Raw genomic sequence first — 115,343 nt, 5'->3', positions numbered from 1 at the left:
TTTGTCGCATTGCCGTAAACCCAGGTAAACCGCGGTTTTGCGCTATAAGAAGTTGTCGCTTGGCGGCAAGGCCCAGCCTGGATCTGTCCTTACAATCCCCCCCATCGCTCGCCAGTTTCAGGCAGGCGTTCCTCTTCAGGAGACTCCGATGTCCGTTGAGCAAGCTCCGGTGCAACGCGCCGATTTCGACCAGGTAATGGTGCCTAACTACGCCCCCGCCGGCTTTATTCCGGTACGCGGCGCCGGTTCGCGAGTCTGGGATCAGACCGGTCGGGAGCTGATCGATTTCGCCGGTGGGATTGCCGTGAACGTCTTGGGCCATGCGCACCCGGCGCTGGTCGGCGCCCTGACCGAACAGGCCAATAACCTGTGGCACGTATCCAACGTCTTTACCAACGAGCCGGCCCTGCGCCTGGCCAAGAAACTGGTCGACGCCACCTTTGCCGAGCGCGTGTTCTTCTGCAACTCCGGCGCCGAAGCCAACGAAGCCGCCTTCAAGCTGGCCCGTCGCGTGGCCTTCGACCGTTTCGGCGAAGAGAAGTACGAAATCATCGCGGCGCTCAACAGCTTCCACGGTCGCACGCTGTTCACCGTCAACGTCGGTGGCCAGTCGAAGTACTCCGACGGCTTCGGCCCGAAAATCACCGGCATCACCCATGTGCCGTTTAACGATCTGGCTGCATTGAAAGCGGCGATTTCGGACAAGACCTGTGCGGTGGTCCTGGAGCCGATCCAGGGCGAAGGCGGTGTGCTGCCGGCCGAACTGGCGTACCTGCAGGGCGCCCGCGAGCTGTGCGATGCGCACAACGCGTTGCTGGTGTTCGATGAGGTCCAGACGGGCATGGGGCGTACCGGCGAGCTGTTCGCTTATATGCACTACGGCGTCACTCCGGACATCCTGACCAGCGCCAAGAGCCTGGGCGGTGGTTTCCCGATCGGTGCGATGCTGACGACTGAAGCGCTGGCCAAGCACCTGGTCGTCGGTACCCACGGCACCACCTACGGCGGCAACCCATTGGCGTGCGCCGTCGGCAACGCGGTGTTCGATGTGATCAATGCTGGGCAGGTGCTTGATGGCGTCAAGGCCAAGCACGACCAGTTCAAGACCCGCCTGCTGCAGATCGGCGAGAAGTACGGCCTGTTCAGCGAAGTGCGTGGTCTCGGCCTGCTGCTCGGTTGCGTGCTGGCTGACGCCTGGAAGGGCAAGGCCAAGGACGTGTTCAACGCGGCGGAGAAAGAAGGCCTGATGATTCTCCAGGCCGGCCCGGACGTGGTGCGTTTCGCACCAAGCCTGGTGGTTGAGGACAGCGATATCGAGCAGGGCCTGGACCGCTTCGAGCGCGCCGTAGCGAAGCTCACCCAGGCCTGATTCGGTCGGCGGTGCCACTCGGCGCCGGCCTGTCAGGGCTGGCGTCGAGACCTATTTTCTGTACCGGGTATGCCCGGTATTTTTTTCCCTGTGTCGGCTGATGTGGCCGACCTGCTTGAAAAGGAGTGACACCATGCTGGTGATGCGCCCCGCGCAAATGGCTGATCTGGGCGAGGTACAGCGTCTGGCTGCGGATAGTCCGATTGGTGTCACTTCCTTGCCGGACGATACCGAGCGCCTGCGAGACAAGATCGCAGCGTCGGAAGCTTCGTTCGCGGCCGAAGTCAGCTTCAATGGCGAGGAAAGCTATTTCTTCGTACTCGAGGACAGCACCAGCGGCAAGCTGGTCGGCTGCTCGGCGATTGTGGCGTCGGCCGGTTACTCGGAACCATTCTACAGCTTTCGTAACGAGACCTTTGTGCATGCCTCGCGCGAGCTGAAGATCCACAACAAGATCCATGTCTTGTCGCAGTGTCATGACCTGACCGGCAACAGCCTGCTGACCAGCTTCTACGTGGTCCCGGAGCTGGTCGGGTCGAGCTGGTCCGAGCTCAACTCCCGCGGCCGCCTGCTGTTTGTCGCCAGCCACCCGGAGCGGTTCGCCGACTCGGTGGTGACCGAGATCGTCGGTTACAGCGACGAAAATGGCGATTCGCCATTTTGGGACGCCATCGGCCGCAACTTCTTCGACCTCAACTATGCCGAGGCCGAGCGTCTGTGCGGCCTGAAGAGCCGGACCTTTCTTGCCGAACTGATGCCGCACTACCCGATCTACGTGCCGTTGCTGCCGGACGCCGCGCAGGAAGCCATGGGCCAGGTCCATCCGCGGGCGCAGATCACCTTCGATATCCTGATGCGCGAAGGCTTCGAGACCGATCATTACATCGATATCTTCGATGGCGGGCCGACCCTGCATGCACGGGTTTCGGGCATCCGCTCGATCGCCCAGAGCCGTGTGGTGCCGGTGAAGCTCGGTGAACTGAGCAAAGGTGGACGCCAGTACCTGGTCGCCAACGGGCAGTTGCAGGACTACCGCGCGGTCTTGCTCGAACTGGACTGGGCGCCGGGTAAGCCGGTCACCCTGGATCTTGAAGCCGCCGAGGCCCTGGGCGTCGGCGAGGGTGCCAGCGTCCGCCTGGTGGCGGTTTAACGGCTGGTCCCAGCCTGGAAAGCAGCGAGTTTCGCGTGGTGCCCCGGGGGTGCCCGCTTGAGGAGATAGCATGATCGTTCGTCCCGTACGCAGCAGCGACTTACCCGCGCTGATCGAGCTGGCGCGCAGCACTGGCACCGGCTTGACCACTTTGCCCGCCAACGAAGAACGCCTGACCCACCGGGTGGGCTGGGCGGAGAAGACCTTTCGGGGTGAAGCCGAGCGTGCCGATGCGGACTACCTGTTCGTGCTGGAAGACGACAACGGCCGGGTCGTCGGTATTTCTGCGATTGCCGGAGCCGTGGGCCTGCGTGAGCCTTGGTACAACTTCCGGGTGGGGCTGACGGTCAGCGCTTCCCAGGAACTCAATATCTACCGCGAAATCCCGACGCTGTTCCTGGCCAATGACCTGACCGGCAACTCGGAGCTGTGCTCGCTGTTCCTGCACGCCGATTACCGCAGCGGCCTCAATGGCCGGATGCTGGCCAAGGCGCGGATGCTATTTATCGCCGAGTTCCCGCAGTTGTTCGGCAACAAGATCATCGCCGAGATGCGTGGTATGTCTGATCCTGCGGGCCGTTCGCCGTTCTGGGAAAGCCTGGGGCGGCACTTCTTCAAAATGGAATTCAGCCAGGCCGATTACCTGACCGGTGTCGGCAACAAGGCTTTTATCGCCGAGCTGATGCCCAAGTTTCCGCTCTATACCTGCTTCCTCTCCGAGGACGCGCGCGCCGTGATCGGCAAGGTCCATACCGACACCGAGCCAGCGCTGGCCATGCTCAAGAGCGAAGGTTTCAGCTACCAGGGCTATGTCGATATCTTCGACGCCGGCCCGGCGGTGGAATGCGAGACCAGCAAGATCCGCGCGGTGCGCGACAGCCAGGCGCTGGTGCTGGCCATTGGCACGCCGGGCGATGATGCCACCCCGTTCCTGATCCATAACCGCAAGCGCGAAGACTGCCGGATCACCGCTGCACCGGCGCGTCTGGCGGCCGGTACGCTGGTGGTCGATCCCTTGACCGCCAAGCGTCTACAACTCAATGCCGGGGATCAGGTGCGTGCGGTGCCGTTGTCCGCCCAGCCAGTTGCCCCACGGGAGTCGAATTGATGAGCACGTTGTACATTGCAGGAGCCTGGCAAGACGGTCAGGGCGAAGCCTTTGAATCGCTGAACCCGGTGACCCAGCACGTGCTGTGGTCCGGCAAAGGCGCTACCGCGGCCCAGGTTGACGCTGCCGTGCAGGCAGCGCGCCAGGCCTTTCCCGCCTGGGCCACGCGTTCGCTGGACGAGCGTATTGCTGTGCTCGAAGCCTTTGCCGCGAGCCTGAAACAACATGCCGACGAACTGGCCCGTTGCATCGGCGAGGAAACCGGCAAGCCGTTGTGGGAGTCGGCAACGGAAGTGACCAGCATGGTCAACAAGATCGCCATCTCCGTGCAAAGCTACCGCGAGCGTACCGGCGAGAAGAGCGGCCCGCTGGGTGACGCCACCGCCGTACTGCGGCACAAACCCCACGGCGTGGTCGCGGTATTCGGGCCCTACAATTTTCCGGGGCATCTGCCCAATGGGCATGTCGTCCCGGCGCTGCTGGCCGGTAATGCGGTGCTGTTCAAGCCCAGCGAGCTGACGCCGAAAGTCGCTGAGCTGACAGTCAAGTGCTGGATCGAGGCGGGCTTGCCGGCGGGTGTGCTGAACCTGTTGCAAGGTGCTCGTGAAACCGGGATCGCCCTGGCGGCCCATCCGGGGATCGACGGTCTGTTCTTTACCGGCTCCAGTCGGACCGGCAATTTGTTGCATCAACAGTTCTCCGGGCGTCCGGACAAGATCCTGGCCCTGGAAATGGGAGGCAACAACCCGCTGGTGGTCGATCAGGTCGAGGATCTGGATGCGGCGGTGTACGCCATTATCCAGTCGGCCTTTATCTCGGCCGGCCAGCGTTGCACCTGTGCCCGTCGGCTGCTGGTGCCGCAAGGTGCCTGGGGCGATACGCTGCTGGCCCGCTTGGTGGCGGTCAGCCGCACCCTCGAGGTGGGCGAGTTCGACCGCCAGCCACCACCGTTCATGGGCTCGGTCATCTCCCTGGGCGCCGCCAAGGCCTTGATGGATGCACAGCAGCAACTCCTGGCCAAGGGCGCCGTGGCCCTGCTGGAAATGACCCAGCCGCAGGCCGGTGCTGCGTTGCTGACGCCGGGGATTCTCGATGTCAGTGCCGTGGCCGAACGTCCCGATGAAGAGTTGTTCGGCCCCCTGCTGCAGGTGGTTCGCTACGCGGATTTCGATGCGGCGATTGCCGAGGCCAACGCCACCCAGTATGGGTTGGCCGCTGGCTTGCTGTCGGATTCGGCAGAGCGCTATCAACAGTTCTGGCTGCAAAGCCGGGCCGGGATCGTCAACTGGAACAAACAGCTGACTGGCGCTGCCAGCAGTGCGCCATTTGGTGGGGTCGGGGCGTCGGGTAATCACCGTGCCAGCGCCTATTACGCGGCGGACTACTGCGCGTACCCGGTGGCCTCGCTGGAAAGCCCAAGCCTGACAGTGCCAGCCACGCTGACGCCGGGTGTCAGCCTGGGGTAATTCGGGTAAGGCTCGCGAGCCGGCTCGCTCCTACAAGAGGGGCAGGGTGCCTGTAGGAGCCCGCCGGCTCGCGAATCTCCAGCTTCGTTTAGCTATTGATACCTATAACAACAGATTTTCGTGGAGCCTCGCCGATGAAATCCTATGAAGTCAATTTTGACGGTCTTGTAGGCCCGACCCATAACTACGGCGGTCTGTCCTACGGTAACGTCGCGTCCCAGAGCAACAGCCAGCAGGCGTCCAACCCCAAGGAAGCGGCGCTGCAAGGGCTGGCGAAAATGAAGGCGCTGATGGAGATGGGCTTTGTCCAGGGTGTGCTTGCCCCCCAGGAACGCCCTGATGTTGCCGGTCTGCGCCGCCTCGGTTTTGCCGGCAGCGATGCCCAGGTGATTGCCCAGGCCGCCCGGGACGCCATGCCGTTGCTGGCCGCCAGTTGCTCGGCGTCGAGCATGTGGGTCGCCAATGCCGGTACGGTCAGCCCAAGCGCCGATACTGCCGATGGTCGCGTGCATTTCACCGCCGCCAACCTCAATTGCAAATACCACCGCAGCATCGAGCACCCGACCACCAGCCGCGTACTGGCGGCGATGTTCGCGGATACCCGGCATTTCGCCCATCACGCGGCGCTGCCGGCGGTGGCCCAGTTTGGCGATGAAGGGGCCGCCAACCACACCCGTTTCTGCCGTGACTACGGTGAAGCGGGGGTCGAGTTCTTTGTCTTCGGCCGCAGCGCCTTCGACACGCGCTACCCCGCGCCACAAAAGTACCCGGCCCGCCAGACGCTCGAAGCGTCTCAGGCCGTCGCCCGCTTGCACGGCCTGAGCGCCGATGGCGTGGTCTTTGCCCAGCAGAACCCGGCCGTGATCGACCAGGGCGTGTTTCACAACGATGTGATTGCGGTGGGTAACGGCGAATTGCTGTTCCATCACGAGGACGCCTTCCTCAATACCGAACCCATGCTCGCTGAGTTGCAGGCCAAGCTGGCCAAGCGCGGCGGCAATTTCCAATCGATCTGCGTGCCACGCGCCCAGGTGGCCGTGGAGGACGCCGTGCGTTCCTATCTGTTCAACAGCCAACTGTTGAGCCGTGACGATGGCTCGATGCTGTTGATCGTGCCCGAGGAGTGCCGCAGCAATCCGCGCGTCTGGAGCTATCTGCAGGAGCTGCTGGCTGCGGGCGGCCCGATCCGCGAGGTGAAGGTCTTCGACCTCAAGCAAAGCATGCAGAACGGTGGTGGCCCGGCGTGCCTGCGCTTGCGCGTGGCGCTCAAGGAAACCGAGCTGGCGGCGGTCAATCCGGGCGTGATCATGACGGCACCGCTCTACGCCACGCTGACCCAGTGGGTCGAAAAGCACTACCGCGACAGCCTGAGCGAAACCGACCTGGCCGACCCGCAATTGCTGGTCGAATGCCGGACGGCACTGGATGAATTGACGCAAATCCTTAAACTGGGCGCGGTTTATCCATTCCAGATCGACTGAGCCGCGGCCTCGACCCGAACAGGGCCGAGGCGCAGCTTCAATTCCCAGATGAGAGCATGACTATGAGCGATACCCTGCAACTGATTCTTGAAGACACCGACGGCACTCAACTGGAAACCTCCTGCACGCGCGTTGCCGTTATCTGGCAGGGCAAAGAGCTGTGGATTCAACACGACGGCCGCGGCCAACTGCTGATCGGCGTGGACGTCGAAGAAGGCGATGCCGAGTACGCCAACCTGCTGCTGCGCCCATTGGCGACCAACCTGGTCAGCCTGCAGCTGGAAATGGAGCCGGCCGATGCCGGTGACGATGAGCACGTGCACGGTCCTGACTGCGCCCACGATCACTGATAAAGGAATGCCTCGCCATGCTCGCCCTCGGCAAACTGCTTGAACTGACCCTCGCCGGTCGCGAACCGGCCGAGAAGACTCAACTGACTGTCGAAGGCGTGCGGATGCGCTGGCTGAGCGAGGGCGCGCTGGAAGTACGCCCGCCCGACGCTCGTGATAATGGCCTGGACCTGCTGTTGTCGGCCGGTATCCATGGCAACGAGACAGCTCCCATCGAGCTGCTTGATCGACTTTTGCATGACATTGCCCGCGGTGACTTGAAGCCCCGGGCCCGTATTCTGTTCCTGTTCGGCAATCCCGAGGCCATGCGGCGCGGCGAGCGCTATATCGATCAGGACGTCAATCGGCTGTTCAACGGCCGTCACGAACACAGCAGCGGCAGCGAGGCGTTGCGCGCCTGTGAGCTGGAGCGCCTGGCGGCCACCTTCTTCAGCCTGCCCGAGCGCGAGCGCCTGCACTACGACCTGCACACGGCCATTCGGGGTTCGAAGATCGAGCAGTTTGCGCTCTATCCTTATGCTCCGGGCCGGGCCCATTCGCGTTTGCAATTGGCGCGGCTGCGGGCTGGGGGCATGGAAGCGGTGCTGCTGCAGAACAAACCGTCCATCGTGTTCAGTGCCTACACCTACGACAAACTGGGTGCCGAAGCTTTTACCCTGGAGTTGGGCAAGGCCCGGCCGTTCGGGCAGAACGAAGGCGTCGACGTTTCGCGTCTGGAGCTGCGCCTCAAGCAGATCATCGAGGGCTGTGAGCCCGAGTTGGGCGATAACCCGCTGCACGGCTTGCAGCTGTTTAGCGTGGCGCGGGAAATCATCAAGCACAGCGATGCCTTCCATCTGCACTTGCCGGCAGATATCGAGAACTTCACCGAGTTGCCCAAAGGCTACTTGCTGGCCGAAGACCTGGCGCAGACGCGCTGGGTTGTCGAGGAGGAGGGCGCACGCATCATTTTCCCCAACCCCAAGGTCAAGAATGGTTTGCGCGCAGGGATACTGGTGGTGCCGGACAATGGCGCCGCATTGGTCTGATCGTTAGCCGGTTCGCGCCTACAGCGCTGAGTCATCTGTAGGCGCGAGCCGTTGCAGTGCTTAAACCGCTACTGCCCGTGTTTCGACACGGCGCAGGGCGCGGGTTTTCTGCAGGGTGTCGGCGCAGGTCCGAGCAGCTTCCTGGCCTTTGTGCACGAAGTGGTCGAAGAAGAACTTCTGGTGTTCTTCACCCGCATGGAAATGGTGCGGGGTCAGGACCACGGAGAATACCGGCACTTCGGTTTCCAGCTGGACCTGCATCAGGCCGTTGATGACCGAGGTCGCCACGAAGTCATGGCGATAGATCCCGCCATCGACCACCAGGCCGGCGGCGACGATGCCGCTGTAGCGCCCCGACTTGGCCAGCAGCTTGGCGTGCAGCGGGATTTCAAATGCGCCGCCGACTTCAAAGAAGTCGATATCACTTTCCTGATAGCCCAATGTGGCCATTTCCGATACGAAACCCAGGCGACTCTGATCAACAATATCCTTGTGCCAGCAGGCTTGGATAAAGGCGATGCGCTCGTGATGGTGACCTTTCTTGCTATCGATTGCGGTAGGTTGCATCTGTTCTGACTCCTGTTTGTGTGAAAAACAGGGCGTTATGAATCGAATGGGATTTAAGGGTACGTTCGAGTCGAAACGAGCAGCACTTAACCCGTGCTTGCACGATTCGTCCGAAGACGGCCCTTTGGCGCCAATCCCGTTCTCTCTTCATCCGGACTATGACCGTCGGCCCCGGGATCACACCGGGTCTGCTGACCTTGCTTGATCGAAAACCTGAGTTTGCGACCCTGCAAGCGCTCGCGGGCTATGCGCATTGCGCGCAATTACCGCCGGTGGGGAATTGCACCCCGCCCTGAGAACGTTGCCACCAGCCTTCTGGCGGCGCTGAGTTTGTAACACAAATTTTTCAGGGCGGCGATGGCTGCTTTTGGATAATACCCATCGTTTTTTTGTAGGCCGCTCGCTGGCCGCAATTCCCGCAGTGGGGCTTGATAACGCGTGCCTGTGCCCGCAGTAAGCTTGATTGCACGCAAAGTTCTGCTGTGAAATCGACGTTCGCGTCCCCTAATTGAGGCCTGTTTCATGAGTTTTATCGATCTGCGTAGCGACACGGTGACCCAACCCACCCCGGGAATGCTCAAGGCCATGGCGGCCGCAGAAACGGGGGATGACGTCTATGGCGAAGATCCTACCGTCAACCGCCTCGAAGCCGAATTGGCCGCCCGCCTGGGCTTTGCGCAGGCGCTATTTGTGCCCACCGGGACCATGAGTAACCTGCTGGCGCTGATGGCCCACTGCGAACGTGGCGATGAATACATCGTCGGGCAGCAGGCGCATACCTATAAGTACGAAGGCGGTGGTGCGGCGGTGCTGGGCTCGATCCAGCCCCAGCCCCTGGATGTTCAGGCGGATGGCTCGTTGGACCTGGCCCAGGTGCGCGCAGCGATCAAGCCGGATGACTTCCATTTCGCCCGGACTCGCCTGCTGGCCCTGGAAAACACCATGCAAGGTAAGGTGTTGCCACTGGAGTACCTGGCAGCAGCACGCCGCTTTACCCGTGAACAGGGACTGGCTCTACACCTCGACGGTGCGCGCCTGTACAACGCGGCAGTGGCCCAGGGGGTGGATGCCCGTGAGATTGCCCAGCATTTCGACTCGGTTTCGGTTTGCCTGTCCAAGGGCCTGGGCGCGCCGGTCGGTTCGGTGCTGTGCGCGAGCCCCGAGCTGATCGGCAAGGCACGGCGCCTGCGCAAGATGGTCGGTGGTGGCATGCGCCAGGCCGGTATCCTGGCGGCGGCGGGCTTGTACGCGCTGGACTACCAGGTCGAGCGGCTGGCTGAGGACCATGAGAATGCGCGCGTGCTGGCGTTGCAGTTGGAAGCGCTGGGCTACGAGGTCGAGCCGGTGCAGAGCAATATGGTCTACGTCCAGCTGGGCGAACGGGCCGAGGCCCTCAAGGCCTTTGCCGGCGAGCGCGGCATCAAGCTCAGTGCCGCCGCGCGCCTGCGCCTGGTGACGCATCTGGACATCCGTCGTGAGCAGATCGAGCGGATTGTGGCGGTATTTGCCGAGTTTTCCGGCCAATGAGGCTGCAGGCCGTCCAATTGAGCGTTTCTATCGTATAAACACGCTGTACCCAAGGCGAAGGGCCGATATAATGCGGCCCTTTGCAAGTCGCACCATCATTCAAGAATTTTGCACTTGCCTGGCCGCAGACTCCGTGGAAGAACCTATGAAAAGCGCAGAAATCCGTGAAGCCTTCCTTCGCTTCTTCGAAGAGCAAGGCCACACCCGTGTCGCCTCCAGCTCTTTGATTCCGGGCAATGACCCAACCCTGCTGTTTACCAACGCGGGGATGAACCAGTTCAAGGACTGCTTCCTGGGCCAGGAAAAACGCGCCTACACCCGCGCGACCAGTAGCCAGAAGTGCGTACGTGCCGGTGGCAAGAACAGCGACCTGGAAAACGTCGGCTACACCGCCCGTCACCACACCTTTTTCGAAATGCTGGGTAACTTCAGCTTCGGCGACTACTTCAAGCGCGATGCGATCAACTTCGCCTGGACCTTCCTGACCGGCGTGCTGAAGCTGCCCAAGGAAAAACTCTGGGTCACGGTCTACGCCTCGGATGACGAGGCCTATGACATCTGGACCCAGGACATCGGGGTGCCGGTCGAGCGCATGATCCGCATCGGCGACAACAAGGGCGCGCCCTACGCCTCCGACAACTTCTGGACCATGGGCGATACCGGTCCGTGCGGCCCGTGCACCGAGATTTTCTACGATCACGGTGCTGATATCTGGGGTGGCCCACCGGGCTCGCCGGAAGAAGACGGCGATCGCTACATCGAGATCTGGAACAACGTTTTCATGCAGTTCAACCGCACCGCCGATGGCGTCCTGCACCCACTGCCAGCACCGTCGGTGGACACCGGGATGGGCCTGGAGCGGATCAGTGCGGTCATGCAGCACGTGCATTCCAACTATGAAATCGACCTGTTCAAGAACCTCCTGGTGGCATCGGCCGAGGCCATTGGTTGCAGCAACGACAACCAGTCGTCGCTCAAGGTGGTATCCGACCACATCCGCTCCTGCAGCTTCCTGATCGCCGATGGCGTACTGCCGTCCAATGAAGGCCGCGGCTATGTGCTGCGTCGGATCATTCGGCGTGCCTGCCGTCATGGCAACAAGCTGGGCGCCACGGGCAGCTTCTTCTACAAGATCGTCGCCGCGCTGGTTGCCGAGATGGGCGAAGCCTTCCCCGAGCTCAAGCAGCAGCAAGCCAACATCGAGCGGGTGCTCAAGGCCGAAGAAGAGCAGTTCGCCAAGACCCTGGAACAGGGCCTGAAGATCCTCGAGCAGGATCTGGCCGAGCTCAAAGGTAGCGTGGTCCCGGGCGACGTCGTGTTCAAGCTCTATGACACCTACGGCTTCCCGATGGACCTGACGGCCGATATCGCCCGCGAGCGCGAGCTGACGGTCGACGAAGCCGGCTTTGAGCGCGAAATGGAAGCCCAGCGTGAGCGTGCCCGTTCCGCCAGCTCCTTTGGCCTGGACTACAACACCCTGGTCAAGGTCGACGTGGCCACCGCGTTCACCGGCTACACCGCTACCGACGGTTCGGCCAAGATCGTGGCTCTTTATAAAGATGGCCAGTCGGTCGATGTGTTGAGCGAAGGCGAGGAGGGCGTGGTGGTGCTGAACCAGACGCCGTTCTATGCCGAGTCTGGCGGCCAGGTCGGTGACTGCGGTTACCTGCAGGCCGGTAGCGCGCGCTTTGATGTGCGTGATACCACCAAGACCGGCGGTGCCTTCCTGCACCACGGTGTGCTGGCTTCGGGCAGCCTGACGGTCGGCGCGCCGGTCGAGACCCACGTGGACGCCGATGTGCGCCATGCCACGGCCCTGAATCACTCCGCGACTCACTTGTTGCACGCGGCATTGCGCCAGGTTTTGGGCGAGCATGTGCAGCAGAAGGGCTCGCTGGTCGACAGTCAGCGCCTGCGTTTCGACTTCAGCCACTTTGAAGCGATCAAGCCTGAGCAGATCAAGGCGCTGGAAGAAATCGTCAACGCGCAGATTCGCCAGAACTCTGCGGTAGAAACCGAAGAAACCGATATCGAGACCGCCAAGCGCAAAGGCGCCATGGCGCTGTTCGGCGAGAAGTACGGCGACAACGTGCGCGTCCTGAGCATGGGCGGTGATTTCTCCGTTGAGCTATGTGGCGGTATCCACGCCAACCGTACCGGCGATATCGGCCTGTTGAAAATAATCAGCGAAGGTGGCGTGGCCTCGGGCGTTCGGCGCATCGAAGCCGTGACCGGCGCTGCGGCACTGGCTTACCTGAACGCGGCCGAAGAGCAGCTCAAGGAAGCCGCCAGCCTGGTCAAGGGTAGCCGCGACAACCTGATCGACAAGCTGGCGGCGGTGCTGGAGCGCAACCGTCAGTTGGAAAAACAATTGGAGCAGTTGCAGGCCAAGGCGGCCAGCGCTGCTGGTGACGACCTGTCGGCTTCGGCCCAGGACGTCAAGGGCGTGAAGGTTCTGTCGGCACGCCTCGACGGCCAGGATGGCAAGGCGCTGTTGGCGCTGGTCGATCAATTGAAGAACAAACTCGGCCGCGCAGTGATCCTGCTCGGCAGTGTGCATGAAGACAAGGTCGTTCTCGTCGCAGGCGTGACCAAGGACCTGACCGGCCAACTCAAAGCCGGTGATTTGATGAAGCAAGCCGCTGCGGCAGTGGGCGGCAAGGGCGGCGGACGTCCGGACATGGCGCAGGGCGGCGGCATCGACGCTGCGGCGCTGGACGGTGCGTTGGCTCTTGTCGTGCCATTTGTCGAACAGGGTCTCTGAGGTTCCGCCTGGTGCCTGTGGTCTAGTGACAGGCGCTGGAACCGTGCAGTTTGATTGTTTATTGGGCGCCCTTCACGGGCTGAGGCGGCTTTGAAATGGCTTTGATCGTACAGAAATTTGGAGGCACCTCGGTCGGCACCGTCGAGAGAATCGAGCAGGTGGCCGACAAGGTAAAGAAGTTCCGCGAAGCCGGTAATGACCTGGTGATCGTGCTGTCGGCCATGAGCGGCGAGACCAATCGCCTGATCGACCTGGCCAAGCAGATCAGTGGTGACAGCACGCCGGTTCCGCGTGAACTGGATGTGATTGTCTCCACCGGCGAGCAGGTCACTATTGCCCTGCTGGCAATGGCGCTGATTCAGCGCGGCGTACCGGCAGTTTCGTACACCGGTAACCAGGTGCGGATTTTGACCGACAGCGCGCATAACAAGGCGCGTATTCTGCAGATCGACGATCAGAAGATCCGTGCGGATCTGAAGGCCGGGCGTGTTGTCGTCGTCGCTGGTTTCCAGGGCGTTGATGAGCACGGCAATATCACCACGCTGGGTCGTGGCGGCTCGGACACTACGGGCGTAGCCCTGGCCGCGGCCCTCAAGGCCGATGAGTGCCAGATCTACACCGATGTCGATGGTGTCTACACCACCGATCCGCGTGTCGTTGCCCAGGCCCAGCGATTGGACAAGATCACCTTCGAAGAGATGCTGGAAATGGCCAGCCTCGGTTCCAAGGTGTTGCAGATTCGTGCGGTCGAGTTCGCCGGCAAATACAACGTCCCGCTGCGCGTGTTGCACAGCTTCAAGGAGGGTCCGGGTACCCTCATTACTATTGATGAAGAGGAATCCATGGAACAGCCGATCATTTCCGGCATCGCTTTCAATCGCGATGAAGCCAAGCTGACCATCCGTGGTGTGCCAGACACCCCCGGCGTGGCGTTCAAGATTCTCGGCCCTATCAGTGCCGCGAACATCGAAGTCGATATGATCGTGCAGAACGTTGCGCACGATAACACCACCGACTTCACCTTCACCGTTCACCGCAATGACTACCAAGCCGCCCAGGCTGTTCTGGAAAACACTGCGCGTGAGATCGGTGCCCGGGAAGTGGTAGGTGATACCAATATCGCCAAGGTTTCGATCGTTGGCGTTGGCATGCGCTCCCACGCGGGTGTAGCCAGCCGCATGTTCGAAGCGCTGGCCAAGGAAAGCATCAATATCCAGATGATCTCGACATCGGAAATCAAGGTTTCCGTGGTTATTGAAGAGAAGTACCTGGAGCTGGCCGTGCGCGCCCTGCATACGGCTTTTGAACTGGACGCGCCAGCCCGCCAGGGCGAGTGATGCGTTGACCCAAAGGGCGCGGCTAGTCCGCGCCCTTTGTTTTTTTTTGATAGGTACGAGCATGCGCTGTTCTTTTGCTCGCTCTGGTCAATACTTAGGTGTGTAGGCTTATAGCTATCATTCTTGTAGGTTGAAGCACTTTTTCTTACAGACTGTTGTCCCTGAAATGAATTGCGTGAGGAGAAAGGTATGTTGATTCTGACTCGTCGGTGCGCAGAAAGCCTGATTATTGGTGATGGCGAAATCACCGTGACGGTGCTCGGCGTCAAAGGAAATCAAGTGCGAATCGGCGTCAATGCACCCAAAGAAGTGGCTGTGCACCGTGAGGAAATCTACCTGCGGATCAAGAAAGAGAAGGATGAAGAACCAAGCCATTAATTTTTATTGATTTTTTGCTTTGCAAACGGGGAAAAGGTTGGTTATTATACGCCCCGTGTTGCGGAGAGGTGGCCGAGTGGCCGAAGGCGCTCCCCTGCTAAGGGAGTACACCTCAAAAGGGTGTCGGGGGTTCGAATCCCCCCTTCTCCGCCATTATTCATGTAGTGCGTTGTAATCTGGTTTTTTCTGTAAGTTGTTGAATTTATTAGAAAAAATGATTGACCCAGAGATTTAACGACCTATAATGCGCGGCAACAAATGCACTCGTAGCTCAGCTGGATAGAGTACTCGGCTACGAACCGAGCGGTCACAGGTTCGAATCCTGTCGAGTGCACCATTTAAGAGTTGTTTGCAGTCATGCAAGTAACTTTGCGGTAACCAGCGGTGGTCTGGTCTAACAAACACAAATGCACTCGTAGCTCAGCTGGATAGAGTACTCGGCTACGAACCGAGCGGTCACAGGTTCGAATCCTGTCGAGTGCACCAAACACCAAAAAGCCCGCACTGGTTGCGGGCTTTTTGCTGTCTAGCGTTTTACGCAACCTTGCTCATCGAATATGACTTGCGCGCTGCGACCCTTCTTTTCCTTGTAGGTGTAGCGGGTTAGCGCATTTGTTGTGGTGATCCTGTCGGGCTTGCCCAGTGCGCTTTCGACTTCCTGTCGATTCATCCCGGGGCGAACGGTCTGGCTGATAATCGCTTGGCGCTTTTGCTGGCGGTCAAGCAGATCCCCGCAACCGTCCTCATCCTGTCCTGCTACAACCAGCGGCCTGGTTGCTCTCTGGCTCGTGGGTGGGCGCACTGTGGGTGTGACCGGTACGCTGCCCGGAGGCGGGTTGTAGGCGTTCTGCGAGTATGAGGCGTGATCGTGGGGGCAGCCGAGGGTGGTGAAGGTCAGGTGACCGCTGGCATCTTCACAGCGCTGGATGGTTTTGGCCGGCACTGCCAGCGGCAGGGCAAGGCAGCTCAGTAGCCATAAGCTCAGCAGCCATCGTTTCTTTTTGAACATCGACATGTCCTCCTTGACGGTCTCTGCTAAGACTAGAAGGCGTGCGAGTGCTTAGGCGTGTGTTTTTTTGTCAGGATGAGTCGTCGCAGTTGCAGTCTGCCGAATATCTTCAGGTTTACCTTGCAAGCACTTGTTCTTGCCAAGTTTTTTAGCCTTTCGCACGTTCAGCCGGTGTATCATGCCGCCGTCAGCCCCGCCGGGGCTTATGGAATACCTCCATGGACTTACCCAGTAGTTACTCAGCCTCTCGTTTTGCCAATCATGAATTGACTGATTGATCCTTCCGGCGTGCCCCGCTGCTGGGAGTGGAGTTCGCCTATGACTGAAATCGAAGTAAAAAAACCGCAGGACAGCCTGCAGGACCGCCTGGCTCAAGTTATCGAGCTGCTGCATCGCCAGCGCGTGGTCGAAGACCTGACTCACCGTCAGGAAGGTCACCACCAAGACCGGGTCGAGAACCTGGTCCACCGGCAGAATCTCGTCGAGTTGCAGCGCAAGCTCGATGACCTGCACTCCGCCGACGTTGCCTACATTCTTGAAGCCCTCCCGCTCAACGACCGCCTGACTGTCTGGCAGTTGGTCAAGGCTGAGCGTGACGGCGATATTCTTCTGGAAGTTTCCGATTCCGTCAGGGAAACGCTGATCGCCGACATGGACGATCACGAGCTCCTGGCGGCGGCCAAGGAAATGGACGCGGACGAACTGGCCGACCTGGCGCCGGAACTGCCCCGTGATGTCGTCCATGAGCTGATGGAGACGCTGGACGGTCAGCAGCGTGAGCGTGTTCGCTCCGCGCTGTCCTACGATGAGGAGCAGGTCGGCGCACTGATGGACTTCGAGATGGTGACTATCCGTGAGGATGTCAGTCTCGAAGTGGTGCTGCGTTATCTGCGCCGGCTCAAAGAGTTGCCCGGGCATACCGATAAACTGTTTGTGGTCGACTACGACGGTGTGCTCAAGGGCGTGCTGCCGATCAAGCGTTTGCTGGTCAACGATCCCGACAAGCAGGTCGCCGAGGTCATGGCCAGCGATCCGGTGAGTTTCCACCCGGATGAGGATGCCTACGACGCGGCCCAGGCTTTCGAGCGGTATGACTTGATTTCCGCGCCGGTAGTCGACAAGAACGGCAAGCTGATCGGCCGTTTGACCATTGATGAAATGGTCGATCTGATTCGTGAGGAGAGCGAGACCGAAGTCCTCAACATGGCCGGTCTGCGTGAAGAGGAAGATATTTTTGCCTCGGTCTGGAAGTCCCTGCGCAACCGTTGGGCCTGGCTGGCGGTCAACCTGATCACCGCTTTTCTCGCTTCGCGGGTTATTGGTTTGTTCGAAGGCTCGATCGAGAAGCTGGTGGCGTTGGCGGCATTGATGCCCATCGTAGCCGGGATTGGCGGCAACTCCGGTAACCAGACGATTACCATGATCGTGCGGGCCATGGCGCTGGACCAGGTCAGTACCGGTAATACCTCGCGCCTGATGCGCAAGGAGCTGGCGGTGGCCTTGATCAATGGCCTGTTGTGGGGCGGGGTGATCGGGATCGTGGCTTATCTGTTGTATGACAGCTGGTCGCTGGGCGTCGTGATGACGGCAGCGATGACCCTCAACCTGCTATTGGCTGCGTTGATGGGCGTCTTGATCCCCATGACGCTTGCGCGCCTTGGGCGTGACCCCGCAATGGGGGCAAGCGTGATGATCACGGCCATGACCGACAGCGGAGGGTTCTTTATCTTCCTCGGATTGGCGACAATCTTCTTGCTCTAGACCTCGACGGTGCAGTCCTTTGGATTGCACCGTTTTTGCATTTCCCCCTCTCTCTTTATTTCAGGCAAAAAAAAGCCAGCTAAATGCTGGCTTGAGCTTTCGGGTGGATCAATTATCGTCGGAAGCGTTCTCGACATCGTGAGCAATCAGCGATACGAGCGCGTTTTGCTGGCGATGGGAAAGCTGGCGGAAGCGTTGCAGCAGCTCGCGTTCGTGTAGCGACAGCTCGGGGCTGTCCAGGCGCATGTTCAAGTCTTCACCCAGGGCTCCTTCCTGGATAAGGCTTTGTTCCAAGCGAGCGATGATTTCGGAGTTCATGCTCCGGTGGTGATTGCGAGCGACCTCGGCAATGCGTTCGCGCATTCCATCGGGCAAACGCACGACGAACTTGTCAGCGGTACGGCTGGAATAAATTGCCTGTTTCATTGGGCGCATATAGTTAACCGGTTAGTTCAGGGGAGCGGTTTTCGGGATTGGCCGCAGGATGTCAGATACGACAGCCCTTGATGCCAAATGTTCAACCTGAATTGCTAAGAGGCCCGCACTATGCCTCATATTTGCCAGTTCCTTGGCGTCAATTCTGTGACAAATATTGAACTGAATAAAGGCTTTATGCCAGCACCAATTGTCAGAAATCTGTGTCCATTTGAAAGTTTTTTTCGGTAGCGGCCGTCCTGAGGGCTGTGGGGGCTGCACAAGCCTTCCGGCCTGGCCTAAAGACCCAGGCAGGGTGCGAGATATGGCCTTGTGCTTTCATTAATTAGCATAGTGCCATCAAGCCAATTTACTAGTCGGCAAGACGGGAGGTTAGTGGTTTATGCCGGGCAGACTGATTTATCTGATGGGGCCCTCCGGTTCCGGCAAGGACAGCCTGATCGAAGCGGCGGCCCATGTGCTGCAACGGCTCGGCTGCCTTGTCGCGCAACGTACAATCACTCGCTCGGCGCAAGCGATTGGCGAAGCGGCGGTGGGCGTCTCAGCCAGTGAGTTTCGCACGCTCGAAGCGCAGGGCGCCTTTGCGTTGAGCTGGCATGCCAATGGGCTGGGCTACGGTATCCCCATCCTGATCGACCCGTGGCTGGCGGCGGGGCATCATGTCTTGGTTAACGGCTCCAGAGGGCATCTAAAGCAGGCACTGCAGCGCTATCCGACGCTGATACCGATTCTCCTGACAGTCGAGCACGAGGTCTTGCGCCAGCGCCTGGTGGCGCGTGGACGTGAGACGGTAGAACAGATTGACCAACGCCTCGCGCGCAATCAGCAGTTTGCTGTCGGCTCCGACCTTGATGCCGGTGTAACCTTGTACCGCCTGGATAACTCCACACCATTGAGCGCGACCGTTGCCCGGTTGCAACATCTGCTCGAACAGGCGCTGTCAGTACCGGCGCAGGATCGGGTCGAGCTGGTTGCGTCGGCCGATCAAGTGCGCGACCAGCAAGCTTGAGGTCACTGGCGAAGCCGCTTGGTAAGCGGTCCAGGACCGCTCAGGCCAATAGATAACACCTTAGAAAACCCAGCGGTCGTTGCGTGGTACTGCGGATTGGGATTGCGACCTGTCTTCAACAAAGCCCGGTTGCCCTGAAAAAGGGGCGGTTGTAACCGCCAGGCGCGTAGTGGGCACATGCTGAAGAAGGGAGGTTGTTGCTTGAGCGGTGCCCGCACTCGGTGGCTGCGTATTCATGATCAGCAAGGCGCCGATGGCCAGTGTATTGAGCAGTACCAGGGCAGAAGTCATGGTGATGGTCTCCGCGCTCCCTTTGATAGGGGCTGAATGTTGTCATGCAGATAAAGCAGGGCTTATGCCACTCGGTTTATTTATAAAAATCCTTATAAAACAATTGGTTGTATTTTAGGTCAAACGGGTTTGACGTGCATTCTGCAATGATGGCCCTTGGCTTTATTGCAGAATGCACGATCGGTGCTGCGTCCCGGGCCGGCAGGCATTTTTCATGTATCAAAAAAGGCCGGGCGATGACATGACAAACGCCATGCTGGCCGTTACCATGCACGCCGTCCTCAGCGCCTCGCTGCGCGCAGAATGTCTCAGTAGCTCAATTGGATAGAGCATCCCCCTCCTAAGGGGAAGGTTGCAGGTTCGAACCCCGCCTGGGACACCATATTTTGAAGGGCTGTCAGCTTTATCTTGAGTATCCGAAACGTTCCATGGGGGCAATGCGGGTGCATCTGAGATATTTGGCAGGCTTTTAATTGGCGCGTACGCGCGCACCTGTCGCGTCCTCTCAACGGACTGAGATGTACCAGTGCTAGAATTTTAATAACTGGCTCTCGATCTTTTCCATTCTTTTTGGCCTTCTCGTCGCCCACGTGTCCTACCGTGTGCAAAAGAAGGATGCAGTATCCGCCTCCGTAGAAAGGGAAAAGCACGCTCATTCTGAGCTGCCCAATGTGATTGAGAGCTACTTAATCAATAAGCAGCAGCTTTCAGAAAGCGTGATAGAGAATCCGGGGCGATTCAAGGAAGGCAACATTGATCTTTTGGACACCTAGAGCTCCTTGGTTATGCCAGTGCGGATAAGAATTTAACGCGATTGTGTGCGGTTACATGGTGATTGGGAATTGCCGTCTTGCCTAAAGCATTTATCGTTGAGGCGTGCCCTCGTTGGATCTTGGCCCGCGAGATAGCTGCTTACCGGGCAGCAAGATCATGCCTATACATTTTTTGCGGTCTCGGCATGGATAGTGCTCCTCTCGCATCCTTCACCGTGCCAATGGAAAGCTAGGTTGTACCTAACTCCATACTAAATTTAAGGTTTGTGTCTTCAGGAGGACGACCTGCTTGAGAGATCGATATGGAAAGTGTTGTGGTGCGCGCGACCACAAGCGGACCATGCTGTCGGATTCTGAACCCAAACTCGCAAGACTGGGAGTTAAAGAGTCGCTGCGACTACTCCCCAAACACTGAAAAGGCGTACTTTTGACTAATGCCGATCAGTTAAGCTTTGGTTTCAGGCTATCTGGGACTCCCAGTCACTCTGGTGCGCATAAAAACGCCGTTTTCTCTTCGTGAGTAAGCGGCGTTTTTCATTAATTGACTGGCATTATTCTTTGGACGCCTTTTTTTCATTTCTGATCCGATATCGCTCGCGGCATCTGCCCGACTAACGTGCCATACGTAGGCTTTGCGGGTGCCAAGTCATTACGTCGCAGCCAAAGCCTGTGACAGGCTCGTGTCTCGGCTCAGGTATTAGTGTTCTCATAGATATTCTCGGCGCTGCAAGGTGTGCGACAACCCCCGTGCCTGGATGGATAACCTGCAATACACTTCAAAGATTTTTAAAAGGAAGCTGAAATGTTCTTCCCTGTAATCATGGCTGGCGGTTCCGGCTCCCGTCTCTGGCCGTTGTCGCGCCAACTCAATCCGAAACAGTTTCTACCGTTGGTCGATGACTTTTCCATGCTTCAGGCCGCCATCCAGCGTTTACAGGGGCTTAAGGCGGCGTCACCGCGTTTGATCTGTAACGAGCAGCACCGTTTTCTCGCAGCGGAGCAACTGCGTCTGTTGGGTATGGAGCAGGCCAATATACTGCTTGAGCCCGTGGGCCGTAATACCGCCCCGGCCATTGCCTTGGCTGCTTTGCAGGCTTGTGCAGAAGCAGACGATCCGATTCTGTTGGTGCTGGCGGCCGATCATCTGATTAAGGATGTGCCGGCGTTTCAGGCGAGTATTCAGGCGGCCTTGCCGTTGGCCAAGGCCGGCAAGTTGGTGACCTTCGGTGTCGTGCCGACTCATCCGGAAACTGGTTATGGCTATATCGAGCAAGGCGTCTCAATCGGTGGTGGTGGTTTTGCAGTAAACCGCTTCGTCGAGAAGCCCGACCTGCCTACGGCTCGCGACTATCTTGCCGGCGGCAATTACTTCTGGAACAGCGGGATGTTCATGTTTCGCGCCAGGCGCTACCTGGAGGAGTTGGAGTGTTTTCGCCCCGATATTCTCGCCGCCTGCCGCCAGGCGTTGGCGGGCGGCTCGCAGGACATGTACTTCACTCGCGTTGATCAAGCGGCTTTCGCCGCATGCCCGGAAGACTCCATCGACTATGCGGTGATGGAAAAAACCGCCGATGCGGTGATGGTGGCGCTGGATGCCGGTTGGAGCGATATCGGGTCCTGGTCGGCTTTGTGGGATGTCAGTGAGAAAGATGAGCAGGGCAATGTGTTCAAGGGGGATGTGCTCAATCAGCATTCGCTCAACACCTATGTGCATGCTGATAGCCGCTTGGTGGCGACGGTGGGCGTCAAGGATCTGGTGATCGTCGAAACCAAAGATGCTGTGTTGGTTGCGCACAAGGATCATGTTCAGGATGTGAAGAAAATCGTCGAGCAATTGAAGTGTGACGCGCGTAACGAGCACATCAACCATCGAGAGGTGTACCGCCCGTGGGGCATGTATGACTCCATCGATAATGGCTATCGTTACCAGGTCAAACTCATCACGGTAAAGCCGGGGGCCAAGCTGTCGGTGCAGATGCACCACCACCGCGCCGAGCACTGGATTGTTGTCAGCGGTACCGCGAGGGTGACCAATGGCGAGAAGACTTATCTGGTGACTGAAAACCAATCTACCTACATCCCCATCGGCCAGGTTCATGCTTTGGAAAATCCTGGTGTCATTCCGCTGGAGTTGATCGAAGTACAGTCCGGCTCGTATCTGGGTGAAGACGATATCGTACGTTTTGAGGATAAGTACGGCAGGGCGTGAAGTCAGAGCGCGACTTGGCACAGGCCTAACCCGCTGGGGTGTGCGCCGAGATTTCGGCATGGTCAGTTGCGTCGTATCGATCCAACTGACTGTGTCGCCTGATCTCATGGATAGTAGTGCCGGGATGGCGCCGTAGCGAAACGGCAATAGCCTTTAGGGTGAGCCGCTGAAACTACACACGTGGTGTTGGCGCGCTTGCTTCGTTGGCTTGGTAACACTTTGCATTGCGTGGTAACACCTTGCATTAAGTGCTACAGTTCCACCCCTAATATTTTTCCATCGAAAAAAAGCTTTATTATTCAATAGTATACGTATCTTCGTAGAGTGGTGTGCTCCTGCTGCTGCACAGATTACGCAGGAAAACTGCAAATGCCTGAGCAATGCGCCGCTGTTTTTAGTTGCAGAAGGATGCTGGGCGAATGAAGGTACTTTGTGTTTTTGGCACACGACCAGAAGCCATCAAGATGGCTCCTGTGATCAAGCAGCTTCAGGCGGAAGCCTTGATCGACAGCCGCGTGTGCGTCACGGCCCAGCAACGAGAGATGTTGGACCAAGTGCTGGACGTGTTCGGTATCGTGTCCGACCATGATCTCAATATCATGCGTCCCGGGCAGAGCCTGACCGATATCACCGTGCGGATCATGCAGGGCATTGAGCCGGTGCTCGAAGCCGAGCAGCCGGATCTAATTCTGGTGCATGGTGATACCTCCACTACCTTTGCCGTCAGCCTGGCCGCTTATTACAAGCGCATTCCAGTCGGCCATGTGGAGGCTGGGCTGCGTACCGGGAATATCTATTCGCCGTGGCCTGAAGAAATCAACCGGCGCTTGACTGGCACCATCGCCACCCATCATTTCGCCCCCACCGAGGCCGCGCGCGCCAACCTGCTGCGTGAAGGCATTGCCGATAGCAGCATCTGCGTCACTGGTAATACCGTGGTCGACGCCTTGCTTGATGTGGTGCAGCGCATTGAGGCTGACGATGTCCTGACCAAGCGGCTCGAGGAGCAGTTCAGCTTTATTGACGGCAGTCGCAAACTGATTCTGGTTACCGGCCACCGCCGTGAAAGCTTCGGCCAGGGTTTCGAAAATATCTGCGTGGCGCTGCGCGAACTGGCTGGCCGCGATGATGTGGAAATTGTCTATCCCGTCCATCTCAATCCGAATGTACAAGAGCCGGTTGGCCGGATTCTTGGTGACTGTCCGCGGGCGCATTTGATCGCACCGCTGGACTACCTACCTTTCGTTTATCTGATGAAGCGCTGCCATCTGATTCTCACCGATTCGGGCGGCATCCAAGAGGAAGCGCCCTCGCTGGGCAAGCCGGTTTTGCTGATGCGTGACACCACCGAGCGCCCTGAGGGGCTGCAGGTCGGCGCCGTGCGGCTGGTCGGCACGGACACCGGCAAGATCGTCTCCGAGACCCTGCGCCTACTTGATGGCAAAAACGAATACCAAATCATGGCAAGGGCCGGAAATCCTTATGGGGATGGCCTGGCCGCTAAGCGAATCGTGCAGAGAATACTGGGATGATCCAATACAAGCGTGTGTCGATGATCGGGCTGGGCTATATCGGCTTGCCAACGGCGGCCCTGATTGCCAGTCGTGGCTGTCAGGTTCTGGGCATCGATGTCAATCCTGCTATCGTGGCTACGTTGAATTCGGGCAAGATTCATATCGTCGAGGCAGAGCTCGACGTGCTGCTCTCCGGCGCCGTGGCCTCGGGCCGTTTCCGTGCCTCGCTGCAACCAGAACCCGCTGACGTGTTTATGGTGGCGGTGCCCACGCCGTTCAAAGATGGCCAGCAAGCCGACCTCGGCTATATCGAGGCGGCGGCGAACAGCATCGCCTCTGTCCTGAAGAAGGGTGACCTAGTGATTCTCGAGTCCACCTCACCCGTGGGCACCACAGAGAAGCTCGAACAGTGGCTGCGCGCCGTGCGCCCGGACCTGAGTTTTCCCGGCACTGCCGGTGAAAGTTCGGATATCCGCCTGGCTTACTGCCCCGAGCGTGTCCTGCCGGGTCGGATCATCCACGAACTGGTGAGCAATGACCGCATCATCGGGGGTATGACGCCCAGGTGTGCCGAGGAGGCGGCCACCTTCTACCGATTGTTCGTCGAAGGCCATTGCCGGACCACCAGTGCGCGTACAGCCGAGATGGTCAAGCTGACCGAAAACGCCTTTCGCGACGTCAATATCGCCTTTGCCAACGAGCTGTCGCTGATCTGCGACCGCCAGGGCATCGATGTGTGGGAACTCATCGAGTTGGCCAACTGCCACCCACGGGTGAACATTTTGCAACCCGGCCCTGGCGTGGGCGGGCACTGCATTGCGGTGGATCCCTGGTTTATCGTCGAGCAAACGCCAGACCTGGCGAAGCTGATCCACACAGCCCGGCTGGTCAACGATGGCAAACCGCGTTGGGTGATCGAGCAAGTCAAGGCTGCTGCCAAGGGTCTGAGCAATCCCAAGATCGCGTGCCTGGGGCTGTCCTTCAAGCCGGATATCGATGATCTGCGCGAAAGCCCCGCACTGGAAATTTCCGCGCACCTGGCCCATGAGATAGATGGCCTGATCTACGCCGTCGAGCCCCATGTCGAGTCGTTGCCGCCGGCTTTGAGCAAGTATCGCAACGTTGAGTTTATGCAGGCTGAAGCGGCTATCGCCGATGCCGATATCGTGCTCTTGCTGGTCAATCACAAGGCCTTCCTGACCATTGATCGCGCGTTGCTTGAGGGCAAAGTGGTGATCGATACCCGGGGGGCGTGGCGTTGAAGCAACTGCTGTTAAGGCAGGGTGCTGCACGACTGGAAGAAGTCCCCGCTCCCTTGGTGGGAAGCCGGCATATTCTGGTGCGGGTCGAATTCTCCTGCGTCAGCGTGGGCACGGAGGCCGCCAGCGTGGTTTCGGCCGCAGAGCCGCTGTATAAGCGAGCGTTGAAGCATCCGGAAAAAATCAAACGGGCCTTCGATATGGTCCGCGAGCAAGGGCTGTCGCGCACCGTCGCGCGAATCCGTGGCACGTTGGCTGCTGGGCAGCCTACCGGCTATTCGGCCGCCGGCGTGGTAGTGGAAGTGGGCGAACAAGTCGACGGCTTCAAGGTCGGTGATCGGGTGGCCTGCGCCGGTGCTGGCATTGCCAATCACGCAGAAATCATCAACGTCCCGGTCAACCTGGCCGTGCTGGTGCCCCCGGCGCTGGCAACGCATCAAGCGGCCACCGTGACCCTGGGAGCCATAGCCTTGCAGGGCGTGCGCAGAACGGCGCCGACCCTGGGCGAAATCATAGTGGTGGTCGGCCTGGGCGTGCTCGGGCAATTGGCTGTGCAACTGTTCAAGGCCAATGGTTGCAGGGTTATTGGCGTTGACCCGGACGTGCGTCGTCTGGACATCGCGCGCCAATGTGGCATGGACCTGGGCATCGATCCTACTCAAGACGATCAGGTCGCCCGGATTACTTGGCTGACCGACGGCCTGGGTGCCGATGCAGTAGTGATCACGGCGGCTTCGGCCAGCAGTGAGCTGATAAGCCTAGCCATGCGTGCCTGCCGCAAGAAGGGCCGTGTGGTGCTCGTAGGCGACGTCGGGCTGGATATCAAGCGCGAAGACTTCTATCGCAAGGAACTCGATTTTTTTATCTCCACCTCCTACGGGCCGGGGCGCTACGATCCGGACTACGAAGAGGGTGGTCAGGATTATCCTCTGGCTTACGTGCGCTGGACGGAAAACCGCAATATGGCGGCCTATCTGGAGCTCCTGGCGCAGGGCAAGGTGGACGTGCAGGCGCTGTTGCCCGAGGTGGTCGACCTGGCGGGCGCCGAGGCGCTGTATGTGCGCCTGGCTCAAGGCAATGACCGGCCACTGTTGGCCCTGTTGCGTTACCCGAATGAAGGGCAGCCGGAGCAGACCCACAGCCTGATGCTGCGCGAGCCTGTTAATAAAGACGGTAGAGTGCGGGTCGCGGTGATTGGTGCCGGTGGTTTTGCCCAGGGCGTGCATCTGCCCAATCTGCTCAAGTTACGCGAGCTCTATGAGCTCCGCTGGGTAATCAGCCGCACCGGCAGCAGCGGCAAAGCCGCTGCCACGCAGTTCGGCGCCAGCTTTGCTGGCACCGATTACCGTGAGGCGCTGGCCGACCCGGAAGTGGACCTGGTGTTGATTGCCACACGGCATCACTTGCATGCAGAAATGGTCAAGCAAGCGCTGGAGGCCGGCAAGCATGTGTTGGTTGAAAAGCCCCTGGCCCTGCATGAAGCAGAGCTGGCTGCCGTCGAAGCGTTCTACAGCGCTGCCAGCACTGGGCCCAAGCCGTTGTTGATGACTGGATTCAATCGCCGCTACGCCCCGGGTATCGTTTGCATCAAGGCGCTGCTGCAAGACCGTGCCGCGCCGCTGATGATTTCCTACCGGATGAATGCCGGTTACCTGCCTCCGGACCACTGGGTGCATGGAGTGGAGGGCGGCGGGCGCAATCTTGGCGAGGCCTGCCATATCTACGACCTGTTCGCTTTCCTGACGGACGCCGAGCCCGTGACGGTAGAGGCCACTGCCATTGGCGGCAGCGCTGGCGGAATTCGGCGTAACGAAAATTTTAGCGCGACTATTCGCTACAGCGATGGCTCGGTAGCAACCCTGCTGTATACCTCGCTGGGTTCGCCCAGCCATCCGAAAGAGCGCATGGATATCTACACGGATGGGAAGGTATTGAGCCTGGATGATTATCGGGCGGTTACCGTGGCAGGCGAGAGCGTAAAGCGTTGGGCATCGGCTACGCCGCAAAAAGGCCAGCATGAAGAACTTCTGGCACTGGTGGATGCCATCAACGCCGGGGCGTTGGATGAAAAGAACATTATGAGTCAGTTGGCGACGACGCGGCTGGCTTTGGCGATAGAAAAACAATTGCAGTCCTGACACCGATATCGCAGTTCTGAACATGACGGGCTGGGTATGACCGCCCTGTGTATTGTCAGTATCAGCGAACATTCGATGCAGTTGCTCAAGACGAAGGAAAGTGTTGATGAGGCAAGTTCTGTTAGCCAGTGATCGCGTACGTGTCGCACGGATGCCCGCACCTGGCGTTGAGCCAGGTGCGGTCCTGGTTCATGTGCAGTATTCGATGATCAGTGTGGGCACCGAAGTGGCCGGTCTGCGCCCGACGGCCCCAAGCGAGGCGTCTACCGGCCTGGACCAGGCCCGCGAGATCACCAGCCGTGCTAGCCGTTATCTGGCGAAGGCTATTGCCGATCCCCGCCTGGCAGCCTCACGCCTTAAACGTATCGCCAAAAATCAGATCGCCCGGCTCATCCCCGAACCGCCCAAGGCGCGCCTTCCTGACCAAGAGCTGGGTGCAGTAGCTTGGGAGCGTGATGCGGCCAGCGAGTTCGTTGCCGACAACGGGCGCTTGTTGCTGCTGACCGATGATTCCGACTGGCAGTATCAGGCGCACACGGCCGTGTTCCAGATTCCGCTCGGCTATCAGGTTGCCGTGGAACTGCGCGGCGCCATCGACAGCGGCAAGCTGGCCATCGGCATCCTCGATGAAAACGGTAGCAAGTGGCTTGGCAACCGCACCCTGACGCCGGGCGCGCTGGATGATCGACTGATCTTCGACCCGCAGGGCGAAGCAGCAGCAAAACTGGTGATCTCCAACGCCCAGGGTGGCGTGACCAAGGCCGATTTCGAGCGGCTGCACGTGGTGCTGGTGGCACCTAACCCGGATGGCGATCCGCACAACGAAATGGATGAAACTGGCTGGAACCTTGGTTACTCCGCTGCCGGTGTGGTGGTGGCAGTGGGCGCTGGCGTGCAGGGACTGAAGGTGGGTGATCGTGTGGCCTGTGGTGGCGCCGGGCGTGCCAACCATGCCGACTATGTACTGGTGCCGCGCAACCTAGTGTGCCCAGTTCCGGAAGGCTGCGACATGCGCTGGGCGGCCTCGGCCACTATCGGCACCATCGCCATGCAAGGCGTGCGTCGCGCGCAGCCGGACCTCGGTGAAAAGGTCGCGGTGATCGGCCTGGGCCTGCTCGGCCTGCTGACCGTACAACTGTTGCGTGCGGCCGGTTGCCAGGTGATCGGCTTCGACCTCGATCCCAAGCGCGTAGAGCGTGCCCGTGAATTGGGCATGGAGCATGGCACCTCGAATGCCGCGGAATTTCCCCGTCTGATCCGTGACACCACCGCCGGTCTGGGTTGCGACCGTACCCTGATCACCGCTGCGACCAAGTCCGATGGCGTGATCAACACGGCCATGGAAATCACTCGCCGTCGCGGTGTGGTGGTTATCGTCGGCGACGTCGGCCTGAACGTGCAGCGAGCGCATTTCTACCGCAAGGAAATCGACCTGCTGATGAGCACCTCCTACGGGCCGGGTCGCTACGATGCGAGTTACGAAGAGAAGGGCAACGATTACCCGATCTCCTATGTGCGCTGGACGCTCAACCGCAATATGCAGAGCTACATGGAGCTGATTGCGGCCAAGCGCCTGGATGTGGAGTCGCTGGTCGATATCATCGCCCCGGTAGACGAGGCGCCGGCGTTGTATAAAACCCTGGCCAACAGCCAAGAGCCGCCGATTGGTGTCCTGCTCGATTACACCCGTGCCGATAACGCGGTGGTCGAGCCGGCTGAGGCCGAGCGTATTCAACTGCGCGGTGCGCGCAGCCCGCAGACCGGGAAGATCAACTACCTGCTGGTGGGGGCTGGCGCATATGGCCAGTCGATGCTGGTGCCGATGCTCGACCGCATGGGCAACATCTTCCTGCATGGTGTGGTCAGCCGTGATGCAGTGCGTGGTGGCAACTTTGTGCGCGAGCGTCGCCTGGGTGTATTCGCCTCCAATCTCAACGCCGCGATCGACGATCCCGATGTGCATATGTTGGTGATCGCAACTCGGCATTGCGAGCACGCGGCCCAGGCCATCGCCGGGTTGAACGCCGGCAAACATGTTTTCGTCGAGAAACCGGTGGCGATCACCTGGGATGAGCTCGACGCGCTGACCGAGTGTCACGACGCGCTGGAAAATCCGCCTTTGCTAATGGTCGGTTTCAACCGTCGCTTCTCGCCGGCCATTCAGGCCCTGCGCGAGGTGCTGGCCGGGCGTACTGCGCCGCTGGCGATCAACTACCGTCTTAACGGTGGTTACATTCCACTGGACCACTGGATTCAAACCGAGCAGGGCGGCGGCCGCAATATCGGCGAAGCCTGCCATATGTATGACGTGTTCCGTTGCCTGACGGGCGCTGCTGCCACCTCGGTCAGCGCCACCGGCATCAACCCTGGCGGCCGACCTTACCTGGCCACTGACAACTTCAGCGCTACGGTCGGTTATGCCGACGGCAGTATCGGCAACCTGTTCTATACCGCACTCGGCCCCAAGCAAGGGCTGCCGAAAGAGCGTATCGAGGTGTTCTGCGATGGCGAAGCCTATGTTATCGACGACTTCAAACAACTGATCAAGGCCAGCACCGGTGAAGTGCTGTGGTCTGCCTGCGAGGCGGACAAAGGTCAGGGCACGCAGATGAAACTGCTGGCCGAGGCGCTGGCCAGCGGTGGCCCGGCACCGATTCCCTTCGATGAGATTATCGAAACTACGGCGGTGTCGCTGCGCGTTGAAGAATTACTTACCGGCGTAGCGGCCATTCACGTGGACACCTGACTGGGATGGACGCCAATGAACCTCGCAATAAGTTTGATCTGATCCGCTTGCTCACTGCTTTTGTGGCGAAGTTCTCGCGCCTGTCCGGAGCCGACCTGCGGCGCTGGCGCCCACAGCTGTTGAGTCTTGCCGCGCTGGCTGTCATCAGCATAACGGCGGTTGCGGTATCGCACTCGACGCTGCTCGATACGCGGGGGGCGCTTGGGCTCAAGCAGTTCTTCGGCGAAGACAGTGGCTTACTCGTGCAGCCTTATCAGACCCCAGAGCTGTTAGTGCACCGTGGCAAGCTGCAGATCAGTAGCGATAGCAGCCCGGCGGGACTAGGCCTAGTGGTTGAAGCCAGCCAGGAGGGGCCGCGCAAGCTGGAGGTGGAGGGGCGCCAGATAGGGGCTCAGGTCGTGACCGGGCGGCTGACCATCGACAGTCAGCCGAGTACTTACTTCAGTATGCCTAATGGCCCGTTGTCCATCACGGTGGCGTCGGGCACGCGTGTTGAACTGCTGATCTATGCCGATCTGCCGTACGCCTATCAGATCGACAAAACCACCCTGACGGGCTGCCCGCAGTGCGTTACCGATGCGGAGGCTGCACAACAGTCGAACGGGTTGGCTCTCGCCGAACAGTTCTTCGGCGAGAGCAGCGGCTTGGTGGTGCAGCCTTATCAGAAACCCAGGCTGAAGTTGCACCACGGCACTCTGCAGATTCGCGGTGGCACTCCGCCGGCGGGGCTGGAACTGGTCTTTGAAGCCAGCCCTGAGGGGGTGCGCAAGTTCGAGCTGGTTGGGCGCCAGCTAGGGCCTCAGACCGTGAACGGACGCCTGATTATCGACGGTGGGACGCCTGCTTACTTTCAGATGCCTGACGGCCTGTATTCCCTCAACTTGGCGGCCGGCGCACGGGTTGAACTGCTGATCTATGCCGACCAGCCGTTTGCCTATCAGATCGACAAGGCCAGCCTGACAGGCTGCCCGCAATGCGCCACCGAGGCGCAGATGGTGTCGCGCATCAAACGGGAGATTCCAGCGCTGGAGCTACCGCCAGGCGCGCAGCATTCGACCGAGGGACTGGCTGCTGCCGAGCAGTTGATGCACTGGGTATCGCCCAAGTTGGTGATCGAAAATGGAAAGACGCTGCATGCCAGGATTGGTTCGACGCCGCTCGAACAGATTCTCTCAGAGTCTTTTGAGGGCAAGCAGAACGGGGTTTCCTGCGGGGGCTTCGCGGTGTTTATGGCGCGGTTGCTGAACAGGTTCGGCTATGAAGCCTTCGTCATGGACTTCGGCTCGCAGGACATTCTCACGCACGTCACCACCGTGGTGGCCATTGGTCCGCCCGGAGCCAAACGCTTCTATGTGTTTGACCCTACTTTCAATGCCAGGCTGGTGACGACCCGCGACGGTACGCCGGTCCATCTTGCGCAGGCGCTATCCTTGCCGCCGAAAGAGGTGCGCCTTTATTCCTCCGAGGGGGCAATGCGCGATCTACTGGTCCCGGAAAACCTCTCGGTAGCGGGCGCTGAAAAGGCAGGAGGTCAATGCGAGGTGCTAGCAGGGCGGCAACTGTGTCGTAACGTCGATCAGGTCGGTTTTATGCTCGACCCTTTACGTGGCACGTTTAAACAGCAAGGTATCGGCGAGCCGGATTTCTGGCTGTGGCTGCTCAAGAAGGGTGTGTTCTCGATTACCGGTGCCGAGCCGGCCACGCGCGATGCGTTGGTCAAGGTGCTGACTACAAATGGTATTGCGTTTATGGGGAGTATCTAGTCGTGCGCAATTTGCCAATCCTCCAGTTCCCTCTGCGTGTAGCGCGTGCTCTGCGGCGTCGCGCCGCTGGCATCTGGCACGCTGTGCGCGTGGCCCGTATCGAGCGCGTGGAGCAGTTCGGCTGGAGTGCAGTCGGGGCCAGTGCCTTTACCTCGCAAGGGGAGGGCTTCCATTTGGGCAGCGACGACTCCGACTGGGGCTACCAATTGCGTTCGATGCTGATTGCCGCCAAGCCGAACCAGATGGCGGTACTGTCGATTTCCGGCGAACTGGCCAGCGGCGCCATGGCCGTCGGCTGCCTGAATACCGAAGAGTCCAGCTGGCTGGGCAACTTCCCGCTGCCCAAGGGCCGTTTCACCGAGCGTTTTGTGATTGACCCGGGTACCTCCCAGAGCCTGACCGTGGTGTTCAGCAATGCCCTGGGCGGCCCTTCGTCGCTGGAGGTGAGCGACCTGATCATCGAATGGATGCCGGCCTCCCTGGCGCGCTTGTTGGGCGACTCGGAGTCGTCCATCGTCGCCGAGATCGAGCGGCATATCGCCGAGGCGTCGCCTGTGCCGTTGGCCATCAACGGTGTGCCCAGCGCCGAGAATAAAATCCCCGGCACCGGCGTGTATCTGCGCACCGACTACTGGGTAAAGATCGCAGCAGGCGGCAGCTACGGGCACACCTGCTATGTGGCCCAGGAACTGGCCGAGTGCACCGAAAACCTGGTGTGCTTTATGGCCAACCGTTTTGATTTGCTTGATGTGATGGGCATCGAGCAGGTAATCATGGATTCGCCGTCCTCGACCTGTAACGAGATCGACGTGTTGAAGGCCTCGCGTTTCTACTATAAGTGGTTGCGTGATCGCCTGGCCGAACTGAAGCCCGCTTATATCTACGAGCGCGCCATCCTCGGCAGCTACGTCGGCGCGCAACTGAGCCGCGAGCTGGGGATTCCTTACATTCTCGAGTACAACGGCTCGGAAATCTCCATGAAGCGCAGCTTCGACGAGCGAGGCTACGAGTTGGAAACCGCGTTTGCCCTGGCCGAGCGGGCTGCCTTTGCCCAGGCCACCAGCATCGTGGCAATTTCCGAGGTGATCGAGGATGGCCTGATCCAGCAAGGCATCGCCGCCGAGAAGATCCTGTTCAACCCCAATGGTTGCTCGCCGGAGCACTATGCTCCCCTCGACAGACAGCTCCAGCGCGAGATGCGTGTGGACCTGGGCTGGCAGGCGGACAACTGTGTGGTCGGTTTTATCGGCACCTTTGGTGGCTGGCATGGCATCGATGTGTTGGCCGAAGCGTTGCCATTGCTGTGCGAACGCGACCCCAACCTGCGTTTCCTGCTGATCGGTGACGGCAACTTCCGCCACTTGGTGGATGATGCGGTCAAGCGCCACAACCTGCAGGACCGCGTGCATATGCCGGGTACCGTGGCGCAGACCGAGGCGGCCAGGCTGCTGGCCTGCAGCGATATTCTGATCTCGCCGCACAACCGTCATATGGTCGACAGCAAGTTCTTCGGCTCGCCGACCAAACTGTTCGAATACATGGCGCTTGGCGGTGCCATCGTCGCCAGCCGCCTGGAGCAGATCGGAGAGGTGCTGACGCCGTCGCTCGACACCCGGGAGCTGGTGACCGCCGACGTAGCACAACTCACAGGCCAGCGCGCGGTACTGTGCAAGCCGGGTGACACCGAAGACTTCGTCAATGCGGTGGCGGGTCTGGCCGCTCGCCCGGAACTGTGGGCGGCACTCGGCGCCAATGCGCGCCAGGCGTTACTCGACAACTACACCTGGAAGCAGCACGTGCACAAGATTGTGCACCATGTTGCGCAGCGTTCGACTGCACTGAAGGAGCCATTGTGATCGGTAGAGGAACTCGCTTCGTCCGGCGCAAGCTCGGGCATGCGCTGCGCGCGCTCGTCGCGCCACACCGGGAACGTCTGAAACGCGTATTGCATCGGTTTGAAAGCGTTCAGGAACGTACCTGGGAGTGGGGTCGCTACCTGTTCACCCGGCAACCGGCAGACGGTGAAATGACCGCCATCTTGCGCCGCAATGGCTGGCAGGGCTTCTACGCCTACCTGATCCGCCAGCGTCGCGGTGATTTCGGCCGACGCAACTTTCTGCCCTCCGACCGTGATTCTGTGGTGCAGCAGCTCAAGGCCATACCCGGTGAGGTCGAGCGCATCATTGCCCAGGCCGATCGGCTGGTACGCGGCGAGTTCGACCTGCTCGGCAGCGGCCCGGTGGACATGCGCCGTGGCAAGCGTGGCGCCGGGCACCGTATCGACTGGAACCTCGACCCGATTTCCGGCGAGCGTTACGCCTCGGTATTCAGCCAATGGCGCTGGTCGCCGTTTGTCATGCGCCGTGGCACAGCCGATGTGAAGGGCCCGTGGGAGTTGACCCGCTGCCAGCACTTCCCGACCCTAGGGCAAGCGTACTGGCTGACTGGCGATGAAAAATATGCACGCTGCTATGCGCGCACCATCGCCGACTTTATCGCCCAGACCCGTCCGGGGCTCGGCGTCCATTGGGCATGCCCAATGGACGTGGCGCTGCGTCTGGTCAGTTGGCAAGCTGGCCTGTCCTTTTTCCAAGGCTCGGAAGAGCTGAACCGTGGCTGGTGGCGGCGTTTTCTCAAGAGCCTGGTGCAGCACGGCCGGCATGTCACTGCGAACCTGGAATTCGGCACCCTGGAGGGACGCATCATCGTCTCCAACCATGGCCTGGCCAACCTGTTCGGCCTGTATTGGCTGGCGATGAACTTCCCGGGGCTGGACGCCGGTTGTGTGTGGCGCGGTATTGCCGAAGCCGGGCTGGAGCAGCAAGTGCGCCTACAACTGCTGGATGACGGCGGCGGTTTCGAGTCGAGCGTGCCGTACCACCGCCTGGTCACCGAAATGTTCCTCTCCGCCTATGCCCTGGCGCAGCACCACAAACAACCCTTCTCGGCCGAGTACCGCGAGCGCTTGCTCAAGGCCCTGCATTTTGTCAGTGCCCTGCGCCAGGACAGCGGCCGCCTGCCGCAGATTGGCGATGCCGACAACGGCCGTGCGCATATCTTTTCAGCCTATGACCGCTGGGAAGCCGAGCAAGAACACATGGACCACCTGCTGGCTGCCGGTGCGAGCGTGCTGGGCTGCCAGGTGGCCGAGCAACCGCTGGACACCGCAGGGCAGGCCGAGGGGCTGTTCTGGCGTGATCCGTGGGACCCTGTTCCAACCACTTCGCAACTGCCAGCTACTGCGCCCGTGATGCTCTTTGAACAAACCGGTGTCGCGGTATTGCGCCAGGCCGGCCACTACGTGGCGATGAGCAACTCGGTGTGCGGTACCTTCGGCATCGGCAACCACAAACACAATGACCAACTCGCCATCGAATGGGCCATCGGTAACCAGCCGCTGTTCGTCGATGCGGGCAGTTATACCTACACCCAGGATCCGGACGCGCGGAACTGGTTCCGCTCCACCGCCCACCATAACACCGTACAACTGGCGGGCGAGGAACAGCACGGTATGGACCCCAAGGCGCTGTTCCGCCTGGTCCAGCAAGGCCACCCGGAGTGGGATGTACCGCGCCATGGCCATGGCCACATCGGCATTATCGGCCGTCATTCGTCCTACCAACGCCTGGCCCCTGAGCTGCTGCACGAGCGGCGCCTCTGTCTGGCCGACAACGGTGCGCTGATCGTCGAAGACCGTCTGGGTAATGGCCTAGGCCAATCGTTGCGTTGGCATTTCCTGGTTCATCCCAGTGTGCAAGTAACGGTGGAAGGCAACCGCGCACTGCTGCAATACGCTGGTGGCACTGCCGTGTTTGAAGCACCGGCGGCGCTGCCATGGACCATTGAAGACGCCTGGTACTCCAGCGGTTACGGCGTGCGTGTGCGCACCGTGGCCATCGTCACGCAATCATCTACCGTATCCAGTGCCCTATTCGTCGGTTCCGCGTTGAGCGGCCCTACCTATGTACAGGCTCGCGAAAGTGCCAGCGCGCTATGGAACGCCGAGTCTGAAGGACTTTATGCATGAACATTATTCCTGTCGTCGAAGTCGCTGAAAGCGTCAGCCGCGAAAGCGGGCGCAAGAAGCGCACCGGTTTTATCGAGCCGGATATCGCCTCGGGCGTTACCTGGCAGGCCCTGTGTGCCAAGCCTGGTGAAGCGCAGGGCGAAGGCCACTGGGTGTGCGACGAAGGTCCGCTCAATACTCAACTGCTGTCCTCGACGTTGGTGCTGAACAAGGGCCAGCTCTACACCTTTGAGTTGCAGGTCGAGGTCGATCACGCTGCTCCTCTGGCGCTGGTACTGATCAAGGAAGAGCATAAGGGCAGTGCCGGCAATTCGACGCACTGGCTGCGCGTCAGGGCGATGGAGCAGAGTGGCGCCCAGCGCCTGGGGTTTTCCTGTGCGCCTGACGCCTGCGGTGAATACCGCCTGGCGATGATCAACTACTACGGCACCTACCCGCGTGGCAGCACGTTCAAGCTCGGCGAGCTGGAAATTCTTGCCGCGCCTTATGTGGCCGATGACCGCATTCTTGACGTCGACACCTACCTACCGCACTGGGGCCCGCTCAAGCGCTACATCCATCGGCGCTGCAAAAGCTCGCGGCTGTTCAACGCCTTTGTCGCCGGCATGGAAATGCGCCTGAACCGTGAGGAAAGTCTGAGTCTGCCGATGTACCTGGCGCTGTGCCCGACCGGTCAGTGCAACGCGCTGTGCGAATTCTGCTCGGTGACCATCAAACGCACCGGCATCATCAAGAAACAGTTGCCGTTCGATAAGGTCCAGCGTTTTATCGCCCCGACCCTGAATACCGCCTACATGTATGGTGTGGAAGGCAACGGTGAGCCGACCCTGTACCGTGAATTCAACTCGCTGCTGGTGACCTTGCAGAAGAAAGGCGCCTCGTCGTACCTGATCACCAACGGTGCGTTGATCGAGCCAGAGCAGATTCCCCACCTGCTGAGCCTGCAGTCGATTACCTTCTCGCTTAACGCCGCAACCGGCCCGACGCACCGCGAAGTGATGAAGATCAAGGAGTTCGACCGGGTCACCAATAGCATTCGCGCCATCGTCGACCAACGCGCCTGGAGTGACTTGCCGAGCGTGTTCGTGTCGTTCGTGGTACATGCCACCAACGTGCACGAATTGCAGCAGTTCCTGCAGTTTGCCGAGTACGACCTGCGCGTGAACGTGATCATGATCCGTCCGCTGTCCGAGTTGGGTGCCGACCTCGGCGCCGTAGAAGACCTGCGCGATATCGTGCCGTACGAGTCGCAGGTCAACGATGCGCTGGATGCGGCCCACGAGTATCTGGAAGATGTGCCGCGGCGAGGCATTCCTTACACCATCAACTCGTGCGATATTCGTATCGATCCGGCCACTTTCCGCTCTGTGCGGCCAGACCCGGTGGATCGAGTGATCATGCCGCCCGGTTTTGAAGGACGTCTGCTCGCACCGCGTCGTGATGACTGGCATGCCTCTAGCGCAGCCGTCAGCGTGTCGTGGCACCTCAACCGTGCGCAACTGCATTGCCCGCAGGGCAGCGAAGGCGAGTACACCTGGCGCAGCGCCTCGACGCCGGTAGAACCCGGCAAGCTTCTGGTGTTCAAGGCCAACGTGACGCTGGACGGCGCGCCGTTGCAGCTCTCGGTATTGGCGGAGTCGGGGCAGGTGCTGGCTAGTCGGGTGATCCAGCCAGGCGCTGGCGAACAAGCTGTGGAGTTGGCCTTCGAGACCGCTGAAGAACTTCAGGTTTCCCTGCTCTTCGCAGCGAGCGGCGCCTGTGCCGCCGATATCGACTTCATTCGCGTCATGCGCCCCGGTGCCGGTATTCGCAAAGCGTTCAAACTACCGTTCCCGCGTCGCTGGCAGATCGACAGCCCGGGCGTGCGTGCGGTCTGGGAAGGTCCTGTACTGAATATCGAAGCGGCGCCGAACCTCAAGGGGCGCTACCTGATCAAGTCGTACTCCAATCCATGCGCGCCGGACGACCAGTTGGCATTTGCGGTGAAGGTCGAGGTGCAGAGCGGCACGCTGGTGATCGGTGTACTCAGCGAAGACTTCCAGAAGTGGACGCACCAGTTCAGATTCGGCCCCGGCAGCCATACCCAGGAGTTGCTCATCAACACTGAGCAGAACCACCGCTTGCAGGTGGTGCTGTTTTGCCGTGGTGACGAGGCGCTTAAGGCGAGTATCGACTGGGGCAATGCCCTGGAAGAAGCGCCGGATCGCGAACGTGAAGGTGAGCTGATCGAGTTGGAAGCCTTGGCCGGTGAGGGGCCAGCGGGCGTTACCCCAATCACCGTCACACCGGGCAAGGCCAAGCTGATCAAAGTCAAGCAGGTGCAGGAGAAGAAGGTTCGGTTCTATTGCCAGAAGCCGTGGACCGATGTCAACAACTTCACCGTCGATGGGCGCATGGACGTGTGCTGCATCACCACCGGTCCTAGTCAGGAACATTACGCCCTGGGAAATATCTTCGAGCAAGATTTCCAGTCGATCTGGAACGGCGACAAGATGCGTGAGTTCCGCCGCACGGTGAACTCGGACACGCCATTGCCACCCTGTCAGCGCTGCCCGATGGCTTACGGTTACCAAGGGCCGTTCTTCGATCGGACCCTGGCCGATGCCAGTCTCGCGCATTTCTCCATCATCAACCGCCAGCCAGGCCGTAGCCGCAAGCAGCGTTTTGTTGGCGCAGTAGCGAGCATGGTGAGAAAGCCGCTGGTGGAATTCCTGTTCCGGGGGTTCAAACGATGATTTTGCGCATTGGGCGTTCGGCAGGTCGCGTACTGTCGATGATATGGTCTTATCGCGAAGTGCTGACCGCCGTCACCCGAGTGGAACTGGCCAAGCGTTATTCGGGCTCGGCCTTTGGCAAGGCTTGGCTGTTGATCAACCCCATGTTGCTGCTGAGCATCTACCTGTTCGTGTACCTGGTGGTGTTCAAGGTGCGTTTTCCGGGGTTTAGCGAGTTCGACTACACGCTGTATGTGTTTGCCGGTCTGGTGCCGTACATCGGTATGAGCGAGGCGCTCAACAGCGGGGCGGTGTCGTTGCGCCAGAACATGCACCTCGTCAAGAACGTGATGCTGCCGGTGGACCTTATTCCGGTGCGCACGGTGTTCGTCGCGCTGGCCGGCCAGGTGGTGAGCATTCTGATCGTGGCGTTGCTGGTGCTGGGTGACGACAACATGAACTGGCGCTTCCTGTTGCTGCCGGTTGTCATCGTCTTGCAGGTGCTGTTTCTGCTGGGCTGTGTGTTTGTGCTGTCGGCTGTGGTGGTGGCGCTGCCCGACGTGGCCAATTTCGTTAACCTGAGCTTGTTACTGCTGATGTTTATCTCGCCAATCGGGTTCACCCCGGAGATGGTGCCCGGTGGCTTCCAGGCCATGATTTACCTCAATCCGGTTTACTACATGACCGAAGCTTTTCGTTCGGTGCTGCTGGCCGACCACCCGATCAACCTGGAGGCCCTGGGTTGGTACGCGGTGATCTGCGTAGTCACGTTTGCCCTGGGTAGCGCCTTCTTCAGACGCTTCAAGAACATGTTGGTAGACTATGAGTGATGTAATCATCCACGCCCAAGGCCTGTCCAAGCTGTACAAGCTTTATGCCAAGCCGCACTACCGCTTCCTCGACATGCTGGGCCTGCTGCGTAGCCCCAGCGCCTATCAGGAACACTGGGCGATCCGTGACGTTAACCTGACCATCCGCAAGGGCGAGAAAGTGGCCTTTATCGGTCGCAATGGCGCGGGCAAAAGTACCCTGTTGCGGCTGATCACCGGCGTTACGCAACCCACCGTGGGCGAGTTCCAAGTGAGTCAGGGCGCCCATGCGCTGTTGCAGATTGGCACCGGTTTTCATCCCGACTTCACCGGCCGCGAAAATGCCCTGGCGTACCTTGCGCACCTGGCTGTGACCGGGGAGCGTGCCAAGAGTAAGGTTGATGAGATCATCGCGTTCTCTGAGCTTGAGGAATACATCGATCAGCCGGTGAAAACCTATTCCAGCGGCATGATGGCGCGCCTGATGTTCGCCACCTCCACGGCGATCTCCCCCGAGTTGCTGGTGCTCGACGAGATTCTCGGCGTGGGAGATGCCTACTTTGCCAACAAAAGTTTCGAGCGCATCCGTGAGATGACCGAAGAGAGCGGCACCACCGTGCTGCTGGTTTCCCATGATGTGTATTCGGCTTCCAAACTGTGTAACCGGATGATCTGGATGGATCGTGGCGGCGTGCTGATGGATGGGCGCAGCGACGAGGTGATCCGCGCCTATGAGCACTCGGTGCGCCTGCAAGAAGAAGGGCGCCTGCGCGCCAAGGCCCTGGCCACCAAGCAGGCCGGCCTGTGTGTGTTGGAACTGTCGACCGCCGATCAGGCCCCTCTGCGTGGGCAACTGCTGGTGCGCTCGGTGCGTGTACTGGCCGGTGAGCAGTTACTCAAGGAATATCCAATGCAGGAGGGCGGTACGCTGATCGAGCCGTCGTCCGGTTTTGAGATGATAGCCGGGGGAAGCGGCTTGCGCATTCTGGCCGATGGTGGCGCGGTCAAGCGTTGTCGGTTGGTGCTCGACCTCAGCCAGCAACAGCTGCGCCATGAGGGTGCGCTGCGGGTGGAGCTGGACTATGTCGCCAGCGAAGACAACACACTGCTGTGCGAACTGTGGTTCAAAGAGAAGTGCGAGCTGCGAGCCGAGCTGCCATTGCTTGGTGTCCAACCGTTGAGTGTCGATGAAGGGCAGGACGAGGAAGCACCGGAGGCCTGGGCGCAGGCGTGCAGCGAAATGGAAGCGCCGTCTACCCAGTTGGCGCCACAGTCCGATGTGCATGGCTCCGGCCGTATCTGGCTGGAAGACATCGAGTTGTTTGGCGCTGACGGCGTCGGCCAGTTTGTCTTCGATGCCGGTGAGCCGATCAGCGTGCGTGCGCGCTATCGGATCGTGCCGGGCTCCGGGCAGTTGCCGGTCGAGTTTCTTATCGCCATTCACCGCGACGGGGTGACCGATGTCGCTCGCCTTAGCGCGGGCGCGCTCACCATCGCCGATGGCGAAGGTGAGGTGGGTTTTGATTGCTCGAGTCTGAAGCTGGGGCTGGGGACCTTCACCCTGACGCTCTTCGCGGTGCGTCCCGGCTACTTCGAGCACAACGACGGGCGCTTCTTCTCCGTCAACGATGACGTCTACTACGCCCTGAATCGCAGTATGGAATTCAACGTCATCGGCAATGGCGGCAAGTTCGGCGGTGCCAACACCCTGTTGCCGATGCAGGTGTCGGCGCGCAGTACCTGCACGGAGTCGGCATGATGCTGCTGGCCACTCTTCAGGAGCGCCCGAGCCGGCGCCAGCTCATCAAAAAGGTCAACACATGAAACTGAGTTTCTCCGACGAGTTACAGCGCGACTTCGCCGCTGAATTTGCCATTGCCGACCGCGCCGCGCAGCAGGTGATGGCCCGCATCGACGGTAAGGACTATACGGTGTTGGAAGCCCATTCTCCGGGCCTCAAGGGCTTCAACTGGGCGAACTACATCAACCTCAGTTCGATCCGCATGGTGCGTGCGCTGCGCATGGTGCGCACGCACCTGCCGCCGGGCGCACGGGTGCTGGATTTCGGTGCCTATTTTGGCAACTGCTCGCTGATGCTGGCCCAAGCCGGTTACCAGGTCACGGCGCTGGACTCCTTCGACAGCTACGGTGCCTGCTTCGAAGAAAATCAGCGTTTGCTGCGCGAGCAAGGCGTGCAGGTGCAGAACTTCGCCGACTTCAAACCCGACGGTGGTTACGACGCCGTGGTTCTGATGGGCGTGATCGAGCATGTGCCGCATACCCCGCGCTTGCTGTTACAGGACCTGCATCGCGCGCTGGTTGCCGATGGCCTGCTGGTGCTCGACACGCCGAACCTGGCCTATATCTACAACCGCCAGAAGCTGGCGCGCGGGCAATCGATTCATCCGCCAATTCAAAGCCAGTTCGCCACCGAGTTGCCATTCGAAGGGCACCATCGAGAATATACTGCCGGCGAGATTGAATGGATGTTGAATGCCTCGGACTTCCGCGTGCTGGAGTCCGAGGCATTCAACTACAGCATCTACGGCCTCACAGAATTGATGGGTACCGATCTGGAAAACTACCAGGCCATGCTGGCAGACCCGAGCATGCGTGAGCTGCTGATTTATGCTGCACGCGCCGGTGCCGCCGAAGGAGTGGGTTAATGACTGTCGAGGGCCGGACTTCCTATGCCGATTGACCAGACTGCCGGGGACCTGGCGGGCGATCTTGCCCGCCTGATTGTTGCCCTGACGACACAGCCGAACGATGATGCCAGCGCGCCGCGCATGGCTATTGGCACGCCATTTAGCACCATGAGCCAGTCCGATTGGGGCGAGGCGGTGCAATGCTGGAACCGAGCCGGTCGCCCGCTGATCGAACAGTTGGAGGCGCGCGGCTGTCCGGCCTGTGGGGCTGTGCAGGATCAGCGGCCGATTTTTCAGTCCTACGATGGCTACGGCTATCAAGAATGCGGCCATTGCGGTTGCTGGCATGTGCCGCTGAAGGTTGATGCACATCTGTTCGAGCGTTTTTTTGCGCAATCTCCGCACGCGCTGGAGGTGCTGCAACGCTCGTTTCATAAGCGCTCGTCGGCAGAGAACCAGCAGGCTGACCTGGCCCGTTTCAATGACTACTTCACGCGCCTGAGCGTGCTGTTCGAGCAACGTCAGGGCCTGCGTTATCTGGATATGGGCTGCGGCCTGGGCAACTCGTTGGTCGCGGCCCGTGAGCACGGCTTCGATGGCCTGGGCGTGGAGTCGTCGCGCGAGTGCATCAAGCTCTGCGAAGAAGCCGGGTTGCAGGTGCTGCATGACGAGCAGACCCCGTCGGGACGGTTCGACCTGATCAGCTTCTGGGAATCGTTGGAGCATATGGTCGACCCCGCGCAGATGCTGCACAGTTGCCACCAGTTGCTGGCCGAAAACGGCGTGCTGGCCTTCACCATCCCCAATCTCGATTCACCGCTGCTGCGCGCCCAGCGCGGCGATTGCAGCGTGGTGCACGGCGGCTACGACACGCCGGGGCATATCAACCTGTTTGGCCCCGCTCAGGTGCGCCACTTGCTGGCGCGCTGCGGGTTCGAACTACTGCATATGGATGGCCAATACGGCATGAGCCTGCCGGAGCTGGTCGCCTATATGCTCGGCCGCCATCGCGGTGCCGCTGACCTGCTGGAAGGGCGTAGCCAGACGCAGGAACTGCCGGCCACTGCGCGTACCTTGCTGAATGCGATTGGCCCAGCCATTTCGTTGCTCGAGCGTTTTTCGCTGACCGCGCCGATTCTGTTTGTCGTGGCGTGTCGGCAGGAAGATGCCGCTGCCTTGACCGAGCACAAACGCGCCCTGGACCAACAGCGCCGCGTTGAAATGCTGGCGCAGGCCGAACCCATGGCCCATGCCGGTGCGCTCGCCCAGGAAAGCGAGCTAAGCCAACACGTGCAGCAGTTGCAGCAAGAGGCCCGCTGCGCCGCCGAGGCGCTGAGCCGGGAAGTCCTCGAGGCCCAGCAACACCGGGCGCAGACCGCCCAGGTGCAGCAGGAATTGCAGGACGAACTGCTGAACAGAAACGAGCAGTTGACCCGTATGGCCGAGGTTATCGCTCAGGAAACCGCCCATGCCACTGAGCGTGAGCGCGAACTGGGCGAGCTGCGTCTGGCCCTGGCGCACGCGGAACAGGAAGTCAGTCAGCGCAATGCCGCGCTCAGCGAATGCGCGCAACAGGCCCAGCAACTTCAGCAGCAGTTGGTGGCGGCGAACGATGACCAGACCCGGTTGCGGGCGCAACTGCAAGAGGCGGCCGACGCACACGCCACGCTGCAGGTGCAACTGCAGAAATCGGCCGACGAGCACGTCAGGTTGCACATGCAATCGCAGGACACAGCCAACAAGCACGCCAACCTGACGGCCCGGGTGCAACAGTTCAAGCACAGCCGGCGTTACCGGCTGACAGGTCTGCTGGCCAAGCTTTTGCGTCGCGAGCACGACCCCCTCAACAACAACGATCACTGAGAACAGTCGAATGTGTGGAATTACGGGCGCCTTCAATCCGCAGGCAAGGGTTTGCGATGACCAGACGTTGATCAACATGCGTGACCGCATGTTGCATCGTGGTCCGGATGGCGCAGGGATCTGGCGGGAACGGCAGGAGCGTTGCGTACTGGGGCATCGCCGGCTGTCCATCATCGACTTGTCCACCGCGGCCACCCAGCCGATGGCCAACGAAGATGCCACGGTGGTGCTGAGTTTCAACGGCGAGATCTACAATCATGTTCAGTTGCGTCGCGAGATTCACGCGATTCGACCGTTCAACTGGCGCACCGACCATTCCGACACCGAGGTGCTGCTGCGTGCCTACGAAGTGTGGGGCATCGATTGTGTACAGAAGCTGCATGGCATGTTTGCCTTTGCCATCTATGACGCGCGCAACCCCAATGCCCCGGTGCTGCACCTGGCCCGCGACCGTGCCGGCAAGAAGCCCTTGTACTTCAACCGTACCCGCAACGGTGAGTGGGTCTTCGCCTCGGAAATCCGCGCCCTGTTCGGCCACCCGGCGATTTCGCCAGAGATGGACCCGACGGCGTTCTCGCACTACCTGACCTTTATCGTTACGCCGGCGCCGCTGACCCTGTTTAAGGGCATCTTCAAGCTGCCGGCCGGGCATCGCATGACGATTGATGCCAACGGCAAAGCCAAGGCGCACAAGTACTGGGACTGCATCCCCAGTGCCGCTGATATCATCGAGCGCAGCGACGAACAGGCAGTCGCCGAGATGACCCACGTGCTGCGTCAGGCCGTCGAACGCCGGATGGTTTCCGACGTGCCGTTTGGCGTGCTGCTGTCCGGCGGAGTGGACTCCAGCCTCAACGTGGCGCTGATGAGTGAGTTGAGCAACGCGCCGGTGCGCACCTTCTCCATCGGCTACGACGGCGAAGAAGAAACCAACGAATTCAAATACGCCCGCCGCGTGGCCGAGCGCTATCGCACCGAACACCACGAGATGTCGATCAACCACCGTGACGCGCAGGACTTTCTGCCCGAGATGGTGCGCCTGCAGGATGAGCCGATCGCCGACAACGTGTGTATCCCGCTGTACTTCCTGTCCAAGCTGGTGCGTGACAACGGTACCACCGTGGTTCAGGTCGGCGAGGGCGCGGACGAGAACTTCCTCGGTTACTGGTGGTGTGACCACTACCGCGACAAAGCCATGAATATGTACAACCCGGCACTGCCCGGTGGCGGCATGCCTTGGTGGCGGCGCTTTGTCTCGCAGCCACGTGCGTTGCTGCCGGCCGTGACCACCGAGGACAAGGAAATCCAAAAACGCGCACGTGCCGGCCAGGAGTTGTTCTGGGGTGGCGCGGTGTGTTGGTGGGGCGGTATGCGCGACCAACTGACGCCCAACGCCGACGTATTCGCCAGCCAGATCGATTGCCCGGTTGAAGGCCTGTTGCCCGACTCCCATCGTGGCACCGACAGCCATGCGGTGGTGGAACACTACATGTCGCAGATCAACGGCAAGCTGCTGCAGCCTGATGTACTGCAGAAAATCCCGTACCTGGAAATGAAGCTGCGTCTGCCAGAGCATCTGCTGATGCGCGTCGACAAACTGACCATGGCGCATTCCATTGAGGCCCGTACGCCGTTTCTCGACCAGGATGTCATCGAGTTCGCCCGCACCCTGCACCCGCGCCACAAGCTGCGGGACGGTGTGGGCAAGCACGTGCTGAAAAAGGCTGCTGAGCCCTACCTCGACCACGACATGATCTATCGCAAAAAGCAGGGCTTCGGTGCGCCAATGGAAGCCTGGTTCAAGCAGGAAGACTTCGGGCGCCGCTGCATGGCTGCCTTCGAGCGTTCGCGCCTGGTGCGCGATGGCTTCTTCGACAACGACTACTTCCGCGACATGCTTAAGCATCAGATGGGCAGTGGAGGTGGCTACAGCTTCCACCTGTGGACCGTGCTCAATGCCGTGCTCTGGCATGAGTCGTGGATCGAGGGGCGCACCGATTGCTTCTGATGCCGTTTGCGAGAGCCTAAGACGATGTGTGGAGTTTGTGGAGTATTCGTCGCACAAGGAGGGGCAGCGGTTAGCGAAGCGTTGCTAACCCGCATGCGTGACAGCTTGCATCACCGTGGGCCGGATGCGGCCGGGCTGTGGTTGGATGCGTCCAGGCGTTTGGGCCTGGGGCATCGACGCCTGTCGATTGTTGACCTTGATGCAAGCTCCACCCAGCCGATGGCAGATGTCGAGCAGTCTGTGGTGGTGGCCTTCAATGGCGAAATCTACAACCACGTGGCATTGCGCTGTGAGCTGGAAGTGGCAGGCTATGGCTTTCGTACCGCGCATTCGGACACCGAGGTGCTGGTGCACGGTTACCGTGCCTGGGGCTGGGAGGGCTTGTTGCAGCGCCTTCGCGGCATGTTCGCCATTGCCTTGTGGGATAACCGCCACCGCTTGCTGTACCTGGGCCGCGACCGGGTGGGTATCAAGCCGCTGTACCTGCACGCCAGTGGCGGACGCCTACTGTTCGCTTCGGAGATCAAGGCAATCCTGCAGGTGCCCGACGTGGTGCGCGACATCGACCCGACGGCGATGTACCACTACCTCAGCGGCATGGTTGCGCCCGCACCGCTGACGATGTTTCGCGGTATTCAGAAGCTGCCGGCCGGCTGTTACTTGCAGGTCGGTGACGATGGCCGTATCGCCTTTACGCGTTACTGGCACCCGGCGCTGAATACTCCGGTGCAGCCGGCAAACCGCGAAGACGCGGTGCGCGGCATTCGCGTGGGTTTCGATGAGGCGGTTGTCGAGCATATGTCCGCCGACGTGCCTGTCGGCGTGCTGCTCTCCGGTGGTGTGGATTCCACCTCGCTTCTGGCCGGCATGGCGGCGCAGGCGAGTGGCCCCGTGCATTCGTTTTCAGTTGGCTACGACGGCTTTCCGGGCATGGACGAGCGCGAATATGCCCGTGATATGGCCCGGCATTTTGGCGCCGAGCACCACGAAATTCTGGTCACCCAGCAGTCCTTCGAAGAGTCCTGGGCCGACATTCTCTATCACCAGGATGAGCCGCTGGCCGACTGGGTGTGCGCGCCGCTCTACCATGTGTCCAAGCTGGCTGCCGGGCAGGTCAAGGCTGTGCTGGTGGGCGAGGGCGCCGATGAACTGTTTGCCGGGTACAACGGCTATCTGCGTTATCTGCACCTGCACCGACGCATCTGGCAGCCCTATCGCCAGCTCCCATCTGCCGTGCGTCGCGGTGTGGCTTGGTTGGCCGAGCATGCTGGGCGAGATGGCCTGGCCCGCGCCTCGGGGCTGGACTTTCTGATTCGCGCCAGCCGCGACAAGGAATGCTTCTGGGGCGGGGCGGCGACCTTCTGGGAAATCCAGAAGAACGCTTTGCTCAACACCGCTGCCATCGACTTTGCCGGTAGTACCGGGCCGCTGGATGACAGTGCGCTGCGCATGGCTGACAGCAATGCTGTGATGGCGGCAGCAGCGGCGCTGTTGCCGGCCGGGGACAGCGAGCAATTGCGCCGTATGACCCAGCTGGAGCTCAGCTATCGCCTGCCCGAACTGTTGCTGATGCGCGTGGATAAGATGACCATGGCGCACTCGCTGGAAGCGCGCGTGCCATTTCTTGATCACCGTCTGGTCGAGGCCGCCTGCGTTTTGCCGGCGCATTGGAAGCTGGAAGGCGGGAGGCCCAAGTCAGTGTTCAAGGATGCCGTGCGCGGGCTGATTCCCGACCGGGTTATCGACCGTCCCAAAGTGGGCTTTGGCGCCCCGGTGGCGCATTGGCTGAAGGGCGAGTTCGGTCGTCGGGTGGAGCACGAAATCAACCAGTGCGCGCTGTTCCAGCGCGGCTGGTTTAACCCAGGCTACATTCGCCAGATGTTCGAAGCGCACCGCAGCGGGCGTGGAGACTACGGCACCAATCTGTGGGTGCTTTACAACCTGGCCGGTTGGTATGACCGCTGGATCGACACGCCAAACGTACAGGAGGAGCGCTGAGATGGCCGCCCACCTGTTGCTCTGCGATGGCGCCGTCCCGGCGGAGCTGGTGCTGCCGGCCGACGTCGAAACCTGGTCGCATGCCGATTTCGCCGCCACCGTGCGCGGCCCTGGTATACGCCGGCACCTGCTGCGTTATGCTTCGGTGACCCTGGTGTTGCCGCACCTTGGCCTGCGCTCGCGGCCGTTGCTGGTGATGGCGGTACTGCGCCTGCTTAGCCATGGCAGGGTGCTGATGGTCGATGCCCAACAGCGCCAGTTGAAGGTTGGGCCCGTGGTGCTGCTGCGCCGGGCGTTGACCACATTGGGCGAGGCGCTGCGCCTACCTGGTGTGCTGGCCTCGGTTAGCCGCGAACTGGCTGAACTGCGCAGCCGTGCACCTGGCCGCCGGGCGAGCGCGCCGCAAGCCGGGGCTGCGTGCCTGTACCTGAAGACCGACCTGTGGTTTTCCACTCAGGTGGGTGGCTCGGTGACGCATATGGCAGGCGTGGTCAATAACCTGGAACAGACCACGGGCGTGGTGCCCTGGGTGTTTGCCACGGCCGCAAACCCGATTGTCGATCCGGCCATCAACATTCACGCGCTATTGCCCGCTTCACGCTTCTGGGATTTTCGTGAAGTACCGGCGTTGCTGTTCAGCCGCTCGGCCAGCGCCGAGGTCTGTGCGCTATTGGGCAGTGAGCGGCCTTCGTTTATCTACCAGCGTTACAGCCTGAACAACTATGCCGGCGCCAAACTGGCACTGGCGTTGAATGTGCCGCTGGTGACCGAGTACAACGGTTCGGAAGTCTGGATCAGCCAGCACTGGGGCACGCCGGTGGTGCGCCTGGCGCTGTCTGAACAGGTTGAGCAGCTTAACCTGGAAGCCGCCGATCTGATCGTTGTGGTCAGCGATGTGCTGCGCCAGGAGTTGCTGGGGCGTGGTGTGCCTGCCGAGCGGATTCTGGTCAATGCCAATGGCGTCGACGCGAGCGCTTTCCACCCGGATATCGACGCGACAGACTTGCGCCGCCACCTGGGTCTGGAGGGCAAAACGGTGATCGGTTTTATCGGCACCTTCGGCCCGTGGCATGGCACGGAAGAGCTGGTCGAAGCTTTTGCCCTACTGCTGGAAAGCCAGCCGCACCGCCGTGACGAGCTGCGCCTGTTGCTGGTGGGGCAGGGCGCCCGGCATGCGGCGGCGCTGGCGCTCGCAACGCGGTTGGGTGTGTTGCAACAGTGCCTGTTCATCGGGCAGGTGCCGCAAAAACAGGCGCCGGATTACCTGGCTTGTTGTGATGTGCTGGCCGCGCCCCATGTCCCCAACCCGGACGGCACGCCGTTCTTTGGCTCGCCGACCAAACTCTTCGAGTACATGGCCATGGGGCGGCCCATCGTAGCCTCGGCGCTGGGGCAGATTCAGCAGGTGCTGCGGCATGGCGACAGTGCCTGGCTGGTTGGGCCGGGCCAGCCGGCGGCATTGGCCGAGGGCCTGGCGCAGGTGCTGGAGCAACCGCAACTCGGGCGTTCTCTGGGAGCGCGGGCGCGGCAGGATGTGCTGGATCAGCACACCTGGCGCCACCATACCCAGCGGATCGTCGCTGCCCTTGAGGGCGTTTGCCCATGAGTTGGCCGACCCGTATCCGTCGCTTGTTGCGCTATCCGCCGGCAGAGATTGCCCGCCGCTTAAGTGCCTACGTACTGCGTAATGAGGCGGCAATCAGGCTGCAAGTCCGGGACCGCTTTTTGCCGACCTTTGGCGACGAGGCAGTAGAACAACCGCTACAGGCGCTCTTACCGCCCTTCAGTGCGGCGCAGTTGGCACCTTGGCGTGCGGCGCTGGCGGTCGACAGCGAACGCCTGCTGGCCCACCGTTTCGACCTGCTCGGCGCGTGGGATGTACAGCCGGCTGCCGGGTTCCGCGCGGCCGGGCTGGAAGGGCATCACTACGATATGCCGGCGAGCGTGGGCGTCAATCCCGCCAACCGGCGTCATGCAGAGCGCTTGCAACGCCTGATTTCACCTGGCTACCAAGCTATCGACTGGCATCTGGACCTGCGCTCTGGTTATCGCTGGTCGCCGCTTACCCCCTCGGCACTGATTCGCTACGGCCATCTGCCGGGTGTCGACGTGAAGCTGCCCTGGGAGTTGGCGCGCATGCAGCATGCGCCCCGGCTGGCCCTGGCCGCTGCTGTAGAAAAATTGGCCGGCAACCCGGTGCGGGCCGAACAACTACGCCTGGAGTTGCAGAACCAGGTGCTGGATTTTATCGCCGCCAACCCGCCGCGCTTTGGCGTCAACTGGTCGTGCACCATGGACGTGGGCATTCGCATCGCCAACCTGCTACTCGCCTACGACATCGTGGTCGCCGCCGGCATGGGCTTCACGCCGGCCTTCGACCGTGAGTTCAGGCGCAGCGTGGTGGCCCATGGGCGGCATATCGTCACCCATCTGGAATGGTTCGCGCATCTGCGCAGCAACCACTACCTGGCCAACCTGGCCGGCTTGCTGTTTGTTGCCGCCTACTTGCCGCCGAGCGATGAAAGCGACGCCTGGCTGATGCTGGCCGCCAATGAACTAGGCAAGGAACTGTTTGTGCAGTTCCAGGCAGACGGCAGCAACTTCGAGGCCTCCACCAGCTATCACCGCTTGTCTGCAGAGCTGGTGCTGTTTCCCGCTGTGCTGGCACGGCGTGTGGCATCACGTCTGCAAGCGCTGAGCCCGGCCATGCTCGATAACGGCCTGGATGCTTCGGGCCCCGGTTTGCTTCCAGCCCAGCGCAGCGTGCCGGCGACCCATGCGTTGCACTCCGACGAGGTGCTGCGCCACCTGGTGCGCATGGGCGATTTTTCCCGGGCGATTACCCGCCCGGATGGCGGCGTTGCCCAGATTGGCGACAACGACAGCGGGCGCTTCTTTACGCTCACCCCTAGCGCGCAGCCTGACGCGCCCTGGGCTGATGGGCATGGCGTATTTATCGACTGTGTGGCGCAGTTGCGAGAGGGTGTGAGCCTGCCGCCCGTTTCGCTGGATGCGCTGATCGTGCGCACGCTGCTTGGCCCGTTGGCGCCAGGGCAGGGTGGGGAACCCGAAGCGCCGCTGACAGCGCTGTGTGCGTTCGATGATTTCGGTCTGTATGTCTATCGTCGCCCACGGCTTTGGCTAGCGCTGCGTTGCGGCTCGGTGGGGCAATTGGGCAACGGCGGCCATGCGCACAACGATCAGTTGTCGCTGGAGGCCTGCTTTGACGGGGTGCCGTTTATTGTCGATCCCGGCACCTACGTCTATACGGCTCTACCCGAGCAGCGCAATGCCTTGCGTTCCACTCGTGCGCACGCCACTTTGAGCGCCGCGTCCGGCGAGCAAAATGGCTGGCTGGCGGGCGTTACCGGGTTGTTCAGCCTGTCGCGGGTGGCGCCTACCCGGATGCTGCAAGCCAGCGAACACGATTTTGTGGGCGAGCATGACGGCTTTGCCGCGACGCATCGCCGTAGCGTGGCGTTTCTCGACGATGGCGTTGAGGTGACCGATGAACACGCCGGCATAGGTGAACTGGCCTTTCCGCTGGCCCCGCAGGTAAAGGCGCAACGCGATGGCCAGGATTGGCTACTACTCGCTGACGGCTGCAAGGTTCGGCTACAAATTTCGGCCTGGCCAAGCATTGTGGAGACGGCAGTGTATTCCCCCGGTTATGGCTGCAAGGTGGAGACTCAGGTGATCCGTGTTCGTGACATTCCCGCGCGGTGCGTCTGGAGCCTGCGTTTGGTGGAGCCCGCCCATGGTTAAGCGCATGCTGCACATAGGTATTCACTGTTGGACTTCGCCGATGCGCGTGGGCAGTCATGCTATTGCCAGCCAGTTCGTCGAGCAGGGTTGGGAGGTGGCGTATGTCGCGGCACCGATCACCCCGCTTAACTTTCTGCATCCGGGCTCTTCAGTGTTTCAAGCGCGCTTGCAGGAGTACCGCGCGGGTGGGCAACGCGACCTCGACGACAAGCTGTGGCATTACGTGCCGTTCTCGCTGTTGGCACCCTCCAATCGGTGTTTTTTTCGCGCACCCTGGCTGTTTTTCCACTGGAATAAACTGAGTTGGCCGAACGCCAGCCGCGTGGTGCGAGATGCTGGGTTCGGTGAGGTGGATGTGCTGTTTTTGGACAGCATTTACCAACCGGCCTGGCTCGATGAGATTAGCTACAAACGCTGTGTGATGCGCCTGGCCGACTACAACTGCGGCTTCGATGGCTACGCCGCCGGCGCGCGGCAAAGTGAAATGCACACACTGGCGCGTGCCGATCTGGTGGTCACGGCGTCGCGCGGTATGGCGCAATGGGCCACTGAGCACGGCGCGCGGGAGGTGATGCACGTGCCCAATGGCGTGGACTGCGAGCGCTTTGCCGGGCTACCAGCGGTGCCTGAGGAATATGCGGCGCTGGCGGGGCCGATTGCGGTGTTTGTCGGAGATATCAGCAGTTGGGTCGACTTGGCGCTGGTCGAGGCCTGTGCGCGGGAGCTGCGCGCGGTGAATTTTGTGCTGATCGGCCCTTGTACTAATGCTCCGGCGGGCATGCCGGACAATGTGCATTTCCTGGGAGTGAGGCCGCACTCGCAACTGGCCGGCTACTTGCGGCATGCGCAGGTCGGCCTGATCCCCTTTCATTCGCCAAGCCGCAGCCCGCTGGTGGCGCATATTCATCCGCTGAAACTCTATGAGTACCTGGCCTGCGGCTTACCCGTGGTGTCCACCCGTTGGGCTGAATTGGAAAGCCTGAACAGCCCTGCCGTGCTGTGTTCGTCGAGCGACGAATTTGTTGCGGCGGTGCAGGCGGCGCTGACGCAAACCGGCGAGGCCGAGCGTTATCAGCAGTATGCGCAATCGGCTTCCTGGCCCCGACGTTTGGCCCCCTTGATGGCGTGGGTGGAGTAAGCGATGAGTCACTACGTTCTCTACGATTATTTGCAGGTCAGCGGTGGCGCGGAGCGCTTGTCCATTGACCTGACCCAGGGCTTGCCGGGTTATCAGTTGGTAGTATCGCGAGTATTTGAGCAGGCGCGTTATCTGGCGGCGGAGCAGGCCTTGGGCGCTGAGGGCTTGCGTTGCCTGGGCTCGGCCAGCACCGGTGCGTTGCCGCGTGTGGCCGAGGCGCTGGCCTGCTTTACCTCGCGCACCAGTTTTCTGCGTGACGCGCAGACGGTGATTTACAGCGGCCTGTACGCGCCCCTGGCGGTGCACAACCAGATCAGCGGTAAGCGGATTTATTACTGCCACACGCCGCCGCGCTATATCTATGACTGGCGCGAGCGTTATCTACAGCGTTTTGCCGCCCCGTTGCGCCCGCTGGCGGTAGTGGCCTTTGGTGCGTTGCAACGGCGCTACGAAGATGCGTTGGCACAAATGGATTGTGTGATTAGCAACTCGGAAAATGTGCGTCAGCGCTTACGCCTGCACGTTGGGTTGGAGTCGCAGGTGATTCACCCGCCGGTGGATACCGAACGTTTCATATGGACTGAGCAGGGCGATTACTTCGTCTCCCTGGCCAGGCTGGAAGCACACAAACGCGTGGATACTATTATCCAGGCCTTTCTCGGCCTGCCCGATCAGCACCTGGTGATCGCCTCCGGCGGTCGTGACGAGCTGCGCTTGCGGCAAATGGCCGCCGGTGCGCCGAATATCCGTTTCACCGGCTGGCAGGACGAAGCCAGCCTACGCGCCTGCGTGGGCGGCGCCCGGGCAGCGATCTATGTGCCGACTGATGAAGATTTCGGCATGTCGCCGGTGGAAGCCATGGCGGCCGGAAAACCGGTGATCGGTGTGCGTGAAGGCGGTTTGCTGGAAACCGTGGTGGACGGCGAAACGGGCCTGTTGCTGGCGTCTGAATTGAACGTGGCGTCGCTGCGCGAGGCCATCGGCACCTTGAGCCCTGCCCGAGCACTGGCCATGCGTGGCGCGTGCGAGTGGCAGGCCCAAAAATTCTCGAAAAGAACCTTTGTAGAACGCATGGAGGCGGTTGTTCGGAACTCATGAAAGTACTTCATTTTTATAAAACCTCGGTGCCTGGCTCGATGGGTGGAATCGAGCAGGTTATTCACCAGATCGGTCTGGGTGCTGCCAAGCAAGGCGTGCAAACGGACGTGCTGTCGTTGACCAGCAAAAACGCGCCGCGCACGGTGGATGCGGGTGGTTACCTGGTGCATCACGCTAGGATGGATGTGCAGATTGCCTCCACCGGCTTCTCGATTTCGGCGCTCTTGCGCTTCTTCCAACTGGCCCGCCGGGCTGACGTGATTCACTACCACTTCCCGTGGCCGTTTATGGATCTGGTGCATTTCCTCACCCGGATCAACAAGCCGACGGTGGTGACGTATCACTCGGACATCATTCGTCAGAAGCATTTGCTGAAACTCTACCGCCCGCTCAAGCACTTGTTCTTGAATGACGTCGACCGCATCGTCGCCACCTCGCCCAACTACCTGGCCACCAGCCAGGTGTTGGCGCGCTACCGCGACAAGGTGTCGGTGATTCCCATTGGCCTGGACCGTGAAACCTACCCCAAGGCTGACCCGCAAACGCTGAGCCGCTGGCGTGAGAAAGTGGGGCCCAAGTTTTTTCTGTTCGTCGGTGTGCTGCGTTACTACAAAGGCCTGCACATCCTGATGGAAGCCGCCAAGGGGACCGAGTTTCCGATTGTTATCGTCGGTGCAGGGCCGATCGAGGACGAACTCAAAGAGCAGGCTCGCTCCCTGCGGCTGAGTAACGTGCACTTCTTCGGCCAGTTGCCAGAGAGCGACAAGGTGGCGCTGCTGGAGCTCAGTTACGCGGTGGTGTTTCCCTCGCACCTGCGTTCGGAGGCGTTTGGTATCTCGTTGCTGGAAGGCGCGATGTATGGGAAACCGATGATTTCCAGCGAGATAGGTACAGGTACGACCTTTATCAATATCTCTGGTGAAACTGGACTAGTTATGCCGCCGGGCGATCCGGCGGCCCTAAGAGGCGCGATGCAATACCTATGGGAGCACCCGGAAGATGCGCGTATTTTGGGACTGCAAGCAGAAGAGCGTTACTGGAAATACTTCACAGCTGACCGTATGGTGACCGACTACATCACCCTCTACCGTGAGCTGGTGCAAGGTCGTTGAGAGGCTGATCTAACAATGCATATTTTGGTTTCTCTACGCGATTTCATTTCAGTGAAGCAATACGCTTTGGTCGCTGCCGGAAACTCGATTTGACCAACCATCCGCTCCCTGCCATATCGGTTGGGCTTTTACGGTTTTCGTATTTTCGAAAGATCGTTGCCCTTTGCGGGGTTTATATGACGCCGGCGACACTCGAAGGCGTCGTCTGCCATGATCCCCACATTCCAAGCCTGAATTTGATCCCCGATGCAGTGCTCTCGATCTCTTTCTGGAGCCAGCCCCGCCATGATGCGTCTCGACGCCAAAGTCGAAAAAGTGTAGCTCTACCCCCAGCCGGTGGGATTGCGAAAGTCCATCGGCGGCCTCGCGGCCTTGGTCGAGCTGGATAGATACGCCGCAACTGGCGCTTTTTAACGAACCCGAAAGCGAGCCTATGCCGCTAGTGGGCGCCGCAGATGAAGAAGTTGTTAAGCCGACACCACTCCGCGGCAAACGCCAGCCGTTGTCGGCTGAGCTGCCGCGCATTGAAGTTATGGCGGGTGTGGAGCGACTGGCGTGCATGCCCCATGCGCGACGCAAGTTCGTGGACGCGCAAAAAGTGCAGCTCAGCGTGTTCGGCGACGACGCTAAGTAAGGCGAGGGGACGTTGCAGGGCTGGATGTTGATGGTGTGCGTGATGCCTTGCAGGAGCGAGTCTCGCTCGCCCCTGCAGTTGTTGGGCATTGATCTTCGGGGGTTACTTGCCGAACGGCACCGGGTGCGGGGTGTCTGTCGACGATGGCGGCAGGATCGGTAGTTTGAAGTCAGGCTGATCGCCGGTCAGGGTTTTGAGGAATGCGACGATCTGGCCGACTTCCTCGTGGTTCAGCTTGCGCCCCAGTTGCAGGCGGGCCATCACGTCCACCGCGTCTTCGAGTTTCCAGTACGCCCCGTCGTGGAAGTAGGGGTAGGTCAGCTCGACGTTGCGCAAGGTTGGCACTTTGAAGCGCATGCGGTCGGCATCCTTGCCCGTCAGGCCGGCAATGCCCTCGGCAGGGTTCTTGGTGACGTAGGGTTCGACCAAGCCCATTTTTTGCATCGAGTTGCCGCCCACCGCCTCGCCGTTATGGCAGGCCACACAGCCAGTGTTTTTGAACAGCTCGTAGCCTTTCAGGGCCGTTGGGCTGATGGCGCTTTTGTCGCCCTTGAGCCAGCGGTCAAAGGGCGCATTGGGGGTGACCAGGGTTTCTTCGAACGCGGCCAGGGCATCGGTGATTTCATCGATATTGACGTTGTCGTTGCCATAGACCGCCTTGAAGGCCTCGCGGTATTGGGGGATGGAGCGCAGGACGTCGGCCGCCAGATCGTGGGTGAAGCCCATTTCTCCCGGGTTGGCAATCGGTCCGCCTGCCTGCTCCTTGAGCGTGGCGGCACGGCCATCCCAGAACTGGACGATGTTCATGCTGGAGTTGAGGACGGTCGGCGAGTTGATCGGCCCTTCATGCCAGTTGTGCCCGATGGAGGTCGGCAGGTTATCGCTGCCGCCCATGCTCAGGTTGTGGCAGGAGTTGCAGGAGATAAACCCCGATTTGGACAGTCGTGGATCGAAAAACAGCTTTTTCCCCAGCTCCACCTTGGCCGGGTTGGTAATGACGGCCGGCTTTACCGGCGTAATGGGTTCATTGCTCGGCACGGTGGCCCATGCCTGTGCCCCTGACATCAGGCCAACGATGACTACCAACGATCTGATCACGGCTTATCCCCTAGGGTTATGATTTTTCTTAACCATGCGTGATGTAGGGAAATAGCTCAGTGATGCAGGTCAAGGGAGCCTGTGCATGATCCCGCTTTTGCTGGGTCAGCCTGGTGGTGGGCCGTGGCTATTGCGCAACAATTGCCGGATCGGGACAAGTTTGGCGAAGTGCGGCCGATAGCCTGGGCAACAGATTCAATGACCGCCTCGATGGAGCGAGCGGAACAGGCCCTCAGGCGCCCTGCAAGGGCGAGGGGGCTTGGGGGCTTGCCGTGGTTTTCCGGCCGTCTTGCGACTCCCGAGTGCCCTGGACGCCCTTGAAATAGACGGCGGGCGTGAAGAGTGCTCGGTTTGTGTAAATTTGCTTGATAGCCTATGGCCGCTAGTTATTATCGGCGCGCCAAAATGGATAGCGAAGCTGGACCCGTCCCTGCATTTGCCTTTGGGCTCATCTTCTTACTTCTCCATGACAGGAATCACGATGCTGGCGTACAACCAAAGAAGTTTTCTCATCGTCGATGATTTCTCCGATTTCCGTAGTTCGGTTCGCTCCATGCTGCGTGAGCTGGGGGTCAAGGAAGTGGACACCGCCGACAGCGGTGAGCAGGCGTTGCGCATGTGCGCGCAGAAACGCTATGACGTGATCCTCCAGGATTTTCACCTGGGCGACGGCAAGAAGAACGGCCAGCAGGTACTCGAAGACCTGATGGTCGACAAGCTCATCAGCCATGAAAGCATCTTTGTCATGGTCACCGCCGAAAGCAGCCAGGCCATGGTCCTCAGTGCCCTGGAGCATGAGCCGGACGCCTACCTGACCAAGCCGTTCAACCGCATCGGCCTGGCCCAGCGCCTGGAAAAGCTGGTGCAGCGCAAGAACCTGCTCAAGCCCATTCTGCAAGCGCTTGACCGTGGCAAGCCGGCTGAGGTGCTGGCCGCCTGCGCCAGCCTGACCCAGCAGGACAAACGCTTTGCGCCCCTGTGCCTGCGCTTTCGCGCCGATGCCCTGCGTGACTTGAACCAGCACGAAACCCTGGAGCGCTTCCTCAAGACCATCCTCGCGGACCGTCCCTTGCCCTGGGCCTACGCGGCGCTCGGCCGGCTGCTGTTCAAGCGCGGCCAGGTCGTGGAAGCACGCACGCTCTATGAAACCGCACTGAAGGCCTTCCCGATGATGCCGGCGCTGTATGACGGCCTGGCGGATGTACTGGTCGCCCAAGGCGAAACCAAGAGCGCCCAGAGTGTCCTGGAAGAGGCCGTGCGCATTTCCCCGCTGGCGGTGCGCCGCCAATCGTTGCTGGGCAAGCTGGCGCTGGCCAACGAAGATTTCGAGGGCGCTTCCAAGGCTTATCGCCAGGCGGTGTTGCAGGGACAGCAGTCGCGTTTCAAGGATCCGGAAAGCGGCCTTGGCCTGGCCCAGGCCTTGATCAGCAAAGGCAGTGAGCGTGGCCTGGATACTCGCACGCGGCTGGAGATCAACCAGACGCTGAGCGCCGTGGCCAAGGAAAACGGCAACGACCAGGGGCTGCAAGTCCGTGCCCGTTTGATGAAGGCCACCAGCTTGCTGCTCAACGACGCCGAGACGGCCGAGAAGCTGACCGAACAGGCCATGAGTCGCCTGGAAGGCATGGACCAGTTCATGAGTGCCGAAGCGGCGCTGCTGGTGGCCAAACAGTTGCAGCAGTTGGGGCATGCGGATGCGGGCACCACGGTGCTGAAAAACTGTGCGGAAATCTACGGCGACGACCCCAGTGTCATGAAGGGCATCGCCAAGCTGACCGACGATCCGGCGATTCTCAATTCCGGCCATATCGCTGCCGACCTCAATCGCCAGGGTGTACGCAGCTACAAGGCTGGCACTTTGAACGAGGCCCGCGATCTGTTTCGTCGGGCCCTGGCGTTGCAACCGAAGAACATCAGTATTGCCCTGAATATGGCGCAGTCGCTGTTGCACGGCATTGACCCGGCGGTCGACGTGGCCTTGCTCGAAGAGTGCCAGGCCTGCCTGAAAACCGTTGGCAAGATGCCCGAAAGCGACCCGCGTCATCCCCGCTATCAGAAGCTGCGAATCAAGGCGTTTGGCGAATGAACGAACAGGACAAGGGGCTCGACTTTTCCCTGGTGATTGCCTCCACCGTGCATGACATGAAGAACTCCCTGGCGATGCTGATGCAGGCGCACAACCGGTGGTTGACGCACTTGTCCGAGGCCCAGCGTACGGCGCCGGAGCATGGCGTGATCGAGTACGAGTTTGCCCACCTCAACGGTATGTTGGTGCAATTGCTGGGGCTCTACAAACTGGGCGTCGACCAGTTGCCGCTGCAGCCCGACTACCACGAGCTGGATGACTTTCTCGAAGCGCAGTTGGCCTGCCAGGCAGATGTCTTCGCCAGCCGTGGCATCGTGGCCCGCTATGAGGTCGGTGACTTCGCCGCGTTGGGGTTTTTCGACCGTGAACTGATCGCCTCGGTGGTCGCCAATATCCTTAACAACGTGGTCCGCTATGCCCGCCAGGAAGTACTGGTCAGTGTGGACGAGGAGAACGAGCAACTGGTGCTGACCGTCAACGATGATGGCGCTGGTTATCCGGTGGCGATGATCGCGCGCCAGGGCGAGTATGTGCAGGGCATCAACCAGAGCAGCGGCAGCACCGGCCTGGGCTTGTACTTTGCTGCGCGGATCGCGGCGCTGCACCAGCGCAACGGGGTTTGCGGGCATGTCGCAATCGATAACGGCGGCCCCCTGGGCGGGGGCCTGTTCCGTCTCTATCTGCCTTAGGCGGCGCTCGCGGCCAGGTAGCTCGTGGCATCCACTTCGATCACCACCGGCTGGCGCAGATCGGTATGGGCCAGCAATTGCTCGCGCAACTGCGCCGGGGTCGCGGCACGGCAGTGCTCGACGTGGCAACTGCGGGCCAGGGCCTCGAAGTCCGGCGTGAGGATATCGACCCCCAGCGGCTCGATATCGCGAGCGTGCATGTAGTCGCGGATTTCCCCATAACACTGGTTGTTCCACACCAGCAGAATCACGCCAATCTCGGCTTCCCTGGCCGCAATCAACTCGCTGCTGGAGAACTGCAGGCCACCATCGCCGACCAGGGCCACGACCGGCCTTTGGGGTTGGGCCAGGCGTGCGCCCATGGCGGCGGGCAGGCCGTAGCCGAGGGTGCCGTAGCCGGTGCCGGCGTTGAACCAACTGGCCGGCTGCGGTGCCTGGTAGCCCAGCGCGCCCTGGTACACCGGCTGGGTGGAATCGCCGACGATCAGCGGGTCTACCAGGCTGTCGCGAATCAATTCGAGCAACCCCTGCAAGCCGTGCTGGCGAGGGTTCCAGCTCTCGCGCTCGGCGCGGTTGGCGCGCTGCACGCTGGCCACCGCCCAGTTCCCGCGCTCGACCTGCGTGCCGCTGTGTTCGAGCAAGGCCTGTAGGCCTTCGCGGGCGTCGCCCACCAGCGCCACATGAGCGCGTTGCAGGCCCATGACCTGCATCGGGTCGATATCCAGGCGAATCAGCGCGCCCTTGAATTGCAGCGGGCCGAGGCCAAAGAAGTCGTAATCGGTTTCGCCCAGTTCGGTGCCTACCGCCAGCACCACATCGGCCTCATCGAACAGCGCCCGGCCATGGGCCGCGGACTGCACGCCGTCGAGCAGCAGCGCATGGCCCATAGGCAGCAGGCCCCGGGCGTTGGTGGTCAGGGCCACGGGCGCTTGCAAGCGTTCAGCCAGGGCACGCAGCACCTCGGCACACCCGCGAGCGCCGCCGCCGGCGAGAATCAGCGGGCGCCGGGCTTCACCCAGCAAGGCCAGCGCCGCCTGGATCGCGGCGGGGGCCGGGGCCGGCGCGGCCGGCAGGCTGCGCGGCATCAGGTTGAGGTCCAGGGCGGGCATGTCCAGCACGTCCAGCGGGATTTCGATATGCACCGGGCGCGGGCGAGCACATTTGAACAGGGCAAAGGCGCGGGCCAGGAGTTCCGGTAGCTCTTGCGGCGATTGCAGGGTATGGCTGAACGCGCAGACGCCCGCGACCATGGCGCGCTGGTCGGGTAGTTCATGCAGATGGCCGTGGCCCAGGCGTAAATGCTGGCGGCGACTGGTGGTGGAAATCACCAGCATCGGCACGGAGTCGGCGTAGGCCTGGCCCATGGCGGTCAGGATATTGGTCATGCCGGGGCCGGTGATGATAAAGCACACCCCCGGCTTGCCGCTGGCCCGTGCGTAACCGTCGGCCATAAAGCCGGCCCCCTGTTCGTGACGCGGGCTGACATGGCGCAGCCGGCTGCCGTGCAGGCCCCGGTAGAGCTCGACGGTATGCACGCCGGGAATGCCGAACACGGTGTCGACGCCATAACCTTCCAGCAGGCGAACCAGCGACTGCGCACAGGTGCTCATGGGACTGCTCCTTATTGTTTTTGTGTGGGGCCCACGCCAGGGGCGGGCACGCGTCAGATCACGTTAGTGCGCGGTAAGCACGCCGGACAATCGAAAAGATTTCCCTTCATTGAGTAAAAAAATTCACGCTTTGCCCACTCGCCGTACCGGTCGCTCGATGCTGCCCAGCTGGGTGTGCAGCCATTCGCTGAAGGCCTGGACGACCGGCCGTTCGGCTTTCTGGTGATCGGCGATCAGGTAGTAGCCACGGTTGGATTCGATCTCGGTCTCGAAGGGCTGCACCAGCAAGCCCTTGGCCAGGGCCTCGCCGCTGATCAGGTTGTCGCCCATGGCAATGCCCTGGCTGGCGATGCACGCCGACTGTACAAAGTGCGCGTCGGCAAACACGATACCGCGCCGCACTTCGACATTGGGCGCCCCGGCGGCGGCCAGCCAGACCCGCCAGTCGGAGTGATCGATCATGTGCAGCAGCGTCGCGCCCTGCAGATCGTGGGCCTGCTTCAGGCCGCCCATGGCATGGGCCAGGCGCGGGCTGCAAACCGGGAAGAAGCGCAGCGAAACGATCTTGCGTACGTGCTGGTTGGGCCAGTCGCCCATGCCGTAGGCGATAAACACATCGGCGTTGCTGTCACTGGTGTCGCTGGGCGTGCGCGGTGAAATCAGGTTCAGCTCGACCTGGGGATACAGGTTCTGAAACTCGGCGATATGGGTACACAGCCAGTAGGTGGCAAACCCCGCCGGGCTGCTGATGCACAGCCGGCCACTGACCTGCTGGCCATCGAAGCGCTGGCCGGCTTCGAGGATATTGGCCAGCAACTGGTGGATATCCCGGGCATAGCACTCGCCCTGATAGGTGATGCGGATGCCGCGCCCGACCCGCTCGGTCAGGGTGAAGCCAAGGATCTGCTCCAGGCTCTTGAGCTGGTGGCTGATGGCGCTGGGGGTCAGGCTCAGCTCGCTGGCCGCATCGGCGACGCTACCGAGCCGGGCCACCGCATCCAGCGCCCGCAGGGCGGTCATGGTGGGGAAGCGCATAGGCGAAGATCACTGTTGCAAGGTGTGAAAAGACCCTCGGCACAATAGCCGCAATTGCGGTCCAGACCTAGCGCCAGGCGCGGTTCAATCCATCGGCCATCGTTGAATTAAATTACCGAGTCGTACGAAAAAAGCTCGATTGACCCCAAAACGCCAGTAGCTAATTCTCGGTCTCCGGCACGGTTGCCCCGCGCCGTCCGCTACCGCCACAAGAACAGAGGGTCCACCCTTGGAATTACAGCCCGGCTCCACCACGCCCGTCGTGGCCATCGATGACCTGCACAAGCGCTACGGTGATCACCATGTCCTCAAGGGCATCAGCCTGCGGGCCAATGAAGGGGAAGTGGTCTCGCTGATCGGCTCCAGTGGCTCGGGTAAAAGTACCCTGTTGCGCTGCATCAACCTGTTGGAGATTCCCTGCAGCGGCAGCCTGCGCATCAATGGCGAGCAAGTGCGTCTCAAGCACGACCGCCTGGGCAACCCGCAGATTGCCGACGCCGATCAGGTGGCGCGCCTGCGTACCCGCTTGAGCATGGTGTTCCAGAGCTTCAATCTGTGGCCCCATCGCACGGTGCTGGAAAACGTGATCGAGGCGCCGGTCTACGTGCTGGGCGAAGACCGCAAGGACGCCATTGTCCATGCCGAGCACTTGCTGGAAAAAGTCGGCCTGGCCGACAAGCGCAATGCATTCCCGTCGTTTCTTTCCGGTGGCCAACAGCAGCGAGTGGCAATTGCCCGGGCGCTAGCGATGCGCCCGCAAGTGTTGCTGATGGATGAGCCGACGTCGGCCCTGGACCCGGAACTGGTGGGCGAGGTGCTGAAAGTGATCCAGGGGATCGCCGAGGAAGGCCGGACCATGATTCTGGTCACCCATGAAATGGCGTTTGCCAAGGACGTTTCGAGCAAGGTGCTGTTCCTCCACCAGGGACGGGTGGAAGAAGAGGGGACGCCACAACAGGTGTTTCTCGACCCGGTCAGCGAGCGCTGCCGGCAGTTTGTAATGGCCCAGGAAAACCGCGTCTAAAGCGCGTCGCCCATCGCCACGGTGGGCACCACAACAATAAAACCGAAAAGGGGAATGCCATGCATCAGCTTCTGAAAATGTTCGCGGGTGGTTGCTTGTTCGCCATGCTGGCCGGCCATGCCGTGGCCCAGGATAAAATCGTCTTCGGGATCGCCCTGGAACCCTATCCACCGTTCTCGATGAAAAGCGGCACCGGCACCTGGGATGGTTTCGAGCCGGAACTGATCAAGGCGCTGTGCGAGCGCCTGCAAGCCGAATGCCCTCTCAAGGAAGTGTCCTGGGACGGCTTGATCCCGGCCCTGCAATCGAGCCAGATCGACGTGATCCTCAATTCCTTGAGCATCACCGAGGAGCGCGAGAAAGTCATCGCCTTCTCCAAGCCTTACTACCAGACCCCGGCCATGTGGGTCGCCGACCAGAGCCTGGAACTGGTGACCACCCCCGAAGGCCTCAAGGGCAAGCTGATCGGCGTGCAGGGTTCGACCTCCAATGCCACGTTCGCCAAGCAGTACTACGCCAAGGGCTCGACCCTGCGCTACTACAACACCCAGGACGACATGATTGCCGACCTGCAAAGCGGGCGGATCGACGTGATGCTCGCCGATGCCCTGACCGTTGAACCGATCCTCAAGAGCGCAGCCGGTGCCGGCCTGGCTGACAAGGGCCTGGCGCCGAACGATCCGCTGTTCGGTTCCGGCATCGGTGCGGCCCTGCGTAAAGGTGACACGGCGCTCAAGGAGCGGATCGACAGCGCACTGGCCTCGATCAAGGCCGATGGCACCTACGACAAGATTCGCAGCCGTTACTTCAGCGTCGATATCTCTGCCCAGTAAGCCGCGCGGTCAGCCGCGCTTCATTTCTCGACGGGATACGCGATGATTTCTCTGTCCGAAGTAACCCAGCTGTTCGTCGCCGACGGCTGGCTCGATGCCCTGGCGCACGGGGCCCTGGTCACCCTGCAGATCTCTGCCGGCGCCTTTGTGCTGGGCTTGAGTATCGGCCTGGTGGTGGCGCTGATCAAACTCCGCGGGCCGCGCTGGCTGGTGCGTCTGGCCAATCTCTACACCACCCTGTATCGCGCGGTGCCGGAGCTGTTGTTGATCCTGCTGCTGTATTACGCCGGTACCGACCTGCTCAATATGCTGATGGCCGCCCTGGGTCGACCAAGCATTACGGTCAATGGTTTTGCCGCGGCAGTGCTGGTGCTGGGCATTGTCCAGGGGGCTTATTCGGCGGAGATTCTGCGCGGCGCGATCCTGGCCATTCCCCACGGCCAGATCGAGGCGGCGCGCTCGTTCGGGATCGAACGCTGGCTGCTGCTGCGCCGGATGATTCTGCCGAGCATGCTGCCCTTCGCCTTGGCCGGTTTGTCGAACCTGTGGCTGGTGCTGGTCAAGGACAGTGCGCTGATCAGCATCGTCGGTTACAGCGAGCTGTTGTCGGTGGGCAAGCAGGCCGCCGGTTCGACCAAGCATTATCTGGTGTTCTACCTCGCGGTGGCGGCGTTCTACTTCATTATCACGCTGCTCTCCAATGGCGCCTGGCGCCTGCTGGAACGACGCATCAATCGCTGGCTGCCACAGCACTGAGGAGCGGGTCATGGATTTTTCCTGGATCAATAGTTTTGCCGGCGAGTTGCTGCACGGGCTCGGCATCACGTTGAAGCTGCTCCTGTTGTCCGGCTTCTTCGGTTTTATCCTGGCAGTACTGGTGGCGTTGGGGCGGTTGTCGCGCAACCCCCTGATCAGCGCGCCATTGCGCGCCTTTACCAGCGTGTTTCGCGGTACGCCGCTGCTGGTGCAGATCTACATCCTTTACTACGGCGTGGGCAGCCTCTTTGCGAGCTACCCGCCGATTCGCGGCAGCTTCCTCTGGCCCTACCTGCGCGACGGCTTCTGGTACGTGGCCCTGGCACTGATCCTGTGTGTCGGCGCCTATGTCGGCGAAGTGCTGCGCGGCGGCCTGAGGGCAGTGCCCAAGGGCGAGCTGGAAGCGGCGCGGGCCTATGGCATGAAGCGCTTCATGGTGCTGCGCCGGGTCTGGTTGCCGCGTGCCCTGCAGTTGTCACGCCCGACCCTGGTAGGCGAGTGCGTATTGCTGCTCAAGGCCACTGCGCTGGCCTCCACCGTGGCGGTGACGGACCTGCTGGGCGCGGCCAACCTGGTGCGGGCCCAGACCCTGAAAGTCTATGAGCCACTGCTCGCGGTCGCGCTGATTTATATCGTGCTGGCCTTCGTGATCGAGTACGGCTGCTCGCGGCTGGGCAAGACGCCCCAGCGCACGGCCTGAGCGAGCCCCCATTAGTCAAAGCCGGCGGTGTTGGCCGGCGAGGAGAACAGAATGCGTTATTCATCTTTTGTCGAGCGCATCAGCGGCGACTCGGTCAGCGCCTGGGATATTCACTACGCGGCGGTCGACGCCCGTGGGCGTGGCGAAGACGTGATTGTGCTGAGCGTTGGCGATCCGGACTTCGCCACCGACAAGGCGATCTGCGATGCAGCGGTGCTCGCACTTCGTGCTGGCGACACGCATTACACCCATGTGCTGGGTCGCCCCTTGCTGCGCGAAGCGATTGCCGCCAAACAAACGGCTCTGCTGGGCTTGCCGATCGGCGCCGAGCAGGTGGCCCTGGTCGCCGGTGCCCAGAACGGGTTGTTCGCCACTGCGTTGTGCCTGTTCCAGCAAGGCGATGAGGTGCTGGTGCCGGAGCCGATGTACCTGACCTACGAAGCCTGCATCCACGCCAGCGGCGCGCGCATCGCCACCATCGAGCAACCGGCGGCCAATGGCTTCCGGCTGACGGCCGCGGCGCTTGAGGCCGCCATTACCGACAAGACCCGCGGGATCGCCCTGGCCACACCGTGCAACCCGACCGGCAATGTCTACAGCCGCGAAGAGCTGGAAGCGGTGGCCGATGTGGCGCGGCGGCATGATCTGTGGGTGATTTCCGATGAGGTCTACGGCCAGATCACCTATGACCGCACGCATCTGAGCATCGCGACCCTGCCGGGTATGGCTGAGCGCACGGTGATCCTCAACAGTCTGTCCAAATCCCATGCCATGACCGGCTGGCGGGTGGGCTGGGTTGTGGCGCCGCCGACACTGGTCGGTCACCTGGACAACCTGCTGCTGTGCATGCTCTACGGCCTGCCGGGCTTTATCCAGGAGGCGGCCTTGAAGGCCCTGGAACTGGACGATGAAATTGTCGGCCAGGCCCGCGAGCTCTATCGGCGCCGGCGCGATTTGGTGGTGGCCGGCCTGGGTCAGGTAGCCGAACTCGATTGCCGTACGCCCGAGGCGGGCATGTTCATGTTGGTCGATGTGCGCCGCACCGGCTTGTCGAGCATGGACTTTGCCTGGCAGCTGTTTCGCCAGACCGGTGTATCGGTCCTCGACGCCCAGGCGTTCGGCGCCAGTGCCGAGGGGTTTGTGCGGATCTCCTTCACGGTCGCCGATGACGACCTGAAAGAGGCCTGCAAACGGATTGCCGGCTTTGTCGAGTCGTTGTCCAGCCCGCGCTGAGACCGCATTTTTCTTAACCACCGGCCCGTCCGGTGACGCCATCGACCGGGACTGCCTCCCGGTCGAGCGGGCGCTCCATGCCTGGATATGGCTTCAGGCGCAGATCAAGAGGTGTACCCCGTGACCGATTCCGACCAGTTCAATTCCACCCACTCCGAGGTCGCCCCTTACGCCGACCTGGTCCTGCACAACGGCCGCTTCTATACCCTCGACGTTGCCCAGCCCTGGGCCGAGGCCGTGGCGATCCGAGCGGGGCGCCTGATCGGGGTTGGCCGCCTGGAGACGCTGCAGGCGCTGATCGGCCCGCAGACCCGCCAGCATGATCTGGAAGGGGCCTTTTGCATGCCCGGCCTGCACGACATGCACACCCACCCGGACCTGGCCCTGGCCCCGCGCTACAGCGATGACCTGGATGTCGGCATCGAAGACCCGACACCCGAGCAGTTGGCGGCGGCGATCCATGCCTATGCCGACTCGCACCCTGGCGATGGCTGGATCTACGGCCAGTACTGGGTGCGCTATACCTTTCGCGAAGCCGGCCTGACCCCCGGGCGCGAATGGCTCGACAGCGTAATGCCGGATCGTCCGGTGGCCCTGCTCGACCGCATGTGGGGGACCATGATGGTCAACTCCAAGGCCTTGGAATTGGCCGGCCTCGACCGCCATACCGCTGACCCGCGCAATGGCTATCTGGAACGTGACGAACTGACCGGCGAGCCCAATGGCCTGTTGATCGACGGCGCTTATGCCCTGATCCATGCGGCCATGCCACCGACGCCGGTCGCGGTGCTGCGTCGGGCGTACCGCGATGGCGTGCATTTCCAGACCTCGCGGGGCGTGACGGCGACCAAGTACGTGCATGTGTGCGAACGGCGCCTGGAAGCGCTCAAGGAACTCGATGACGCGGGCGAGCTGACCCTGCGGGTCGAGGCCGCCATCAGTTGGCAGGACGATATCTTCCCGGTGCGCCGGCGTTGGGAGCTGCTCAGTGGCGAGCGGCATTACTATCGCAGCGCCCGCTTGAATGCCAACGCGGTGAAGTTTCATTTCGACGGGACTGTCGAGCCCAAATCATCCTATCTGCTGACCCCCTGGCCGCAGGAGTCGAGCTGGCGCGGCAAGCTCAACCTGACCCCGGAACATATCACCGACATGGTGGTGGATATGGATCGCCGTGGTCTGCGGGTGATTGCCCACTGCACCGGCGACGGCGCCTCGGACGTGTTTCTCGATGCCGTTGCCGAGGCGCGGCGGCGTAACGGGTTCAGCGGTATCCGCCATCAATGCGCCCATAGCACGCTGTTGCACCCGGGTAATCTCAAGCGTTTTCGCGAGTTGGACGTAATTGCCGAATTCTCCCCGGCGGCCTGGTACCCGACGCCTTTCGCCAGTGGCGCGCGTTCGGGCTATGGCAAAGAGCGGCTCAAGCGCATCTACGACTTCAAGGGCGTACTCGCCGCCGGCGGTATAGCGGTGATGGGGACGGACTGGCCGGTGGCTTCCATCGACCCGTGGCTGGCCCTGGAAACCATGGTCACCCGGCAGAATCCGTGGAACCAGGAGCCGGACTGCTTTGGTGAACCGATCACCCTGGAACAGGCCTTGCAGGTCGCCACGCTCAACGGCGCCCATGCCATGGGCCTGGAGCACCTGACCGGCAGCCTGGAGGTCGGCAAGTCGGCGGATTTCGTGGTGCTGGACCGTGACCTGTTCGCCGCCCCGGCGCGCAACTACATCCATCGCACCCAGGTGCAATTGACCTTTGTCGAAGGGCGGCCGGTCTACGACCGCCTCGGCCAGTTCGCCGATACGCCGTTGCAAGCGGTGTGGCAGGGCGAGCCGCCGGTCATCGAGGGGCAGGTCTGATGAGCACGTCCAGTATTGCGGTGACGGTGATCGCAGGGTTTCTCGGTTCCGGCAAGACCACGCTGCTGAACCGCCTGGTGCAGCATGCCGAGAGCGGGCGTACGGCGGTGATCGTCAACGATTTCGGTGAGCTGAATATCGACGCGGCCATCGTCGCCGAAGTGACCGACGCGGTCTTCAGCCTGCAGAACGGCTGCATCTGCTGCACCGTGCAGGAGGACCTGCTGGCGCAACTGGTTGGCCTGACCCAACTGCGCCCGCGCCTGGAGCGCATCGTGATCGAGTGCAGTGGCGTGTCCGACCCACAGCGGATCGTCCAGACCCTCGGTTATCCGCAACTGCGCGAGCAGTTGCATCTGGACACGGTGATTACCCTGGTCGATGCCACTGGCTACGCGGCACTGGAGGGCGAGTTTGCCCGGCTGTCACGAGCCCAGGTGGCCTGTGCTGATCTGGTGCTGCTGAACAAGTCCGACCTGGTCAGCCCCGCCGAGCTGGAGCGGGTTCGCAGTGCACTGGGTACGCGGGCGCGGGTGTTCGAGACGGTCCAGGCGCAGTTGCCGGACGCCTTACTGTTGGCCGAGCGCAGTCCGGTCGAAGGCTTGAAACTGACGCCGTTGGTCGCGCGCCATGACGAACTGTTCGAAAGCTGGGTCTGGAACGGCGAACGGCCGCTCGATCCCCAGGCATTTCGGCAGTGGCTGGCTGCCTTGCCCAAGGACGTGTTCCGCCTCAAGGGCCTGGTCCATCTGCAGGGTAGCGAGGTGCCTTACTGGCTGCAGCATGTGGGCAATCGCAGTCAGTTCAGCCTGGCGCCCCGTCAACAACCGACGCATGCAGTGCAACTGGTGTTTATCGCCAGGCGCGGCAGCGATTTGCAATCACGGCTGCAGGACAGTTGGGCCGATTTGCAGCATTGAAAGAAATACCGCTCGATTCTTGTCGTCCCTGCTTGAAATACTGAACAGCTGGTGCGTATTTTGTACGGGTCGCCGTTCGCGGCTAGTACAACAACAAGGATTGAGTCATGACGACCGATGGCCACAGTTCACTCGCTGAGCGATTGACGGGCATTGACGAGATTGAATGCGTGACGCCGGACCTCAACGGCGTACCCCGGGGCAAGGTGATGACCGCCGAGGGTTTCCTCGAAGGGCGGCGCTTGCAGATGGCGCGTGGGGTGTTGCTGCAATGCATCATGGGCGGCTACCCGCCATCGCGTTTTTACGGCAGCGATGACGGCGACCTGGCCCTGGTGGCCGAACCGAGCCAGATCCACCGCCTGCCCTGGAGCGCCGAACCACGGGCCCTGGCAATTTGCGATGCGGATGAACTGAGCGGTGAGAGTTCGCGCTTGTCGACCCGCGGCCAGCTCAAGGCGGTGATTGCCCGCTATGCCGCGCGCGGCCTGGCGCCGGTGGTGGCGACCGAGCTGGAGTTTTTCGTGTTTGCCCCCAACCCCGACCCGACACAGCCATTCCAGCCACCCGTGGGGCTGGATGGGCGTCGCGAGGACGGGCACTCGGCTTTCAGCATCAGCTCCAATAACGGCCTGCGGCCGTTCTTTGCCGAGGTCTATGCGGCCATGGCGGCTTTGGGCCTGCCGCGCGATACCTTCATGCATGAAATGGGCGTCAGCCAGTTCGAGATCAACCTGTTGCACGGTGATCCGCTGTTGCTGGCCGACCAGACCTTCCTGTTCAAGCACCTGCTCAAGGAAATCGCCCTCAAGCACGGCCTGACCGTGGTCTGCATGGCCAAGCCGCTGGCCCATACGCCGGGCAGCTCCATGCATATCCACCAGAGCGTGGTCGAGCTGGGCACCGGGCGCAACGTGTTCAGCGATGATGCCGGACAACCGACCGCGACCTTCCGTCACTTTATCGGCGGGCAGCAGGCTGGCATGGCCGACTTCACTGCGTTGTTCGCCCCCAATGTGAACTCCTATCAGCGCCTGTGCCATCCATTCGCTTCGCCGAACAATGCCTGCTGGTCCCACGATAACCGGTCGGCCGGGCTGCGTATTCCCGCCAGTTCGCCGGTGGCGCGGCGGGTCGAGAACCGCTTGCCGGGGGCTGATGCCAACCCTTACCTGGCCATTGCCGCCAGCCTGGCGGCCGGCCTGTATGGCATCGAGCACGAGCTGGAGCCGACCGCGGCGATCCAGGGCGAGTTCGAGGTGCCAGAGGGGTTGTCGCTGCCCTGCACCTTGCATGCGGCGCTCGAACGCCTCAAACGTAGTGACCTGGCCAAGGAGCTGTTTGGCAAGGAGTTCATCGAGGGCTACATCGCGTCCAAGACCATGGAAATGACCAGCTTCTTCGATGAAATAACCCCGTGGGAACGCCGCGTGCTGGCCGCTCAGGCGTAGCGCGAAGGCACTGGCTGTAAGACCCCTGTCGGGCTATCGTTGCGCTAGCCCGACACCCCATTCAAGGAGCCGCTCGGAACGCCGATGCGCCAAATCTGGAAATCCTTTCGAGCGCTCTATTTCGCCTCGCTGATGATGTTGATCGGCTCGGGCCTGCTGAGTACCTATCTGGCCCTGCGCCTGGCGGCGGATAACGTCGACGGGCTGTGGATCGGTGCATTGATGGCGGCCAACTACTTCGGCCTGGTCCTGGGTGGCAAGCTGGGGCACCGGTTGATTGCCCGGGTTGGGCATATTCGGGCCTATGCGACCTGCGCCGGGATCGTCGGCGCCGCCGTGCTGGGCCACGGCCTGGTGGACTGGCTGCCGGCCTGGCTGTTTCTGCGGATGATTGTCGGCCTGGGCATGATGTGCCAATACATGGTGATCGAGAGCTGGCTGAACGAACAGGCGGAGGCCAAGCAGCGTGGTCTGGTGTTTAGCGGCTATATGATCGCGTCTTACCTGGGGTTGGTGCTGGGTCAACTGATTCTGGTGGTGCATCCGGCCCTGGGCCCGGAACTGTTGATGCTCGTGGCCCTGTGCTTTGCGCTGTGCCTGGTGCCGGTCGCGATGACCCGACGGATTCACCCGGCGCCTTTGCGCCCGGCACCGCTGGAGCCGCTGTTTTTCATGAAGCGGGTGCCCCAGTCCTTGAGCACGGTACTCGGCTCGGGGCTGATCGTCGGCTCGTTCTATGGTCTGGCACCGCTCTATGCCTCCCAGCAGGGCTTGTCGACCGAGCAGGTCGGCCTGTTTATGGGCTGCTGTATCTTTGCCGGGTTTCTGGTGCAGTGGCCGCTGGGCTGGCTGTCGGATCGTTACGATCGCGCGCTGCTGATCCGCAGCGTGGCGGTTTGCCTGGCCGTGGCGGCGTTGCCGTTGGCGATCTTCAGCCATGTCCCGCTGGAAGTGCTGTTTATCGTCGGGTTCATTGTTTCGCTGTTGCAGTTCTGCCTTTATCCGTTGGCGGTGGCTTTCTCCAATGACCATGTCGAGAGCGACCGACGGGTATCGTTGACCGCGATGCTGCTGATGACCTACGGCATCGGCGCAAGTATCGGGCCCCTGGCGGCCGGGGTTCTGATGAAGCTCTTCGGCAGCCAGATGCTCTATGCCTTCCTGAGCTTTTTCGCGGTGGTGCTGGTCTGGCGCATTCGGCCGAAGGCGGTGACCAATCTGCATCAGGTCGACGATGCGCCGCTGCAGCACGTGGTCATGCCGGATAGCATGTCCAGCTCGCCACTGGTCGCAGCGCTCGACCCGCGGGTCGATGAGCAGGACGTGCAAGAGCAGATGGGCACCGGCAATACCGTGCCGCCCGAGGACGAGGCGCTTGATCCGCAGCCAGCGCAGGCAGCGACTGAGCCCGCTACGTCAGAGGAATCCCCGCCGCGTTGAGCGGCAGACCATAAAAAAACGGGCAGCTGGATAGGCTGCCCGTTTTTTGGTGACGAGGGATGATTCAGAAATCATCGTCCTTGTCGAAGCGGCGCGCTTCGCGCTGTAACTGGTAGACGAAGCGCTCGACCTGACGCTGGACCAGCCCGCTCATATTGTGGAAACGCACACCGGCGAAGGTGATATTGAGCCTTTCTTCGAAGTGCAGGTAACGCAGTTCCACCGGGGCGGTCATGCTGCCAAAGGGCAGGGCGGCAATAAAGCGGTCATAGACCTGGCCCAGTTGCAGGCGCTCGGAGATATCGCCTTCAAAGCGCAGCTTGCAGCCGGTGGCCGAGATATCCAGCAGCTTGCCGGTTACCGGCGACTTGAGCTTCTCGCCGCCGAGTTCGACATTAACCAGTTCGGTCAGCTTCAACGCTGCACGAAAGGCATTGCGCCGCTGGTGGTAGATCACTTCCTCGGGCATCGCACCGCGGTAGCAGCGCCCGCCATTGGCGTCGTCGATGGTCATGGGCAGCGACGATTCCCAGGCGATCCGTACGCCATCGTGGAAACCCTCGACCCGAAAGGGCTCGCCCTGTTCGAGAAAGCGTTCGCCATCGCGGGGAATCATTTCATCCAGGGCCAGGGTCTTGCTGTCCCGGTCGACTTCGATCAGATAGCTTTGAAAGCGTTGGCTGCGTTCATGGAACGTGATGATCAGCGGGTCGTGGCTCTCCTGCAGCTGGCGCAGGTTTGCGGCAATTTCCAGAGGCGTGGTCAACACCTTCGGTGGCTGCGGAGCATCTTCCGCGCTATGGGCATTTGACACGGTTCATCGGTCTCCAGACAAAATTCAGCAGTAGTAGCTGGCATTTTGACAGTATGTCGGGCACCTTCATAGGTGCCCTTTGTTACAGGGTTTAGGCCTGGCTGAGGGCGCGTGGTTTGACCAGCTGGGCTTTCGAGCCGCGGCTGTCGTAGAGCGAAGGGGGTTCGCCACCGTTGAGGATCTTCAATTGGTGGGCGGTGGTAGCCTGCTGCACCTGGATCGAGCGGCCATTGAGGTCATTGGCAGCCTGGCATTCGGCAAGCAACTGGGTCAGCTCATCGCTGGCGCTGAGCAACTGCTCGCCCAGCGAGGATTGCCCGGCGAGGACTTCCAGGCCGGCGCGGCTGGTCGGCAGGTTGAGGCTGTGCAGGATCTGGCTGCGTTTGCGGCCATGTTGCTCAAGCACAATGATCAGGGCTTGCTTGCGCGCGAGGATGTCCTCGAGCACGAGCATTTCACGGCCGTGCAAGGCCAGTGATTCGGCCTGTAGCAGCTCAAGCAGTTGTTGAGCTGGAGCAAAGTCGTCGGTGATCAATTGCAGTAGATGGGTATCGTGCATGGCTGGCTCTAGGGTTTAAGCGTCCAAAAGCCTGGCGCAGGCTCTTGGCTAGCGCTGGGCTTCGAAGTCGAGCAATTTGCTGGCGACACGGTTGCTGTCGACCTTGTAGCTGCCATCGGCGATCGCCTGCTTCAACTCGGCCACACGGGCGCTGTTGACTGCTGGCTGATCACGCAGCTTGTCGGTGATCTTCTGCAACTGTTGAGCCTCATTGCTCAGGTGTACCGATTCCCCGCTGGTTTGGCCAGCGACCTGGGCGGTTTGGGTGTTTGCCGAAGGCGTTTTCTCGCCGACCGCAGCTTCCTTGCCGGCTTGGGTGCGAGCACTGCCGGACAATGGAGTGGAGCTATTAAGACGGCTGAAATCAATGACCATGATCTGGAAAACCTCTGGGTATTTGGACGCTTGCCTTGTTTTCGGCCATACCCGGAAAAACTTTAGGACCGATTAACGGTGCCTATGCGTAATGGCTAATGTCATGCCCATCAGTGGACCTGCCCGACAGTTTAGGAAAAGCCACTGGGTTGCGCCAGTCTTCTACATCGGGACCTCGACCTGGCCGGCGGCAATGACCCGAGCCTTGACCACCCGTTTGGAATTGAGGTTCTTGACTCGTATCTGTTCATTCAGGCCGCCGTTGGTCAGCGCCTCGCCGGGCATGCGCACGCTGAGCGTGCCACTGCGCGCCGTAATGACGACATGATCACCTTTGCGAATGAGCTCGGCCTGCTCTATATGCACCTGGGTAATGACCTGGTCGATAACCAGGGGGCGCACGACCTTTTGGCCGATGGCCTGGTCGATCTCGGTCAGGTAGCCCTGGCTGATCTGGCTGATGTCCCGCTCGCGCAGGGCCACATCTTCCGGGCCGATGACGGCAGTGCGCTTGAGGGGCCGGGCTATGACGACCACATCGCGAAATAGTTTGACCTGGGCCGGTACAAACACCGTCCAGGGTGAATTACCGTCGCAGCGGATGCGTACCGTCACACGGCCCAGGGGTTGAGCCGGGCTTTCAAGGGTGGCTGTCAATTCCTTGTCGCAAAACGCCAGGCGCAGGCGCGGGTCGAGTTGATTGACCTGGATTTCGTAGCGACCGGGGGTCTGGGTAGTTGCCAGATAGTCTTCTACAGTGAATTCAAGAAAGCCCTGGGTTACGCCGATAAGCTGTTCAGGCAGCGTCGGGGTGTCCGCCAGGGCGGAGTGCGTGATGCTAAAAGTCCAGACAATGGCCAGTACGCAGAGTAATCTGCGGTACGGTGATTGCCGGCGTCGAAAAAATGTCGGTAGTGCTTTCATGTCAGTTAAAAAGCAAGGCCCGTGCCGTTTAGCAATGAATGAGCGTCGGACACTGAAGTATAAGGCGAGGGGGCTGTAATGGCGGGTGTGATGGATGCAGTGAACCAGCGCACGCAGCTGGTGGGGCAGAACCGTCTCGAACTGTTGTTGTTCCGGCTTGACGGCCAGCAACTGTACGGGATCAACGTGTTCAAGGTGAGGGAGGTGCTGCAGTGCCCGAAACTGACCTTGTTGCCCAAGTCCAATCCGGTCGTATGCGGCGTCGCGAATATTCGTGGCGCGACGATCCCGATCCTGGACCTGGCAATGGCCACCGGTTCCGGCGCCTTGAAGGACCAGAGCAATCCTTTCGTGATCATCACGGAGTACAACACCAAGACCCAGGGGTTCCTGGTGAAGTCGGTCGAGCGCATCGTCAACATGAACTGGGAGGAGATCCATCCGCCGCCCAAGGGCACCGGGCGCGATCACTACCTGACTGCGGTGACCCGGGTCGATAACCAACTGGTCGAGATCATCGATGTCGAGAAGGTGTTGGCCGAGGTCGCCCCGGTGCCGGAGTCGATCTCGCTGGGCGTGGTTGATGCCGAAACACAGACCAAGGCGTTATCCCTGCGTGTGCTGACCGTCGACGACTCGTCGGTAGCGCGCAAGCAGGTCTCGCGTTGCCTGCAGACCGTCGGGGTCGAGGTCGTGGCGCTGAACGATGGCCGCCAGGCGCTGGAATACCTGCGCAAGATGGTCGAAGAAGGCAAGAAGCCCGAAGAAGAATTTCTGATGATGATTTCCGACATTGAAATGCCGGAAATGGACGGCTACACCTTGACTGCCGAGATTCGTAACGATCCGCGCATGCAAAAGCTGCATATCATCCTGCATACTTCCTTGTCGGGAGTCTTCAACCAGGCAATGGTCAAGAAGGTCGGGGCCGATGATTTTCTGGCCAAGTTCCGTCCCGATGACCTGGCAGCCCGAGTGGTTGACCGGATCAAGGCCGCAGATAACAGCTAGGGACATCCCCTGGCGTTGAACACGATTGACGATTAAAAGAGGCGGTATCTTTGTCTACAGGTAATTTGGATTTCGAACAGTTCCGGGTCTTCCTGGAAAAGGCCTGTGGCATTTTGCTCGGTGAAAACAAGCAGTACCTGGTCTCCAGCCGCCTCAACAAGCTGATGGAGCAGCAGGGCATCAAGTCGCTGGGCGAACTGGTCCAGCGTATCCAGAGCCAGCCGCGCAGTGGTCTGCGAGAGCAGGTGGTCGATGCCATGACGACCAACGAGACGCTCTGGTTTCGCGATACCTATCCCTTCGAGGTCCTGAAGAACAAGGTGCTGCCGGAGCAGATCAAGGCCAATCCCGGGCAGCGTTTGCGGATCTGGTCGGCGGCCTGTTCGTCCGGGCAGGAGCCTTACTCGCTGTCCATGACGATCGATGAGTTTGAGCGTAGCAACCTGGGCCAGTTGAAAATGGGCGTGCAGATTGTAGCCACCGACCTGTCGAGCCTGATGCTGACCAACTGCAAAAGCGGTGAGTACGACAGCCTGGCCATTGGCCGGGGGCTTTCCCAGGAGCGTTTGCAGCGCTACTTCGATCCGAAGGGACCGGGGCGTTGGGTGGTCAAGCCGGCGATCAGAAGCCGGGTCGAGTTCCGCTCTTTCAACCTGCTCGACAGCTACGCGAGCTTGGGCAAGTTTGACATCGTGTTTTGCCGCAACGTGTTGATCTACTTCTCGGCGGAAGTGAAGAAAGACATCCTGTTGCGCATTCATAGCACGCTGAAGCCAGGAGGCTATCTGTTCCTCGGTGCTTCCGAGGCCTTGAACGGTCTACCGGATCACTACCAGATGGTGCAATGCAGCCCGGGGATTATCTACCAGGCCAAGTAAGCCAATAGCGGTATCAAAAAACGGGAGCCTTTCGAGGCTCCCGTTTTTTTTGCCTGCCCGTTTGCTGGCTAGGAGGCATGAGGGCGGCAGTCGCTTTGCCGCTTTGCTGGCGCGCGGCGGTAAGCGCTTGCCGCTTTTTTGGCATTGCCGCTATGCCGCCTGGTCTGCAGCCCTTGTTTTACTGGGTGTTTCAAAGTTGGCATGGGCTTTGCTCTCATCTGGTTACAAAGAACCCGGCCAATCAGGTTTCCAGATATGAGCATCAGCTTCGACAAAGCGCTCGGCATCCACGAACAGGCTCTGAGCTTTCGCGCCCAGCGTGCCGAAGTGTTAGCCAACAACATCGCCAACGCCGATACCCCGAACTACAAGGCTCGGGATCTGGATTTTTCCGCCGTGCTCGCTGCACAGCAGGAGAAAACCAAGAGCGGCCCGTTCGCCATGAACGTGACCAACCAGCGACATATTGATGGCGAAGGCCTGGGCGATGCCGGTGACGGCTCGCTGCTGTATCGCACGCCGATGCAGCCATCCATCGACCAGAACACCGTGGACGCACAGTTGGAGCAATCGAACTACGCGCAAAACTCGGTCAACTTCCAGGCCAGTTTCACGTTGCTCAACAGCAAATTCAAAGGGCTGGTTTCAGCCCTGCGTGGAGAGTAATTCATGTCCCTCGCCAGTGTTTTCAATATTGCCGGTAGTGGCATGAGTGCCCAGACCACTCGCCTGAATACCGTCGCCAGCAACATCGCCAACGCCGAGACCGTGTCGTCGAGCCTCGACCAGACCTATCGTGCCCGCCACCCAGTGTTCGCCACCATGTTCCAGGGCGCGCAGAGCGGCGGCAGCGAGTCGCTGTTCCAGAACCAGGATGCGGCCGGGCAGGGCGTTCAGGTACTGGGTGTGGTGGAAGACCAGAGCAATCTGGAAGCGCGCTACGAACCCAATCATCCGGCCGCCGACGCCAAGGGCTATGTGTTCTACCCGAACGTCAACGTGGTCGAGGAAATGGCCGACATGATTTCCGCCAGCCGTTCGTTCCAGACCAACGCGGAAATGATGAACACCGCCAAGACCATGATGCAGAAGGTCCTGACCCTGGGTCAGTGATAAGGAGCGAGTTCCATGAGTGTTTCCGACTCCACCAGTGGCGTAAACCTTAACGATGTGTTGACCAACTCGTCGAAGAAGGTCGTGACCACCAACGACGGCGTAGCCTCGGCGACCAGTGCGGTCGCTGGCAAGAATGCGCTGGGTAAGGATGCGTTCCTGCAGTTGCTGGTCACGCAGATGAAAAACCAGAACCCGCTGGATCCCCAGGACAACAGTGAGTTCGTCGCCCAACTGGCGCAGTTCAGTAGCCTGGAAGGCATTACCACCCTGAACGACTCGGTAACGGCCATTGCCGGCAGCTACAAGTCGTCCCAGGCGTTGCAGGCGTCTTCCCTGGTAGGGCGTTCGGTGATTGCCCAGACCGACAAGGCGGTGGTCGATACCACCAAGAGTTTCACAGGCACCGTGGCTGTCCCGGGTTCGATCACCGGCGGCACCGTCACGGTCAAGAATGCGGACGGCGATGTGGTCAAGACCATCGAGCTGGGTCCGCAGAGCGCCGGCAATGCCACCTTCGTCTGGGACGGCAAGAAGACCGACGGCACGGCGGCCGATCCAGGCACTTACACCTTTACCGCCAGCACCACCATCGACAGCAAAGCGGTGTCGCTGGTCACTTATCTGCCGGCCACGGTTAACAGCGTCACGCTTAGCCAGACTGGCGGCGAAATGATGCTCAACCTGGCAGGCCTGGGCAGCATCGCCCTGTCCAAAGTTCAGACTATTGGTCTTTAGAGCCGACTAATCCGGCATTAGGAGTGGAATATGTCTTTCAATATCGGCCTTAGCGGTCTCTATGCGGCCAACAAGCAACTCGACGTGACCGGCAACAACATCGCCAACGTCGCCACCACCGGTTTCAAATCGTCGCGCGCCGAGTTCGCTGATGTCTACTCGGCCACCAAGCTGGGTTCGGGTAGCAAGACCATCGGCAACGGTGTGCGCCTGGCCAACGTTTCCCAGCAGTTTGGCCAGGGCGATGTGAACAACACCGGCAACGTGCTGGACATGGGGATCCAGGGGCAGGGCTTCTTCGTATTGAGCGACAACGGTTCGCTGACCTACACCCGGGCCGGTACATTCAAGACCGATAAAGAAGGCTATATCACCAACAGTGATGGCACCATGCGTCTGCAGGGCTATGGCGTGGATGCCGATGGCAAGATCATCAACGGCACCCTGACCAACCTGCGGATCGATACCTCGAACCTGCAGCCCAAGCCGACCGGCTTGGTGGACTCGACCCTGAACTTCAACTCGAACTCCGACAAGATCACGGTCGAGTTCGATCCGACCAAGGTCGAAACCTATACCAAGAAGTTCACCACACCGATCTATGACACCCAGGGCAACGAACACCAGATGGACCAGTACATGGTCAAGACGGATGACAACACCTGGAAGGTGTACACCCTGGTCGATGGCCGCGATCAGGATGGTGCGCTCGTGACCAATGCCGCCGGTGGCAACCCGGCCGTTGCCACGACCATCAAGTTCGACTCGTCGGGCAAACTGGCATCGATCGATCCTCCTGCCGGTTCGGTAGCGGGCGACCCGATCTTCGTCAATGGCAATTCGATCACGATGACGGGCTGGAAGTCGGGCACCATCGACGCAGCGGGCGTCTGGACCTCCAACGGGGCTGCGTTCAAGACGGGCGGCCTGTCCGTCGATATGAGCAAGATCACCCAGTTCAACGCCGACACCGCACGGACCTCGTTGAGCCAGGATGGCTACTCTACCGGTCAGATCACCAACCTGACCATCGATGGCACCGGCACCCTGTTTGCTAACTTCAGCAACCAGCAGAGCAAAGCCATCGGCCAGATCGCGCTGGCCAGCTTTACCAACGAACAGGGTCTGCAGCCGGTCGGCGGCACGGGCTGGAAAGAAACCTTTTCTTCGGGCACCGCAGGCTTTGACGCACCGAAGACCGGGACCCTGGGGTCGGTAGTGTCCAACTCCCTGGAAGAGTCCAACGTCAACCTGACCAGTGAGCTGGTGGACCTGATCAAGGCCCAGAGCAACTACCAGGCGAACGCCAAGACCATCTCCACCCAGAGCACCATCATGCAGACCATCATCCAGATGACCTGATGACGCTGGGCCGTACTGCCGTTCCCCGAAGCCCCGCCTAGTGCGGGGCTTTTTTGTGGGGTGTCTGCAGGCGGTCGGTCGCGGCGATCCGAGCCTGCGTGCCGACGGGGTTACCGTCTGCCAGCGTACCCGCTGCGCCTGGCCCGTGGTGTTCGGAGCGCCTGGTCTTGTGCCGTTCCTAGGCAAGCGGTCGAGCATTGCGTATCGCACATCCAAGTCGTCGAGTAGGCTGGTTTGGCCAGGGCTGAACGATGCAGGGCGCTTGGCGAAGCGGTGCCGCTTTAGCCGAGCGCTCTCGTGAAAGAGCTGCTGGTTGCGTTTTTTGGGGTACGGCACTCCTTTATCAAGAACGTCGACATTATTCTGAAACAACCGTGCAGCGAGGCTGCGCGGTTGTTCGATGTCGAGCGGGTTTCGAGAAATATTAGGATTCATGGCGATAACTTTGCCCGATCCTCTGTTCGGCGTAAGTAGGTCATGTCTCTTATTGAATTAAGATTTGTCTGTCAGACCTAGGGCGCTGCCAGGGACGGTCGCCCCCAAGTGCCTGGGGTTGCTCAGCATGCCGCTCCATTTGGTCACCCTGCCGACTATTCGGCCAGGCGCATCTCCCTGGGTGCAGACGACCTGCCACCCGGCAAACGCCGAGTCCGTCGACGGTTACCACGCGATTTGGCAAAGAGAGCAGCGCAATTCCATCGGCTCACTGGCCAGCCAGATCGCGTTGATACGGCTCACGGCGTCAGCTCGCGTACAAACCGGGCGCACTCCTTGAAATCGGAGGGCCATCTTTTCACCGTTATGGTTTGCTCTCCCAATGGCCGCTTGATGAACGCCGATGACCCCCGCCTGCCCTTTCGGGGCGACGTTTACCGGAACAATTGCCGGCAGCGGTGTGGGTGATTGATCTTGGTACAGCGCTCGCCACTTCCCAATCACTTTTTGGCATTGAGGCCGTGACTGATGGCAACGCTGGAGATGGATGCGCTGGGCTGCAGGCACTCATGGACAACCTGGGCTTTGAACGACTTGGGATAAGAGCTTTGATGGCGCTTTTAAGGGCTATCGCGACCGCTCAATAAATAGGCGGACACCATTGCCTTTCATTTAGGTATGCGGTGAGCGAGTTTGTTATTCGCTTACTTTTTAGGTGCGCGAAACATTTTTAATCAAGTCGGCAAGCTGGAGCGGCAATCTTGCCGCTGTAATTCAAGGCATTTCGTAAAGGCCTCGGGAGACGGTTATCGCTTGCCGCATCTCGCGGCTTAAAGGCTCGGCATTAATTCAAGTCATTGAATTTATTGAGTTTTATTTTTTGGCACGATGATTGCCATTGCTCATGTACGAAAAATCGATCAGTCAGGTCTCTCGACATGAGTATCACTTTTGCCAACGCGCTCGGCATCCATGAGCAAGCGTTGAGTTTTCGCGCCGAGCGCGCCGAAGTTATCGCCAACAATATCGCCAACGCCGATACCCCGAACTACAAGGCTCGGGACCTGGATTTCTCTGCCGCGCTTGCCGCACAGCAGGAGAAGACCAAGAGCGGTCCGTTCGCCCTGCACGTGACGAGCCAGCGGCACATCGCAGGCGAAGGCCTGGGCGATGCCGGTGACGGTTCGCTGCTGTATCGCACACCGATGCAGCCATCCATCGACCAGAACACCGTGGACGCACAGTTGGAGCAATCGAACTACGCGCAAAACTCGGTCAACTTCCAGGCCAGTTTCACGCTGCTCAACAGTAAATTCAAAGGGCTGGTTTCAGCCCTGCGCGGAGAGTAATTCATGTCTCTGGCCAGTGTTTTCAATATCGCCGGTAGCGCCATGAGCGCCCAGACCACGCGCCTGAACACCGTTGCGAGCAATATCGCCAACGCCGAAACCGTGTCGTCGAGCCTCGACCAGACCTATCGTGCCCGCCACCCCGTGTTCGCCACCATGTTCCAGGGCGCGCAGAGCGGCGACAGCCAGTCGCTGTTCCAGAGTCAGGATGCGGCTGGGCAGGGCGTCCAGGTACTGGGTGTGGTGGAGGACCAGAGCAATCTGGAAGCGCGCTACGAGCCCAACCATCCCGCCGCCGACGCCAAGGGCTATGTGTTTTACCCGAACGTCAACGTGGTCGAGGAGATGGCCAACATGATTTCCGCGAGCCGCTCGTTCCAGACCAACGCGGAAATGATGAACACCGCCAAGACCATGATGCAGAAGGTCCTGACCCTGGGTCAGTGATAAGGAGCGAGTTCCATGAGTGTTTCCGACTCCACCAGTGGCGTGAACCTTAAGGATGTGTTGTCCGGTTCATCGAGGAAAGTTGTCACCACCAACGACGGCGTGGCCACGGCGACCCGCAACGTCACCGGCTCATCAAGCAAGAACGCCTTGGGTAAGGATGCGTTCCTGCAGTTGTTGGTCACGCAGATGAAAAACCAGAACCCGCTGGACCCCCAGGACAACAGCGAGTTTGTCGCCCAATTGGCGCAATTCAGCAGCCTGGAAGGTATTCAGACCCTGAACAGCTCGGTCAATGCGATTGCCGGCAGCTACAAGTCGTCCCAGGCGTTGCAGGCGTCTTCCCTGGTGGGGCGCTCGGTGATTGCCCAGACCGACAAGGCGGTGGTCGATACCACCAAGAGTTTCACTGGCACCGTGGCGGTCCCCGGGTCGATCACCGGCGGCACGGTGACGATCAAGGACAAGGACGGCCATGTGGTCAAGACCCTCGAGTTGGCGCCGCAGAGTGCCGGTAAAGCCACGTTTGTCTGGGACGGCAAGAAGACCGACGGCACGGCGGCCGATCCAGGCACTTACACCTTTACCGCCAGCACCACCCTCGACAACAAAACCGTGTCGCTGGTCACGTACCTGCCGGCCACGGTCAACAGCGTCACGCTCAGTCAGACCGGCGGCGAGATGTTACTCAACCTGGCGGGCCTGGGCAGCATCGCCTTGTCCAAAGTTCAGACGATTGGCTTATAGCGCCGGCGACACGGCACAGAGGAATAACGCATGTCTTTCAATATTGGCCTGAGTGGTCTTTTCGCGGCCAGCAAGCAACTTGATATCACGGGTAACAACATCGCCAACGTTGCGACCCATGGCTTTAAATCGTCGCGCGCCGAGTTCGCCGACGTCTACTCGGCCAGCAAGCTGGGGTCGGGCAGCAATAACGTTGGTAATGGCGTACGCCTGGCCAATGTTTCCCAGCAGTTTGTCCAGGGCGACGTGAACAATACCGGCAATGTGCTGGACATGGGCATCCAGGGCCAGGGCTTTTTTGTGCTGAGTGACAACGGCTCGTTGACCTATTCCCGTTCCGGCGCCTTCAATGCCGACAAGGACGGTTATGTCACCAACGTTGATGGCACGCTGCGGTTGCAAGGTTATGGCGTGGATGCCGATGGCAAGGTTATTAATGGCGCGCTGACCGATTTGCGCATCGACACCTCCAATTTGCAGCCCAAGGCGACCGGGGTGGTGGATTCGACCTTTAATTTCGACTCGAGCGCCAAGGTGATTGGGACAAACCTAGATTTTGACCCGGCTGATAAAAATACCTTTACCAAACAGTTCACTACGCCGATTTTCGACACCCAGGGCAACGAGCACCGGATGGATCAGTACATGGTCAAGGCAGGGGACAACAGTTGGCTTGTCTACACCCTGATTGATGGCCGTAATCCTGATGGCAGTAAACTTTCCACGGATATCACCGACCCGGGGTGGCAGGATCCTGTGATCATGGAGTTCGACTCATCGGGCAAGTTGGCCTCCGTGACTGCTCCTTTGAACCAGCCGGGCGACGCTGTGACCGTTACGGGGACAACCATCACCGTATCTGGTTGGGTTCCGGGATCCGAGGATAAAGCGGGAGTCTGGACAGCCAATGGTGCGGCCGCCAACGCGGGGGGCGTTGCCATTAATATGGGGCACACCACCCAGTTCAAAGCCGACACCGCGCGGACTTCGCTGAGCCAGGATGGCTATTCCACCGGACAGATCACCAACCTGACCATCGATGGCAGCGGCACGATGTTCGCGAACTTCAGCAACCAGCAAAGCAAGGCCATTGGCCAGGTTGCCCTGGCCAGCTTTAGCAATGAACAGGGCTTGCAGCCGGTCGGTGGTTCGGCCTGGAAAGAGACCTTCAGTTCCGGCGTCCCGGCTTATGACGCACCGAAAACCGGGACCTTGGGTTCGTTGGTGTCCGGCGCCCTGGAAGAGTCCAACGTCAATCTGACCAGCGAGCTGGTGAACCTGATCAAGGCCCAGAGCAACTACCAGGCCAACGCCAAGACCATTTCCACCCAGAGCACCATCATGCAAACCATCATCCAGATGACCTGATATCGGCGAGTGATCGTGCAGTCCCCCAAAGCCCCCGTCAGGGGGCTTTTTCATGCCGCCAATAGCGCCTTGATGTCACAGGCTTCGCCCGTGTGCACGGCGCTGATCCACCTGAAACAACGTATCCAGCAGCTATACGAACACTACGTGCCCGAATGACAGGCAAAAGAAAACCCCCGGCAGGCCCTGGTGTTTCCAGGCACTGGCGGGGGTTTTGAACAAGGCCGGTTAGAAACCGGCCTTGTTCGCTCGGCTTATTGGCAAGCTTCGCAATCCGGCTCGTCAATCGCGCAGGCTTTTGGCACTGGCGCCGGACCGGCCGGAGCGGCCAGTACCGAATCATCACCGTGGTTGCCGCCGCTCGACACCGCATTCAATTTGCCGGTGTTGATGGTCGACTTCTCGGTGCTGGTCGCCGCCAGGGCACGGAGGTAGTAAGTGGTTTTCAGGCCACGGTACCAGGCCATGCGGTAGGTGACGTCGAGCTTCTTGCCCGAAGCGCCGGCGATGTACAGGTTCAGCGACTGCGCCTGGTCGATCCACTTCTGGCGACGGCTGGCGGCATCGACGATCCACTTGGTTTCCACTTCGAAGGCCGTCGCGTAGAGCTCCTTGAGCTCCTGCGGGATGCGCTCGATCTGCTGCACGGAACCGTCGTAGTACTTCAGGTCATTGATCATGACCGAGTCCCACAGGCCACGAGCCTTGAGGTCGCGAACCAGGTACGGGTTGATCACGGTGAATTCGCCCGACAGGTTCGATTTCACATAGAGGTTCTGGTAGGTCGGTTCGATCGACTGGGATACGCCGGTGATGTTGGCGATGGTCGCGGTCGGTGCGATGGCCATGATGTTGGAGTTACGAATGCCTTTCTGCACGCGGGCACGTACTGGCGCCCAGTCCAGGGATTCGTTCAGGTCAACGTCGATGTACTTCTGGCCACGGGCTTCGATCAGGATCTGTTGCGAATCCAGCGGCAGAATGCCCTTGGACCACAGCGAACCCTGGAAGGTCTCGTAGGCGCCGCGCTCGTCGGCCAGGTCGCAGGAAGCCTGGATCGCGTAGTAGCTGACCGCTTCCATGGACTTGTCGGCGAACTCGACGGCCGCGTCGGAACCGTAAGGGATGTGCTGCAGGTACAGCGCGTCTTGGAAGCCCATGATGCCCAGGCCGACCGGACGGTGCTTGAAGTTGGAGTTCTGCGCCTGTGGCACCGAGTAGTAGTTGATGTCGATGACGTTATCGAGCATGCGCACGGCGGTGTTGACGGTACGCTCCAGCTTCGCGGTGTCCAGCTTGCCGTCGACGATGTGGTTCGGCAGGTTGATCGAGCCCAGGTTGCAGACCGCGATCTCGTCCTTGTTGGTGTTCAGGGTAATCTCGGTGCACAGGTTCGAGCTGTGGACCACGCCCACGTGTTGCTGCGGGCTGCGCAGGTTGCACGGGTCCTTGAAGGTCAGCCATGGGTGGCCGGTTTCGAACAGCATCGAGAGCATCTTGCGCCACAGATCCTTGGCCTGGATGGTCTTGAACAGCTTGATCTTGCCGTACTGGGTCAGGGCTTCGTAGTACTCGTAGCGCTCTTCGAAGGCCTTGCCGGTCAGGTCGTGCAGGTCCGGCACTTCGGAAGGCGAGAACAGGGTCCACGGGCCGTCATCGAAGACGCGCTTCATGAACAGGTCGGGGATCCAGTTGGCGGTGTTCATGTCGTGGGTACGACGGCGATCATCACCGGTGTTCTTGCGCAGCTCGATGAACTCTTCAATGTCCATGTGCCAGGTTTCCAGGTAGGCGCAGACAGCGCCTTTGCGCTTGCCACCCTGGTTCACGGCCACGGCCGTGTCGTTGACGACCTTGAGGAACGGTACAACGCCCTGGGATTTGCCGTTGGTGCCCTTGATGTAGGAGCCCAGTGCGCGCACCGGGGTCCAGTCGTTGCCCAGGCCGCCGGCAAACTTGGACAACATGGCGTTGTCGTGGATCGCGTGGTAGATGCCCGACAGGTCGTCCGGCACGGTGGTCAGGTAGCAGCTCGACAGTTGCGGGCGCAGGGTGCCGGCGTTGAACAGGGTCGGTGTCGAGGACATGTAGTCGAAGGACGACAGCAGGTTGTAGAACTCGATGGCGCGGTCTTCTTTCTGCTTCTCTTCGATGGCCAGGCCCATGGCCACGCGCATGAAGAAGACTTGCGGCAGTTCGAAGCGGATGCCGTCCTTGTGGATGAAGTAGCGGTCGTACAGGGTCTGCAGGCCCAGGTACGTGAACTGCTGGTCACGCTCGTGGTTGATGGCCTTGCCGAGTTTTTCCAGGTCGAAGCTGGCCAGGATCGGGTTCAGCAGTTCGAACTCGATACCTTTTGCGATGTAGGCGGGCAGCGCCTTGGCGTACAGCTCGGCCATCTCGTGGTGGGTCGCGCTTTCGGCGACGTTGAGGAAGCTCAGGCCTTCGGCGCGCAGGGTGTCCATCAGCAGGCGGGCGGTCACGAAGGAGTAGTTCGGCTCGCGCTCGACCAGGGTCCGCGCGGTCATGACCAGGGCGGTGTTGACGTCCTTGAGGGCCACGCCGTCGTAGAGGTTCTTCAGGGTTTCGCGCTGGATCAGGTCGCCGTCGACTTCTTCCAGGCCTTCGCAGGCCTCGGTGACGATGGTGTTCAGGCGGCCCATGTCGAGGGCGGCCAGGCTGCCGTCGGCGCGGGTGATGCGGATCGAAGGGTGGGCCTGTACCGGGGCTTCGCCGCCGGAACGGGTGGCACGTTCCTTGGCGCGCGAATCGCGGTAGATCACGTAGTCACGGGCGACTTTCTGTTCGCCGGCGCGCATCAGGGCCAGTTCGACCTGGTCCTGGATTTCTTCGATGTGGATAGTGCCGCCCGATGGCATGCGGCGCTTGAAGGTGGCGGTGACCTGTTCGGTCAAGCGGGCAACGGTGTCGTGGATACGCGACGAGGCAGCGGCAGTGCCGCCTTCAACTGCGAGGAAGGCCTTGGTGATGGCGACGGTGATTTTGTCATCGGTGTAAGCAACGACAGTGCCGTTACGCTTGATCACGCGCAATTGACCTGGTGCGGTGGCGGCCAGATCCAGGTTCGAATCGGCGGCCTGCGGCATTGAGCCCTGCGGGTTCTCGCGAGTTGTGTCGGTTTGCATGGGTGTCTCCACGTTCTCTATGTTTGTTTGGGCACCGTGAAGGTGCCCACCGTTCCGTCCTGAAGCACTACAACCGGCCAGGGCCGGGCATAACAACTTCGGGACAGGAGGAAGGGGGGCTGTTGGCGCCGCTTCCATGCCGAAGTTAATGATCCGTGGCCAAGGCCCCGGATCGAATTCCTGTGGGATGCCAGCATTTGTGCTGCAACACCCGTACCGCTTTCCCGGTGAACGGGGGAAAACGGCTGCCATCCGCACGAGCGGTTTGGGCTGGTAAAAATGCCTTTAGTTCAACCCGGATACAGGCGAAAAGCGCTTGGTTTTCGGCGCTGTTTATGTTTGGGTTTTTTGGACTGAAACCCCATATCTAGGGTTTTTTTGTCGGCGGGCTACAAGATAATGCGTTTTTGGGGCTGATTGCAACGTACTACCTGTGGATAAAGCTGTGCGTAATTTGTGTATGAAAGCCGGAACTAGCGTGTAGCCCGCATCCGGGCTGGAGCTAACCGCTGGTCACTGAATTTCATCGCCTTAAAGCGCTATCGGCGGATTTTTGCGGGCGCGAACCCTATCACAAAAAAACCTATTCACCGAACCGATTTGCAGGTTGTGTGCTACCGCGAAGTCATTGCTAGAATCCCACGCCCGATACGCTGTGTTATCCGCCTTCTATATGACAAAAACACCGGCGGACCCACCCCCCATAGCGATCTTTGACCGACAGAGGTGACCGTGGAGCAAGAAGCCTGGCAGGTATTGATTGTCGAGGACGACCAGCGTCTGGCCGAACTGACCCGTGACTACCTGCAAAGCAATGGCCTGCGTGTCGCCATCGAAGGTGATGGTGCGCTGGCCGCGGCCCGGATTATCGCGGAGCAGCCGGACCTGGTGATCCTCGACCTGATGCTGCCCGGCGAGGATGGGCTGAGCATTTGCCGCAAGGTTCGCGACCGGTATGACGGGCCGATCCTGATGCTCACGGCGCGCACCGACGACACCGACCAGATCATGGGCCTGGACATGGGCGCCGACGACTACGTTTGCAAACCTGTGCGGCCCCGCCTGCTGCTGGCGCGGATCCAGGCCCTGCTGCGCCGCAGCGATGTCCCCCAGGACAACCCCCAGCCGCTGCGCCGCCTGCAATTCGGCCCGCTGCGCATCGACAATGCGCTGCGCGAAGCCTGGTTGCAGGACAAGGGCATCGAGCTGACCAGCGCCGAGTTCGACCTGCTGTGGCTGCTGGTGGCCAATGCCGGGCGCATCCTGTCGCGTGAGGAGATCTTCACGGCGTTGCGCGGCATCGGCTATGACGGCCAGGACCGCTCCATCGATGTGCGAATTTCGCGGATACGCCCCAAAATCGGCGACGATCCCGAGCATCCGCGCTTGATCAAGACCATCCGCAGCAAGGGTTACTTGTTCGTTCCCGAAGCCGCTGCCGATCTCGCGCCGTGAACGCGATCTTTCTGCGGATCTACGGCGGCATGTGCGCCGCACTGATCCTGGTGGCGCTGCTCAGCGTCCTGGCGCTGCACCTGCTCAATCAGGTGCGCAGCGACCAGTACCGCGAGCGGCTGGCCCATGGCACCTTCGCCTTGATGGGCGACAACCTGCAACCGATGAGCGCCATCGAGCGCCGCCGTGCCCTGGCCGTGTGGGAGCGGCTATTGGGCATCCCCCTGACCCTGCAAACCTATGCCCAGGCAGGTCTTGATCTGGGCCAGCGCACCCGGGTGCAGCACGGCCAGGTGCTGGTAGAGCAGACCGGCCCCCATGCCGCGCGGGTCTATCGGCTGGTCAGTGACAAAGAACAGCTGTTGCTGACCGGCGAAGTGCAACAGATCAGCGAGCAGTTGGCCCGCGCCACTATCTATCTGTTGGCGGATGAGCTGGTGCGCTACCCGGTCGCCGAGCAGCCGGCCCGTCTGGCGGCGCTCAAGGAGTCCAAGGGCTTTGGCTTCGATATGCAGCTGCTGGCCCTGGATCAGGCGGATATGGACGAAGACCAGCGGCGCCGGGTTGCGGAAGGCGATACGGTGATGGCGCTGGGCAAGGGCGGCGATTCGATCCGGGTGTTCGCTGGTATGGTCGGCACGCCCTGGGTCCTGGAAATCGGCCCGCTGTATCAGATGAACCCCTATCCGCCTGAACTGCTGATCCTGATCGCGGTGTTGGGCCTGTGCCTGATCGGCCTGATCGTCTATCTGCTGGTGCGCCAGCTGGAGCGGCGGTTGTCGGGGTTGGAGTCGGCGGCGACCCGCATCGCCAAGGGCAGCCTGGAAACCCGGGTGCCGGCCGGCGGCGCCGATTCGGTCGGGCGCCTGGCCAGCGCCTTCAACGATATGGCCGAGCACCTGCAACGCCTGCTGGCGATCCAGCGTGAGCTGGTGCGGGCGGTGTCCCATGAGTTGAGAACCCCGGTGGCACGCCTGCGTTTCGGGCTGGAGATGATTGGCGATGCCAGCACCGACCAGGCGCGGCAAAAATACCTAGAAGGCATGGACAGCGATATTCAGGACCTGGACCGGCTGGTCGATGAAATGCTCACCTACGCGCGGTTGGAGCAGGGCTCGCCGGCCCTGAATTTCCAGCGTATCGATCTCGATGCGTTGGTCGACCAGGTGATCGGCGAGCTGGCGCCGTTGCGGCCGGCGATCCGGGTCGAGCGCGGGCTGTGCCTGTCGGCGGCCGACTGCGACGACGCCTGGGTCGAGGCCGAGCCCCGCTACCTGCACCGGGCCCTGCAGAACCTGTTGAGCAATGCGATGCGCCACGCCGAGGGGCGGGTGACCATCAGCTATCAGGTCGGGCAACTGCGTTGCCGGGTCGATGTCGAGGACGATGGTCCCGGCGTGCCGGAGAGTGCCTGGGAGCGAATCTTCACGCCCTTCCTGCGCCTGGATGACAGTCGGACCCGGGCTTCGGGCGGGCATGGCCTGGGGTTGTCGATTGTACGGCGGATCATTCACTGGCATGGCGGCCGGGCGCTGATCGACAAGAGCCGCAGCCTGGGCGGCGCCTGTTTCAGCTTGAGTTGGCCGCGCCACCAGGAGAAGTGAGGGCCTCAGGCGCTGATGGCGATCAGGCTCAACAATTGTTCGTCCTGCACGCAGAACTGCGCTTGCAGCTCGCAGCCCGCATGCCATTCGCTCGACAGATCGATCAGCAGACGCAGGCGCGCCCGGCCGTCGACGGACCATTCCAGCAGCTCGGCGTGCTCGAAGTAGAAGCGCTGGCGTACCAGGGGATACAGCGCCTTGAACAGGCTTTCCTTGGCCGAGAAGGTCAGGCTGACCAGCAGCGCCTGCTGCTCGCAGGGCGTGTCGGCCAGGCGGGTCAGTTCGGCAGGGGTCAGGATCTCGGCGGCCAGGCGCAAGGCGCGCTCGTCGCTCAGCAGGTTCTCCAGGTCCAGGCCCAGGCCGCGCCAGTGCCGGGTATGGGCCACGATGGCGGCGGCGTGGCCACGGCTGTGGGTGATCGAACCGCAGAGACCGGCGGGCCAGATGGGCGCTCGGTCCTCGCCGATGGCTGGCACGACAGCCACCCCCGTCAGGCGCTGTAAGGCGGCGCGCGCGCAGAAGCGCCCGGCGAGAAACTCGGCCTGACGCTTGGCCACCGAGCGCTGGATACTCGCGGGTGCCTCGATGGCGCAGCGCTGAAAGTCTTCGACACAATGCTGCTGCGGGTCGAAACCGGTTGTCAGCATGACCGTGTGCGCCAGTTCGACGGGCAACGGCCAGTGGTCATCCAGCGGAGTGCAGCAGGTCGGGAGTGCGGGGGGGGAGATCATGTTGAGCATTTTGCCGTGTCGGCCCGGCGCTGGGTAGGGGCGTTTGGTTCAGGCCAGGTTCAGAGAGCGTTCAGGGGCAGTTCAGGGCGTCCTGGATAAGCTGACGGCGTACCCACACAGCGCTCTGCGCATGAGGAATGAGCCTATGAATACTTTCAAGAAAATCCTGCTGGCAATCACTGTTATCGGTGCCAGTGCTGCGGTGCAGGCCGATGACAGTAACTTCGCCAGCCTGACCTATGGCCAGACCAGTGACAAAGTCAAAAAGACCAACAGCCTCGACAGCAACCTGAACAATCCCAACGCCGACGGCATTATCGGCAAGGACAACACCTGGGGTGTACGCCTTGGCCAGCAGAACAGCGCCGGGCGCTACTACGCGACTTATGACAATGTTTCCGGCACTCACAACGGCATTAAACTGCGCCAGGAAAACCTGCTGGGCAGTTACGATATGTTTGTGCCGGTGACATCCAGCACCCGGCTGTTTGGCGGCGGCACCCTGGGCCTGACCAAGCTGACCCAGGATTCTCCCGGCTATAGCCGCGACAGTGATATCGGCTACGCGGTAGGCCTGCAGGCCGGCGTACTGCAACAGGTTTCCAGCAACACTTCGGTGGAACTGGGTTACCGTTACCTGCGCAGCAATGCCAGTACCGAAATGTCGCCTGCCGGTGGCGCCAAGCAGGGAGCGCTGAGCCTGACCAGTAGCGCCCAGACTTACCTGTCGGCCAACTACGCTTTCTAGGCGCAGACGGGCTGGCGTGCCGGACCTGTCGATGGCAGGTCCGGCCTTGTCGTTATCAGGGAGCAATGCCCACGAGGCTTTGGAGAGCACTATGAAACTGCTGGTGGTGGAAGACGAGGCGCTGCTGCGTCATCACTTGCAAACCCGATTGAGCGATAGCGGTCATGTGGTCGAGTCGGTCGCCAATGCCGAGGAGGCCCTGTATCAGGTCGAACAGTACAACCATGACCTGGCGGTGATCGATCTCGGCTTGCCGGGCATGGGCGGGCTTGACCTGATTCGTCAGTTGCGCGCGCGGGACAAGACCTTCCCGATCCTGATTCTCACGGCCCGTGGCAACTGGCAGGACAAGGTCGAAGGCCTGGCCGCCGGTGCCGACGACTACGTGGTCAAGCCGTTCCAGTTCGAGGAACTGGAGGCGCGGCTCAATGCATTGTTGCGCCGTTCCAGCGGGTTTACCCAGTCGACCATTATCGCCGGGCCGTTGCTGCTGGATATCAACCGCAAGCAGGCCCTGCTCGACGAGCAGCCGCTGGGCTTGACTGCCTACGAGTACCGCATCCTCGAATACCTGATGCGCCATCACCAGCAGGTGGTGCCCAAGGATCGGTTGATGGAGCAACTCTACCCGGATGACGAGGAGCGCGATCCGAATGTGATTGAAGTGCTGGTCGGGCGCTTGCGCCGTAAACTGGAAGCGCCGGCCGGGTTCAAACCGATCGATACCGTGCGCGGGCTGGGCTACATGTTCAACGAGCGCTGCCGGTGATTCGTTCGCTACGCCTGCGTTTCATGCTCGCGGCCACCACCCTGGCCGTGCTGTTTATCATCGCGCTGCTGCCCGCCATGCAGCGCGCCTTCAGTCTGGCGTTGCAGGATTCCATCGAGCAGCGCCTGGCCTCGGATGTGACGACCCTGATCTCGGCCGCCCGGGTCGAGAACAATCAACTGCTGATGCCCGAGTTGCTGCCCGACGAACAATTCAACCTGCCCGACGGCCGCCTGCTGGGCTATATCTACAATCGCCAGGGGCAACTGGTCTGGCGTTCACGCGCGACCCAGGCGGAAAACATTAACTACAAGCCACGCTACGACGGACGCGGCAATGAGTTCGCGCGTATCCGCCAGCCCGGTGGCGAGGAGTTCTTTGTCTATGACGTCGAGGTCAAGCTGCTGGGCGGGCGCAGTGCCGCCTACAGCATTGTCGCCCTGCAACCGGTGCGCGATTACCAACTGACCCTCGCCAGCCTGCGGGAAAACCTTTACCTGGGCTTTGGCGCCGCCTTGCTGGTCCTGCTCGGGCTGCTTTGGTTGGGCTTGACCTGGGGCCTGCGGGCGCTGCGGCGCCTGAGCCAGGAGCTGGATGAGATCGAAAGTGGCTCGCGTCAGAGTCTCAGCGAACGCCACCCTCGGGAGCTGCTGCGCCTGACGGGCTCGCTCAACCGCTTGTTGCAAAGCGAGCGCGAGCAACGCAGCCGCTATCGTGACTCCCTGGATGACCTGGCCCACAGCCTGAAGACACCGCTGGCGGTGTTGCAGGGGGTGAGTGAAAGCATGGCCCAGCGCCCCGAAGACCTTGAGCAGGCGCGTATTCTCCAGGACCAGATCGAGCGGATGAACCAGCAGATCGGCTATCAACTGCAGCGCGCCAGCCTGCGCAAGAGCGGCCTGGTGCGCCATCAGGTAGAGCTGCGGCCGCTGCTGGAAAGCCTGTGCAATACCCTCGACAAGGTCTACCGCGACAAGCGCGTGCAGGTCAGTTTCGACCTGCCCGAACACGGCTATGTACCGATCGAACGCGGTGCGCTGCTGGAGTTGCTCGGCAATCTGCTGGAAAACGCCTACCGCCTGTGCCTGGGCCAGGTGCATATCAGTTTGCGCCGTGGGGTGGCGGGGATGCTGCTGTGTATCGAAGACGATGGGCCGGGTGTGCCGCCCGATCAGCGTGCCTTTATTCTGCAGCGCGGCGAGCGGCTGGATCGTCAGCATCCGGGGCAGGGGATCGGGCTGGCGGTGGTCAAGGACATTATCGAAAGCTACGACGCCCAGTTGACCCTGGATGACTCACCGCTGGGCGGGGCGGCTTTCCGGATTCATTTTCCCCAGGACTGACAGCCACCTTCGTTCCAGCAGGGGCGACAGGTGGGTCAGTGTTCACGGGCGCGATAGGCGCCCGGGGTCAGCCCCGTCCACTTCTTGAACGCTCGATGAAAAGCCGAGGGTTCGGAGAAACCCAACTGCTCGGCGATCTGTTGCAGGGACAGGTCGGCGCGCCCCAGATGATAGATGGCGATATCCCGCCGCAGCTCGTCCTTGAGTCCCTGAAAGCTCGAACCCTCCTCACGCAAATGCCGGCGCAGGGTCTGTGGGCTTATATGCAGGTGCTTGGCAATCGACTCCAGGTCCGGCCAGTTGCTGGCATCGCGGCTCAGCAGGCGCCTTAGCTGGCTGCTCAGGCTGTCGCCATCGTCCGGGCGCGACAGCAGGTTGCCCGGCGTGCGCTGGAGGAAGTGCTTGAGGGTGCGTTCGTCCTGCAGCAACGGCATGGCCAGGTAACGGCTATGGAACAACAGGCTGTTATCCGCGGCGTCGAACGCCAGTGCGCAGGGGAACATCAGGTCGTACTCGCTGCCATGGGCCGGCTTCGGGTGGCGAAAACGCACCTGTTCGAGGCGGATACGCTGGCCAATCAGCCAACTGCCCAGGCGATGCCAGATCACCAGCAAGCTCTCGCTGACAAAGTAATCCGGGTCCCAGAGATTGCTGTCGTCCAGGCTCAGGCGAGCCCATTCGCCTTCCTGTTCCAGGCGAAAAAGCGGGGCTTCGGGGAACAAACTGTAAAACAACAGGCCGCGTCTGAGCGCTTTCTCCAGGGTTGGGCTGTGGATGAGGGTGTGGCACATCATGGCGAATGTGCCGCGCTTGCTGCGTCCCTGGCCAAAGCCCAGGTATTCATCGTCCAGGACCCGCCAGATCGCCTGCACCAGGCGGCTGAACTGCTCCGGGTCCAGCCGCGCACGGGGCTCTTCGAGCAGTTCGGGGCTGATCCCCAACTGCTGGAGCAGGGGACCGTAGTCATAGCCACGACGACGGGCGCCGCCCAGGGCAGCGCGGGCGAAGTGACTGGCGATGGTGCGTTCGCGCATAAAGTCGACTCATCCGATAAGTGGCCGATAGTAGCCACGCGATCCGCGACGAACAAGGCGGATATCCGCCAAATCCGCGGGTGCATTTCAGCTCATGGGCGGAAATCCGCCAAGCGAATCAAGGGGGGCGAACCCCGTAAAAATACCTGCAAGCCGTGCTGGACAAAGGCTGTAGCAATATTTTCGGGAAATGGCACGGGCTTTGCGATAGGGGCATCAGGTCTGCCCCGCGCAGCTCGCCAAAAACAAATCCCTCCAGTGCAGGAGGGTTCGCGCTTTAGGTCTCGCCACGCTCGGATGGATGAAGCGGGCGGTACTCTTGAGGAACTTCGCAATGACGACTCGTCAGCCACTGTACAAATCCCTGTATTTCCAGGTGGTCGTAGCCATCGCTATCGGCATCCTGCTCGGCCACTTCTATCCCCAGACCGGCGTGGCGCTCAAGCCGCTGGGCGACGGCTTTATCAAGCTGATCAAAATGGTCATCGCACCGATCATCTTCTGTACGGTGGTCAGCGGGATCGCCGGCATGCAGAGCATGAAGTCGGTGGGCAAGACCGGTGGTTATGCACTGTTGTACTTTGAAATCGTTTCGACCCTGGCGTTGCTGATCGGCCTGGTCGTGGTCAACGTCGTGCAGCCGGGTAATGGCATGCATATCGACGTTGCAACCCTGGACGCTTCGAAAGTCGCCGCCTATGTGACCGCTGGCGCGGACCAGAGCATTGTCGGCTTTATCCTCAATGTGATTCCGTCGACCATCGTGGGTGCTTTCGCCACCGGCGATATCCTGCAAGTGCTGATGTTCTCGGTGATTTTCGGTTTTGCCCTGCATCGCCTGGGTGACTACGGTCGTCCGGTGCTGGACTTTATCGATCGCTTCGCCCACGTGATGTTCAACATCATCAACATGATCATGAAGCTCGCGCCGCTGGGTGCCCTGGGCGCCATGGCCTTCACCATCGGTGCCTATGGCGTCGGTTCGCTGGTGCAACTGGGCCAGCTGATGATCTGCTTCTACATCACCTGCGTGGTGTTCGTGGTGGTGGTGCTCGGCGCCATTGCCCGGGCCCACGGCTTCAGCGTACTGAAGCTGATCCGTTACATCCGTGAAGAGCTACTGATCGTGCTGGGCACCTCGTCGTCGGAGTCGGCGCTGCCACGCATGCTGATCAAGATGGAACGCCTGGGCGCGAAGAAATCCGTGGTCGGCCTGGTGATTCCAACCGGCTACTCGTTCAACCTGGACGGGACTTCGATCTACCTGACCATGGCGGCCGTGTTTATCGCCCAGGCGACCGACACCCACATGGACATCACCCATCAGATCACCCTGTTGCTGGTGTTGCTGCTGTCCTCCAAAGGCGCGGCGGGTGTGACCGGTAGCGGCTTTATCGTACTGGCGGCGACCCTGTCGGCCGTTGGCCATCTGCCGGTGGCCGGCCTGGCGCTGATCCTGGGGATCGACCGCTTCATGTCCGAAGCCCGTGCCCTGACCAACCTGGTGGGCAACGCCGTGGCGACCCTGGTCGTGGCTAAGTGGGTCAATGAGCTGGATGAAGACAAGCTGCAGACCGAGCTGGCTTCCGGCGGTCGTGGTATCGCCGACGAGCGCGCCACGGACGACCTGGGCGTAGCCGAAGGTCCAGCGCCAGCGACCCTCAAGTAAGTTCCAGACGTCACTGAAAGCCCATCTTCGGATGGGCTTTTTTGTGCCTGCGATTCGAGCGTTTGGGTCACTGTGCATGAGCGGCGGGGTGATTGCCGGCAGCGCTCGGGTTGCCTAGGCTATGGGCTTCTCGGGATGGAAAAAGGCGTACCCATGCACGGTCCACTGGCCTCACTCAAGGTTCTCGATTTCTCTACGCTGCTGCCGGGACCGTTCGCCTCGTTGCTGTTGGCCGATATGGGCGCCCAGGTGCTGCGTATCGAATCGCCGACACGTACCGACCTGCTGCGGGTGCTGCCGCCATTCGATGGCGGAGTCAGCGCCAGCCATGCCTACCTCAACCGCAACAAGCGCAGCCTGGCGCTGGACCTCAAGCATCCCGAGGCGCTGGAAGTGGTTCGCCAGTTGGTGCTGGAATACGACATCGTGCTCGAACAGTTTCGCCCGGGTGTGATGGAGCGCCTGGGGCTCGGCTATGAAGCACTCAAGGCGCTGAATCCGCGGCTGATCTACGTTTCCATTACGGGCTATGGCCAGAGCGGGCCCTACCGTGACCGCGCCGGGCATGACCTCAATTACCTGGCCCTGGCCGGCGTGGCCAGCCATACCGGGCGCCGTGACAGCGGCCCGCTGCCGTTGGGCGTGCAGGTCGCCGATGTGGCGGGTGGCTCGCTGCACGGGGTGGTCGGCCTGCTGGCGGCGGTGATTGCCCGCCAGCACAGCGGCGAGGGGCAGTGGGTGGATGTGAGCATGACCGACTGTGCCTTCAGCCTGAATGCCATGGCGGGTGCTGGCTACCTGGCCTGTGGTGTGGAACCGGAGCCCGAAGGGCAGTTGCTCAATGGCGGCAGTTTCTACGATTACTACCGCAGCCGGGACGGTCGCTGGCTGTCGGTGGGCAGCCTGGAGCCGGTCTTTATGCAGCGCCTGTGCACGGCGCTGGGTTGCCCCGAACTGGCGGCGCTGGGCTTGTCGCCCAAGGCCGAACAGCAACAGGCGCTCAAGCAGGCCTTGCAGGTGGCGTTCGAACGCCATGACTTTGCCGAACTCTGCGCGCTGTTTGCCGAGCTCGACGCTTGCGTCGAGCCGGTCTTGAGCCTGGGCGAGGCGGTGGCCCATCCGCATCTGCAGGCACGCGAGCTGGTGACGCAGGTGCCGCGCGAAGGCGCCAGCCCGCAGGCGCAGATGGCGTGCCCGTTGAAGTTTTCTGCCGGGTTGGCGGCTCCCCGCCATATCGGTGTGGCGCTGGGCGCCCATAGCGAGGAGGTATTGCGTGAACTGGGTTACAGCGAGACGCAGGTGGTCCGGTTGCGCGAGGCCGGGGTGCTGGGTTAAACCGCGCTACTCGATCCGGGTTTCCCCGCTGAACACCAGGGTTTCCCGGCAGCGTCGGCACAAGTAGCGCCGGCCCTGGCGGACCAGGTTGTGGCGCTGGGCCGAGAACGGGAAGTCGCTGTTGGCGCACGGGCAGCGGTAGATATAGCGGGTGACGCTACGACGCTTGATCGCATAAGTGTGGCAGCGATTGGGCGGCAATTCGTAGACCCCGCGCATGATCAGTTGCCACTCCTCGCCGTGGGGCTGGATCCGGTCGCCGAACAGTTGATGGGCAATCAGGTGGGCCACTTCGTGAGCCACGGTCTGCTTGAGGAAATCCTCGCTGTTTTCCCGATACAGCTGCGGGTTGAAGCGCAGCAGGTTCTCATGCAGGTGGGCAACGCCGGCCTTCTGGCCACGCAGCTTGAGGCTGACCAGGGGGCGCTTGAAAGGACGTTTGAAAAAGGCTTCGGCTTGTTTGAAACAGTCTTCGACACGGGTATTGAGTGACTCGGGCATGCTTGACGGCTCTCCAGTACGGGCGAGTATGCCGCAAATTCCGGGTTTTCCGAATCCATCAGCCGCCCGACGGTAATCCGCACATGAAAAGGCCGCCCTGGGGCGGCCTGTGCGGGCGCATGCCCGTGGCTAGTTGGTGTATACCGGGCCGACGCCCAGGCCCCAGACAATCACGGTAAACGCCATGATCGCCACCAGCACCACCAAGCCGACGGCCAGGACCGAGCTGGAAAACAGGAAGCCTTCATCCGAGGGTATGTTCATGAACGTCGGCAGGCCGACATACAGCAGGTACACCGTGTAGCAGATGGCTGCGGTGCCGACGATCATCCCCAGCCACATATGCGGGTACAACGCCGCAAGTCCACCGATAAACAGTGGCGTAGCTGTGTAGGTCGCGAAGGCGACGCAACGGGCCAGGCTGGGGCTGGCGTCGTAGGTGCGGGCCATCCAGTGGACAAACGCGGCCATGACCGCGACACCACCGAGCATGGCCAGGTACGACATGACGGTCATCCACAGTGCGCTTTCAACCGTCAGCATGACCGGTGCGCGACTGCCGATGACCCAGCCGACCTGGGTCGTGCCGATAAAGGCAGAAACCGCCGGGATCGCGGCGAGGATCAAGGTATGGGTGAGGTACATATGGCTGATGCTTTCTTCGGCATCGCCGCGGATTTCGCGCCACTCCTGATCAGGGTGGGTGAAGAGTCCCACTACGTGATGGATCATGCCAGTCACTCCTATTGTTATTGCCATCGCCCCCCAAAGGAGCGCTTACGGGCCAATCAGCCGAGCAAGCCAAGGTTTTTCACGACCTTACTGGCGAGTATAGAAAGGCTTGGCCCATGTGAGTCGTGGCCTTTAGAGCAAATCGCGCTGTCGGCCCGGCTGTTAATCGCATTAGCTGATTATCCGCGGGGTTCTCGTCCATTTTTCCGCCGGGTGGGGGTGACAGGCGGTAGGGCGGCCGGGGCGCAGCGCTTTTGTCCGCCAGGATTTTTGCAGGTAAAATCCCCGGCTTTTCGTCATATCTCGCGGACTTCAGGCGCTATGGGCACTCTTTCGGTCAACCAGAACAAATTGCAGAAACGGCTTCGGCGCCAGGCCGGCGAGGCCATTGCCGACTTCAATATGATCGAGGAGGGTGACAAGGTGATGGTCTGCCTGTCCGGCGGCAAGGACAGCTACACCCTGCTCGATGTGCTGATGCACCTGCAGAAAGTCGCCCCGATCAAGTTCGATATCGTTGCCGTGAACATGGACCAGAAGCAGCCGGGCTTTCCCGAGGACGTGCTGCCGGCCTACCTGCAAAGCCTGGGCGTCGAGTACCACATCGTCGAGAAGGACACCTATTCGGTGGTCAAGGAATTGATCCCCGAGGGCAAGACCACCTGCTCGCTGTGCTCGCGCCTGCGTCGCGGCACGCTGTACACCTTTGCCGATGAAATCGGGGCGACCAAAATGGCTCTCGGTCATCACCGCGACGATATCGTCGAAACCTTCTTCCTCAATATGTTTTACAACGGCTCGCTCAAGGCCATGCCGCCCAAGCTGCGCGCCGACGACGGACGCAATGTGGTGATTCGCCCGCTGGCCTACTGCAATGAAAAGGATATCCAGGCCTATTCCGATCTCAAGCAGTTCCCGATCATCCCCTGTAACCTCTGCGGCTCCCAGGAGAACCTGCAGCGCCAGGTGGTCAAGGAAATGCTGCAGGAGTGGGAGCGCAAGACGCCGGGGCGCACCGAAAGCATTTTCCGCGGCTTGCAGAACGTCGTGCCGTCCCAGTTGGCCGACCGTAACCTGTTCGACTTCACCAACCTGCGTATCGACGAAACCGCGGCCTCGCGTTTCGTCAACGTGGTCAATCTGTGACTCAAGGCTGAACCCCGGCGCTGTTCGGCGCCGGTCCCCGATGACCTACAGGAGAGGGCATGCGCGACTACAAATGGCTGCATGAATTCTGTCTGAACCGCTTTGGTTCGGCAGCCGAGCTGGAAGCCCATCTGCCAGTGCCCAAGACCGCCGAGCAACTGCGTCAGGTCAGCGACGATCGTTATCTGTCGACCCTGGCCCTGCGGGTTTTTCGGGCAGGGCTCAAGCACAGCCTGGTGGATGCCAAGTGGCCGGCCTTTGAAGAAGTGTTTTTCGGTTTTGAGCCGCAGAAGGTGGTGCTGATGGGCGCCGAGCACCTGGAGCGACTGATGCAGGATACGCGGATTATCCGCCACCTGGGCAAGCTCAAGAGCGTACCGCGCAATGCCCAACTGGTGCTGGATGTGGCGAAGGAGAAGGGCAGCTTCGGCGCGTTTCTCGCCGACTGGCCGGTCAACGATATCGTCGGGTTGTGGCAGTACCTGGCCAAGCACGGCCATCAGTTGGGTGGGTTGTCGGCACCGCGCTTCCTGCGCATGGTCGGCAAGGACACCTTCGTGCCGAGCAACGATGTGGTGGCCGCGCTCAATGCCCAGGGCATCGTCGACCGCGTGCCGAGCAGCCAGCGTGATCGGGCGATCGTTCAGCAGGCCTTCAACCAGTGGCAGGCCGAAAGCGGCCGGCCGCTGTGTCAGATCTCGATGATGCTGGCCTATACCGTCAACCATTGAAAACTGGCCCCGTGACGACGGTCCCGGGGCCGGACGTTCACGCCGCCTCGGGGCTGGCTTGTGCAACGCTACTGGCCTGGCCCTGGTGGCCATACACGGCGGCAGGCTCGGGGAACAGCGTCAGTAGGCTCAGGTACACCACCGAAGCCAGGCCCAGGGTCACCGGTAGGCTGATATCGATACCTTCGGCCAGGTTACCCAGCGGGCCGACAAACTGCCCCGGCAGGTTGACGAAGCACAACCCCACCAAAGCGCTGGGGATCCAGGCACCCAGGCCGCGCCAGTTCCAGCCGTGGGTGAACCAGTAGCGGCCGCCCTGTTCGCCACGGGTGAAGACCTGCAGGTCATCGGGGCAGTAGAAACCGCGACGCTTGAGCAGGCCGATAATCATGATCACCATCCAGGGCGTGGTGCAGGTGATGATCAGCACGGCGAAGGTCGACACGCTCTGGACCAGGTTCGCGGCAAAGCGCCCGATAAAGATAAAGGCAATCGACAGCACGCCAATCAGCAGCGTGGCCCTGACCCGCGACAGTGCCCGGGGAAACACGCTGGACATGTCCAGCCCGGTGCCATAGAGCGCCGTGGTGCCGGTGGACATGCCGCCGACAATGGCGATCAGGCAGACCGGCAGGAAAAACCAGCTGGGTGAAACCGCCAGCAGACCGCCGACATAGTTGTTCGCGGCAATATAGTCCGGCGCCTTGATCGCGACGATGGTGGCGGTGCACAGGCCAAACATAAAGGGGATCAGGGTGGCGACTTGCGACAGCAACACGGCCAGCATGATCCGCCCCTTGGAGGTATGGCGCGGGATATAGCGCGACCAGTCGCCGAGGAATGCGCCGAAGGAAATCGGGTTACTCATGGCCACCAGCGCCGCGCCGATAAAGGCGGCCCAGAAGCCGGGCTGGCCCAGGCCGACAGACCCGGAAAAGTGCACATCGAAGGTGCCGGAGAAGGCGAACAGCCCCAGCAGGAATAGCAGGCTGGCACTCCAGACCGCGACCTTGCTGACCCACAGCAGAAAGCGAAAGCCATAGATGCAGACGGTCAGCACCAGGATCGCGAACACGCCATAGGCCAGGCCCAGGGTCAGGTCGGTTTCCGGCAGGCCGACCAGGCGCTTGGCCCCGCCGATCAGGGCATCGCCGGAGCTCCACACCGACAGCGAGAAAAACGCGATGGCGGTCAGCAACGACAGAAATGAACCGACGATCCGTCCGTGTACGCCAAAGTGCGCGCCTGAAGACACCGCATTGTTGGTCCCGTTGAGCGGGCCGAACAGGCCCATGGGCGCGAGGATCAGCGAGCCGACCAGCACACCCAGCAAAATCGCCAGGGCTCCGGCCTGGAACGACAGGCCGAACAGCACCGGGAAGCTGCCGAGCACGGCGGTGGCAAAGGTATTGGCGCCGCCGAAAATCATCCGGAAGAGATCGGTCGGTCGAGCGCTGCGTTCGTGGTCGGGAATCTGTTCGACCCCGTTGGTTTCAATGGCACTGAGGCTTGTTTCGTTGTTTTTGTTATTCATCACCAGCTCCGATTATTGAAGTGCGCCCCTCGTGTGGGGGCGTCACTGGCTTGGCTAAGGGGGTGGCAGCCCTTCCGGCATTGCGGATAAATGTTCATGGCAGGCCAGCCAGCGGCCTTGTTGTTCTCGGCGAAACACAATGGTCTCGCGCTCCTGGCTAAACAGTTGCTCCCCCTGCACGCGCAACTCGGTGGCCACGTCATGCAGGAAAATCGCCACATCACCCTGCAGGCTGACGAAGGCATTGCTCGACGTGCACGACAGCACTTCGAAACCGTCCTCACAGCGCCAGCGGTCCCACAACGCCTGGTAGGCGGCGCGTGACAACAGCGGCTGGTCGAGGGTGTGGAACACGAAGCTGGCGTCGACGCTGAACGCAGCGAAGTAAGCTTCGCGATCATTGCGGGCAAAGGCCTCGACCAACTGGGCCGCGGCTTGGAGTACGGAGTGCTGTTCGTTCATGGTCGCTCCTCAGCGATGGACTACGCCGGGAAGGACGCAGAGCATCTCGTAGAGCAGATTGGCGCCGAGCAGCGAGGTGTTGCCGCTGGTGTCGTAGGGCGGCGAGACTTCTACCAGATCGCCGCCGATCAGTTCGAGGCCCTGGCAACCGCGGATAATCTCGATGGCCTGGATGGTGGTCAGCCCACCGATTTCCGGCGTGCCGGTGCCGGGGGCCCAGGCCGGGTCGATCCCGTCGATATCGAAGCTCAGGTAGACCGGGCCGCCGCCGACCTGTTCGCGGACCTCGGCCATCAGTGGCGCCAGCGAGCGGTGCCAGCACTCTTCGGCCTGGACCACGCGAAAGCCCTGCTTGCGGCTCCAGTTGAAGTCTTCGGCGGTGTAGCCCTGGGCGCGCAGGCCGATTTGCACCACGCGGTCGCAATCGAGCAGGCCTTCTTCCACGGCGCGGCGAAAGGTGGTGCCGTGGGCGATTTTCTCGCCGAACATATGGTCGTTCACGTCGGCATGGGCATCGATGTGCACCAGGCCGATTTTGCCGTGCTTTTTATGCAGTGCGCGCAGGATCGGCAAGGTAATGGTGTGGTCGCCGCCCAGGGTCAGGGGAATGACCGGGTGCTGGAGAATCTCGTCGTAGGCTTCTTCGATGATGCGCACGGCATCGAGCAGATTGAAGGTGTTGATCGCCACATCGCCGATATCGGCCACCGACAGCGAGTCGAAGGGCGCAGCCCCGGTCGCCATGTTGTAGGGGCGGATCATCACCGACTCGGCGCGGATTTCCCGGGGGCCGAAACGGGTGCCGGCGCGCAGCGACGTACCGATATCCAGCGGGACGCCGACAAAGGCGACATCCAGGCCGGCGGCGCTGGTCAGGTGGGGGAGGCGCATCATGGTGGCGATGCCGCCGAAGCGCGGCATTTCATTGCCACCCAGGGGCTGGTGAAGAATCTTGTCCACGGCAGTGGCCTCACTCTGGCTTTTTATAGTTGTAGGTTGCGCGGCGCACGGGGCGGTCTGCGCGAAACCGATGGAGGCCGATTTTGCAAAAGCCGCTGGCCGGGAAGAATCCCTGGGGGTAAATACTTAGTTCAGAAATTTCTAAACTAATGCCGGGCACTTCGATAGGCTCACCCGGTGCTCAGTTCCGGCGTGCTGTCCGGTTGTCACCCCCCCTTTTTCGGAGCCGCCATGGCCAGTGCATTGCCCGATCTCAAGCTGTTGCGCATCTTTGTCAGCGTGGTGCGCCATCAGGGCTTTGCCAATGCCCAGCACGAGCTGAACCTGTCGACCTCGGCGATCAGCACTTATATGAGCCAACTGGAGAGCGCGCTGGGGCTGGTGTTGTGTCATCGCGGCCGGGGCGGGTTCAGCCTGACCAGCAAGGGCGAGTTGTTCCATCAGGAGACCCTGCGCCTGCTGGGCGAACTCGAAGGCTTCGAGCAGTACGCCGCGGCGCTCAAGGGCGAGTTGCGCGGCACCCTTAACCTGGGCGTGATCGACTCCACGGTCAGCGACCAGGCGCTACCGTTCGCCCAGGCCATTGGTGCCTACAGCCAGGAGCATCCGGCGGTGCATTTGCATCTGTCGGTGATGAGCCCTTACGAGTTGCAACTCGGTGTGCAGGACAATCGCCTGGACCTGGCCATCGGTGCGTTCAGTACTCGCATGAGCGGGCTGCTCTACCAGCCGCTCTACCGCGAGCAGCACTGGCTGTATTGCAGCAATCGGCATCCGCTGTTCAACGAGCGGCGTATTCCCGAGCTACTCATTACCCAGCAACGCATGGTCGGGCGGGGTTACTGGAGCCAGGCCGAACTGGCGCGCCATGGCTTCAAACGTAGCGCGGCGACGGTGGAGAGTATGGAGGCGCAACTGATCCTGGTGCTCTCCGGCGCCTATATCGGTTACCTGCCTGAGCACTATGCCCAGGCCTGGGTCGACAAGGGCGATCTACGTGTTTTGCTGCCCGCGACTTTCGGCTACCAGGCACCCTTCTCCATGATCGTTCGTCGGGGCCGTAGTCGCGAATCGCTCATCCAGACTTTCCGGGAGCTGCTGAAAAGTCATCTTAATTCCGCCTAATTTTTTTATTAATTTGTCGTAAGTTGATGAGATATAAATAAATTATGTAATTACTTATTTTTTTTATGGCTTTTTAGCACTTCCTAGAGCTTTAGCTACACTTTGCTCAGGATGAAGATAATTCATTCTGCTTAAGATGAATTTACATTCATTATAAAAAGCAGGTATCGCACGATGCGTACGAATCTTCCCGTGACTGATCAGGAAAGAACCTTCCCCGCCGATCAACGCCTCATTTCCACGACCGACCTCGATAGCCATATCACTTACTGCAATGAAGCCTTTGTGGCCATCAGTGGTTTTACCCACGAAGAGCTGATCGGTCAGACCCATAACCTGGTGCGCCATCCGGATATGCCCCCTTCGGTATTTGCTCATATGTGGGAGACCATCCGGCAGGGGAAACCGTGGATGGGGGTGGTCAAGAATCGTGCGAAAAATGGCGAGTACTACTGGGTCAGTGCCTATGTGACGGCCATTTATGAAGGCGGGAAGATCAGCGGTTACGAGTCGGTTCGTTCGGTGCCCAGTCGCGCGCAGATTCGCCGTGCATCCAGCCTTTACGCGCGGTTGCGCGCCGGTAAGTCAGCGGTCTCGCCGGCGACTCGGGTGCTGCAGGGGCTGGCGCATGGATGGCCTTTCATGGTGACCGGGCTGGTGTTTGTCGCCAGCTACTACCTGCTTTCCGGGGTGCTGGCACTGGTCGTGCCGATGCTGGCGCTGGTTGCGGCCTGGCTGCTGAACGAACGGCGCCAGCGCCGGACGGTCCAACAGACCCTTTCCGAACATCCCAAGGCTTTCAGCAGCCCCTTGGTCGCGCTGACTTACAGCGATAGCCCGGGCATGCAGGCGCGCCTGGACCTGGCGATGTTCAGCGAGGAAGCGCGATTGCAGACGGCCCTGACCCGCTTGGTTGACGCGGGTATCAGCGTCAAGGAGCGGGCTGCGCAGTCGTCCAGCTTGTCTGCTTCGCAGGCCGAGTTGCTGGATCGCCAGCGCAATGAAACCGATCAGTCGGCCACCGCCATCGCCGAGATGGCCGCGACGATCCAGCAGGTTACGCACAACGTCCAGGACACCGCAGCCGCGGCGGCCGATGCGGACAAGCTGGCGCGCGAAGGCAGTGGCCTGGCGGGGCAGAGTTTGCAGGCCATGTCGCAGATGAGCCAGGCCGTCAGCGAAATCGGCCAGGCGGTCAATGCCCTTGCCGAGGAAACCCAGTCCATTGGCAGCGTTGCCGACGTCATCACCTCGATTGCCGAGCAGACCAACCTACTGGCGCTCAATGCCGCAATAGAAGCGGCGCGTGCGGGCGAGCAGGGGCGCGGTTTTGCCGTGGTGGCCGATGAAGTGCGCTCTCTGGCCATGCGTACCCGGGCGTCTACCGAGCAGATTCATCAGATCATCAGTTCCCTGCAAAACGGTGCCGAGCGTGCGGTGCAGACCGCGAGCCGTGGCGAACAGATATCGCGCGACAGCGTCAGCAGTGTCGAGGCAGTGCAAGCGGCATTGGTGGGCATCTCCCAGGCGGTTAACCGTATCAGTGGCATGAGCCAGCAAATGGCGACGGCCTCCGAGCAGCAGACCCATGTGGCCGAAGATATCAACCAGCAGATCACCCGTATCGCCCAGCTCTGCGACCACAGCGCCGGCCAGGCCCGCGAAGGGGCGCAGATCAGCCTGGAACTGGAAAACATGGCCGAATACCTGCACCGCCTGGCCGAGCGCTTCAGCCGATAAAGGTCGCGGCAAGCTGCAAGCGACAAGTTTTAAGCGCTATGAACCTTGGAGCCGGCCGCTTAAAATTTATCGCTTGCAGCTTATGGCTGCCCCGCCAGGAGCTTTTGTGTCTATGTCTCGCCCCCGCTGTGCGCGTTGCGCACGTCCGCTCTCCCATTGCCTGTGCGCGCTGATTCCGCAACTGGACAGCCGGACCCGGCTGCTGGTGCTGCAGCACCCCAGTGAGGTCGAGCATGCGTTGAATACTGCGCGGCTGGCGGTGCTGGGGCTCAACAATGCGTGCTTGGCGGTAGGCGAGGTGTTCGAGGACCTGGCGACGTTGCTCAATCCGCCGGGGTATCGAGCCTACCTGCTGTTTCCGGGGGAGGATGCACAGCCGTTGCAGGCGTGCACCAGGGTGGATGATGAGTTGGCGGTCCTGCTGGTCGTGCCTGATGGCACCTGGAAAAAGGCGCGCAAATTGCTGCACCTCAATCCGCTACTGGCGGCCCTGCCTCGGGTGACCCTGGCCGAGGGTTCGGTGTCGCGATATCGCTTGCGCAAGGCACCCGGGCCGGGGGCGTTGTCGACCCTTGAAGCGATCGTACAGGCCCTGGACGTATTGGAGGCGCCGGCCTCGTTCGCGGCATTGCTGGCCCCGTTCGAGGCATTGATCGAAGGACAGATTGCGGCCATGGGCGAGGAAACCTACCAGCGTAATCATCTCGGCCAGGCGAGAGGCGAAAGCGTGTAGCCGTTGCCCCTAGGCAACGTCCGGACGCAGCGCGTGGGTAAACCCTTGATTGGCCCGTGCGGCGTATTCGCAGGCCCCTGACGGTACTGCTGCAAGGGCCTAGCGTTCACGCAAGGCTTCGGTACGGGCCTTGAGCACTGGCTTGAGCAGGTAGTCGAGCACGCTCTTCTCGCCGGTAATGATGTCCACCGTGGCAATCATTCCGGGAATGATCAGCAGCGGCTTGTTGTCGCCACCCAGGTGGTTTTTGTCGGTACGCACCTGGATCAGATAGAAGCTGTTGCCCTTGTCGTCGGTAATGGTGTCGGCGCCGATCAGTTCCAGGCGCGCACTCAGGCCGCCATAGATGGTGTAGTCGTAGGCACTGAACTTGACCATGGCTTTTTGCCCAGGCCTTAGAAAGGCGACGTCCTGGGGACGGACCCTGGCTTCGATCAGCAGGTTGTCTTCCAGGGGCACCACTTCGACCATGTCGCTGCCCGGCTGGACCACGCCGCCAATGGTATTGACCTTCAATTGCTTGACGATGCCATAGACCGGCGAGACCACGGTGGTGCGGCTTACCCGGTCATCAATGGCAATGCTGGAGGCCGCCAGCTTGGACAACTCCGTGCGTTTGTCGTTGAGTTCCTTGGCCGCGTCCGAGCGAAAGCTCTGCTCCGATTCGTCGATCTTGCTCTTGATTTCATTCATCGCCGATTCGGCGCGGGGGATCGCCAGGGTGGTGGCATCCAGTGAGCCGCGAATTTCCACGGCGCTGCGTTTGAGCCGCAGAATCTCTACCGGCGAAACCGCGCCGGTGTTCACCAGCGGTGCCGACATATTCATTTCCTGTTGCAGCAAGCCGAGGCTGGAGCGGTATTGATCCTGCTTGGAACGAAACTCCGCCAGTTCCTGGGTCTTCTGGCGCAACTGTTCGGTCAGGGTCCGTTGTTCGCTGCTCAAGCGGCGCTGGCGTTGCAGGTACAGGGACTTCTCGTCCTCGGCGACCTGGGGGGCCTTGGCAATGACTTCAGCCGACAGCTCGAACGGCCGGCCCTCGGCTTCGGCGGCGAGGCGTTCGACCTTGGCCGTCAGGGCATAGCGGTCAGCCTCGCTTTCCCCCTTGTTCGAGAGAAAACGCGTGTCGTCGAGGCGCAGGAGGGTGTCGCCCTTGTTCACCGTTTGGCCCTCGTGCACCAGGATTTCGGTGACGATGCCGCCTTCCAGGTTCTGGATCACCTGAACCTTGCTGGAGGGGATGGCCTTGCCTTCACCCATGGTCACTTCCTCGAGCACGGCAAAGCGCGCCCAGACCAGGGCCGTGACAATCAGCGCGGCCGCCAGCCAGACGGTCAGGCGCGACAACCGTGGCGAGTCCTCCAGGGAGGCGCCGGCCACCTCGGGCAGAAACTCGCTCTCGGCGCTTTTGCCCAGGCTCTTCAGATACCCGCGACCTTCGGTGCTAGCCATGGATTCCCCCTAGACCGCGGCCGAGCCAACACGGCCCTTGCGCAGTGCATCGATCACCACGTCCTTCGGTCCATCGGCGACGACACGTCCATTGTCCAGCACCACCAGGCGATCGACCAGGCTAAGCATGGACGTGCGGTGGGTAACCAGCAGCAGGCTCTTGCCTTCGATCAAGGTGTGCAGGCGTTGGCGCAGGGCATCCTCGCTGCTGTTGTCCATGGCACTGGTTGGTTCGTCGAGCACCAGGATCGGTGGGTCCAGCAGCAGGGCCCGGGCCAGTAGCACGGCCTGGCGCTGCCCCCCGGACAGCAACTGGCCACGCTCGCCCACGGGGCGGTCGAAGCCGGCCGGATGCTGGCGGGCCAGCTCGCTGACGCCGGTCAATTCAGCGACTTCAAGCATGCGCGCGTCGCTGACGTAGCGCGCGCCCAGGGTCAGGTTGTCGCGCAGGCTGCCGGCCAGTAATGGCAGGTCATGGGCGACATAGCCGATCTGCTGGCGCAGGTCGGCGATATCCACTTGGCGCAGGTCCAGGCCGTCCAGCAGCAGTTGCCCCTCATCCGGGGCGAAGAAGCCCATCACCAGGCGTGCCAGGGTGCTTTTTCCCGAGCCGCTGCGGCCGATAATGCCGACCCGTTCGCCAGGCTGCAGGCTGAAGCTGACATTGGCCAGGGCCGGGGCACTCTGGCCGGGATAGCGAAAGCTGACCTGGCTCAGGGCCAGGGCGCCGTGCAACTGGGTGCGCTCCAGCGGTCGCTTGCCGGTTTCACGCTCCTGGGGCAGGGCCATCAAGGCATCGGTACTGCGCATGGTCAGTTGGGCCTGTTGATAGCGGGTGATCAGCCCGGCGATCTGCCCCAGCGGCGCCAGCACGCGACTGCCGAGCATGTAGCAGGCGACCAGTGCGCCGACACTGAGATTGCCGGCAATGATGCTGTAGACCCCGGCGACAATGGTCGCCATGCCGGAGAATTGCTGGATGAACAGCGTGCCATTGGTGGCCAGGGCCGAGAGGTTGCGCGCGTGGCTATCCAGGCGGGTCAGGGCGCCGTGGGTGTGTTCCCAGCGGTGCTGGCGTTCGCTCTCGGCGCCGCAGGCCTTGAGTGTTTCCAGGCCACCCAGGGTCTCGATCAACAGCGCCTGGCGCTCGGCGCCCAGGCTCAGGCTTTTCTGCACGGTGTCGCGCAGGCGCACCTGGATCATCAGGGCAAAGACAATGGTGATAGGGAAGGCCAGCAGCGGGATCACCACCAGCCAGCCGCCGAGAAGGCCGATCACCACCAGCATCAGCAGGGCAAAGGGCAGGTCGATCAGGCTGGTCAAGGTCACGGCGGTGAGGAATTCGCGCAGGCCCTGGAAGTCGTGGATGCTCTGGGCGAAGCCGCCAATGGTCGAGGGCCGGGCTTTCATGGCCATGCCGATGATGCGCTCGAACAGCGTGGCGGACAGGATCACATCGGTCTTCTTGCCGGCCTGGTCCAGCAGGTGGGCACGGACCACGCGCAGCACCAGTTCGAAACCGGTGCCGATCAACAGGCCGATGCTCAGGACCCAGAGGGTCGAGGTCGCCTGGTTGGGCACCACCCGGTCATAGGTTTGCATCACGAACAGCGGGACCATCAGGCCCAGCAGGTTGATCAGAAAGCTGGCGAGGATCGCGTCGCTGTAGAGCCAGCGTGACAGTTTCAGGGTGTCGCGAAACCAGGCTTCGACCCGCGGTACCAGGGGGCTGCGCAGGTCTTCGAGTTCATGACGCGGGCGAGCGAACAGCGCCTGGCCGCTGTATTCGGTGGCCAGTGCGGCGGTGTCGACCCACTGTTCGCCGCCTTCGGCTTCACAGGGCAGGATCAGCGCCCTGGCGTCGTCGCCCCAGCGGCGTAGCACGGCGCAGCGACCGTCCTTGAGGATCAGCAGCACGGGCAGATTGAGCGGGGAAATCGCCATGAGGTCACGGCGCAGCAGGCGTGCCTGCAAGCCGGCCCGGGCGGCTGCGCGGGGCAGCAGCGCGAGGCTCAGGCGTTGTTCGGGGAGCGGTAGGCCTGCGCTGAGGCTGCTGCGGCTGACGGGACAATCGTGCAGCTTGCACAGGATCAGCAAGCCATCGAGCAGCGGGTCGTCGAAGCTCAGGCGTGGGTCGACGCCTGAGTTCGCGGGTTCCATTCGGGTCAATTGAGGTGGCTCCCGTGGTGGGGATGACTACTTCATGTCCGGCAGCCGAGCTTCGTTTCTCACCTCGGTCTGGGCAATGGCTTCAGCAGGCAGCACCACGTTCTGCTTGCGCAGTAGTTCGCCCATATTGGCCAGGACCCGGTACATCGAGAACTCCTCGGTGTAGCGGACTTCGGTGTAGCGACGGTTGGCGTTGTACAGCTCGTTTTCGCTGTCGAGCACATCGAGCAGAGTACGCTGGCCCAGGCCGAACTGGTCCTGGTAGGCGGCCCGCACGCGGGTGGTGGTCTCGGCGTATTCACGGGCAGTCGGGGTCTGGATTCGGGCGTTCTCCATGGCGTGCCAGGCCAGGGACATGTTCTCGTTGACCATGCGCAGCGCGTTGTTGCGGATGTCCATGGCCTGGTTGATTTTGTGCGCGTCCGACTGCAGGCGTGCCTTGTCGCTGCCGCCGCGGAACAGGTTGTAGTTCATCACCACGCCGACCCGCCATTCATTGTCATGACCTTCCTGGCCCTGCTGGTTGTTGTTGGCGCCTACGGCAGCCTCGGCGTCAAAGCGTGGGTAGAACGGCGACTTGGCGACCTCGTATTGTTTTTCGGCGGCCTGGACATCGGCCTGGGCCGATCTCAGGTACGGGTTGTTTTCCAGCATGCCCTGGCGGGCTTCGACCAGGCTCGGTGGCATCTGGCCCTTGATGGACGCGGGGGCTTCCAGCTCGTCGGGCATCCGGCCGACGGCGCTGAAGAAGTTCGACTCGGCATCGCTCAGGTCGACCAGCGCGGTCTGGTAATTGTTTTCCGCCAGGGCGCGCCGTGCTTTGGACTGATCGAGGTCGGCGGTGCTGCCCACGCCACGTTCGCTGCGCAGGCCGATCTGATCGTTGACCCGCAGGTGGGCCTGCAGGTTGTTCTTGGCCAGGGTCACCAGTTCGCGACGCTTGAGCACTTCGAGATAGACCTCGATGGTGCGCAGGCCCAGGCTTTCGGCAGTGCCCTGGGCGTAATAGGCGCGCGAGTTGACCACGGCCTGGGTGCGGCCGACTTCATTGGCGGTGTTGAAGCCATCGAAAAGCATTTGCCGCAGGCGCAGTTCCGACTGGGTGTAGTTCAGTGTCTCGGTATGGTGTTTGCCCAGGGCACGGGTATTGGTGTTGTCGCTATAGCCCCGGCCATAACCGGCGTTCAGGTCCAGGCTTGGGTAGAAGCCGCCCTTGGCGAACTTCACATCCTCATCGGCCGACAGGCGGTTGTTCTCGCTGGCCTGCAATTCCGGGTGCGTGGCGATGGTGCTTTGGATGGCTTCGGTCAGGTTCATGGCCTGAGCCTGGGCACAGGCCATCGCTAGCAGAATCGCGCTGTAGAGCGGGCGTGTGACGCGCATGAGGTACTACTCCCTGTTCTTAATGGTGCCAAGTGTTTGTCAAGAAAATGACGATATTTTTAGGTCAAACCGTTTCAGGCTTGTAACAACAGAGCTAAGAACATCTGGAGACGGAGCTAAGAAGAATTTGTCATAACGCTTATGCACAAAAAAACTTATGCGTCTGGCGTAATCCACGACATTGTTCAACTCAAGGGGCCCGGTTTTTACTGGCCTCTACGAGTTTCTGGCGGAACCTGAAAGGTTCCATCTCATAGGTGAAAAAGCAGGCGGAGAAGCCGCGGAGGAGATGGAACGGCATTGCTCATGGGTGACGTTTTTTTGTCACTTCCCAGTTTTAGAGTGATGTCGCTGCTCGTGAAGTGAGGTTGTCCGCGCCGGGATGCACGCGGTTGCATTGACGGGCCTGCGGCCTAAACAACCCACATGACGAGGGGCCAGCGGGGCAATGAAATGGGCGAGGGAACGTTGTTTACCTTTGCGTAAATAGCTGTTGGTCAGGAGACCGGCCAAGCTTTCCGGGTACACCGTAGAGACTTTTCTGCACAACCAGAGGCTGTTCGCAGCTGGCGGTGGAGGAGTGGTTATGGCTCAGTTAATCGGTGTGGTGAGCAAAGTGATCGGTCAGGTGTTCGCGGTGGAGCCGGATGGTAGCCGCCGCCCCCTGGCCGAAGGGGATCGGTTGTTTGCGGGTGAGCAACTGGAGACCGGTGCGTCCGGCGCGGTAGCGGTCAGATTGAGCGACGGCGGCGAGCTGACGCTGGGCCGCGCAAGCAGCCTGCACTTGAGCCCGCAATTGCTGGCCGAGCATGCTCCACACGTCAATGCCCCTGAAGCGGTCACGCCCAGTGAAGCGCAACTGACTTCGGTGGAAAAACTCCAGGCAGCCATTGCTGCCGGTATCGACCCGACCCAGGACGCTGAAGCCACCGCTGCCGGCCCGAATGGCTCGACCGCGACCGGCGAGCTGGGCGGCGGCCATTCCTTTGTGTTGCTGACCGAGGTGGCGGGTCGTGTGGACCCGATTATCGGTTTCCCGACGGCGGGTTTTGGCGGTATCCCCGAGTTTGTCGATAGAAGGGTGGCGGCTACTCCCGAGGACAACAGTGCCGCGCCGAGTCCTCCTGACCGGCCTGTCATCCTGACCGGGCTGGCGGTGGAAGGGGGCGAGTTGACGGTCAATGAAGCCGACCTGCCACAGGGCTCGGTCAATGCGCCGGGCCTGTTGACCCAGCAGGGTACCTTCCAGGTCTCGGCGCCCGACGGGCTGAGCAATTTGTCCGTGGGCGGCATCCAGGTCTACAGCAATGGCGCGCCCAGCCAGACGCCGCAGTTCCAGGCTACGGCCCACGGCATTCTGACCATCACCGGGTTCAATGCGAGCACGGGGACGGTCAGCTACACCTACACCCTGGTCGCCAGTGAAACCCATCCCGATGGGAGCGGGACCAATAATCTGCCCGAAAGCTTTGCGGTGCATGCCACCGACAGCAATGGCAGCCAGGCCGATGCGAGCCTGGATATCAACGTAATTGATGATGTGCCTACGGCCAGGGCCGATACGGCGCAGGGGATCGAGGGCGCGACGATCACCACACTGGTGCTGGACAACGATACCCGGGGTGCTGACGGCGCGACGGTGGTCGGCGTCAAGGCCGGTGACCAGATCGAAAACCTGGACAGCGGTTTGAACACCGTAATCAATGGCACCTACGGCACATTGACCATCAATGCCGCAGGCGTTGCCGTTTACCACAGCACGCCCAATGCCATCACGCCCCCCGGCGCGACGGATGTTTTTGTCTATACGATCCGTGATGGCGATGGCGATCTAAGCAGCACCACCTTGACCATCAATATCACCGATAGCGGCCTGACTGCCCAGACCGATAGCGATGTGAAGGTCTATGAAAACGCGCTGGACACCAGTAAGGACGGCGCGGATCTGGCCGCAGGTACGGTCACCGGTAGCGACTCAACCAGCACGGCAGAAACCGCCAGTGGCAATCTGGTCGACTCCACCTCGGGCGGCACCGGTCCGTTGATCTTTGCTCTGGTCGGCAGTGATACCGGTAGTTTTGGGCAGATTCATATCAATGGTGACGGTACCTACACTTACACCCTGACCTCGCCGGTGACCAATACGCCCAACGGCGATAACGGCGCCAATATCGCGCTCAATGAAACTTTTACCTACTCGGCGACTGATGCCCTGGGCAATACAGTCAACGGCACGATCCAGATCAGCATCGTCGACGATGTGCCCACCGCCAAAGCGGATACGGCCCAAGTCACAGAGGGCAATAGCGTCACCACCAATGTGTTGGGTAACGACACTTTGGGCGCCGATGGTGCGGTGGTGATCGGCGTTAAAGCCGGGAGCCAGACCGCCACTGTCGATACCGGTTTGAATACTTCAATTACCGGTACCTACGGTACGCTGACTTTGAATGCAGCAGGTGTGGCGGTCTATCACAGCAACCCTAACGCGGTAACGCCGCCCGGTGCGAGTGATGTGTTCACCTACACGATTCGTGATGGTGACGGTGATCTGAGCACCACTACCTTGACCATCAATATCGCCGATAGCGGCCTGACTGCTCGGACCGATAGTGATGTGAAGGTGTATGAAAATGCGTTGGATACCAGCAAGGATGGTATTGACCTAGCAGGCGGCACGGTTACGGGCAGCAATCCCGCCAGTACTGCGGAAACGGCCACGGGTAATCTGGTC

At 61.0% G+C, this 115,343-nt stretch carries 89 protein-coding genes, 4 tRNA genes, 3 pseudogenes and 1 riboswitch; of the genes and pseudogenes, 73 read left to right on the top strand and 23 right to left on the bottom strand.

Going from position 1 to position 115,343, the window contains the following annotated elements; all coding sequences use genetic code 11:
* Window positions 1-148 precede the first annotated feature (148 nt).
* From NPS46_RS14345 to astE, 7 genes are all read left to right on the top strand, one after another.
* Window positions 149-1,369 carry an aspartate aminotransferase family protein gene (locus NPS46_RS14345; protein WP_274108229.1) on the top strand — a complete coding sequence of 407 codons (1,221 nt, stop codon included), beginning with the start codon at window positions 149-151 and terminating at the stop codon, window positions 1,367-1,369.
* A 133-nt stretch (window positions 1,370-1,502) separates the two neighbouring features.
* Complete coding sequence (gene aruF / locus NPS46_RS14340) at window positions 1,503-2,519, top strand: arginine/ornithine succinyltransferase subunit alpha (protein ID WP_274108227.1); 1,017 nt, start codon at window positions 1,503-1,505, stop codon at window positions 2,517-2,519.
* A 70-nt stretch (window positions 2,520-2,589) separates the two neighbouring features.
* A complete protein-coding gene (gene astA / locus NPS46_RS14335) occupies window positions 2,590-3,627 on the top strand; it encodes an arginine N-succinyltransferase (protein ID WP_274108225.1) in 1,038 nt (345 codons plus the stop codon).
* Window positions 3,624-5,093: a succinylglutamate-semialdehyde dehydrogenase gene (gene astD / locus NPS46_RS14330; RefSeq protein ID WP_274108223.1), complete on the top strand. Its 1,470-nt coding sequence runs from the start codon at window positions 3,624-3,626 to the stop codon at window positions 5,091-5,093. The genes astA and astD overlap by 4 nt, the downstream gene beginning before the upstream one ends.
* 134 nt (window positions 5,094-5,227) lie before the next feature.
* The gene (gene astB, locus NPS46_RS14325; RefSeq protein WP_274108221.1) at window positions 5,228-6,574 is read left to right on the top strand and encodes an N-succinylarginine dihydrolase; all 1,347 of its coding nucleotides are present in this window, start codon (window positions 5,228-5,230) and stop codon (window positions 6,572-6,574) included.
* Window positions 6,575-6,636: 62 nt separating this feature from the next.
* Complete coding sequence (locus NPS46_RS14320; RefSeq protein ID WP_274108540.1) at window positions 6,637-6,924, top strand: topoisomerase II; 288 nt, start codon at window positions 6,637-6,639, stop codon at window positions 6,922-6,924.
* A 17-nt stretch (window positions 6,925-6,941) separates the two neighbouring features.
* Window positions 6,942-7,952 carry a succinylglutamate desuccinylase gene (gene astE, locus NPS46_RS14315; RefSeq protein ID WP_274108219.1) on the top strand — a complete coding sequence of 337 codons (1,011 nt, stop codon included), beginning with the start codon at window positions 6,942-6,944 and terminating at the stop codon, window positions 7,950-7,952.
* A 60-nt stretch (window positions 7,953-8,012) separates the two neighbouring features.
* Here astE and NPS46_RS14310 read toward each other — a convergent pair whose 3' ends face one another.
* On the bottom strand, window positions 8,013-8,519 hold the full coding sequence (locus NPS46_RS14310; RefSeq protein ID WP_274108218.1) for a 6,7-dimethyl-8-ribityllumazine synthase: 507 nt from the start codon (window positions 8,517-8,519) through the stop codon (window positions 8,013-8,015).
* 134 nt (window positions 8,520-8,653) lie between these two features.
* A riboswitch (FMN riboswitch) is annotated at window positions 8,654-8,823 on the bottom strand.
* Window positions 8,824-9,041: 218 nt separating this feature from the next.
* On the opposite strand from NPS46_RS14310, the gene ltaE reads away from it, so the two are divergent.
* From ltaE to NPS46_RS14275, 7 genes are all read left to right on the top strand, one after another.
* Window positions 9,042-10,046 carry a low-specificity L-threonine aldolase gene (ltaE, locus tag NPS46_RS14305; protein ID WP_274108216.1) on the top strand — a complete coding sequence of 335 codons (1,005 nt, stop codon included), beginning with the start codon at window positions 9,042-9,044 and terminating at the stop codon, window positions 10,044-10,046.
* Between the two features lie 145 nt (window positions 10,047-10,191).
* Entirely contained in the window at window positions 10,192-12,810 is a 2,619-nt protein-coding gene (alaS, locus tag NPS46_RS14300) for an alanine--tRNA ligase (RefSeq protein WP_274108215.1), read from the top strand.
* A 95-nt stretch (window positions 12,811-12,905) separates the two neighbouring features.
* Window positions 12,906-14,147 carry an aspartate kinase gene (locus tag NPS46_RS14295; protein WP_274108213.1) on the top strand — a complete coding sequence of 414 codons (1,242 nt, stop codon included), beginning with the start codon at window positions 12,906-12,908 and terminating at the stop codon, window positions 14,145-14,147.
* 189 nt (window positions 14,148-14,336) lie between these two features.
* Entirely contained in the window at window positions 14,337-14,525 is a 189-nt protein-coding gene (csrA, locus tag NPS46_RS14290) for a carbon storage regulator CsrA (RefSeq protein ID WP_002554426.1), read from the top strand.
* A 62-nt stretch (window positions 14,526-14,587) separates the two neighbouring features.
* A tRNA-Ser gene (locus tag NPS46_RS14285) sits at window positions 14,588-14,678 on the top strand.
* 107 nt (window positions 14,679-14,785) lie between these two features.
* A tRNA-Arg gene (locus NPS46_RS14280) sits at window positions 14,786-14,862 on the top strand.
* 72 nt (window positions 14,863-14,934) lie between these two features.
* Window positions 14,935-15,011, top strand: a tRNA-Arg gene (locus NPS46_RS14275).
* Between the two features lie 40 nt (window positions 15,012-15,051).
* On the opposite strand, the gene bamE is transcribed toward NPS46_RS14275, so the two are convergent.
* Window positions 15,052-15,534 carry an outer membrane protein assembly factor BamE domain-containing protein gene (bamE, locus tag NPS46_RS14270; RefSeq protein ID WP_274108211.1) on the bottom strand — a complete coding sequence of 161 codons (483 nt, stop codon included), beginning with the start codon at window positions 15,532-15,534 and terminating at the stop codon, window positions 15,052-15,054.
* A 318-nt stretch (window positions 15,535-15,852) separates the two neighbouring features.
* On the opposite strand from bamE, the gene mgtE reads away from it, so the two are divergent.
* On the top strand, window positions 15,853-17,295 hold the full coding sequence (mgtE, locus tag NPS46_RS14265; protein WP_274108209.1) for a magnesium transporter: 1,443 nt from the start codon (window positions 15,853-15,855) through the stop codon (window positions 17,293-17,295).
* A 108-nt stretch (window positions 17,296-17,403) separates the two neighbouring features.
* On the opposite strand, the gene NPS46_RS14260 is transcribed toward mgtE, so the two are convergent.
* Window positions 17,404-17,730, bottom strand: a complete 327-nt coding sequence (locus tag NPS46_RS14260) for an Arc family DNA-binding protein (RefSeq protein WP_274108208.1) — start codon at window positions 17,728-17,730, stop codon at window positions 17,404-17,406.
* 382 nt (window positions 17,731-18,112) lie between these two features.
* Between NPS46_RS14260 and phnN the strand changes: the two genes are divergently transcribed.
* The gene (gene phnN / locus NPS46_RS14255; protein ID WP_274108206.1) at window positions 18,113-18,739 is read left to right on the top strand and encodes a phosphonate metabolism protein/1,5-bisphosphokinase (PRPP-forming) PhnN; all 627 of its coding nucleotides are present in this window, start codon (window positions 18,113-18,115) and stop codon (window positions 18,737-18,739) included.
* Between the two features lie 60 nt (window positions 18,740-18,799).
* On the opposite strand, the gene NPS46_RS14250 is transcribed toward phnN, so the two are convergent.
* Entirely contained in the window at window positions 18,800-19,030 is a 231-nt protein-coding gene (locus NPS46_RS14250; protein WP_274108204.1) for a hypothetical protein, read from the bottom strand.
* 305 nt (window positions 19,031-19,335) lie between these two features.
* On the opposite strand from NPS46_RS14250, the gene NPS46_RS14245 reads away from it, so the two are divergent.
* From NPS46_RS14245 to NPS46_RS25385, 22 genes and pseudogenes are all read left to right on the top strand, one after another.
* A tRNA-Arg gene (locus tag NPS46_RS14245) sits at window positions 19,336-19,412 on the top strand.
* Between the two features lie 1,193 nt (window positions 19,413-20,605).
* Window positions 20,606-22,012, top strand: coding sequence for a mannose-1-phosphate guanylyltransferase/mannose-6-phosphate isomerase (locus NPS46_RS14240; protein WP_274108202.1), 1,407 nt, complete (start codon window positions 20,606-20,608; stop codon window positions 22,010-22,012).
* Window positions 22,013-22,431: 419 nt separating this feature from the next.
* Window positions 22,432-23,544 (top strand): non-hydrolyzing UDP-N-acetylglucosamine 2-epimerase, encoded by a 1,113-nt coding sequence (wecB, locus tag NPS46_RS14235; protein WP_274108200.1) that lies wholly within the window; start codon window positions 22,432-22,434, stop codon window positions 23,542-23,544.
* Window positions 23,541-24,788, top strand: a complete 1,248-nt coding sequence (wecC, locus tag NPS46_RS14230; protein ID WP_274108198.1) for a UDP-N-acetyl-D-mannosamine dehydrogenase — start codon at window positions 23,541-23,543, stop codon at window positions 24,786-24,788. Before wecB ends, wecC begins: the two co-directional genes overlap by 4 nt.
* Complete coding sequence (locus NPS46_RS14225) at window positions 24,779-26,923, top strand: bi-domain-containing oxidoreductase (protein WP_274108197.1); 2,145 nt, start codon at window positions 24,779-24,781, stop codon at window positions 26,921-26,923. The genes wecC and NPS46_RS14225 overlap by 10 nt, the downstream gene beginning before the upstream one ends.
* 106 nt (window positions 26,924-27,029) lie before the next feature.
* A complete protein-coding gene (locus tag NPS46_RS14220; protein ID WP_274108195.1) occupies window positions 27,030-29,669 on the top strand; it encodes a bi-domain-containing oxidoreductase in 2,640 nt (879 codons plus the stop codon).
* Between the two features lie 5 nt (window positions 29,670-29,674).
* On the top strand, window positions 29,675-31,432 hold the full coding sequence (locus NPS46_RS14215) for a hypothetical protein (RefSeq protein WP_274108194.1): 1,758 nt from the start codon (window positions 29,675-29,677) through the stop codon (window positions 31,430-31,432).
* 2 nt (window positions 31,433-31,434) lie between these two features.
* Window positions 31,435-33,288 carry a glycosyltransferase family 4 protein gene (locus NPS46_RS14210; protein WP_274108193.1) on the top strand — a complete coding sequence of 618 codons (1,854 nt, stop codon included), beginning with the start codon at window positions 31,435-31,437 and terminating at the stop codon, window positions 33,286-33,288.
* Window positions 33,285-35,459: a heparinase II/III family protein gene (locus NPS46_RS14205; RefSeq protein ID WP_274108192.1), complete on the top strand. Its 2,175-nt coding sequence runs from the start codon at window positions 33,285-33,287 to the stop codon at window positions 35,457-35,459. The genes NPS46_RS14210 and NPS46_RS14205 overlap by 4 nt, the downstream gene beginning before the upstream one ends.
* Window positions 35,456-38,194: a radical SAM/SPASM domain-containing protein gene (locus NPS46_RS14200; RefSeq protein WP_274108191.1), complete on the top strand. Its 2,739-nt coding sequence runs from the start codon at window positions 35,456-35,458 to the stop codon at window positions 38,192-38,194. Before NPS46_RS14205 ends, NPS46_RS14200 begins: the two co-directional genes overlap by 4 nt.
* Window positions 38,195-38,232: 38 nt before the next feature.
* The gene (locus tag NPS46_RS14195) at window positions 38,233-39,003 is read left to right on the top strand and encodes an ABC transporter permease (RefSeq protein WP_274108189.1); all 771 of its coding nucleotides are present in this window, start codon (window positions 38,233-38,235) and stop codon (window positions 39,001-39,003) included.
* Window positions 38,996-40,741, top strand: a complete 1,746-nt coding sequence (locus NPS46_RS14190; RefSeq protein WP_274108187.1) for a polysaccharide ABC transporter ATP-binding protein — start codon at window positions 38,996-38,998, stop codon at window positions 40,739-40,741. Before NPS46_RS14195 ends, NPS46_RS14190 begins: the two co-directional genes overlap by 8 nt.
* 61 nt (window positions 40,742-40,802) lie before the next feature.
* On the top strand, window positions 40,803-41,648 hold the full coding sequence (locus NPS46_RS14185) for a class I SAM-dependent methyltransferase (protein WP_274108185.1): 846 nt from the start codon (window positions 40,803-40,805) through the stop codon (window positions 41,646-41,648).
* Between the two features lie 24 nt (window positions 41,649-41,672).
* Window positions 41,673-43,493, top strand: a complete 1,821-nt coding sequence (locus tag NPS46_RS14180) for a methyltransferase domain-containing protein (RefSeq protein ID WP_274108184.1) — start codon at window positions 41,673-41,675, stop codon at window positions 43,491-43,493.
* Window positions 43,494-43,503: 10 nt separating this feature from the next.
* Window positions 43,504-45,501 carry an asparagine synthase (glutamine-hydrolyzing) gene (gene asnB / locus NPS46_RS14175; RefSeq protein ID WP_274108183.1) on the top strand — a complete coding sequence of 666 codons (1,998 nt, stop codon included), beginning with the start codon at window positions 43,504-43,506 and terminating at the stop codon, window positions 45,499-45,501.
* 24 nt (window positions 45,502-45,525) lie between these two features.
* A complete protein-coding gene (gene asnB, locus NPS46_RS14170; protein WP_274108182.1) occupies window positions 45,526-47,499 on the top strand; it encodes an asparagine synthase (glutamine-hydrolyzing) in 1,974 nt (657 codons plus the stop codon).
* Window position 47,500: 1 nt separating this feature from the next.
* On the top strand, window positions 47,501-49,105 hold the full coding sequence (locus NPS46_RS14165; protein WP_274108181.1) for a glycosyltransferase: 1,605 nt from the start codon (window positions 47,501-47,503) through the stop codon (window positions 49,103-49,105).
* Window positions 49,102-51,264, top strand: coding sequence for a heparinase II/III family protein (locus tag NPS46_RS14160; RefSeq protein WP_274108180.1), 2,163 nt, complete (start codon window positions 49,102-49,104; stop codon window positions 51,262-51,264). The genes NPS46_RS14165 and NPS46_RS14160 overlap by 4 nt, the downstream gene beginning before the upstream one ends.
* The gene (locus NPS46_RS14155) at window positions 51,257-52,402 is read left to right on the top strand and encodes a glycosyltransferase family protein (RefSeq protein ID WP_274108179.1); all 1,146 of its coding nucleotides are present in this window, start codon (window positions 51,257-51,259) and stop codon (window positions 52,400-52,402) included. Before NPS46_RS14160 ends, NPS46_RS14155 begins: the two co-directional genes overlap by 8 nt.
* A gap of 3 nt (window positions 52,403-52,405) precedes the next feature.
* Window positions 52,406-53,500, top strand: coding sequence for a glycosyltransferase (locus tag NPS46_RS14150; protein ID WP_274108177.1), 1,095 nt, complete (start codon window positions 52,406-52,408; stop codon window positions 53,498-53,500).
* The gene (locus NPS46_RS14145) at window positions 53,497-54,612 is read left to right on the top strand and encodes a glycosyltransferase family 4 protein (RefSeq protein WP_274108176.1); all 1,116 of its coding nucleotides are present in this window, start codon (window positions 53,497-53,499) and stop codon (window positions 54,610-54,612) included. Before NPS46_RS14150 ends, NPS46_RS14145 begins: the two co-directional genes overlap by 4 nt.
* A gap of 388 nt (window positions 54,613-55,000) precedes the next feature.
* Window positions 55,001-55,147: pseudogene (locus NPS46_RS25385) on the top strand (hypothetical protein); the annotation flags it as partial.
* A gap of 201 nt (window positions 55,148-55,348) precedes the next feature.
* On the opposite strand, the gene NPS46_RS14140 reads toward NPS46_RS25385, so the two are convergent.
* On the bottom strand, window positions 55,349-56,344 hold the full coding sequence (locus NPS46_RS14140) for a cytochrome-c peroxidase (protein ID WP_274108175.1): 996 nt from the start codon (window positions 56,342-56,344) through the stop codon (window positions 55,349-55,351).
* A 481-nt stretch (window positions 56,345-56,825) separates the two neighbouring features.
* On the opposite strand from NPS46_RS14140, the gene NPS46_RS14135 reads away from it, so the two are divergent.
* Together NPS46_RS14135 and NPS46_RS14130 are read left to right on the top strand one after the other, a co-directional pair.
* Window positions 56,826-58,430, top strand: a complete 1,605-nt coding sequence (locus NPS46_RS14135; protein ID WP_274108174.1) for a response regulator — start codon at window positions 56,826-56,828, stop codon at window positions 58,428-58,430.
* Window positions 58,427-59,119, top strand: a complete 693-nt coding sequence (locus tag NPS46_RS14130; RefSeq protein WP_274108173.1) for a sensor histidine kinase — start codon at window positions 58,427-58,429, stop codon at window positions 59,117-59,119. Before NPS46_RS14135 ends, NPS46_RS14130 begins: the two co-directional genes overlap by 4 nt.
* Here the strand turns inward: NPS46_RS14130 and NPS46_RS14125 are convergent.
* Both NPS46_RS14125 and NPS46_RS14120 read right to left on the bottom strand, forming a co-directional pair.
* Window positions 59,116-60,729: a 5-guanidino-2-oxopentanoate decarboxylase gene (locus NPS46_RS14125; protein ID WP_274108172.1), complete on the bottom strand. Its 1,614-nt coding sequence runs from the start codon at window positions 60,727-60,729 to the stop codon at window positions 59,116-59,118. The two genes, NPS46_RS14130 and NPS46_RS14125, sit on opposite strands and share 4 nt — an antisense overlap.
* 123 nt (window positions 60,730-60,852) lie before the next feature.
* Window positions 60,853-61,764 (bottom strand): LysR substrate-binding domain-containing protein, encoded by a 912-nt coding sequence (locus tag NPS46_RS14120; RefSeq protein WP_274108171.1) that lies wholly within the window; start codon window positions 61,762-61,764, stop codon window positions 60,853-60,855.
* A gap of 229 nt (window positions 61,765-61,993) precedes the next feature.
* Here NPS46_RS14120 and NPS46_RS14115 point away from each other — a divergent pair, with 229 nt between their 5' ends.
* The 9 genes from NPS46_RS14115 (at window position 61,994) to NPS46_RS14075 (ending at window position 71,987) form a co-directional block, all read left to right on the top strand.
* Window positions 61,994-62,788, top strand: coding sequence for an ABC transporter ATP-binding protein (locus tag NPS46_RS14115; protein ID WP_274108170.1), 795 nt, complete (start codon window positions 61,994-61,996; stop codon window positions 62,786-62,788).
* A 59-nt stretch (window positions 62,789-62,847) separates the two neighbouring features.
* A complete protein-coding gene (locus NPS46_RS14110) occupies window positions 62,848-63,621 on the top strand; it encodes a transporter substrate-binding domain-containing protein (RefSeq protein ID WP_274108169.1) in 774 nt (257 codons plus the stop codon).
* Between the two features lie 42 nt (window positions 63,622-63,663).
* Window positions 63,664-64,377, top strand: a complete 714-nt coding sequence (locus NPS46_RS14105) for an ABC transporter permease (protein ID WP_274108167.1) — start codon at window positions 63,664-63,666, stop codon at window positions 64,375-64,377.
* 10 nt (window positions 64,378-64,387) lie between these two features.
* The gene (locus tag NPS46_RS14100) at window positions 64,388-65,077 is read left to right on the top strand and encodes an ABC transporter permease (RefSeq protein WP_274108165.1); all 690 of its coding nucleotides are present in this window, start codon (window positions 64,388-64,390) and stop codon (window positions 65,075-65,077) included.
* A 51-nt stretch (window positions 65,078-65,128) separates the two neighbouring features.
* Window positions 65,129-66,310, top strand: a complete 1,182-nt coding sequence (locus NPS46_RS14095) for a pyridoxal phosphate-dependent aminotransferase (RefSeq protein WP_274108163.1) — start codon at window positions 65,129-65,131, stop codon at window positions 66,308-66,310.
* Between the two features lie 120 nt (window positions 66,311-66,430).
* On the top strand, window positions 66,431-68,176 hold the full coding sequence (locus NPS46_RS14090; RefSeq protein ID WP_274108161.1) for an amidohydrolase: 1,746 nt from the start codon (window positions 66,431-66,433) through the stop codon (window positions 68,174-68,176).
* The gene (locus NPS46_RS14085) at window positions 68,176-69,096 is read left to right on the top strand and encodes a CobW family GTP-binding protein (RefSeq protein WP_274108160.1); all 921 of its coding nucleotides are present in this window, start codon (window positions 68,176-68,178) and stop codon (window positions 69,094-69,096) included. Before NPS46_RS14090 ends, NPS46_RS14085 begins: the two co-directional genes overlap by 1 nt.
* 209 nt (window positions 69,097-69,305) lie before the next feature.
* Window positions 69,306-70,547, top strand: coding sequence for a glutamine synthetase family protein (locus NPS46_RS14080; RefSeq protein ID WP_274108538.1), 1,242 nt, complete (start codon window positions 69,306-69,308; stop codon window positions 70,545-70,547).
* 84 nt (window positions 70,548-70,631) lie between these two features.
* Entirely contained in the window at window positions 70,632-71,987 is a 1,356-nt protein-coding gene (locus tag NPS46_RS14075) for an MFS transporter (RefSeq protein WP_274108158.1), read from the top strand.
* A 64-nt stretch (window positions 71,988-72,051) separates the two neighbouring features.
* On the opposite strand, the gene NPS46_RS14070 is transcribed toward NPS46_RS14075, so the two are convergent.
* From NPS46_RS14070 to flgA, 4 genes are all read right to left on the bottom strand, one after another.
* Entirely contained in the window at window positions 72,052-72,801 is a 750-nt protein-coding gene (locus tag NPS46_RS14070; protein WP_274108156.1) for a flagellar brake protein, read from the bottom strand.
* Window positions 72,802-72,892: 91 nt separating this feature from the next.
* The gene (locus NPS46_RS14065) at window positions 72,893-73,360 is read right to left on the bottom strand and encodes a flagella synthesis protein FlgN (RefSeq protein ID WP_274108154.1); all 468 of its coding nucleotides are present in this window, start codon (window positions 73,358-73,360) and stop codon (window positions 72,893-72,895) included.
* Between the two features lie 48 nt (window positions 73,361-73,408).
* Window positions 73,409-73,735 carry a flagellar biosynthesis anti-sigma factor FlgM gene (flgM, locus tag NPS46_RS14060; RefSeq protein ID WP_274108152.1) on the bottom strand — a complete coding sequence of 109 codons (327 nt, stop codon included), beginning with the start codon at window positions 73,733-73,735 and terminating at the stop codon, window positions 73,409-73,411.
* A 162-nt stretch (window positions 73,736-73,897) separates the two neighbouring features.
* Window positions 73,898-74,659, bottom strand: a complete 762-nt coding sequence (flgA, locus tag NPS46_RS14055; RefSeq protein ID WP_274108149.1) for a flagellar basal body P-ring formation chaperone FlgA — start codon at window positions 74,657-74,659, stop codon at window positions 73,898-73,900.
* A gap of 78 nt (window positions 74,660-74,737) precedes the next feature.
* Between flgA and NPS46_RS14050 the strand changes: the two genes are divergently transcribed.
* The 6 genes from NPS46_RS14050 to flgE (NPS46_RS14025) all read left to right on the top strand — a co-directional run bounded on the left by NPS46_RS14050 (window position 74,738) and on the right by flgE (NPS46_RS14025) (window position 79,761).
* Window positions 74,738-75,670: a chemotaxis protein CheV gene (locus NPS46_RS14050; RefSeq protein ID WP_274108147.1), complete on the top strand. Its 933-nt coding sequence runs from the start codon at window positions 74,738-74,740 to the stop codon at window positions 75,668-75,670.
* Between the two features lie 50 nt (window positions 75,671-75,720).
* Window positions 75,721-76,548, top strand: coding sequence for a protein-glutamate O-methyltransferase CheR (cheR, locus tag NPS46_RS14045; RefSeq protein ID WP_274108145.1), 828 nt, complete (start codon window positions 75,721-75,723; stop codon window positions 76,546-76,548).
* A 255-nt stretch (window positions 76,549-76,803) separates the two neighbouring features.
* Window positions 76,804-77,214, top strand: a complete 411-nt coding sequence (gene flgB / locus NPS46_RS14040; protein ID WP_274108143.1) for a flagellar basal body rod protein FlgB — start codon at window positions 76,804-76,806, stop codon at window positions 77,212-77,214.
* A 3-nt stretch (window positions 77,215-77,217) separates the two neighbouring features.
* Window positions 77,218-77,661, top strand: coding sequence for a flagellar basal body rod protein FlgC (flgC, locus tag NPS46_RS14035; protein ID WP_274108142.1), 444 nt, complete (start codon window positions 77,218-77,220; stop codon window positions 77,659-77,661).
* Window positions 77,662-77,676: 15 nt separating this feature from the next.
* Window positions 77,677-78,399, top strand: a complete 723-nt coding sequence (gene flgD / locus NPS46_RS14030) for a flagellar hook assembly protein FlgD (protein WP_274108140.1) — start codon at window positions 77,677-77,679, stop codon at window positions 78,397-78,399.
* A gap of 30 nt (window positions 78,400-78,429) precedes the next feature.
* A complete protein-coding gene (gene flgE / locus NPS46_RS14025; protein WP_274108138.1) occupies window positions 78,430-79,761 on the top strand; it encodes a flagellar hook protein FlgE in 1,332 nt (443 codons plus the stop codon).
* A gap of 935 nt (window positions 79,762-80,696) precedes the next feature.
* On the opposite strand, the pseudogene NPS46_RS14020 reads toward flgE (NPS46_RS14025), so the two are convergent.
* Window positions 80,697-80,798, bottom strand: a pseudogene (locus NPS46_RS14020) (transposase); the annotation flags it as partial.
* Window positions 80,799-81,134: 336 nt separating this feature from the next.
* Here NPS46_RS14020 and flgB (NPS46_RS14015) point away from each other — a divergent pair.
* Genes flgB (NPS46_RS14015) through flgE (NPS46_RS14000) form a run of 4 tightly spaced genes read left to right on the top strand, consistent with a single transcriptional unit; the run spans window position 81,135 to window position 84,107 of the window.
* Window positions 81,135-81,545: a flagellar basal body rod protein FlgB gene (gene flgB, locus NPS46_RS14015; protein ID WP_274108136.1), complete on the top strand. Its 411-nt coding sequence runs from the start codon at window positions 81,135-81,137 to the stop codon at window positions 81,543-81,545.
* 3 nt (window positions 81,546-81,548) lie between these two features.
* Complete coding sequence (gene flgC / locus NPS46_RS14010; RefSeq protein ID WP_274108134.1) at window positions 81,549-81,992, top strand: flagellar basal body rod protein FlgC; 444 nt, start codon at window positions 81,549-81,551, stop codon at window positions 81,990-81,992.
* Window positions 81,993-82,007: 15 nt separating this feature from the next.
* The gene (flgD, locus tag NPS46_RS14005; protein WP_274108132.1) at window positions 82,008-82,739 is read left to right on the top strand and encodes a flagellar hook assembly protein FlgD; all 732 of its coding nucleotides are present in this window, start codon (window positions 82,008-82,010) and stop codon (window positions 82,737-82,739) included.
* 30 nt (window positions 82,740-82,769) lie between these two features.
* Entirely contained in the window at window positions 82,770-84,107 is a 1,338-nt protein-coding gene (gene flgE, locus NPS46_RS14000) for a flagellar hook protein FlgE (protein ID WP_274108129.1), read from the top strand.
* A gap of 254 nt (window positions 84,108-84,361) precedes the next feature.
* Here flgE (NPS46_RS14000) and NPS46_RS13995 read toward each other — a convergent pair whose 3' ends face one another.
* Window positions 84,362-87,253, bottom strand: coding sequence for a ribonucleoside-diphosphate reductase subunit alpha (locus tag NPS46_RS13995; RefSeq protein WP_274108127.1), 2,892 nt, complete (start codon window positions 87,251-87,253; stop codon window positions 84,362-84,364).
* Window positions 87,254-87,985: 732 nt separating this feature from the next.
* Between NPS46_RS13995 and NPS46_RS13990 the strand changes: the two genes are divergently transcribed.
* Window positions 87,986-88,708 (top strand): response regulator, encoded by a 723-nt coding sequence (locus NPS46_RS13990; RefSeq protein WP_274108125.1) that lies wholly within the window; start codon window positions 87,986-87,988, stop codon window positions 88,706-88,708.
* The gene (locus NPS46_RS13985) at window positions 88,705-90,312 is read left to right on the top strand and encodes an ATP-binding protein (RefSeq protein ID WP_274108123.1); all 1,608 of its coding nucleotides are present in this window, start codon (window positions 88,705-88,707) and stop codon (window positions 90,310-90,312) included. The genes NPS46_RS13990 and NPS46_RS13985 overlap by 4 nt, the downstream gene beginning before the upstream one ends.
* Before the next feature lie 5 nt (window positions 90,313-90,317).
* Here NPS46_RS13985 and NPS46_RS13980 read toward each other — a convergent pair whose 3' ends face one another.
* Window positions 90,318-91,043 (bottom strand): 4'-phosphopantetheinyl transferase family protein, encoded by a 726-nt coding sequence (locus NPS46_RS13980; protein ID WP_274108121.1) that lies wholly within the window; start codon window positions 91,041-91,043, stop codon window positions 90,318-90,320.
* Between the two features lie 145 nt (window positions 91,044-91,188).
* On the opposite strand from NPS46_RS13980, the gene NPS46_RS13975 reads away from it, so the two are divergent.
* The 3 genes from NPS46_RS13975 (at window position 91,189) to NPS46_RS13965 (ending at window position 93,903) form a co-directional block, all read left to right on the top strand.
* A complete protein-coding gene (locus tag NPS46_RS13975) occupies window positions 91,189-91,791 on the top strand; it encodes a hypothetical protein (protein WP_274108119.1) in 603 nt (200 codons plus the stop codon).
* Between the two features lie 91 nt (window positions 91,792-91,882).
* Window positions 91,883-92,560 carry a response regulator gene (locus tag NPS46_RS13970; protein ID WP_274108117.1) on the top strand — a complete coding sequence of 226 codons (678 nt, stop codon included), beginning with the start codon at window positions 91,883-91,885 and terminating at the stop codon, window positions 92,558-92,560.
* Window positions 92,557-93,903: an ATP-binding protein gene (locus NPS46_RS13965; RefSeq protein ID WP_274108115.1), complete on the top strand. Its 1,347-nt coding sequence runs from the start codon at window positions 92,557-92,559 to the stop codon at window positions 93,901-93,903. Before NPS46_RS13970 ends, NPS46_RS13965 begins: the two co-directional genes overlap by 4 nt.
* Window positions 93,904-93,938: 35 nt before the next feature.
* Here the strand turns inward: NPS46_RS13965 and NPS46_RS13960 are convergent, their stop codons facing one another.
* Window positions 93,939-94,937 (bottom strand): AraC family transcriptional regulator, encoded by a 999-nt coding sequence (locus NPS46_RS13960; protein WP_274108113.1) that lies wholly within the window; start codon window positions 94,935-94,937, stop codon window positions 93,939-93,941.
* Between the two features lie 334 nt (window positions 94,938-95,271).
* Here NPS46_RS13960 and NPS46_RS13955 point away from each other — a divergent pair, with 334 nt between their 5' ends.
* Window positions 95,272-96,606 carry a dicarboxylate/amino acid:cation symporter gene (locus NPS46_RS13955; RefSeq protein ID WP_274108112.1) on the top strand — a complete coding sequence of 445 codons (1,335 nt, stop codon included), beginning with the start codon at window positions 95,272-95,274 and terminating at the stop codon, window positions 96,604-96,606.
* A 153-nt stretch (window positions 96,607-96,759) separates the two neighbouring features.
* Window positions 96,760-97,941, top strand: a complete 1,182-nt coding sequence (locus NPS46_RS13950; RefSeq protein WP_274108111.1) for a CaiB/BaiF CoA transferase family protein — start codon at window positions 96,760-96,762, stop codon at window positions 97,939-97,941.
* Window positions 97,942-97,947: 6 nt separating this feature from the next.
* Here the strand turns inward: NPS46_RS13950 and NPS46_RS13945 are convergent, their stop codons facing one another.
* Window positions 97,948-98,442 carry a SprT family zinc-dependent metalloprotease gene (locus tag NPS46_RS13945; protein ID WP_274108109.1) on the bottom strand — a complete coding sequence of 165 codons (495 nt, stop codon included), beginning with the start codon at window positions 98,440-98,442 and terminating at the stop codon, window positions 97,948-97,950.
* Window positions 98,443-98,571: 129 nt separating this feature from the next.
* Window positions 98,572-99,174: a Yip1 family protein gene (locus NPS46_RS13940; RefSeq protein WP_274108107.1), complete on the bottom strand. Its 603-nt coding sequence runs from the start codon at window positions 99,172-99,174 to the stop codon at window positions 98,572-98,574.
* A 321-nt stretch (window positions 99,175-99,495) separates the two neighbouring features.
* Between NPS46_RS13940 and ttcA the strand changes: the two genes are divergently transcribed.
* Both ttcA and NPS46_RS13930 read left to right on the top strand, forming a co-directional pair.
* A complete protein-coding gene (gene ttcA / locus NPS46_RS13935) occupies window positions 99,496-100,320 on the top strand; it encodes a tRNA 2-thiocytidine(32) synthetase TtcA (protein WP_274108104.1) in 825 nt (274 codons plus the stop codon).
* A gap of 59 nt (window positions 100,321-100,379) precedes the next feature.
* Window positions 100,380-101,051, top strand: coding sequence for a DNA-3-methyladenine glycosylase I (locus NPS46_RS13930; RefSeq protein ID WP_274108102.1), 672 nt, complete (start codon window positions 100,380-100,382; stop codon window positions 101,049-101,051).
* Window positions 101,052-101,088: 37 nt separating this feature from the next.
* On the opposite strand, the gene NPS46_RS13925 is transcribed toward NPS46_RS13930, so the two are convergent.
* The 3 genes from NPS46_RS13925 to speB are packed head-to-tail and all read right to left on the bottom strand — an operon-like array spanning window position 101,089 to window position 104,007.
* Entirely contained in the window at window positions 101,089-102,585 is a 1,497-nt protein-coding gene (locus tag NPS46_RS13925; protein ID WP_274108100.1) for a purine-cytosine permease family protein, read from the bottom strand.
* Between the two features lie 54 nt (window positions 102,586-102,639).
* Window positions 102,640-103,047 (bottom strand): YybH family protein, encoded by a 408-nt coding sequence (locus NPS46_RS13920; protein ID WP_274108098.1) that lies wholly within the window; start codon window positions 103,045-103,047, stop codon window positions 102,640-102,642.
* 9 nt (window positions 103,048-103,056) lie between these two features.
* The gene (speB, locus tag NPS46_RS13915) at window positions 103,057-104,007 is read right to left on the bottom strand and encodes an agmatinase (RefSeq protein ID WP_274108096.1); all 951 of its coding nucleotides are present in this window, start codon (window positions 104,005-104,007) and stop codon (window positions 103,057-103,059) included.
* A 231-nt stretch (window positions 104,008-104,238) separates the two neighbouring features.
* On the opposite strand from speB, the gene NPS46_RS13910 reads away from it, so the two are divergent.
* From NPS46_RS13910 to NPS46_RS13900, 4 genes and pseudogenes are all read left to right on the top strand, one after another.
* On the top strand, window positions 104,239-105,132 hold the full coding sequence (locus NPS46_RS13910) for a LysR family transcriptional regulator (RefSeq protein WP_274108094.1): 894 nt from the start codon (window positions 104,239-104,241) through the stop codon (window positions 105,130-105,132).
* 174 nt (window positions 105,133-105,306) lie between these two features.
* Window positions 105,307-105,621 (top strand): annotated as a pseudogene (locus NPS46_RS25380) (PAS domain-containing protein); the annotation flags it as partial.
* Between the two features lie 222 nt (window positions 105,622-105,843).
* The gene (locus NPS46_RS13905) at window positions 105,844-106,872 is read left to right on the top strand and encodes a methyl-accepting chemotaxis protein (RefSeq protein WP_425312743.1); all 1,029 of its coding nucleotides are present in this window, start codon (window positions 105,844-105,846) and stop codon (window positions 106,870-106,872) included.
* 112 nt (window positions 106,873-106,984) lie between these two features.
* A complete protein-coding gene (locus tag NPS46_RS13900) occupies window positions 106,985-107,605 on the top strand; it encodes a tRNA-uridine aminocarboxypropyltransferase (RefSeq protein ID WP_274108092.1) in 621 nt (206 codons plus the stop codon).
* Window positions 107,606-107,704: 99 nt separating this feature from the next.
* On the opposite strand, the gene NPS46_RS13895 is transcribed toward NPS46_RS13900, so the two are convergent.
* The 3 genes from NPS46_RS13895 to NPS46_RS13885 are packed head-to-tail and all read right to left on the bottom strand — an operon-like array spanning window position 107,705 to window position 112,609.
* Window positions 107,705-109,057 (bottom strand): HlyD family type I secretion periplasmic adaptor subunit, encoded by a 1,353-nt coding sequence (locus NPS46_RS13895; protein WP_274108091.1) that lies wholly within the window; start codon window positions 109,055-109,057, stop codon window positions 107,705-107,707.
* Window positions 109,058-109,066: 9 nt separating this feature from the next.
* Window positions 109,067-111,226, bottom strand: a complete 2,160-nt coding sequence (locus NPS46_RS13890; RefSeq protein ID WP_274108090.1) for a type I secretion system permease/ATPase — start codon at window positions 111,224-111,226, stop codon at window positions 109,067-109,069.
* A gap of 27 nt (window positions 111,227-111,253) precedes the next feature.
* Window positions 111,254-112,609: a TolC family outer membrane protein gene (locus NPS46_RS13885; RefSeq protein ID WP_274108089.1), complete on the bottom strand. Its 1,356-nt coding sequence runs from the start codon at window positions 112,607-112,609 to the stop codon at window positions 111,254-111,256.
* Window positions 112,610-113,195: 586 nt separating this feature from the next.
* On the opposite strand from NPS46_RS13885, the gene NPS46_RS13880 reads away from it, so the two are divergent.
* On the top strand, window positions 113,196-115,343 hold a 2,148-nt coding region (locus NPS46_RS13880), incomplete at its 3' end, for a retention module-containing protein (RefSeq protein ID WP_274108087.1).

This window comes from Pseudomonas putida (genome assembly GCF_028682395.1).
Taxonomy (GTDB): domain Bacteria; phylum Pseudomonadota; class Gammaproteobacteria; order Pseudomonadales; family Pseudomonadaceae; genus Aquipseudomonas; species Aquipseudomonas putida_AB.
This window is presented reverse-complemented; position numbering and strand designations above follow the sequence as displayed.

Coding starts and splice junctions, on each gene's coding strand:
- NPS46_RS14345 (WP_274108229.1), top strand. CDS start 149: ATGTCCGTTGAGCAAGCTCCGGTGCAACGCGCCGATTTCGACCAGGTA.
- aruF (WP_274108227.1), top strand. CDS start 1,503: ATGCTGGTGATGCGCCCCGCGCAAATGGCTGATCTGGGCGAGGTACAG.
- astA (WP_274108225.1), top strand. CDS start 2,590: ATGATCGTTCGTCCCGTACGCAGCAGCGACTTACCCGCGCTGATCGAG.
- astB (WP_274108221.1), top strand. CDS start 5,228: ATGAAATCCTATGAAGTCAATTTTGACGGTCTTGTAGGCCCGACCCAT.
- NPS46_RS14320 (WP_274108540.1), top strand. CDS start 6,637: ATGAGCGATACCCTGCAACTGATTCTTGAAGACACCGACGGCACTCAA.
- astE (WP_274108219.1), top strand. CDS start 6,942: ATGCTCGCCCTCGGCAAACTGCTTGAACTGACCCTCGCCGGTCGCGAA.
- NPS46_RS14310 (WP_274108218.1), bottom strand. CDS start 8,519: ATGCAACCTACCGCAATCGATAGCAAGAAAGGTCACCATCACGAGCGC.
- ltaE (WP_274108216.1), top strand. CDS start 9,042: ATGAGTTTTATCGATCTGCGTAGCGACACGGTGACCCAACCCACCCCG.
- alaS (WP_274108215.1), top strand. CDS start 10,192: ATGAAAAGCGCAGAAATCCGTGAAGCCTTCCTTCGCTTCTTCGAAGAG.
- NPS46_RS14295 (WP_274108213.1), top strand. CDS start 12,906: ATGGCTTTGATCGTACAGAAATTTGGAGGCACCTCGGTCGGCACCGTC.
- csrA (WP_002554426.1), top strand. CDS start 14,337: ATGTTGATTCTGACTCGTCGGTGCGCAGAAAGCCTGATTATTGGTGAT.
- bamE (WP_274108211.1), bottom strand. CDS start 15,534: ATGTTCAAAAAGAAACGATGGCTGCTGAGCTTATGGCTACTGAGCTGC.
- mgtE (WP_274108209.1), top strand. CDS start 15,853: ATGACTGAAATCGAAGTAAAAAAACCGCAGGACAGCCTGCAGGACCGC.
- NPS46_RS14260 (WP_274108208.1), bottom strand. CDS start 17,730: ATGCGCCCAATGAAACAGGCAATTTATTCCAGCCGTACCGCTGACAAG.
- phnN (WP_274108206.1), top strand. CDS start 18,113: ATGCCGGGCAGACTGATTTATCTGATGGGGCCCTCCGGTTCCGGCAAG.
- NPS46_RS14250 (WP_274108204.1), bottom strand. CDS start 19,030: ATGACTTCTGCCCTGGTACTGCTCAATACACTGGCCATCGGCGCCTTG.
- NPS46_RS14240 (WP_274108202.1), top strand. CDS start 20,606: ATGTTCTTCCCTGTAATCATGGCTGGCGGTTCCGGCTCCCGTCTCTGG.
- wecB (WP_274108200.1), top strand. CDS start 22,432: ATGAAGGTACTTTGTGTTTTTGGCACACGACCAGAAGCCATCAAGATG.
- wecC (WP_274108198.1), top strand. CDS start 23,541: ATGATCCAATACAAGCGTGTGTCGATGATCGGGCTGGGCTATATCGGC.
- NPS46_RS14220 (WP_274108195.1), top strand. CDS start 27,030: ATGAGGCAAGTTCTGTTAGCCAGTGATCGCGTACGTGTCGCACGGATG.
- NPS46_RS14215 (WP_274108194.1), top strand. CDS start 29,675: ATGGACGCCAATGAACCTCGCAATAAGTTTGATCTGATCCGCTTGCTC.
- NPS46_RS14200 (WP_274108191.1), top strand. CDS start 35,456: ATGAACATTATTCCTGTCGTCGAAGTCGCTGAAAGCGTCAGCCGCGAA.
- NPS46_RS14195 (WP_274108189.1), top strand. CDS start 38,233: ATGATATGGTCTTATCGCGAAGTGCTGACCGCCGTCACCCGAGTGGAA.
- NPS46_RS14190 (WP_274108187.1), top strand. CDS start 38,996: ATGAGTGATGTAATCATCCACGCCCAAGGCCTGTCCAAGCTGTACAAG.
- NPS46_RS14185 (WP_274108185.1), top strand. CDS start 40,803: ATGAAACTGAGTTTCTCCGACGAGTTACAGCGCGACTTCGCCGCTGAA.
- NPS46_RS14180 (WP_274108184.1), top strand. CDS start 41,673: ATGCCGATTGACCAGACTGCCGGGGACCTGGCGGGCGATCTTGCCCGC.
- asnB (WP_274108183.1), top strand. CDS start 43,504: ATGTGTGGAATTACGGGCGCCTTCAATCCGCAGGCAAGGGTTTGCGAT.
- asnB (WP_274108182.1), top strand. CDS start 45,526: ATGTGTGGAGTTTGTGGAGTATTCGTCGCACAAGGAGGGGCAGCGGTT.
- NPS46_RS14165 (WP_274108181.1), top strand. CDS start 47,501: ATGGCCGCCCACCTGTTGCTCTGCGATGGCGCCGTCCCGGCGGAGCTG.
- NPS46_RS14160 (WP_274108180.1), top strand. CDS start 49,102: ATGAGTTGGCCGACCCGTATCCGTCGCTTGTTGCGCTATCCGCCGGCA.
- NPS46_RS14155 (WP_274108179.1), top strand. CDS start 51,257: ATGGTTAAGCGCATGCTGCACATAGGTATTCACTGTTGGACTTCGCCG.
- NPS46_RS14150 (WP_274108177.1), top strand. CDS start 52,406: ATGAGTCACTACGTTCTCTACGATTATTTGCAGGTCAGCGGTGGCGCG.
- NPS46_RS14145 (WP_274108176.1), top strand. CDS start 53,497: ATGAAAGTACTTCATTTTTATAAAACCTCGGTGCCTGGCTCGATGGGT.
- NPS46_RS14135 (WP_274108174.1), top strand. CDS start 56,826: ATGCTGGCGTACAACCAAAGAAGTTTTCTCATCGTCGATGATTTCTCC.
- NPS46_RS14130 (WP_274108173.1), top strand. CDS start 58,427: ATGAACGAACAGGACAAGGGGCTCGACTTTTCCCTGGTGATTGCCTCC.
- NPS46_RS14125 (WP_274108172.1), bottom strand. CDS start 60,729: ATGAGCACCTGTGCGCAGTCGCTGGTTCGCCTGCTGGAAGGTTATGGC.
- NPS46_RS14120 (WP_274108171.1), bottom strand. CDS start 61,764: ATGCGCTTCCCCACCATGACCGCCCTGCGGGCGCTGGATGCGGTGGCC.
- NPS46_RS14110 (WP_274108169.1), top strand. CDS start 62,848: ATGCATCAGCTTCTGAAAATGTTCGCGGGTGGTTGCTTGTTCGCCATG.
- NPS46_RS14105 (WP_274108167.1), top strand. CDS start 63,664: ATGATTTCTCTGTCCGAAGTAACCCAGCTGTTCGTCGCCGACGGCTGG.
- NPS46_RS14100 (WP_274108165.1), top strand. CDS start 64,388: ATGGATTTTTCCTGGATCAATAGTTTTGCCGGCGAGTTGCTGCACGGG.
- NPS46_RS14095 (WP_274108163.1), top strand. CDS start 65,129: ATGCGTTATTCATCTTTTGTCGAGCGCATCAGCGGCGACTCGGTCAGC.
- NPS46_RS14085 (WP_274108160.1), top strand. CDS start 68,176: ATGAGCACGTCCAGTATTGCGGTGACGGTGATCGCAGGGTTTCTCGGT.
- NPS46_RS14080 (WP_274108538.1), top strand. CDS start 69,306: ATGACCGCCGAGGGTTTCCTCGAAGGGCGGCGCTTGCAGATGGCGCGT.
- NPS46_RS14075 (WP_274108158.1), top strand. CDS start 70,632: ATGCGCCAAATCTGGAAATCCTTTCGAGCGCTCTATTTCGCCTCGCTG.
- NPS46_RS14065 (WP_274108154.1), bottom strand. CDS start 73,360: ATGCACGATACCCATCTACTGCAATTGATCACCGACGACTTTGCTCCA.
- flgM (WP_274108152.1), bottom strand. CDS start 73,735: ATGGTCATTGATTTCAGCCGTCTTAATAGCTCCACTCCATTGTCCGGC.
- flgA (WP_274108149.1), bottom strand. CDS start 74,659: ATGAAAGCACTACCGACATTTTTTCGACGCCGGCAATCACCGTACCGC.
- NPS46_RS14050 (WP_274108147.1), top strand. CDS start 74,738: ATGGCGGGTGTGATGGATGCAGTGAACCAGCGCACGCAGCTGGTGGGG.
- flgB (WP_274108143.1), top strand. CDS start 76,804: ATGAGCATCAGCTTCGACAAAGCGCTCGGCATCCACGAACAGGCTCTG.
- flgC (WP_274108142.1), top strand. CDS start 77,218: ATGTCCCTCGCCAGTGTTTTCAATATTGCCGGTAGTGGCATGAGTGCC.
- flgD (WP_274108140.1), top strand. CDS start 77,677: ATGAGTGTTTCCGACTCCACCAGTGGCGTAAACCTTAACGATGTGTTG.
- flgE (WP_274108138.1), top strand. CDS start 78,430: ATGTCTTTCAATATCGGCCTTAGCGGTCTCTATGCGGCCAACAAGCAA.
- flgB (WP_274108136.1), top strand. CDS start 81,135: ATGAGTATCACTTTTGCCAACGCGCTCGGCATCCATGAGCAAGCGTTG.
- flgC (WP_274108134.1), top strand. CDS start 81,549: ATGTCTCTGGCCAGTGTTTTCAATATCGCCGGTAGCGCCATGAGCGCC.
- flgD (WP_274108132.1), top strand. CDS start 82,008: ATGAGTGTTTCCGACTCCACCAGTGGCGTGAACCTTAAGGATGTGTTG.
- flgE (WP_274108129.1), top strand. CDS start 82,770: ATGTCTTTCAATATTGGCCTGAGTGGTCTTTTCGCGGCCAGCAAGCAA.
- NPS46_RS13995 (WP_274108127.1), bottom strand. CDS start 87,253: ATGCAAACCGACACAACTCGCGAGAACCCGCAGGGCTCAATGCCGCAG.
- NPS46_RS13980 (WP_274108121.1), bottom strand. CDS start 91,043: ATGATCTCCCCCCCCGCACTCCCGACCTGCTGCACTCCGCTGGATGAC.
- NPS46_RS13975 (WP_274108119.1), top strand. CDS start 91,189: ATGAATACTTTCAAGAAAATCCTGCTGGCAATCACTGTTATCGGTGCC.
- NPS46_RS13970 (WP_274108117.1), top strand. CDS start 91,883: ATGAAACTGCTGGTGGTGGAAGACGAGGCGCTGCTGCGTCATCACTTG.
- NPS46_RS13960 (WP_274108113.1), bottom strand. CDS start 94,937: ATGCGCGAACGCACCATCGCCAGTCACTTCGCCCGCGCTGCCCTGGGC.
- NPS46_RS13955 (WP_274108112.1), top strand. CDS start 95,272: ATGACGACTCGTCAGCCACTGTACAAATCCCTGTATTTCCAGGTGGTC.
- NPS46_RS13950 (WP_274108111.1), top strand. CDS start 96,760: ATGCACGGTCCACTGGCCTCACTCAAGGTTCTCGATTTCTCTACGCTG.
- NPS46_RS13945 (WP_274108109.1), bottom strand. CDS start 98,442: ATGCCCGAGTCACTCAATACCCGTGTCGAAGACTGTTTCAAACAAGCC.
- NPS46_RS13940 (WP_274108107.1), bottom strand. CDS start 99,174: ATGATCCATCACGTAGTGGGACTCTTCACCCACCCTGATCAGGAGTGG.
- ttcA (WP_274108104.1), top strand. CDS start 99,496: ATGGGCACTCTTTCGGTCAACCAGAACAAATTGCAGAAACGGCTTCGG.
- NPS46_RS13930 (WP_274108102.1), top strand. CDS start 100,380: ATGCGCGACTACAAATGGCTGCATGAATTCTGTCTGAACCGCTTTGGT.
- NPS46_RS13925 (WP_274108100.1), bottom strand. CDS start 102,585: ATGAATAACAAAAACAACGAAACAAGCCTCAGTGCCATTGAAACCAAC.
- NPS46_RS13920 (WP_274108098.1), bottom strand. CDS start 103,047: ATGAACGAACAGCACTCCGTACTCCAAGCCGCGGCCCAGTTGGTCGAG.
- NPS46_RS13910 (WP_274108094.1), top strand. CDS start 104,239: ATGGCCAGTGCATTGCCCGATCTCAAGCTGTTGCGCATCTTTGTCAGC.
- NPS46_RS13905 (WP_425312743.1), top strand. CDS start 105,844: ATGCTGGCGCTGGTTGCGGCCTGGCTGCTGAACGAACGGCGCCAGCGC.
- NPS46_RS13900 (WP_274108092.1), top strand. CDS start 106,985: ATGTCTCGCCCCCGCTGTGCGCGTTGCGCACGTCCGCTCTCCCATTGC.
- NPS46_RS13895 (WP_274108091.1), bottom strand. CDS start 109,057: ATGGCTAGCACCGAAGGTCGCGGGTATCTGAAGAGCCTGGGCAAAAGC.
- NPS46_RS13885 (WP_274108089.1), bottom strand. CDS start 112,609: ATGCGCGTCACACGCCCGCTCTACAGCGCGATTCTGCTAGCGATGGCC.